Genomic DNA, 115,343 nt, shown 5'->3' with positions numbered 1-115,343 from the left:
ACAATAGAACCATGAGTGGCGTCCTTAAGTAAAGGCAGCAGGGCTTGCGTGAGCATAAAGGTAGAAGTAAAATTAACCTTCATTACTTGGGCAAACATATCGACATCGTACATCTCAAGTGGCGTCAAGGTGCCCAATATGCCCGCATTATGCAAGATACCATCAAGTTGACCGACTTCTTTAGCAATCAAATTCTCTAGTTTTTGCATCTCAGCATAGGTTGCGCCTTCTAGATTCATCGGTAACATGGCGGGCTGCTTACCACCAAAGCTCTCGATTTCATCATAAACGTATTCAAGTTTGCTACTGGTACGCCCCAACAATAATACCGTCGCACCATAACGCGCATAGGTTAAGGCGGCAACACGACCGATACCGTCACCGGCACCCGTTACCAAGATGGTCTTACCATCTAAACAGTTATCAGGCGGCACAAAATTACGAATATCGTCGTGCGATAGAGATGGCACAGAAGATTGCGCTGCTGATTGCAGCTGTTGTTGGCTAGTAGGCTGATTAGTATTGTCACTCATGGCATTACTCACTGCTTATTATTTAATAGGTAGGGTGCTTAATAGCTATTTCGATAAAGGGTTTATTTTCTTTATAAGGCTTATTTGTTTTATAAATAGTCGAACTTGCCAGAAGAAAGTAATAACTTATTCAAGTCTGCAGGGGTTTCGGTAATATAGTCTGCGCCCCATTTTTTTAAGTTGCCTTGATCTTCTGGCGGAATATAGCCATAAGCGGCTAAGATAGTCGGCATACCCGCAGCCTTGCCCGCTTCGATATCGCGTATATGATCGCCGACATAAAGCACGCTTTCAGCGGCACCGCGCGGGATAGCAAGTTTTTCTAGCGCTACATACATCGGCTCTGGATCGGGTTTAGAACGCGATACGTCATCCGGACACACTAGCACCGCACAGCGCTCGTCTAATTGCATTTTTTCTAACAGAAGCTCAGCAAGATAACGCGGCTTATTGGTGACGATGCCCCATGGCACGCCTTTTTCTTCTAATACGCGCAGTACCTCTTCAAGCTCATTAAAAACACAACTATCAACACATATATCTGCTTCATAATCGTCTAAGAACTGCTGACGAAACGCTATTAGCTCAGCTTCACTGACCTCAAGCTGGTCATTATGACGCAGCATCAGCTGTACCATCGCCGTGGCACCCGCAGAGACTTGCTCACGAATTTCGGCTTCAGGTGGCGCTTGCCAATCATTTTCACTGCTCATTTTACCAATAATGCGCACGAAGTCGGCGGCAGTATCGATTAATGTGCCATCAAGGTCGAACAAGACAGCTTTTACAAATTGGCTCATAACAGGCGCTCTTAATAATAATTTAAAAAATGGTCAAAAAGGAATACTTATAAAAGACGATTTACGCCAGTGATTTTTGTACCGCCGTCATATAATTAACATCAACATTTTGTGCCAACCAATAACGCTTGGTCAATGGATTATAATGCAGACCGATGATGTCTTGACGGGTAAAACCTGCATTGACCGCCATGTTATCTAACTCAGCTGGAGTGATAAATTTGGCGTAATCATGAGTACCGCGATCAAGCAAGCGCAATACATACTCTGCCCCAACGATGGCAAACAGGTACGATTTAGGGTTGCGGTTAATCGTTGATAGCACACAAACGCCGCCCGGCGCTAATAGCGCAAAACAAGCCTCGACGATGGCAGTTGGGTCTGGCACATGCTCAAGCATCTCCATACAGGTCACGACATCGAACTGACCGGCATGGGTAGCAGCTAATTGCTCAATAGGAATATGCTGATAACGCAGGGTGTCCTTTAAGTTACTTTGCTCAGCATGTAAGGCCGCTGCTTTTAGATTTTCGGTACCGAGGTCGATACCGGTGACATCAGCGCCGCGACGTGCCATTGATTCTGACAAAATACCGCCACCGCAACCGACATCAAGGACTTTTTTACCCGCTAAACCCATCTCTGCCGTTTTATCGCTATCAGCACTTATAAAGCCGCGCTTAACGTTTTCTTCTATCCAGTTAAGACGTAGCGGATTGATTTCGTGTAAGGTGGCAAATGCGCCAGTCTTATTCCACCACTCGCTCGCCAAGTTATTGAATTTTTCTACTTCACTGGCATCGACATTGATAGCCGTGTTTTGGTTAAATTTGCTAGCAGCATTGTTAACATTGCTAATATCGTTGGTGTTATTAACATCGATATCATTGTTCATAGGATTGTTTTCTTGGTGATTCACAGGCTGGGCAGAAGATGAAGATTGGCTCATAGGATTTTTCCTTTATGGGTATTATAATTATTATCGTGCAGAGTTATGATGATAGGCTCAATATTAGCATGAGAGCGGCAACTTTGTCGTCAGTACATCGTCACCGACTGTGAATCGTTTAGACATAAGCAAGGTTTTATCAACTACTTAAGTAGCACTATTATTAAGCGTCAGAATTTTATAAAAGCAAGAAAAAAAATAGCCTTGCTGTTTTTGACGTTTCTAGAAAGGCTTTAATTAATGGCTTCAATTAACGACTCTACTTAACATGATAAAACTTAATAAGCTTCAACTTAAAAATGATAAGTAAGCTACCTTAAATAATAGCTCACAGCTTTACAACCGTTAGTTAAGAATCGGGTTCACAACTATGGGCATTTTACGCTATTATAGGCAGTACTCTGTTGTAGGTAGATTTAACGAGATCGATTTAAGCGACGTATTGCCGCCGATTTACGTTGAAACCTATATCAATACGCTAAAAACTGCTGAATCAAGACGTCTAAACCAAACATTCCAAATTTTGACACCTCAAGGAACAAGTATGAAACGTATCATCGCATTGACTGGTCTGGCTTGTGCAATTGGGCTTGCCAATATGGGCGCTCAAGCCGCCAACTATGTCGCAGGAAAAGACTACCGCGTGCTAGACAACCCAGAAAAAATCAGCGGTGATGCTATCATTGTGCGTGAATTTTTCTGGTATGGCTGCCCGCATTGTAACGTCTTAAATCCGCATATGGAAAAATGGGCAAAAAACAAAGGTAAAGACGTGGCCTTCTTCAAAACTCCAGCAGCGCTGAACCCAGTTTGGGAAGCCAGTGCCCGTGGTTTCTATGCGGCTCAGTTATTAGGTTATGAAAACAAAACCCATGATGCGCTATTTGATGCGGTGCATAAAGATGGCAAGCAATTATTTGACCAAGCGTCACTCAGCAAATGGTATGCGTCTAAAGGCGTGAACGAAAAGAAATTCAACAGCCTATATAACTCATTTGCTGTTGGTACCAAAATCGGTCGCTCACAAGCAGGCGCTAAGCGTTATCAGTTATCAGGCGTACCAGCGGTTGTCGTACAAGGTAAGTATGTGGTCACTGGTGAAAGCGCCACTGTCCCTAAAGTAGTAGATTATTTGGTTGATAAAGTACGCGCAGAGAAAAAATAGCCTTAGTATTTTTAGAAAAACCTAGATTAAAACACCAAGTGCAACGCTATTTCTGATCAATTAAAAAAGCCAATCTTTACTGATTGGCTTTTTTGTATTTTAGTCTTCTATCTTTAGTGTTTTATAGGTAACCACTAGCCAACTTTGCTAGCAAATATCTCTTATCGCTATTTTTTTAGATTCGTTAAAATAGCGACTTCACGAATATAACTGGCCAAATCTGCTTTTGATTCTGCCATCAGCTCCTCATCGTTGGTATGCTTAGCGTACTCAATCCAGAGCAATAGCTGATACATACTATGCTGCTCTGAGGCTTTATATTGTTTGACGAACTGCTTAAGCGTACCTTCGTCGTTGATATTTAAGCGCTCAGACCAGCTCTCTATTTTAGAAACTTGCTCTTTAGGAAAATATGCATCAAATAACGCTTTTATCAGTTCATGGCGATTTTCTTCAATCATAAGCTTGCCAACACGTTTGGTCTGGCGATTGCGAGCATTAGCGCTGGTGATATCGGCAAGCGCCATTAATTCCGCCATAAAATAATCGCTAGCGGGTAAGGCTTTAAGTTGTTTTTTCGATAAGCTGGCAAGCGGTATCGACAACTGTTGCAGGCGCTCATGAGCTTTTTTGAGCTCTGTGCGCGAGACGCGCATATCTTGTTCTGACCAGTCAATCATAAAAGCTTTCCATGTTTCGAGATAATAAATAATAGATAGTAAATCATAAATTTAATAGCATTTTTGCCATTTATACGTTGTAGCTTATGAATTTTAGCTACAAAGAAAGCATTACCAACGATGCTTTTCGCGGTGCTTAGCAGTAACGGTTAAACCTTTCGGCAAGCTGGCTGTCAGTTTATCTTGTAGATGCTTGGTGATAAATACCGAGCGATGTTTACCGCCGGTACAGCCAATAGCGACCGTGACCGTATGGCGATTGTTATGTAAAAAATCAGGTAACCAACGATTGAGAAATTTTGCAATATCTTCGGTCATCTCAGATACTTCTGGATAATCAGCAAAAAAATCAGCAACCTCAGCGTCAAGACCGGTTGCGGCTCGTAACGTTGGATTCCAATGTGGATTTGGCAAAATACGCACATCAAAGACAAAATCTGCATCGATTGGGCTGCCGTATTTAAAGCCAAAAGATAACAGATTGATCACTATTTGATTGTCGACCCCAACATAATCACGCAAGCGCTCTTTTAACTGATGAATATTCAGCATAGTGGTATCAATTTTGACATCCGCTTGCTTAAATATCGGCTGCAAAAGCTGAATTTCTCTTTCGATCGCCGCTGGTAAATTATAAGCGGTATTTTCTACGCCTTTGGTATCTTGCACCATAAGCGGATGAATGCGGCGAGTAGCATTAAAGCGCGCCACCAAGGTTTCTTCTTGCGCCGTCACATATACCACGGTGACCGCGTCTTCGCCATATCTCTGCTTTAACGCTTCATGTGTTTCATAGAAATTGGACAAGTCCGCGCGCGGGGTGCGAATATCAACGCCCAAGGCGATGCGTTTAATACCACTATCACAGACCAGTTTTTGCGCCGCGTCAGGAACCAATGACAAGGGCAGATTATCGATAGAATAATAACCCAAATCTTCTAGGATATTGAGGACTGAGGTTTTACCCGAACCTGAGCGCCCTGACACCACCAAGATACTTAACCTATCTTTATTTTCTGCGTTAGCAATTATAGGCTTTATTAAATTGTCATTTGACTTAGCTTTCTCATTAAGAGGCTGTGCTTTATCATTACTTGCTTTAGCTTGTTTGTCGTCCTTACTTGCACTCATGATCCGTCATCCTAATAATTGCGTCTGGCGAATTACTCTGTCATTACGGCAGCTTTACCGTCACTAACTGATTGTCTAATAAACGTGCACGGCCCAACCAAGCAGCCACTAAAATCACCAAATCCTGCTGATCTGCATTGAAAGTTGCAGACGATTCATCTGTCTTTAAAGAATCGAGCTGAGCCGTTTTAACTTCTAAATAATCAATCTTAAAGCCCGCCTCAGTGATGAGTGCCCGTGTCTCTATTAATAAAGGCTCAAGCCCTTGTTCGAGATGCTGAGCATCGGTCAACTGCGCCGCTAAGCTTAGCAATTCTTTATGTAGCATCGGAGCAATGCGACGCTCAGCTTCAGTTAGATATTGATTGCGCGAAGACAATGCCAAGCCATCAGCAGCGCGTACGATAGGCGCACCTATAATTTCAATCGGATAGCTTAAATCACGCACGATTTGCTTGATAATAGCTAATTGCTGATAGTCTTTTTTACCGAATACGGCAACTTCAGGTTGGACGATATTAAAGAGCTTAGAAACAACGATGCCGACACCATCAAAGTGATTGGGGCGCGATTGACCACATAGCTGGGTGGTGATTTCTCCCGCTCGCACAGACGTTGATGGCGGTAATACTGGATACATCTCATCAATGCTTGGGGCAAATACATAGTCGGCATTAACAGTAGCAAGCTTAGCGACATCTGCATCTAAAGTGCGTGGATAACTATCAAAATCTTCACCGACGCCAAATTGGGTAGGATTGACAAAGATACTCACTACCACAATATCAGCATACTGCTTGGCAAGCTTTACCAGTTCAAGATGACCATCATGCAGATTGCCCATCGTTGGCACTAATGCAATACGCTGCTTGCTATCTTGCTGACCACGATAAGGACTTAAGGCAGCACGAAGGGTTGAGATATGATGATGAATACTTGGCATGGTAAATACTCTTATCCTAATAGCTTTTTCTACTGATAATCATCAAAGTATTAAATATCAAATTAAATACGACTAGCTAAATTGGTGCTGCTCAGTTGGAAAACTACCATCGCGTACCGCTTGCTGATACAGGGCAAATGCGCCTTCAATACTACGCTCACTATTACGCTCGTCGGTCAAAAAGTCATGGACAAAGCGCGGTACACGACCGTGTACCATACCCAGCATGTCATGCATGACTAAGACTTGACCATCAGTATCAGCACCAGCACCAATACCAATGACCGGCACGGCAACCGCTTCGGTCACAGCTTTAGCAAGCTCAGCAGGTACGCATTCCAATACCAAAAGTGCCGCACCAGCAGCAACGACCGCTTTGGCATCAGCAAGCAGCTTATGAGCCGCCTCGTCACCACGTCCTTGGATTTTATAACCGCCAAACACATTGACTGATTGCGGTGTCAGCCCTAAATGTACACAAGTGGGCGTGCCTGCTTGCGCCAAAGTCGTGACTAGCTCGCAAAGCTCACTGCCACCTTCAATTTTAACCACATGCGCGCCAGCCTGCATCAGTTTGCGGCTATTAGCTACGGCTTCTGGCAGCGTCACATAACTCATAAACGGCAAATCAGCTAAAATAAGCGCGTGCTTATTACTACGGGCAATATTGGCAGTATGGTAAGCCATGTCATCGACAGTAACAGGTAAGGTTGAATCATGACCTTGCACCACCATGCCCAAACTATCGCCAATCAAAATCGTATCAATTTGGGCTTTGTCCATCATGCGCGCAAACATCGCGTCATAACAGGTCAGACAGGTAAATTTGGTGCCGTCTTTTTTAAACTTATTTAAAGTCGATAACGTCGTCATATAACCCTCAATAATTTTAGCCATCAATGATTGGTACTACTGCTAAATGCCAATTTTCTGCTACTTTTTAATCAACAATGCATCAATCATTTGATAGTAACTTTAACCCTGTCCAATCGTGACTCAGCGGATAATCCGTGATTGGTTTACCTGCAATAATCAACTCTGGAGCTAACTCTCGCAGCGGTATCAAAACAAAATTGCGTTCAGGTAATCCAGCATGCGGTACCGTTAATTGCGTCTCTGATATTTGCACGTCACCATATAATAAAATATCGACATCAAGGCTACGTTCACCCCAACGTCGAACTCTTTCACGTTTAGCTTGTAGCTCTAACGCTTGGCAAAAATTAAGCAGCTCAAATGAAGTCAAGGTAGTCTCAAAACCTGCGACCGCATTGATGAAATCTGGTTGGTCTTGGGGTCCCATCGGCGCTGATGCATAGCAGGAAGACACACGTACTACACGTATCTGCTCCTGTTCTTGCATAGTGGCAACGGCTTGCTGCAGATGCTCCACAGGCGAACCCAACTCATTTGTCAGATTGCTGCCTAAGCCTACATAGCAGGTAACCCAAGTCGCGTCATCATTGCTATTGTCAGCCCTAGCATCAAAGGGCGTGTTCATAGTTATCACTTTATTCTATTGTCCGCTCATACGTTATTAACACTTGGCTGACGACGGCGACGCTTCGATGGTACAGGGCCTTTTTGCTCATTCATTTTACTAGCAGCTGTTTGATGTTTAGCTGACTGACTTTGATCAGGCTGTTTCTTAGTATCTTTACTAGTTTTAGTAGGTTTTACTTCTGAAGTTTTAGTTGCTTGTTTAGCCTTACTTTCAACGTTGTTACTTTTAACTTTACTGGTAGCTTCAGTCGCTAGCTTCGGCGCTTTTTTTGCATATCTCACCGCTTTTTGCGCTTGGTTATCGACTGCTTTAGCTTCTACGCTATTGCTATTGGCTGAGATATTTATAAGGTCATTACTACTGTTATTGTCTATCACAGTAGGCTGACTGCGGCGACGTTTGTGCGGTATCGGCTCGTTGTTAATACTAACGAGCGCCGGCGTTTTGGCTACTGTACGCGTAGCATGCTCTGTCGTCTGCGCTTTAGAAGAACCTGAGTCAGTACTAACATTGGCATCACTTTGCTTTGGTTTAGCATGGTGCTTTGCTGCTTGATTGCCAGACTGCTCTTTAGGCGCGGCGTTGTTATTTTCTGCTTTCTGAGTCACTGTATTGTCAGTCACGGCGTTTTTTTCTACAAACGCTTGGCTAGACGGCTTAGATTTAGAGGGCGACTTAGATGACGATTGAGACGGCGACTTCGCATCACTTGGCAATTGCTTGCGTAATGGCGGAACAACATTCTCATGCTCTATGACAAATAACGGTGCAGGCTTGGCATCGTGGCGTCTATTTGCCGCTTGATGACCAGTATGCGCAAGTGATAACTGCTGCAATTGCGCAAGCTCATTATTATCTTGTGTTGCTTGCTGCTTATCATAGCCCTGATTATGACCATCATTACTGACACTGTTATTAGCTTGCTGAGCAGACTGACTGGCAGCACGGCGGCGACGTGATGGCACGTTTGAGGCATCATTGACCGCTTGCTTGGTATGACCATTGCCGTTTACTTTATCTTGCTGATCATTTTCTATGTGAGTCACCTTGCCATTATCATTCGAGGTTTGCTGTTTTTGACGATTACGCCCACGACCACGCTGCGCTTGCTTATAAGCGCCGCGACGAATATTTTCATCAAAATCGTCAATCGCTTGATCCTGCTGCTGTTCGGTCAAGGTTTGGTAGTTATGCCACCACTCGCCCATACCATTGGTCGATTCTGATAGAGGATGTTCGGCATCGCCACACTGCTCGCGCAATAATAAGAAGTCAAAACCAGCGCGGAAACGTGGGTGCTCAGACAGCTGGACAATTTGTTTGCTGCGCGGCGCGGCTAGTTTTGGCTGCAATATCCAGATATCACGGATAAACTGTTCCGCAAATTTTGGAATAGCGGTCTTAATACGCTGACGGTCAATGACTTTGCTCGCTGCATGCATCTGCGCATCCGCAAAAGGCATATTGCGTTTTTTGGCTTTTTCTAATTGATGTAGGTAATTTTCCCACAGCAACGCCGCATAAAAGAAGGCAGGATTGATGCTTTTGCCAGCGCCGATACGTTTGTCGGTATTAATAGCCACTTGCTTCACTAAAGCACTTGGTTCAGCAGGCGGGTAAATGACTAAACTATCAATCGCGCCCGACTCAAACAATAGCGGCAATAGCGGTACCAAATAACCACCGGTAAACATCTTTTGCGTTTCATCATATAGACGATGCGGAGAGATTTGCTCAAGTAATGACCAGTTGCCATCATGGAACTGTGCGGCTAGTTCGCTATCAAAGTCAAAGCCAAGCTTGGCTTTGAAACGTAAGGCACGCAGCAATCTGACCGGATCTTCTTCGATACGAGTCGGCGCATTGCCTAACAGACGGATAATTTTATTATCGATATCTTCAAGCGCACCGCAAAAATCATGCACCACGCCTTTAAGGGGTTGATAATAAAGGGCATTGATAGAAAAGTCGCGACGGGCGAAGTCTTGTTTGATATCGCCCCAGACATTGTCGCGCAGAATCATACCATCTTGATTGGTATTAGAATCGTTAAGTGGTGGTCCACGAAAAGTAGCTACTTCAATCAGCTCGCGCCCAGAGTAGACATGCGCCAATTGAAAGCGGCGACCGATAATACGGCAGCGCTTGCCAAAGACGTCTTTAATCTCATGGGGCTTGGCATCAGTGACCGCGTCGAAGTCTTTTGGACGCAGGCCTAGCAAAGTGTCGCGCACGCCACCACCGACGATATAGGCATCAAACCCAGCTCGGGTTAGGGTTGCAATCACTTCGGTAATGGAATTTGGTAATTCAGATTTATTCAGTTCTAACTGCTTGGCGGCACGCTCGGCCATGCATCTACTCCTCGCCTTTATTCTTAACCACCCTGACGAACACAGCGTCTATCAGGCGGATGTACCTGCTAGTTTAACAAATTTTGACCACGGTGGGTGTGTTATGACATTTACTTACATGCTATTTTGTCAATATTGGGGTTAATTAATACAAAATATCGTGATTAATACCGTGATTAATCCTGCACGCTTAAACGCCTGCGATTCTTCTCAATGGTTTTTGCGCCGATGCCCTTTACCTTGGTTAACTCATCAACCGTCTTAAAGCCACCAAACATCTCACGATATAAAATAATCGCCTGCGCTTTATTGCTGCCAATACCGTCTAATGACACAAGCTCGGCTTCTGTCGCTCGATTGATATTAATGCTGCGCTGATCATGTGCTTGGGTTTGCACTGTTTCTTGCGTCAGTAAGTAATCATAAGCACTTTGGGCATTATCAAAACAAGGAGCGGCATTAGCATGACTAAGCGTTAGGACAATCATCACTAAGCAACCAGCTAGGCAGCAGTAAACGCTTGCTACAAATCTCATTAGCGGTGTCTTATTAGTCGCGTTCATGTTGTTTCGCCGCTTCCCACAGTGCGTCCATCTCATTAATGTCACTGTCTTCTAAACGCTTACCAACAGCGGCTAACTGTTCTTCAATATAGCCAAAACGCGATTTAAATTTATGCACACAAGTTAAGGTTGCGGTTTCTGCATCGAGGTTTAATTTACGCGCGACATTAACCAGCGCAAACATGCAATCGCCAAGCTCTTTTTCAATCTCTCTGATATTAGCTTTGATTTCAACTTGGGGTTTATCTATCAGCTCACTTTTTAGCTCGGCAATTTCCTCATCGAGTTTATCAAATGCGCCGCTCACGCCTTCCCAATCAAAACCCAATTTTGACGCCTGTTTTTGCACATCTTGCGCTTGCATAAGCGCGCTGCCTGCTTTGGTATTGTCCAAACGGCGCTGTGGTTTACCTCGTGCGGCGCGTTCTTGTTGCTCCTCCGCTTTAATCTCATCCCAGCGTATCTTTACCGCCGCATCATCTTTGAGGGTTTCAGCTTCAAACACATGTGGATGACGGCGAATGAGCTTTTCTTGTAAAGTGGTAATCACGTCGCTCATATCAAAGCGCCCTTGCTCAGCATACATCTGACAATGAAATACCACTTGCAGCAGCACATCACCAAGCTCACCTTTGATGTCTTCGTCATCATCACTTTGTACCGCTTCGCCTAGCTCATAAGCTTCTTCAATCGCATAAGGAATGAGACTATAATTGCTTTGTTTTTTATCCCACGGACAATCAGCACGCAACCGTGCCATTAAGGCCAATAAGTCCGCCAACTCGCCATTTGCAACTGGTGTTCCTTGTACCGGTGTTGGCACTTTAACGTTACTTTCTAAGTTATTCATATTTTCTAGGCTACTCATAAAAAACACTCTTATACTTTTATTGGTTATTAGATAGAACCCTATTAAGTTTATAACGATTTTGTCGTTAGTGTAGCATTGAACGCTTATTGACTTATAATCCCGATATGACTAAATCATTTTTCACTGCTCACGCGTAAGGAATTTTATCATTATGTCCACTTCTGCGACTACTGGCTATCAATCAGCCACTGACTTTAATCCTATTATTATCAATTCATTTAAAGCTTATGATATCCGCGGTGAGCTTGGTGTCAATCTCGACGAAGCTATCGCATACCGTATCGGCCGTGCCTTTGCGCAAATTTTATTCGAGCGTTATAACGTAGCTGATACCACCGCTGAACTAAAAAACTTAAAGCCTGCTATCGTCATCGGTAGCGATATTCGTCATACAAGTGAGCAGCTAAAACAAGCGACCATCAAAGGCATGCTAGATGCCGGCGTCGATGTAATTGATTTGGGCATGACAGGTACGGAAGAGGTTTATTTTGCTACCAGCTACCATCAAGCATTGGGCGGTATCGAAGTCACGGCAAGCCATAATCCTATTAATTATAACGGCTTAAAACTGGTCAAAGAACACTCGAAACCAATTAGCGCCGATGATGGTTTAGCAGAGATTCAAGCATTGGCAGAATCAGGGCAGTTCATCACTGATAATACGTTAGGCAACCTACAATTACTGACGGATAAAAGCGCCTATATCAATCATGTGATGACTTTTATCGATATTGATAAATTAAAGCCGCTGAAGCTGGTTATTAATTCAGGAAATGGCAGCGCCGGTCCCGTGGTTGATTTATTAATCGATAAGTTAACACAAGCTGGCGCACCGATTGAAGTGATTAAATTGCATCATACGCCTGATGGCAGCTTTCCTAATGGCATTCCCAATCCTATGATTGAAGCCAATAGAACCGCTACTCAGCAAGCCGTATTAGAACATAAAGCCGACCTTGGCATTGCCTTTGATGGCGATTTCGATCGCTGTTTCTTATTTGATGAATACGGTGAATTTATTGATGGTAGCTACATCGTTGGCATGCTGGCACAAGCGTTTTTAAACAAGTATGCAGGCGAGTCGATTGTTTATGATCCACGGGTGATTTATAACACCGAAGCCGTCATTTATGAGCATAACGGTAAGGCGGTCATCAGCAAGTCTGGGCATTCCTTTATCAAGCAGGTCATGCGTGATTCTGGCGCGGTTTATGGTGGCGAAATGTCAGCACATCATTATTTCCGCGATTTTTTCTACTGCGATAGCGGTATGATTCCTTGGCTGCTAACCATTGAATTATTATCGATTACTGGCAAGACGTTATCAGCATTGGTCAGCGGTTATATTGCAGCCTATCCAAGCTCAGGTGAGCTGAATTTTCATCTGACCACTCATGAGGCGCCGACGATTATCAAAGCGATTGAAGCCAAGTTTAGCATCGAAAATCCAACTAAATCGATGCTTGATGGTTTGAGTTTGAACTTTGGCGAATGGCGTTTTAACTTACGTGCCTCAAATACAGAACCACTGATCAGATTAAATATTGAAAGCCGCGGGGATAAGGATTTACTACAAACTAAAACCCAAGAGATTCAGCAATGGCTTGCCAGCCAAGGCGCTGTAACTGCTTAAATAGCTTTGATTTGTGAATACAGTATGAATCTATAAAAAAAAGCGCCAGTTAATTTTTATATGAATCGGCGCTTTTATTTAGCTTTAAACTAATAACTGTTTGTCTACTGAGCTTATTTTACACCTGATAGAAAGCCTTATTTAGCGCGACCAATCCCCATATAGTCGCCGACCAAACCATCTATCTGCGTTCGTGACAAGGCATTTTGCGCATCGAATACGGGCATCGCTTCCTCATTAAGCTTAGCAATATCTAACCTGTTTTCTGGTAGCCAGCTGATAATAAAAATGGCCTGCGCCTCATTAAGCTGTTGATAAGGATTGTCAATTAATTCAAGCAATGGCTGCTGCTTATAAAGTGCGGCAAGCTCGGTTTGCGCTTTATTGCTATAGACTAGCGTGCGAATATTATAAGACCATAATAGTGCTAATAAAGGGTGAATAGCCGACTCTGCCGTCCGTCCCGAGCCTGCTTTATAACTACCGCCCCAAATCATAACGGTTTTATTATCGATAAAACCATCAAAATATTGCCAAAACTTACGGAATATCAGCTCTTTTTGATCTTCATTAATATGGATAACCGATTGCAATAGTGGCATGGCCAAACTTTGCGCTTGACTTGATTGCTGCAGCTGAAGCAATTCAGTCGGTAACGTATTACCGCCAAAGCCCCAGCCTGCCTGCAAGTAGCTACTGCCCACACGCTCATCGAGTCCCATTATATGGCTGACCTGCTGGATATCTACCTGTTGGCTGTCGGCTAAGCGCGACATCTCATTCATAAAGCTGACCCGCGTTGCGAGCATCGCCATGATACTACTACGCGCAAACTCTATGGTGGCAATATCGGCATGATGCGTCGCACGTGCATGCTGCATTAATGGTTGAAGCATATTTAGATGGTGGCTGCTGTTTGGCGTTTTTTCACCAAGCAACCATAACGACGGGTTTAACATCGAGCTATAAGCATCACCGTCTTTTAAAAATACGAACGGTAAATAATATACCCAAGCGCGCTGCAAACGCTTGGATAATGAGGCAACCGACCCTAACTGTTTAATACCACTCATGACGAGCGGTAATGCTTGCTCATGACTATGATTAAAGGCGGTAATCCAGCTGTCCTCTAGCCATACTGAGCTAATACTGTCTAAAAATAACCAATATAGCGCTACTGATTTTTTCTCATCATTATCACTCGCCACTTCATAACGCTGTATTAACTCATCAGCACTCTTTGGCAGCGCATAGCTAATAATCTGTTGCTGCTGGTCATACATTTGCCAAAGCGCTTGCAGGTGATGCTCAAAGCCATACTGTTGTAACTGCTGCGCCAATAATTCCTTATTCGCATAGAGATGAACCTGCTGACCGAGACTTGCCAGCACCACGGCACTGGTAATGGCATCGATACTATGACCGACAAGAACGCAGACGCTAGCATTTATGGCAGCACTACTAAATGGCTTGGGTGCAGGTTCATGCTTATATTTATCTATGGCATCAGCGCTCATGAATTTACCTTTCATTATTGGGGAATTAGCAGCATTAATAAATTAACAGCAGGCACTCTTAAGAGAGCCGCTTAATATGCTGTAACAGCTGATTGGTAGAGCTGTCGAACTGCTCACCGCCCTCTTGCTGCATGGCGGTATGCACTGACTCTGCCATCTGCTTACCCATCTCGACGCCCCATTGGTCAAACGGATTGATATCCCAAATGCTGGCCATCACATAAACCTTATGCTCATAAAGCGCGATTAATGCCCCCAAACTATGCGGGGTCAGCTCGTCAATTAGTAAAGTCGTTGACGGCTGATTGCCACGGTAATATTTATATTTATCAGCGTCAGAAGCGATTTGACCATCAGCATCCGCAATCGCCGCATTGCCAAAAGCTAAGACCCGACTTTGTGCTAGACAATTGGCTAAAGACAGTTCATGTTGCTGCTGTAATGACGCATTGGTGGCTTTATCACTATAACGCCGCACACAGGCGATAAAATCACAAGAAACTTGCTGCGTCCCTTGATGCAAGAGCTGATAAAAAGCATGCTGAGCATTTGAGCCAATCTCACCCCACAAAATCGGACAAGTATCGTAGTCTAATCGCTCGCCATGCAGCGTCACCGACTTACCATTACTTTCCATCTCAAGCTGGGTCAAGTAGCTGGGTAAATACTCTAAACGCCCATCATAAGGTAATACCGTATGAGCATTTACTTGTAAAAAGGTACTGTTCCAAACGGCAAGTAGACCTAATAATACTGGTAAATTTTCTACAAAACCCGCTTGCGCGAAGTGCTCATCCATACTATGAGCGCCGGCCAATAACGCTTTAAAGCCATCGATACCGATACGAATGGCAATAGCCAATCCAATCGCTGACCATAAAGAAAAACGGCCGCCAACCCATTCCCAAAGCTGCAATTGATGCTCAGGATGAATACCCCACGCGCTCATTTTCTCATTGTTGGCTGAGATACCGATGAAATGACGACGTAATACACTGTCCTCTGTACCCGCACGCAGTTTTGCAGTTGCAAGCAACCATGAAAGTGCTGTTTTGGCATTGGATAGCGTATCAACGGTACCAAAAGACTTAGACGAGATAATAAATAAAGTAGTTTCAGGATTTAAGTGTTTAAGTAAATTATCAAGTTGCGTGCCGTCCATATTGGAGACAAAATGCACTTCAATAGCAGTATCTGCCCATTCATCAAGTGCAGTGGTCGCCATCAGTGGACCTAGATCAGAACCACCGACGCCGATATTAACCACATCGGTAATCGCCTTGCCGGAAAATCCACGCCATGTACCACTGCGTACTCGCTCGGACAATCTGGCAACTCGCGCCAAGCTCTGGTGCACATCAGTAACAACATCTTGCGTACCAACTTGTAGTTTCGCGGTAGCTGGTAAACGCAGAGCCGTATGCAACGCTGCACGCTCCTCACTGGTATTCACCATCGCGCCTTGCAGCAAAGATTTAATACGGTCTGATAACTCGCAACTTTCCGCCAAATTTAATAAATTTTCTAGCACAGCATCATTAATACACTGCTTGCTATAATCCATATATAGCGCGCCAACCTGCGTGCTAAAACGGCTCGTACGCTCAGTATCTTGGGTAAATAGTTTATCAAGCGACCACGGATGAGCTGCTAACTGTTGTAACTGCTGCCAGTACTTAGAGCTGCGCGCGATGCTATAACGGTTATTATCTTTTATATCGTTCATGCACTACTCTTCATCTGCTAATTGCTGCTGCGCGAAATAAATAAACGCCTGCATATAAGAGCGCATATCTCCGGCATCATAACTGGCACCGCGCATGGTCGTCACATTGACACCATATTGACTAATCAAGGCATCAATAGCGTCGGTCAGCTGAATCTCACCGCCAACTGATGCTTTGGTATTTGCTAAATAATCAAAAATATGGTTACTAAACACATAACGCCCTACCACTGCCAATCTAGAAGGTGCATCGGCTAAGTTGGGCTTTTCTACAAATCCCGCGACTTCAAAGCTGGTATTTGCATCTGCTTTATTATCTATATCATGATGCACACTGTTATCAGATTCGCTTAATTGAGCGATACCGTATTTATGCACCTCTTCATCGGCGACTTTATCCACCAATATCTGCGAATGCTTGTCTTTCGCAAAGGCATCAATCATAAATGCTAAATTATCAGTAGTCATATCTGTAGTAAACGGATCAAGTACCACATCTGGAAGCAATACGGCAAAATCATTCATGCCTATGATTGGACGCGCAGCAAGCACTGCATGCCCCAAACCTAATGGTTTACCTTGGCGTATCATCGAGATCGTCACATCATCTGGTAACCAATTTAAGCTATCGGCTAGCTCATCTTTACCTTTAGCACGCAATTGGTTATCCAGCTCAGCATTGATATCGAAGTAATTTTCAATGGCGTTTTTTTGTGCATGACCGACCAACACAATATGCTCGATACCAGCAGCAATCGCTTCTTCAACGACATAATGAATCGCAGGACGATTGCCAAGTGGCAATAACTCTTTCGGCACCGATTTCGATAATGGCAGCATACGTGTGCCAAAGCCTGCAACAGGAATAACAGCATGGGTGATTTTTTTCATAATTTTTAAACTGTATTAAAAGGTGTGAGATAAAAGCTAGCTTTAAAGATAGTCTTTATGCAATCTAAGCGATGTTATACCCATCCGGATTCATACTCTGCCAACGCCACGTATCTTGACACATCTCAGTGATAGACAGTTTTGCTTCCCAGCCTAACAAGTCTTTCGCTTTATCAGCACTGGCATAGCAACTGGCAATATCACCGGCGCGACGAGCAGCGAACTGATAAGGAATATCTTGACCCGATACTTCAGAAAAAGCAGTGACCAACTCTAACACTGAAGTGCCTTTGCCCGTTCCTAGGTTAATAGGTAAGAACCCTACTGAGCTTGTTTGACTTAAGCTTACCTGTTGCTGTAGATAGTTAAGCGCAGCAACATGACCTTGGGCAAGGTCAGTGACATGGATAAAGTCGCGTACACCCGTACCATCTACAGTAGGGTAATCATTACCAAAGATGCTGAGCTTTTCAAGCTTACCAACGGCGACTTGCGAGATATAAGGCATTAAATTATTAGGAATATCATTCGGATCTTCGCCAATTTGTCCAGATGGGTGAGCGCCTACGGGATTAAAGTACCTAAGCGGAATAAGATTCCAGCCATCATTAGTTGCAGCTAAGTCTTGTAAAATATGCTCGACCGTAAGCTTACTTTGCCCATAAGGATTGGTGCAAGAACGTGGCGATGTCTCATCAATAGGCAATACTTCAGGGTCACCGTAAACAGTCGCAGAAGATGAAAAAACGAGGTTTTTAACGTTTGCTTCAGCCATGACTTCTAATAAAATGATGGTGCCACTGACATTATTATTATAATACAGCAGTGGCTTGGCAACGGATTCGCCAACGGCCTTTAAACCCGCGAAATGAATCACACCAAAGAAATCATGTTCGGCAAATACTTGTTTGAGTAGCTTAGCATCTCTAATATCGCCTTCGATAAATTCGATAGGCTGCCCTGCTAATTTGGAGGCACGGTTAATAGCCTCAATGCTACTGTTGGATAAATTGTCATATACCACAACATCATAGCCTGCCTGATGCAGTGCTATACAAGTATGTGAGCCGATATATCCAGCGCCGCCGGTAACCAATATCTTGTTTTTCATAATTTCTACATTTTAGTCAAAGAAAAGGTATTTTAAGAATAAAAAAAGACACCCCATTGTAGGGGTGCCTTGGTTTTTTTTCAACGACGTTTCGGTATTAGATTATCGATTAATACTTAAATTACCAACCGGTAACTTCTTTAAGCTTGTCACCGATTTTTGATGGATCGCGAGTATAAGCAATACCAGCGTCTTCAAAAGCTTTAAATTTCTCTTCAGCAGTACCTTGACCACCAGAGATAATCGCACCAGCATGACCCATACGCTTACCGGCAGGCGCAGTAACACCAGCGATATAACCAACTACTGGCTTAGTCACGTGCTCTTTGATATAAGCAGCGGCTTCTTCTTCAGCAGTACCACCGATTTCACCGATTAAGATGATAGCTTCGGTTTGTGGATCTTCTTGGAACAATTTAAGCGCATCGATCTGATTCATACCAGGAATCGGATCACCACCGATACCGATACAGGTTGATTGACCAAAACCAAGTTTAGTGGTCTGTGCAACGGCTTCATAAGTCAAGGTACCAGAGCGTGAGATGATACCCACTTTACCTGGCAAATGGATATGACCTGGCATGATGCCGATTTTGCACTGACCTGGAGTGATAACGCCTGGGCAGTTTGGACCAACCATACGGACGCCGTCTGCTTCTTCGATATAACGCTTGGCTTTTAGCATATCGATAGTCGGTACGCCTTCAGTGATCACAACAATCAATTTCACGCCGGCATCAACCGCTTCAACGATAGAATCTAGTACAAATGGTGCTGGTACATAGATAACAGATGCGTCGGCTTGGGTCGCTTCCATCGCTTCCGCCATGGTGTTAAATACTGGTAAACCTAGGTGCGTTTGACCGCCTTTACCTGGGGTTACGCCGCCAACAACTTTAGTGCCGTATTCGATCGCTTGTTCAGAGTGGAATGTACCGTTCTTACCGGTAAAACCTTGTACCAATACTTTGGTATCTTTATCAATTAATACACTCATTATTTTTTCCTTATTCGGTTGTCTTGCAATAGCAGTTTGCTAGCTCATCTGTCGTTAAATGTTAACGATTAATGCTCATACTAAAAACTGCCATCACGCTTTGACTGTAATGCTTAAGCGTTTGTTTAAGCGCGTACTGATTAATAGCATCACGCTTATGTTAACGACTTATATTAAAGACTTAGGCTTTAACCGCATCGACAATTTTTTGCGCCGCGTCTGCTAGGCCTTGGGCTGAAGTCAATTTCAAACCAGATTCTTCTAGAATCTGTAAGCCTAATTCAGCGTTATTACCTTCTAGACGTACAACTACCGGTACTTTTACGTCGACTTCTTTAACCGCAGCGATAATGGCTTCTGCAATCATGTCACAACGTACGATACCGCCAAAGATGTTGATTAGCACACCTTCTACACTGCTGTCTTCTAGAATGATTTTGAACGCTTCAACAACGCGATCTTTGGTTGCACCGCCGCCAACGTCCAAGAAGTTAGCAGGTTTGCCGCCATACAGTTTGATGATGTCCATGGTCGCCATTGCAAGACCAGCACCGTTGACCATACAACCGATGTTACCTTCTAGGGCAACATAGTTTAGGTCAAATTCAGCCGCTTTCAGTTCACGCTCATTCTCTTGCGTTTTGTCTTGTAGCGCAGCGATTTTAGGCAAACGATATAGGGCGTTTGAATCGATACCAATTTTGCCATCGACACAAACGATTTCGCCGTTTTCACGAACCGCTAATGGGTTAATCTCAAGTAAATCAATGTCGTTTTCAACGAATGCTTTATAAGCACCGCTCATTAATTTTACAAACTGGTTGATTTGTTTGCCTTCAAGACCCAGTTTAAATGCCACTTCACGTGCTTGGTAAGGCATTAGACCCACTAATGGATCGACGCTTACTTTAAAGATTTTTTCTGGCGTTTCGTTGGCTACTTCTTCAATATCAACGCCACCTTCAGTTGATGCCATGAAAGTCACGCGACGCGTAGAACGGTCAACAACCGCGCCAAGATATAGCTCAGTTTGTACTGGGTACATATCTTCTGCAACCAATACAAAGTTTACTGGTTGGCCATCAGCGTCAGTCTGGAACGTAACCAGATTGGTACCGATAAGCGCATCAGCGACTTCCTTAGCTTCTTCACGAGTTTTAACTAATTTAACACCGCCCGCTTTACCGCGACCACCAGCATGAACTTGCGCTTTAATAACCGCAATGTCAGTTGGTGTTTTATCAAAAGCAGCAGCAGCTTCGTCGCCGTTATGGGCGATGATGCCTTCTTGAATGGGCAAACCGTAGCTTTTTAATAGCTCTTTTGCTTGATACTCATGTAAATTCATTGATTGTATCCTTTGTTTTTTTACAATTAATAAAAAGTGAAAACAAGTGCTAGAAGAATATATCTGAGCACTTATGATGGCGTGACGGCTACCTTAATAATGATAGCAGCCGCGCCATCTAGTTAAACTTGATATTTATTTAAATTGTCTTGATTTTAATTGCACGAACTTAAATCATTTTATCTGTAAAAACTACTTACGCTTTTTACGCTGGATGGCATGAATAGCACGGCCATCTGCAGATAGAGCAGCTTCATGAACCGCTTCAGAGATAGTTGGATGCGCAAACGTCATCAGTTGTAGATCTTCGATACTAGAAACAAATTCCATCGCAATCATACCTTGATGGACGATATCACCAGCACCCGCAGAGATGGCATGCATACCTAATAAACGGTCTGTTTTGGCATCAGCAACGACTTTAATAGAGCCCTGTGCTTCACTTTGAGCAAGCGCACGACCGTTCGCCGCTAAGTTAAATGAACCTGTTTTAACTTCATAACCGGCAGCTTCTGCTTCTTGCTCGGTCAAACCAACCCATGCGATTTCTGGATGGGTATAAATGACGTTGATAATAGTATCGTAATTCACTTGGGCTTTTTCGCCATGAATGCGCTCAACTGCCATCATGCCTTCTTCCATGGCTTTATGCGCAAGCATAGGACCACGAACCAAGTCACCGATAGCATAAACGCCATCAAGGTTGGTTTTACATTGGTCATCGACATCGATTAGACCACGTTCAGTCAAGGTGATACCGCTGTCTTCACCTAATAGTTTTTCAGAATATGCACGGCGGCCAACACAAACAATCAGTTTATCGAAGCTCTCTTCGCTAGACTCACCTTTAGTTTCACTGGTAACGACCACTTGATCGCCTTTTACTTCAGCATTGGTAACCTTGGTATCGACACGGATATCAAGACCTTGCTTCTTCAGCATTTTGCCCGCTTCTTTAGCGATGTCTTTGTCAGCGGCGGCTAAGAAACTTGGTAGCGCTTCATAAACAACCACTTCCGCGCCCAAACGACGCCATACTGAACCAAGTTCTAAACCGATAACACCAGCACCGATTACGCCTAAACGCTTAGGGACCGAGGTGAAATCAAGCGCGCCCGTAGAATCAACGATGCGATCGCCGTCAGTTTTTGCCACAGGAATATCAATAGGAACCGAACCTGCTGCAAGAATCACGTTTTTAGCAGTGATAATAGTTTCTGCTTCGTCAGCAAGTGCGGTAAATTTAACTTTTTTGTCCGCACCTTTACCATCTTCCAACGTGCCCCAGCCTTGTAGCCAGTCAACGCCATTACCTTTTAACAATGCCGCAACGCCGCCAGTCAATTGCTTAACAATACCTTCTTTACGGGCAATCATTTGCTCGATATCGATAGCAACGTCGCCGGTGCTGATACCGTGTTCAGCAAGGTCATGCTTAGTCGCTTCATAGCGATGTGAGCTATCAAGCAAGGCTTTTGATGGGATACAACCGACGTTTAAGCAAGTACCGCCAAGCGCTGGCTCACCTTTATAAACGCGTTTTTCGATACAAGCAACGCTCATACCCAGTTGGCCTGCACGAATAGCGGCTTCATAACCACCAGGACCGCCGCCGATGACGACTAGATCATAATTGTCTTTCATAGTACGTTCCTATTTCTAATTTCTTTCTAATTTTATTTAACATTTAAATGATTAGTTAAGCTATTAACAAATAACTGAACATTTTATCCTATCGTTAATACACGCTAGGAAAGACATCCGTTATTTATCGATAAACCACAATCATCTAGTCCAAAGTTAAAAAGCTTGTATCGGCGGTTACCAATACAAGCTCATAGGCTTAAAGGTCTAGTAGCAACATGGTTGGATCTTCAACCAACTCTTTGATAGTTACTAAGAACTGCACTGCCTCTTTACCATCAATCATACGGTGGTCATAAGAAAGTGCTAGATACATCATTGGTAGAATTTCAACTTTACCATCAACTGCCATCGGACGATCATTGATAGCATGCATACCCAAGATAGCAGTTTGCGGTGGATTCAAGATTGGCGTTGACATGAGTGAACCAAATACGCCACCGTTTGAGATAGTGAATGTACCACCAGTCATCTCATCTAGACCAAGCTTACCTTTCTGTGCTTTACCACCCAACTCACGAATCTTGGCTTCAACATCTGCCATGCTCATGCGATCGGCATCACGCAATACAGGAACTACCAAACCACGATCTGAAGATACGGCAACACCGATATCATAATAGCCATGATAAACAATATCATCACCATCTAGTGAGGCGTTGACCGCTGGGAAACGTTTAAGCGCTTCGGTCGCCGCTTTTACAAATAACGACATAAAGCCTAAACGTACGCCATGACGTTTTTCAAACTGCTCTTTATACTTAGCACGCATGTCCATCAACGGTTTCATATTGACTTCGTTAAACGTGGTTAGCATCGCTGTTTCTTGAGAAGCGGCTAGCAAACGATTGGCGACTGTCTTACGTAGACGCGTCATTGGTACGCGTTTTTCCGTGCGCTCACCTGTTGATTCAGCGACTGGACGACCGCTATCAGATTTGATAGAGCTGTCCGCTTTTAGCGTCGGGTTTGCCATGTCAGATTTGGTCACACGACCATCACGACCACTGCCTTCAACGTCTTTAGGATCAACGCCAGACTCTTTCGCTGCTTTACGGACTGCAGGGCTTTGATCTTTATGATCCGCTTCATCTTTTTTATCTGTTGCTTGGACTGGCTCACCGCCATCAGTACCTTGCTTTGGTTGTACTGGCGCAGCTGGCTGGTCTGGATCGACTGCAGGAGCATCACCTTTATCAGTACTACCGCTAGCACCTGCTTCAAATTCTGCGATCAATTCGTCAGACAAAACAGTATCGTCAACTTGCTTAACGATTCTGGTTACGACACCATGATCAGGTGCCACAACTTCTAATACCACTTTATCAGTTTCGATTTCAGCCAATAAGTCATCACGGCTAACTTCTTGACCTTCAGTGACATGCCATTCCACGATGGTGCCATCGGCAACCGATTCTGGAAACACGGGGGCTTTAATTTCAGCCATCGATATACTCCTTAGATATTGATATTACTATTTATTATTAAGTCGTGATGAGCAGTCAGTACCATTTTAAATTGCCTTACTTCAATGGTAATGCGCGGTACGGACTGTCATCGCCTGATTCATATATCTTATATAAATATAATCTGTTAAGTAAACGAGTCGTTACTTGGACAGCTCATCTACACTAATTCCAAGACCGCCAGCGATCAAATCTTGCTGCTGCTTGACATGCAGTTTTGCCGAACCTGTTGCTGGTGCCGCACTAGCAGGACGCGCCACTGGCTCCATGACTTTCGCCTTGGTTGGGTGCGGTACGACAATGCGGAACATATGCGGCGCTAAATAATACCAAGCACCTTGGTTCAATGGCTCTTCTTGTGTCCAAACGATCTCAGCCAAATTGCTATATTTTTCAATTTCAGCAATCAAACGTTTTTCTGGTAATGGATAAAGCTGCTCAATACGCACGATAGCAACATGCTCAAGACCTAATGCACGGCGCTGCTCTAGCAAGTCATAATAGACTTTACCGCCACATAGCACCATACGCGTCACGTTGTCCGGATTTTGCTGATCCATCTCTGGCAGTACCGTTTCAAACTTACCGTTTGCCAACTCTTCTAGGTTTGAAGTCGCCAATTTATGACGTAGCAGGCTCTTCGGCGACATAACGATTAATGGTTTACGAATCGGACGTACCGCTTGGCGACGTAACGCATGATAAATCTGTGCTGGCGTCGTTGGGGTAATCACTTGCATATTGTCTTCAGCACATAATTGCAAGAAGCGCTCAAGGCGAGCAGATGAATGCTCAGGACCTTGACCTTCAAAGCCATGTGGTAACAGCATGGTTAGACCACAAACGCGCTGCCACTTGGTCTCACCACTAGAGATGAACTGGTCAATCACCACTTGCGCGCCGTTGACGAAATCACCGAACTGCGCTTCCCAAACGACAAGTGCATTTGGCACTGTGGTCGCATAACCATACTCGAATGCTAATACTGCTTCTTCTGATAGCAACGAGTTATAAGTGGCAAAGCGCGCTTGCTGCTCACTGATATGCGCCAATGGCACATACATGCTGCCATCTTCAATATTATATAGCTCACTATGACGATGCGAGAAGGTACCACGACCGACATCTTCACCCGTAATACGTACCAACACTTTATCGTTATCAACTAGTGAGGCATATGCTAGGGTCTCGGCAGCACCCCAGTTTAAAGGCTCTTCACCTGTTTGCATGGCTAAGCGTTGTTCGACCACTTTTTGTACTTGACGTTGTAACTTATAGCCTTCTGGCATCTCTGCCATACGGCGGCCATAACCTTTTAGGACTTCGATATCAACACTGGTATCCCAATCATCGACCAAGTCATGACCTAGATAAGGTTTCCAATCGACAAACAGCTCTTCGTTAGGCTGACTGACTAAAGAGTTGGCAACATATTCGCCGCGGTCTAAAGACTCACGGTATTCATCTTCTAAGCGAGTTTCATCTTCTTTACTCAGCAGACCTTCTTCAATTAGCTTTTGCGCATAAATAGTACGGGTCGTTGGTAATTTTTTAATCACCGCGTACATCAATGGCTGAGTCGCTGATGGCTCATCGGCTTCATTATGACCGTTACGGCGATAGCAGAACAAATCAATAATAATGTCTTTATCAAATTCGTGACGGTAATCAAGCGCTAACTGAGCAGCAAATACCACTGACTCAGGGTCATCACCGTTTACATGCAGAATAGGTGCATGAACCATTTTTGCCACGTCAGTACAGTACTCAGTTGAACGCGCATCTTCTTGACGGCTGGTCGTGAAACCAACTTGGTTATTGATAACAATATGTACCGTACCGCCCGTGGTATAAGCACGAGTTTGTGACATCTGGAAGGTTTCTTGTACCACACCTTGCCCAGCAAAAGCGGCATCACCATGAATAACGATTGGCAATACGGAATTACCAGTTTTGTTATCTTGTAATGGCTGATCGTTACGACGAACTTGACGCGCGCGTACCGAACCTTGTAGCACAGGTGCAACAATCTCAAGGTGCGATGGGTTAAACGCCAATGCTAAATGCGCCTCGCCACCTGGTGTCATCACGTTCGATGAAAAACCATTGTGATATTTAACGTCGCCTGAGCCTTTTTCTGGCTGTACTTTACCATCGAACTCATCGAACAAATCGGCAGGGTTTTTACCCAAGATATTGACCAATAAATTCAAACGCCCACGGTGAGCCATACCAATGACCATCTCTTTGGTACCATAACCGCCAGCACGTTGGATGATTTCATTGATAGCAGGAATAAAACTCTCACCGCCTTCCAAACCGAAACGTTTAACGCCGGTATATTTACGAGCCAGATATTTCTCTAAGCCTTCGGCGGCGGTTAAACGCTCAAGAATAGATAAACGTTTTTCTATATCAAATTTAATATACCCTAGATTGCTCTCGAGATATTTTTCCATCCAGCGTTTTTCAGTGCTGGTGGTCACGTGCATATATTCAGTACCGATAAAACGGCAGTATACGCGCTCCATGATTTCGATAATTTCACGTAGCGGCGCTTCATCCTTACCAATATTTAAATCATTGGTTGGGAATACCGTATCAAGGTCAGCTTCTGAAAGGTTGTGATAAGCAAGGGTCAAATCTTCCACTTCTGCACGTGGATGTAGATCTAAAGGATCAAGCTTAGCGCGGCGATGACCACGGCGACGGTACGCTGAAATCAGTTGCTGCACGCCCATTTGTTTTGGGTCGGCACAGTTACCTGAATTGTCAGCAGTAGCGCCAGACGTTTCAGTGTTGACTTTATTAGCGGTCTGATTACGCGCTAGCAACAAGAACTGATCCTTAATGGCATTATGCGCGGCATCGTTTGGTGATTTGTATTGTTGAAAATACGCTTGCCAATCGCTATCAACGCTACTAGGATCGTCTAGATATTGCTCATAGAGGGCTTCGATGTAACTGGCATTATCAGCGGCCAGTTCGGTATGATCTACGCTCGCTGCTTCTTTAGTTATACTATTCATAATAATCGTCTATTTGATAGATAAATGAATGGAATCGTGCTTATTATTGTGTTATTCGTTGTACATTAGGTATGTTGTTCATCATTTTTTGCTATTAAAAGCTATTTGGCAATTGCATGCTAAAGCTATATAAAGGTAAAAAGCGTGATGGCAATACCAATCTTACTATTCTAATTATTTGTGAACGGTCAGTTTTCTGAATCGCATCGTTTCACAACATTAATTTATATATAATGCTATCAGCTATAACCAAATTGTTAATAATAAGGTTTTTAAGCAACTATCTTTTCTTTCAGTTAGCCTATCAATTGGCTATTTTCACTGAAACGTCTTCCTATGGTAAAAGTATGGCGTCTATTTCGCCAAACATACATTGCCGTATAGAATAACATGCCTAGGCTAGGCGCCATAGTTTGTTTGTTCAATACTAGGTATTTACGTAATGAATATCTATTATCATTTATCGTAACTTTACCTTTAGAAGAATAAATCTTTGTAAATCTGTTACTTCACAAGAACCAGATTCACAACAATAAGTCTCTGCAATACTAAACAATATTACCATATTCAATTATATAGAGAGACGCGCGATATAGCATGTCTTCTTACATACAAGCAACGTATTGTTAATAGAGCCTTACTTACCCTGACGGATTTGCCACTGCTCCTCAACAATATCGCTTAAGATGTTAATATTGTCGTCTTAATCAGAAAAACAAGACCTAATTGCTTAAAAAATAAGAGCTAGTTACTTAAAAAGCAGCTAACTACTCAATTTTTTTAATAAAAAACACCACCTAATGATAGGTGGTGTTTTTTATGGCGCTATTATAAAGCTAATTAACGATAAAAGGTAGACTAACCTGCTTGATCGATAAGTAAATTGCGTAGATGACCAATAGCTTTGGTTGGATTTAAGCCTTTTGGACATACTGAAACACAGTTCATGATGCCGCGGCAACGGAACAAGCTGAACGGATCGTCTAAACGTGCCAAACGCGCACGCGTATCGGTATCACGGCTGTCAGAAACGAAACGGTTGGCATTCAATAGTGCTGCTGGACCTAAGAATTTATCAGGATTCCACCAAAAAGATGGGCAACTGGTTGAACAGCAGGCACATAAAATACATTCATACAAACCATTAAGCTTGTCACGTTGCTCAGGTGACTGCAAGCGCTCTGTTGCTGGCGCTGGCTGGTCATTGATTAGGAACGGATGAACTTTTTCGTATTGCTCGTAAAATTGGTTCATATCGACCACCAAATCACGAACCACTGGCAAACCTGGTAACGGGCGAACCGTTACTTTTTCAGGCAAGGTATTCATGTTAATTAGACATGCAAGACCATTTTTACCATTAATATTCATGCCGTCAGAACCGCAAATACCTTCGCGGCAAGAGCGACGGAAGGTGAGGGTTTCATCTTCCTTTTTTAAGCGTAATAACACGTCAAGCAACATACGATCTGAGTCTAACAACTCAACCGTATAGGTTTGCATGCGCGGCGCTGCGTCCACATCAGGATCGTAGCGATAGATTTCGATGATGCGAGTACCTCGGCTCATAATGCTAAACTCCACACGTAGATGATGGCGGGCTGACAAACCGTACAATCTAAGGATTGTAAACTATCAGCGCTGCGATTTTAAATCTCAGCGCTGATAGTGGTCTGTCGCTGGCGGTCACCTTTTTAATAGATTGATAAAGGATAAAACGTTTGTACTGTGCGTAAAAATCAAGCGCACATCGTCTAAAATTAATAGACGCGGACTTTCGGCTCGATATAATCGACGGTCAATGGCACTTTACGAACGGGTTTATAGATAATTTTATTACCTTCAGAATACCATAAGGTATGCTTCATCCATTCTCTATCGTTACGGCCGTTTGGTGCGTATTCATCATCTTCTGGGCGATCATAGTCAGAAACACTGTGCGCGCCGCGGCTTTCGTGACGCTTAGCTGCTGAAATCATCGTCGCTTTTGCCACTTCATAAAGATTGCCTACTTCAAAGGCTTCGATACGTGCCGTATTAAAGACTTGTGATTTATCAGCCAAATGAATTTGGTCAATTTTTTCACCGAGCGCTAAGATTTTTGCAACGCCTTCGTCCATCATCGCTTGCGTACGGAATACGCTGGCATGCGTTTGCATGGTTGCACGAATCTCATCAGCGACGTCTTGCGCATTATAGCCTGAAGTCGATTGTTGCAGTTTGTCTAAACGACCAACCGTATAATCAAGAACACGTGGGTCTAATGGCTCATAGTTGTGGTCAGCATGATGGAATTCATCAACGATATGCTTACCAGCTGCGCGACCAAAGACTAATAAATCAAGCAATGAGTTGGTACCTAAACGGTTGGCACCGTGCACACTGACGCACGCACACTCACCGATTGCATAAAGACCTTTAACCACGTTGCCTTTAGCATATAGACCATCTTCATCCGTACCCGCTTCTAGATCCGGCACAATAACTTGACCATGAATCGTCGTTGGAATACCGCCCATCATATAGTGAATGGTTGGGATAACGGGAATTGGCTCTTTCGTGATATCAACGTTGGCGAAGTTTTTACCAATCTCAAATACTGATGGTAGACGCTTCATGATGGTTTCAACACCTAAATGCGTCATATCCATCACGATATGGTCAGCATTTGGACCACAACCACGGCCTTCTTTGATTTCTTGGTCCATAGAACGAGAAACCAAATCACGTGGTGCCAAGTCTTTCACGGTTGGCGCATAACGCTCCATGAACGCTTCGCCATCCTTATTACGTAAGATTGCGCCTTCACCGCGGCAACCTTCGGTCAATAGTACACCGGCACCATGAACGCCCGTTGGGTGGAACTGCCAGAATTCCATGTCTTGTAGTGGAATACCTGCGCGAACTGCCATGCCAATACCGTCACCAGTATTGATATAAGCGTTGGTAGAGGCAGCAAAGATACGACCTGCACCACCTGTCGCTAAGACAGTGATTGGCGATTGGAATACCGCAACCGTACCCGTTTCTTGCTCAATCGCGATGACGCCATTGATATTACCGGCGTCGTCTTTGATCAAATCAAGCGCAATCCACTCGATAAAGAACTCAGTACCTTGCTGTAGGTTCTTCTGATATAGCGTATGCAATAGTGCATGACCAGTACGGTCAGCAGCAGCACAAGCACGCTGTACGGCTTTTTCGCCATAGTTTGACGTATGACCACCGAATGGACGCTGATAAATCGTGCCATCTTCGTTACGGTCAAACGGCATACCCATGTGCTCAAGCTCATACACCACTTTTGGCGCTTCACGGCACATGTACTCAATGGCGTCTTGGTCACCTAACCAATCTGACCCTTTAACGGTGTCATAAAAGTGAAAGTGCCAGTTATCATTGCTCATGTTACCCAAACTTGCACCGATACCGCCTTGAGCAGCAACCGTGTGCGAACGGGTTGGGAATACTTTGGTCAAGACTGCAACCTTCATGCCCGCTTCTGCTAAATGCAATGAAGCACGCATACCTGAGCCGCCGCCACCAACGATGACCGCGTCGTAGTTCAGGGTTTTAATATTACTAATAGTATTATCTTGTCTAGTTGCCATTACGGTTTTCCTAATGCCTGTTAATGCTTAGAAGTAAATAAAAAGGTTGTTCTGCATCTTATTGTGCGTTAACGCTACTGACAATAATCAAAATACAATACAAACAGCCTTCAACCACTTAATTTGCATATCTATCGTTATATTGGGTCATCTCACCTGATTAACTACATTCACCTAGTAACTCATTCATCTAATCATTATGAGCTACTCAATAACTTATGCTTCTATTCAGTGTGCGCCCAACGCTATGATTAGCTATGACTATTTTGGTGACTACGGAATCATAATAATCTAACAGCTATAAACCATATAAGGGTTAATAGCGTTGTCAGGTTCATCCGTTGTTATTTGTTGATATCCAATGATTAGATATCTGCTTAATGATTAAACAGCAACGACACCGAAGCCGTTACCCCAAAAAATCATGATGCCCCAAAATAGAAACACTAAAATAGCGATAATCATTAATGTCTGTAGTACTAAACGTAGACCTGCTGCGCTTGAGCCCAGTTTGCCAGTGGTGATATAGTCAGTAAATACCGTCCACATACCAACCCAAGCGTGACCAGCCAGTGCCAAAACGGCCAATAAGCTGAACAAACGCATCGGTAAACTGGTCATAAATTGTGACCAATCAACGAAGGTTACATTACCATGGGTTAAGAAGAAGCCCAGTAATACCACACTGTAAACGGCTAAAATGACAGCACTGATACGCTGCACAATCCAATCGCGTGAACCTGAGCCGGTCAGACCAGTAGCGCTGTTGATTCCTGAATCGTTTTTCATTAGAACATCACCCATACAAATGACGCGACAATTAAGATTGCTGCAATGACAAAGCTAATCATAGAAGCGGCACGGCCAGATTTTAGCTCCTCATTCATGCCCATATCAGCAAATAAATGCTTAATACCCATCACAAAGTGATAGGCAATGGCAGCGACAAAAATCCAGGCCAAAAAGCGAACGAGAACATTGTCAAATACGGTCTCAAAACTCTCAGGCGACGCCAAAGAATTCTGCAATAACCACAGCATGACAGGAATAAGTAGAAATAAAACAATGCCAGAGATACGATGCAAGATTGAAGCTATCGCAATCGGTGAGCGATTAACGCTAATCACTTGGCTTAAGGGCAGATCAATAGGTCGGTTGCTTTTCACAGCGGGCATCCTTTTTGCGGTTATACTCCTGTATCTGCTATCAACGCTTTATACCAATACTATTTATAAAAACACTATTTATAAAAAAACTATTCTAAAGCGGCGAGCAACACATGAGATGAATAAAGTAAGGAAGGGCTAGCTGACGTCGTTTAATTTGCGCTAAATTTGAAAGGTCGCTTCGGTCTATTAAGTAAAGCCTATCTATAGACGGCTAAACCTCGCTCGTTGAGATGACAATCCCTTTCAATAACAAGCTGTCTACACGCTTTTAATACTCAGCACACAGGATGGGATAAATCGATTAACTATTCTATTTTTACTGCTTGCCATCAACAAAAAAAGATAACGCCAGGGTGTCATCTCTATGTTATCATTTTTTATTAAGGTAAACTTCATTGTTGGCTATCTAAAAATAGAACAGTTAACAAGAATATTCAAGCGATAAGCTGGTTTTTAGTCTATAAACCGAACGTCCAATCGTAACAAAGTATGAGTAAAGCCAAGCCTTATCCACGGCTTCATTAGGATGAGCGATCAATTTGCGCAAAGCTAGTGCCAGTTAAATCCCTCCAATTATAAAATGACTGGCCACTAATTACAAATTTATCCCCTAAATAGTGGTTATTAGAGATTAATTAACAAAAAGCTAGCTATTGGTAATATGAATTCATTAATATTACCAATTCAGGATAAAGCATAAACCCAAAGCAATTTGTCGATTACTCATGCGCTGTCTGTTTTATAGTATTTATCTTTCGTTATTAAAACAGAGTATCTTGCTAAAAAGTCTTTAGTATTATAATGTTAATGAGAACCATTACGTTAACAATAAGTAAGTATTTTAAAGCTAAATTACCAAGCAGACATATTTTGATACAAAGTTTACAGTCGCTAACTACGACTAAGGCACCCGTATCACAGCCATTACTGCCAAAAGTCTTTTCAAAACCTCAGTAATAACTGCTAATATAGCCTGCATATTAAATATAGCCTGCATGTTAAATTGATTTTGACCCTTTAGGGCGCGAAGGTATGCGTCTCTACAATTTTATTCTAACAAGTTAAAACAATGGAGATTAGATTATGGCTGATAATCAAGCCACATTAACCGTAGATGGTAAGGATTACCAACTTCCTATTATTGAAGGTACTTTAGGGCCGTCAGTTATTGAAGTTGCTGCTTTTCAACAAGCGGGCTACTGGACCTACGATCCAGGTTTTATGGCAACTGCGCCTGTTGAGTCAAAAATCACCTTTATTGATGGTGGCAAAGGCGAGCTGTTGCATCGCGGCTATCCTATCGATGAGTTAGCAAACAATGCTGAATACTTAGAAGTGGCCTATGCGCTGATTCATGGCGATTTACCAAACGCTGAGCAAAAAGCGGATTTCTATGAAAAAGTCCGTAAGCATACTGGCGTTCATGACCAGTTACGTAAATTCTTTGAAGGCTTCCGCCGTGACGCGCACCCAATGGCTATCATGGTCGGTGTCGTTGGTGCTTTATCAGCGTTCTATCATGAAAATCTTGATGTAAGCAACGAAGAGCATCGTGAAATCACTGCTATTCGTCTAATCGCTAAAATGCCAACGCTTGCAGCCATGAGTTATAAATACTCACAGGGCGAACCGTTCATGTACCCACGTAATGATTTCAATTACGCAGAAAACTTCTTATACATGATGTTTGCAACGCCTGCTGATGTTGACTACAAAACCAATGACGTCATCACTCGCGCCATGGACAAAATCTTCACCCTGCATGCTGACCACGAGCAAAATGCCTCAACGTCTACCGTACGTCTAGCAGGTTCTACTGGCGCGAATCCTTACGCTTGTATCGCTGCGGGTATCGCTGCCCTTTGGGGCCCATCACATGGCGGCGCCAATGAAGCCGTACTTACTATGTTGGATGAAATTGGTACAGTTGAAAACGTACCAGCATTCATGGAAAAAGTAAAAAGCCGTGAAGTGAAACTAATGGGCTTTGGTCACCGTGTTTACAAAAACTTTGACCCACGCGCACAAGTAATGAAAGAAACTTGTGACGAAGTCCTGGGCGCATTGGGTATCAATGATCCTAAGCTTGAGCTTGCGATGGCGCTTGAGAAAATTGCTTTAGAAGACCCTTTCTTCGTTGAGCGTAACTTGTATCCAAACGTTGATTTCTATTCTGGCATTATCCTTAAAGCCATCGGTATCCCAACGTCAATGTTTACCGTTATCTTCTCACTAGCGCGTACTTCTGGTTGGATCAGCCATTGGTTAGAGATGCACAGCGCACCGTTCAAAATCGGTCGCCCACGTCAGTTATATACTGGTGAGACAAAACGCGAATTCGTTAAAGTCGAAGACCGTAAATAGTCAGTCTTTTATTTTAGCAGTATAAAAATTAGACACATAAAAATCCCGCTCTCGTAGCGGGATTTTCTATGGTTTACATTTGATAGGATTAACACAGCAATCAGCGGTAATCTTCTAAATTTTTACTGAAACTCTTTTAACGTCTGCTCGTATTTGGCAATTTGCTCGTCATAACCTTGAATGGTTTCGTTAAATTTCGCCATCAGCCTTTCAAACTCTTGCTGCTGATTGATTTTCATCTGCTGCATATCAATGACTTGCTGGGCTTCTATTTGCTCCCATACTTGATGCTGAATAATCAAACGCGCCAACGCTGGGCTTTTTGCACTCAGTCTACCGGCAATTTCTGCATGTTCAAATACCTGCGGTACCAATGTCGCGATATTGATTAGAGTATCAACATCTTTAGCGCTAAGTGGTGTGGTCACAGGCTGATAAAGGGCTTCCATCGCTTGCTGATAGCTGTCTATAATCTGCTTATCTGTCAAAATCACTGGTTTACGCGGCTCAAGGCTAATACGCTTAAGCACCGTTAAGTCGCGCTCGCCCACTTCTGTACTGGTATTAATATCAGTCTCTAAAGTAGCATCAATATCAGAGTTACTGCTAGAGTTAGAATCACTATTGCTAGTGTCCGTAGCTGCGGCTGGATCCGTAGCGGTTGGTTTTGCTATTTGCTCAGAATTAGTCGTTTGATTATTATTCGTTGTTTGATTGGCAGCTCCACTATCATTCGTTGGCATAGCAGTTGTATTATCAGGCAACAAGTCGTTGCCACTGTCTGAGGCATCTGCCGCTTGTAGCGATTCATATTCCGCTTGCAAGCGTTGCTGTAGCCCTTGCGCTTGCGCAAGATACAAAGGCTGAAACTGTTCTATACTAGCAGCAGCAGAATCGCTTTTGCGCATAGGCTGACTGTCTTCAGCGCTGGTTTTCTCTTTAGTTTGACTGCTATCAGGTATTGGCTCTTCGGCTTGCTGCTGACAACCACTTACTAACAGTACACCAGTCAGTGCTGCCGCAATCAAGCTAGGGGCTTTATACGGGCGAATCATGGCTACATTTATATAGCGATGATTAGCATCAATGTCAGGTTTTACTGATAAGAGTTTAAACATCCGAATTCATATCCTTATTAAAAGCAGAAAAAGTAAAAGCCAACGTGATGATACTGTCCATAACTAATGGTATTTTTAGAAGCGTTATTGACTCAATTGAGTAATAAATTCTAGAGCTTTTTATGATCATTTTTTTATAATAATTCCTGTCTGTAATCATAAACAGCTTAAGCCATCATATAAATATTTAAGCATAATAGAAAGGTTAAACTTTAAACGACCTGTGATTGTCATGTCTATTATGATTAGTATCAAGCGTTGGCGTGCTTAAATTTGGTGATGCCAAGAATGGAATGCAAGCTTCAAAATCCCGACAGTCATGACCATGATGACGACGGACAAAATAGTCTTGTACCATACGTGCCTGCTGCTCAATGCCATAGTTAAAAAAAGACTTACCTGCTTCAAGTACATAATCATAACGGCGATTTATGATAGCGCCGCGTATAACTTTAAGACCTTGCTGCAATTGCCAAACGTGGGTCAATTCATGGATAAGCCAGCTTTGCTTAGCCAAGGAACATTGGCTAAAATCTGTGACCCAATCAGCCGGATGAAAATAAATATTACCATTAGGGCTAACAGCATAATGTTTTAAGATCCACCATGCGGTTTTAAGCTGCACGCTATCAAGCTTGAGGCTATCACCAAATACTGAGCGTGCCAACGCTAGCTCTCCATCAGTCAGGTAGCGTGACTGATGCTTTGCGCCTTTAGTAGCTATAGAGCGCTTAAATAAATGCTTAAAAGTCGACTGCGACAGCATGAAGTTTTTACCTTATATTCAAAAATTGAGCATTTATAGATGCTATTTTATAAGTACGATTTTTTATAGAACTATTAAGCCTTTAATAGGGATAAAAACTTAAAAAACAAAGCCTTTAAGACATAAGCTGTACACTTAGCTGACTTTCATTAACGTAAATCTGCGTTAGCCTAGCTAGAATATATATTCTTTTTTAACATCAAGCTTAAAATAAAGACTTTACCCCATAAAAATTAGAAGCTATTTAATTGATAATAGAGACCTTTATGCCACCGAATTTTCATGCCGATACCCCCCTTGCCCAGCGCATGCGCCCTGCGACCCTTGACGCTATTATTGGTCAAGAACATTTATTAGCAGCGGGTGCACCGTTACGGCGCTTGGTCGAGCAAGGACATTTGCCGTCGATTATTTTGCATGGCGAAGCTGGCATCGGTAAAACCACTATAGCGATGCTATTGGCTGATGCTGTTGGCCGACCCTTTCATGCGCTATCAGCATTAAATACAGGGGTGAAGCAATTACGTGAGGTGTTAGATAGCAAAGATTCGTTAAGCTTTGAGTCACCTGTGGTCTTTATTGATGAGATTCATCGTTTTAATAAAGCCCAGCAAGACGCGCTACTTGGGGCAGTAGAGTCAGGTGATATTACTTTAATTGGTGCGACAACTGAAAATCCGTCATTTAGTGTGAATAACGCGCTGTTATCCCGCTGCCAAGTTTATCGTCTAGAGCCGTTGACGCCTGAACAAATCAGTGCAGTATTGCAGCGCGCACTTTTAGAAGATAGCATTCTGAAAAATTTGACGGTTGATTTGCAGGCGCAACAGACAATTAGCCAATTGGCGCATGGTGATGCCAGAAAAGCGCTCAATGTATTAGAGCTTGCCATTCAAACGGCGGATACGAAGCATTCACCATTAATTATCGATGATGAGTTGGTCGCCCGTGTCGCTCAGACCGCGCTCGTACGCTATGATAAAGATGGCGAGCAGCATTACGATATTATCTCTGCAATGATAAAATCCGTACGCGGCTCCGACCCTGATGCGGCGCTATATTGGATGGCGCGGATGTTAGTTGGAGGTGAGCCTGCTGATTTTATCGCGCGGCGCTTAGTAATTTTGGCCAGCGAAGATATCGGTAACGCTAACCCTAATGCCCTACTCCTTGCTGATGCCGCTCTGCGTAGTGTGCAATCTATCGGTATGCCAGAAGCACGTATTATCTTAGGGCAAGTAGTGGTGTATCTGGCGACCAGCGCCAAAAGTAATAGCACTTATAAAGCCATTAATGCGGCGATGGCGTTGGCAGAAAAAGACGCCTCACCTGTGCCGCTGCATTTGCGTAATGGCGTGACCAAATTGATGCGCAATCAAGGCTATGGTCAAGGCTACGCATATCCGCACGATTATCCCAACCACTATTACCCACAAAGCTATTTGCCCGATAATTTAATCGGGACAAGTTTTTATGAATTTGCTGACAATCAGCGCGAGCAACACAGTAAGCAATTTATGGACTGGCTAAAGAGCCAAGCAGCCAGTAACAATTAAGGTTATAGGTTTGCATCATTGATAATACTTATCACTATTTTTAACCTATTAATTGACAGATTGTCAAGATGAGGCAGCACGCTGGGGTGAAAAGCGTTAAAATGACCTCATAACAATATATACAAGCCAATTGAGTAGATCATTTTTATCGCATATGGCTCTAACTAAGGCAGGTTTTGCTTTAGCACAGCAGTGATTGAAGCAATCTACTGCTACAATGGGCAGATAAACATTTATATCCCCAATTAAACCTATCTACACATAATAAAATATTGAGACTTCCTATGAGTTTAAATACAATTCCTGAGATTATCGAAGATATTCGTGCTGGAAAAATGGTCATCTTAATGGATGACGAAGATCGCGAAAACGAAGGCGATATCATTATGGCAGCGACCCATGTACGCCCTGATGATATTAACTTTATGATTACCCATGCGCGTGGTTTGGTTTGCTTGACCTTGTCAGAAGCACGTTGCCAGCAGCTAGCATTGCCACTGATGTCAGACCGCAATGAAGCAAAATTCAGCACCAACTTTACCGTTTCTATTGAAGCCGCTGAAGGTGTGACGACTGGTATTTCTGCTGCCGATCGTGCGCGTACTATCCAAGCTGCGGTTTCCTCTTCAGCGAAACCAGAAGATATCGTGCAGCCTGGGCATATTTTCCCAATCATGGCTCAAAATGGCGGCGTGCTTCATCGTGCCGGTCATACCGAAGCCGGTTGTGATTTGGCTCGCCTAGCAGGTTTGGAGCCAGCAGCAGTTATCGTTGAAATCATCAATGATGACGGCACGATGGCACGTCGTGATGATCTAGAAATATTTGCCAAAGAGCATGGTCTGAAGATTGGTACGATTGCGGATTTGATTAACTATCGCATTGCCAATGAGCAAACGGTCGAAGAGATTGAGTCACATCCGTTTGAAACAGAATACGGTACTTTTACCTTGCATCGTTTCCGCGAGTTTGGCGCTGACGAAACTCATTTAGCCTTGGTAAAAGGCGATGTGAGCGAAGGCGTCAGTACCGTTCGTGTGCATGGTTTCCATCCATTACGTGACTTGTTTGCGGCGAAAAACGACACCACAGGCCGTAGTGGCTGGAGCGTACGTTCAGCACTAGAAGAAATACAACAATCAGAACGCGGCGTGTTGGTTTGGATTGGCAATCATCAGCCGATTGACTTGGGAGACGCGCTTGATAAAGCCGCTGAAAATCAATCAATCTCAACCATTGCCCAGCAGCCTTATCGCAGTATTGGAGTTGGCGCACAGATTTTACGCCATTTAGGCGTTCGTGATATGCGCCTACTGTCATCACCGATGAAGTTTTATGCCTTATCAGGGTTTGATTTAAACGTCGTTGACTTTGTTCATGCTCCTAAGCAGAAATAAAGGCTAGCAGTTAGAAAGAACTGAAAAATAAAAAAGGCACGCTAATATTATTTAGCGTGCCTTTTTATTTTTGACCATTTATAGTCAGTGAAAAGTAATATCGATACATCACGCACTGTTGATATCAATTTTTCTTGCTTGCTGTGCCTGCGCAGACAGAGGCTACAAAAAATTGATATCAGCAATACCGTAGCGTTTTTAGGATGTTTTGACTATATTGATAAGCGCTGTTTTAGCGGCATCGTTTTGGTGGTATCTATAACTTAGTAAATAAGCCGACTTTTTAAAGTTTTTAAAGCTCAGGCTTATGACCAACGCTTGCTTCCAATGCTACTAAGCGTTCACGTTCCTCATTGGTCCACGGTAATTTATCCTTGCCATTACTTTGCAAACGGACGATAACGGCGTCAGCGGTCGCGACAATCGCTTCTTGAGCGCAGCTATAATAGCTGTATTCAATTACGATGCTGGTATTACCCAAGCGCTGACAACGCACGCCTAATAATAACGTATCGGGATACGTCACAGGGCGTAAATATTGGCAGCTAGATTGCGCTAAGACCGTCACCATACTGCCATCAAACATGCCAAGTGCCTGCAAATAAGCTATTCGTGCTGACTCTGCATAACGATAAAAAAACACATTATTTAGATGATTAAAAGCATCCATCTCACCCCAATGAATTGGCTGATGATGAATAATTGGATAGTGCGCCAACTCGTCAGGGCGAACGTTACCTGAACTTTCATTACTTAACACTGTATTGTTCTCAAAGCTATTCATCACTGCATTTCTCTTATTTTTATCTTATAGAATTTTAAAAACTACCATTAACGCTTAGGCTTATCCAAAATTTGCGTGGTTAATAATGGTGTTGGTTTTGGCGCATTGGCAATCAATCGATCCAACCAGTCGATAACCTCGGTAATGTCATTCGGAGAGGATTTGGTTTGCGCCTTATTTTTATTAGCGGTTGTGCTGTTCGTTGCCTGAGAGTTTTTATTATTGGTAGATGGTTCTGATAATGATGACTGTGGCTCTAAGGTTTGTAGCTGCTTACGTGCTTGGCGCAAATAGCCGACCAACTGCTCTTTTTCACGCATATTGCTGGCTTGACTGGCTAAATTCAACGTCATAATCACTTCATGAATCACAAGCTGTCTGCGCGTTAAGCTCACATTATTATCAGGGATTTTAATCGAGTCAGTTGCATTAGTAGGACGCTTACGTTCATAACTGTATAAAAACTCTTGGATATTTTGAATGGCTAGACTTTGTAGCTGCCACGGACTCGGCTGCGAGCTTCTTGCTTGCAGGCGCTCGATATCCTTTGCCAAGCTTTGTTTAATCACCACGGTCAGTGCGGGGGCAATTTCATTACTGCTTTGGGACAGCTGCCAATGTAGGCCGCGCAATAACTCAATCGCTGCACTCTCGTTATTGTCTGCCAATAATCTATCCGCCGCTTGTATTTGAATACGCAATAAATCCAGCTGGTTTTGAGCTTGGCTACTGGCGGCAGCGCGAGGTGCTGGCAAGGTTTGCTGACTCATGGCAAAGATGCGATCGTCCATCTCATTGAGACGACTGACGACTTGCTCATTGCTTTGCAAACGTTCATTCACATTGCGCTCAAAACGCTGTTGATTGATAAAAAACCACAGTAAAGCCGCGATAAGCAATAAAATCACCACCCATTGCAAGCGTACCAAAAACATATTTGCTTGCCGGCGCTGCTGAATAGCAGAAGGCTCCTTAGATAACGATTCGGAATTCATGGACATAAGGCAGCACCGTTGGTGATTGATAATTTTTTGAGTAAATATAAAATAAATAGAGTAAGAAAAATGTGTTTTTTTGCTTACATTGAATCCACTATGGGTGAATTAATTGCTGCAAGAATCGTTGCTGGCGCTAAATCTCCCACACGCCAATAACTCAACTGCTGACGCGCGACCATATTGGCTAAGCGCTCGCCTAATACCACATACGCAAAATCGGTGAGTTTTAATGGTGAACTCGCCATTTTGCCTTTATTTGACTCTAAATCCTTGGTTGCCACTGCCTTAACAACGGTTTCCCAGTTCTCAAATGCCGTGCCACTACTGACAATCACGATGGGCTTTGGCTGTGCTACTGAGGTTGTTTGCTGCAAAGACGGCTGCGAAAGGAACTGCGTTTGCCACTCTTCATACTGCGCCATAGCGTCGGTTGGCATTTTGCGCTCATACCAAGCGATGCTATCGATATGCACGCCGCGTGCCTGTAGCATATCAACCAATAGCCGCCGCCCACCAAGCCCGCGCCATACCAAGAGCTTATCGCCTGCTTGCAGACTTTCAATTTCAGGCATGGCTAACATACCTTCGTTATTGGCAATTAACGGCTGCAATACTTGATAACTTGATGTACCCAACTTTGCATCATTTAACACTGCCGCAGTCGCCTCTCCTACCGCTATCAAATGGCTTGGAGCTTTAAGCTCTGACTCTTTATACGCGCTAGCATTTTCGCTAGATTTTTGAGCTTGGCGCTCATCCTCAAGCGCCTGCCAAACAGCCAACCCTGAGGCGGCAGCAGTCGGACTCACAATAACGAGTGCTTGATAATCACCTGCAAACCATTGGCGCATCAATCCCATATCCTGCGCGGTAGTTGCGCGCGAATCCAATGTCAACATTGGTATATCAATTACTGCCATTCCCGCAGCTTGTAAATGCTGTGTCAGCGGTGCCGCACGCTCGATTGGGCGCGTATTGATGACCACTTGCGGCAGCAATACTGGCTTATCAATAGATTGATTGGAATCAGTAGAATTCGGTGATGACCAAGACATAAACATACCGTGACAAAAGGCTTAGGAAGAAAGGAAGCTTAATCATAGAGTCATATAAGTAACGACGCTATGATTAAGATGACAATAATAGTTAAACATTATTAAATATAGATACTATCTAGGATTATAAATGGCCGATAAAATATCACCAGCACCAATGGCTAGTAGCATCTCAGCAACTTCAATACCTAGCTGGTTGGCTTGCGCTTCTTGCTCAGCTTGGCTACCCGTTAAGGTCAAGCTTTTATCAGCTTTGAGTATCTCACTACCATCTTCTTGACCGACGCGACCGCGTAGCCACAAGGTATCACCTGCATCATCATTGCCATTTTGGCCATTATTTTTGCTACTGCTATCTTTGTCTGTATCAGCCATTTGTAACACCGCATAAGCCGCAATCGGTACTTGGCAGCCACCTTGTAAATGACGGTTCAATGCGCGCTCAGCGATAAGGCGGATACGAGCTTTGTCATCATTTAACGGTGCTAATAATTTTAAAACTTGATCATCACCTTCACGGCATTCAATCGCAAGGGCGCCTTGTCCAACCGCTGGCAAGCAAATATCAATATCTAACTCACTACGAATGCGTTCATCAAGCTCAATACGCTGCAAACCACTGGTGGCCAAAATAATGGCATCGTACTCGCCCGCATCAAGCTTTCCTAAGCGCGTACCAACGTTGCCGCGTAGAGTCTTGATTTGTAAATCGGGACGATAAGCTTTAATTTGGCATTGGCGACGTAAGCTTGCGGTACCGACCACCGCGCCTTTTGGCAATTCATCGATACTATGATAAGTGTTAGAAACAAACGCATCGGTTGGCGAGGCACGTTTACAGTAAACACCCAGCGTCAAGCCTTCTGGTAATTCCATCGGCACGTCTTTTAAAGAATGCACCGCAATATCTGCCTGCCTGTCATACAACGCTTGTTCAAGCTCCTTAACGAATAAACCCTTGCCGCCAATTTTAGCCAGCGGCGTATCCAAAATCTTATCCCCTTTAGTGACAATCTTTAGCAGGTTAATGGTCAGCTCAGGATACAGCGCCAACAGGCGGTCACGAATATGCTCCGCTTGCCATAATGCTAATGGGCTTTGGCGGGTGGCGATATTTAAGGTAGTCAAAGCAGGTGGCTGCATGGTGCTCATAAAAGGCCTCAATAAGTTCGATACTAGAATGTCGGTGCTTAATAACAATACAAATCTGGCGCCCAAGACGGGTGCTACAAACGATTTATCAAAAAGAAGAATGCAAAAAAATACCCCTATTTAAGCATAAATAAGGGTTTGATGATATGGCATGATTATTTCAACAGATTGCAGCGTTTGCTACTTAATACTTTATAGCCAAGTAGTTTCGAAGCTAAATGGCCTTGAAGTTCAATACGTTTAAAGTTAAATGGCTTTAACTTTAAATAGAAATCTACATGCTTTGAATCTTTTCACGTAGTGCCGGTAGATGGCGACGGCTCACCGCTAGGGTTTCATCAATCCCTTTAAAATGTAGTTGAAACTGTCCTGCATCTAAGGTTTCTAAAAAGTCTAAATACTTGATATTAATAATGGCGTTGCGATGCACCCGAAACAGTCTGTCCTCAAACTCTTGCTCAAGCTCTTTTAAAGTATCATCGATAAGGACAATGCCATCTCTATGACGAACTTTGACGTACTTTTGATCCGCGGTAAAATAATAAATGTCTTTGAGTTCAATTAGCTCAACACCGCGATGGGTACGGGCTACTATATGTTCGCGAACTGGACGGGCGGTCGGATTCTCAAGTTTACGAATCCCATTTAATTGCGCTGCATTGAGATTGGTGGCTTTATGCAACGCTTCTAGCAGCTCGTCTTTATTGGCTGGCTTTAACAGATAACCGATGGCATTGGCTTTTAGTGCCGCTATCGCATAATGGTCATAAGCTGTTACAAATATAATAGCTGGTGGATGTTTCAACTTCGCAAGCTCTTGGGCACACTCTACCCCATCCATCTCAGGCATACGAATATCGAGCAATATGATGTCTGGCTGCTGAGATTTTACGGCAATAATCGCCTCGATGCCTGTCTTTGCTTGGGCAACTACCTCATGACCTGATTCTTGGACAATTCTAACTAAACGTTCACGGGCTAATGGCTCATCATCACAAACTACAATCCGCATGCAAACTCCTTTATAAGTGCATACTTAGAAATCTCTTAATATATTCATAACATATCAGTATTTACAACGTATTACTTAGCGAAAATGGCTCTCTACTTAAGTTATAAACTAAGTGTCTAACTTGTGCAAGCCGCCAATCCATCTTGAGGGTTTAAATGTTTATTGTGACCAACACAACTAAGCGGTGCAATAAATATGCCACGTTAACAGTTAGTATTAACGGTTAACCACCAAAGGAAGCGCTTTTAAAGACAGAATTATAAACTGACATCTTGTAGCGGGTAATGAATAATAGTAAGAATTTGTTTACTCGTAATACTACTTTGGATATCGGCACTTTGACCAAAATAGGCACGCAGGCGTTCGGCCTGAATATAAAAATCCATGTGTTGACGCAAGTCGTGATTAATCATTAAGGTCTTTTTAGGCAGCTGCACGCTAATCGTAATTTCGACGCGATGCTGTAGCCAAGTAACTTTAATATCGATATAAATGGTTTCGGTGGTCATCTCAACCACGTTAAGCAGCATTTTTTCAATCACGCTTTGTAAAGTCAAAGCGGTGATAACCATGTCATACATCACATCTTCGTCAGGCAACTGCCAGCTTATGACCAATTTATCTGCCAAACGAATAGATTCAATGGCTAAATAATGCTCGCAAAGGGCAATCTCTTCTTCAAAACTAATCTCACGCGCCCCATTAAAACTGGCACGGAATAACGCTGAAACATGCTGCAATAAATCAGCAGCGCGAACTGGGTCAGATTCAATCAGTGACATTAACGTATTGATGGTATTAAAAAAGAAATGCGGTGCCAGACGGGCTTTTAACACATCGTTTTGGGCGCGCAGTTTTTGCTCAAACGATTGTTTAAGCGCATTCATTTCACGGTAGCGCCGTAAAAAAATCAGTAAAGCAGCAACCGTAAAGCCTGCGCTAATGACGACATTAAAAACAATCGTTGAGATAAACACGGGAATACTATAAGCAAACCAACCACAATTTATCATAATCAACAGGACTAATATCATGGTCACTGCGGTAGCACTCGTTAAGATGAGCAGCACATACATGCTGGCCCTTGATACGCTTAAACGCTTAAAGATAGGGCGCAGATAATCTATCAGATAAAAAGAAGGCAGTAAGGTTAAACTGGTTTGGATAAATCTCGCTATAAATTTGATGATAAATTGGGATTCATTGGCCACACTATGGCGATCCACTATCGCCACAAATAGCGACCAAAAAAAGATTGCCAACAGCCATTGCCAAGGCTTCATGATTTCCATGAGCTTAGGCATAAAAAACTCTAAGCGCTCCGCTAGTAAGGCAACCTCATCATTTGCTATACTTGAGTTCTTATTCTCTTGACTTGTCTTGTACCGATATGAACGCCAACTCTTCAAATAGTAGTAATCCCGATTCAAATAAAAATCCAGCTGTTTCTGATTCTAGCACAGAAGCTTCTCTAACAAATACTGCTGCAGCGCAAAGCCCTACCAGTAGTCAGGGTCAGCAGATGTGGGGCGGGCGCTTCAGTGAAGCGACGGACAGTTTCGTCGCCGCCTTTACTGCTTCTGTTGGTTTTGACCAGCGTTTTGCCCGTCACGATATTCAAGGCTCGATTGCCCACGCCACCATGCTTAAAGAGTGTGGCATCTTAAGCGCTGACGACGTTGCAACCATTATCGATGGCTTACAGCAAGTACTACGCGAGATTGAAGCAGGCGAGTTTAACTGGTCGATTGCGTTAGAGGACGTACACATGAACGTCGAATCACGCCTGACAGATATTGTCGGCGCGGTAGGTAAAAAGCTACATACCGGACGTAGCCGTAACGATCAGGTTGCGACCGATATCCGTCTATGGTTGCGTGAAGAAACCGATAATATCATTGCGCTATTGGTACGTTTGCAGAGCGGTCTGCTCGATTTAGCTGAGCAGCACACTGATACCATCATGCCAGGTTTTACCCATTTGCAAACCGCGCAGCCTGTCAGCTTTGGTCATCACGTGATGGCATGGTTTGAGATGTTATACCGCGATACCGAGCGTCTTGTCGATGCGCGCCGCCGTATCAATCAGATGCCGCTTGGTAGTGCCGCCCTTGCTGGTACGACTTTCCCTATCGATCGCACCATTACCGCCAAGTTACTAGGTTTTGAAGGTATTTGCCAAAACTCACTCGATGCGGTATCAGACCGTGATTTTGCCATTGAGTTTACCTCAGCGGCTTCTATCTTGATGATGCATATGTCACGTATGAGCGAAGAAATTATCCTTTGGATGTCAGCGCAATTTAACTTTGTGCAGATTCCAGATCGTTTTTGTACTGGCTCATCTATTATGCCGCAAAAGAAAAACCCTGATGTACCAGAACTGGTACGCGGTAAAGCGGCGCGTGTCTTTGGCCAATTGATGACATTATTAAGCCTGATGAAAAGTCAGCCGCTTGCTTATAATAAAGACAACCAAGAAGACAAAGAGCCGCTATTTGATTGCGTCGATACCTTAACGGGTTCGCTATTAGCATTTGCTGATATGCTACCGAACATCACGCCAAATAAAGAAAATATGCGCGCTGCTACCATGAAAGGCTATGCAACAGCGACTGATTTGGCTGATTACTTAGTACGCAATGGCGTTGCATTCCGTGATGCTCATGAAGTGGTAGGTAACGCGGTTGCGTTAGGTATCAAAGAAGGCGTTGATTTAAGCGACTTGTCCTTAGCTCAGCTACAGCAGTTTAGTGATGCGATTGGTGATGATGTCTTTGAGTATCTAACGCTAGAAGGTTCATTAGCAGCGCGTGACCACTTAGGTGGTACTGCGCCAAATCAGGTTAAACAAGCGGTCGTTAATGGTCGTACGCGATTAAAAGTATTTGCGTAAAGCTAGCAGCACCATACAAGGTCTAATCTCAGCATTAGCCCATTCATAAAAATACCCGCATTATCGCGGGTATTTTTATGTAGATAGTTTTATAAATATGGTTTTATGAACATCAATAGCTACATGGGCTGTTACCTTCTCTACACCTGTTATCCTTGGCTAAACCTTCGAAGACCGTTATCATAGGTTGATACCAATATTGCACTTAATAATTTAACACCATTAACTAATAAGGATTGCCTTATGACTGAGACTTTTAATCCGCAAGCCAATACGGTTTTTTGCCGCAAATATAAACAAGAATTACCAAAAATGCCGCATCCGCCTTTTCCTAATAAAAAAGGTCAAGAGCTGCAAGAAACCGTCTCTGATAAAGCTTGGAAAGAGTGGCTTGAGCAGCAAACCATGCTGATTAATGAAAACCATCTAAGCATGCTAGACCCAGAAGCCAAAAAGTTCTTAACCGAACAACGTGATAAATTCTTAGATAATGAAGACTATGAGCGCGCGCAAGGTTGGACACCAGAAAAATAATGTGAATAATGACTTTCATTGATCAAAAAGACTGGCAGTAATTAAAAAGGCTGGCATTGATTGAAAAGACAGTCTTTAACTTAAAAAATACCATGATTGCATCTCAACTAACAAACGGCAAATAACTAGGCAGCACCCTTATAGTTTGTTAGTATGAGACTGATTTACAACACTGACAGACTCGGGGTGCGGTGTATAACAAGCTTACTTTATAAGCTTTTTAATACATTCGCTGAGAGATCACCCGCCGAACCTGATGCGGTTAGTACCGACGCAGGGAAGTCTTAAGCCTATGTTACAACTGTACAAAGGGCGCGCAGAAATGCCTTTTTGTTATTGCCAATATCTTATGTCTGACCGCGTTTTTACGCTGCTGTACGGCAATCAATAAAAAGTTGCGCCTACCAACCATCTAAAAAACTGCATTAGATTGAGTTTCAATGAAATTTTAATTTGATAGCAGTGCAGGCGTTTGATGATTGAATTTGTCCGTATTGCATAGTCTTGCCCCGCAGCTACTGGCGGTGTTGCTTTTATTCAAAAACCAACACGCTAGGACAGCATATGAACATGACACCAACCACATCGACTCCGGTTGCTAAAACTTCTGATAAAAAAGCCGACGCGCTGAAAACGCCTGCCCACCGTACGGCAAATGATGCGCGTTTTGAAGAAGACGCCCGCGACTTACACCGTATTCTCCCCGCCTCCAAAAAAGTCTATATCGAAGGTTCAAGACCAGATATTCAAGTGCCGATGCGCGAGATTAGCCTAGCAGATACCCCTGTTGGCGGTGCTGGCGCTAATGAAGGCGAGCACAATCCCCCATTTTATGTCTATGATACCTCAGGCGTTTATACCGATCCCAATGTCGACATTGACTTGACCAAAGGTTTGCCTAAATTGCGTGAAGGTTGGATAGCTGAGCGCGGTGATACTGAACAGTTAGATGGTTTATCAAGTTCTTACGGACAAGCTCGCGCCCGCGATATCAGTACCGCTAACTTAAGATTTGCTCATATTGATAAGCCGTGCCGTGCTAAAGATGTCAATGGCAAAGCTGGTAACGTCACGCAAATGTATTATGCACGCCGTGGGATTATTACTCCTGAGATGGAGTATATCGCTATTCGTGAAACGCAAAAGCAGCATGAACTGACCGATATGCGCCAACACGAAGGCGAAAGCTTTGGTGCCAATACGCCGAAAATTATCACTCCTGAATTTGTGCGTGATGAAGTGGCTGCTGGACGCGCAATTATCCCAAATAACATCAATCACCCAGAATCCGAGCCGATGATTATCGGACGCAATTTTTTAGTGAAAATCAATGCCAATATTGGTAACTCAGCGCTTGGTTCTTCTATCGATGAAGAAGTCTCAAAAATGACGTGGGCAACGCGTTGGGGTGCGGATACGATTATGGATTTATCCACCGGTAATCATATCCATGAAACCCGTGAATGGTTGATTCGTAACTCGCCAGTGCCAATCGGTACCGTGCCCATTTACCAAGCTTTAGAGAAAGTTGACGGCGTCGCAGAAGACCTCACTTGGGAAATATTTCGCGACACCCTTATCGAACAAGCCGAACAAGGCGTTGATTACTTTACTATTCACGCCGGCGTGCTATTACGTTATGTACCATTAACCGCTGGACGCTTAACGGGTATCGTCTCGCGTGGTGGTTCTATCATGGCGCAGTGGTGTTTGGCTCATCATAAAGAAAGCTTTTTATACACTCACTTTGAAGACATCTGCGAGATTATGAAGCAATATGATGTGGCGTTTAGTCTAGGTGATGGTCTACGTCCTGGCTGTTTGCAAGACGCCAATGACGAGGCACAATTCGGCGAACTCCGTACCCTTGGCGAGTTAACACAGGTTGCTTGGAAGCATGATGTACAAGTGATGATTGAAGGCCCTGGGCACGTAGCGATGAACCGCATTAAAGAAAACATGGACTTGCAACTGGAGCTATGTGCCGACGCGCCTTTTTATACCTTAGGGCCTTTAACCACGGATATCGCTCCCGGTTATGATCATATCACCAGTGCTATTGGTGCCGCAATGATTGGCTGGTTTGGTACTGCCATGCTTTGTTATGTGACGCCAAAAGAGCATTTAGGTTTACCTAATAAAAAGGATGTTAAAGACGGTATCATCACCTATAAAATTGCCGCTCATGCTGCCGACCTTGCGAAAGGTCATCCGGGTGCACAAGCTCGTGACAATGCCTTATCCAAAGCCCGTTTTGAATTCCGCTGGGATGATCAATTTAATCTGGCGCTTGATCCTGATACCGCGCGTGAATATCACGATGAAACCTTGCCAAAAGATGCACACAAATCGGCACACTTTTGCTCCATGTGTGGGCCAAAGTTTTGCTCGATGAAAATCACCCAAAACGTGCGTGAATATGCCGCGGGATTGGATAAAGATGCCGCTCATAAAAAAGTAACGCCGCAAACGGGCGATTTAACTAATGCTGGTCATATGATTAAAGAAGTGGATATTGAGCTGGTTGGACAAGTAGGCGAAGCTAGCCTCGATGAGATTCATAAAGGTATGGTAGAGATGAGCGAAAAATATCATAGGGAAGGACGTCAGTTATATAAAGAAGTTTAACCGCTAAACGTTAACTCTTTAGCTTATAAAAAAAGCGCTACTAATGAGTAGCGCTTTTTTATTTCCGACATATATTCGATTCAACTTAAAAAGAATACAGAGCTATTGGGATAAATTTTGCGAAACCTCTGGAATGCGAAGAGCACAGCAAGCAAAATTTTATCCCAGCAGCATGCTATTTTTAACGTACCTTTTTTATATTGAACTGACTATAACTTATCTTATAGAAGGCTTAGCTAAATCTTTGACGCTTCATAAATCTCTTCAATAGAAGCGTTAATAGTCGCAGCAAATTCTTCATCGCTCTGTTGCTTACTCAAGCCTTCAGTAAAGGCACGTGAGAAACTGGCAATCATACCGGGGTTTTGTTTAAGCTTTTCGCAGGCATCATGACGACTATAACCACCCGATAGCGCCACCACTTTTAATACTTTAGGATGATCGATAAGTTCTTGATAGAAGCCTTCTTCTTCTGGCAAGGTCAGTTTTAGCATCACTTGCTGGTCGTCGTTTAAACGCTCAAGATTGTGCAAAATACTGGTTTTAAGAATGATTTCGCAATCATGTTTTTTGCTACTGTTGATATCTACTTCAGGCTCAACAATAGGCATCAAACCTTTGGAGATAATCTGCTTTGCCACATCAAACTGCTGCTGCACCACAAGCTCGATACCATCGACACTTGGCTCGTAAATGACTGAGCGCATCTTGGTGCCAAATACCGGATAGTTTTTTGCCTTATCTAATAACAAGTTTAGATTTGGCATCGGGCGCATCACTTGTACGCCATCCATTTGCTCAGCCAAACCCTTATCTACCTTTAAAAACGGCACGATATTTTTATCTTCCCATAGGTAATTAGCCGTCGGCTTGCCATTAACTTCGCGCTCCATGGTATCTTCAAATAAAATCGCCCCAAGCACACGCTCATTATCAAAAGCATCACAAGTCATGATACGCGCGCGCATCTCATGTACCAAGTCAAACATCGCTTCGTCATTATCATTATCATAAGCATCGCCACCGACGCCGTAATTTTCTAGCGCTTTTGGCGTACTGCCTCCACTTTGATCAAGGGCTGCGATAAAACCTGAACCGCTTTTGATACGCTGTAATTGTTTTTCGTATTCCATTGAGTAGATATCCTATCCTAATTAATAAAGGTCAAACATTATTATAATAAGTCAATCAGCCCGCAGCTAACATGAGCTTGACTATAAATAACCTTAACATAGGACATCGCGTGTGCCTATCGTTGATAAGTTAAAATTTTTCTCGATTATAAGCGGCGAAATTAAGCCAAAAATAATACTGCCACGCAGCAAACTGCCAATAATAAACCGACGATATTGATACGATTAAGCTGCTCTTTAAATATGCCGACGCCTATCAACGTTGCCACCGCAATCACACCGACGTTCATACCCGTAAAGACGATACTTGGCGACTCAGATAATACTTGATGAGCACGGACATAAGCATAAATATTGCCCATATTTAACGCTCCAAGTAATAAGCCTGCGCTAAGAGCTTTACCTTGCCAGCGTACGCGCGTGATAAGCAAGTAACCAAGCAGCAGCAAACCTGCCAATCCAAATGTCACAAACAAGGTTAAAGGAAAGGCCGCGCCTTGCTTGGCAACTTGTTTAAACAAGATATCAATAACGCCATAGCCTAGCCAAACACCAAATAACCACAGCGGCGTCTGCTTTGCTTGGGTATTTATGAGCCCGTGTTGCGGACGATAGACTAAAGCGCCAAGTGCCAAAAACCCTAACGCTAGCCCAAGTATGCGCGTACCTGTCAGTACTTCGCCGAATAGTAAAAAAGCGGCAACAATAGGAATGATAAGCGATAAACGCTGGGCGGCATCGGTTGCGACCATACCGACCGATTCAATTGCGCGCCCAAGAATAATAAATACCGCAGGCAATAACACTCCAAGCGCAATAATGGTGCCCCATGCATCCCCGAGTGCGCCGATGCTACTAACGTCTGGTTTTAATAAAACCCAAGTCAGTAAAAAGGCCACAGGATACCCTGCCACGATGGTTTGGCGAATATCGATATTTTTTTGGCGCAATATTTTTAAAAGTACGGAAACAGCGACGCTACATAGCACTGCTATCATTAGATACATCATTAACGTCATCCTTGTTAAATTACGCTATGGCGGGTTTATTATTGGCATTTCACACTGCTATCAGTATTGCCTTTATCTTATACTCTGTTACTTCTTATGCCTTAAATGGTTTTGCTGTCAACGTTGCTAAATCCAACGAAATCATAGAATGTAACAAAATATTTCTTATGCGGCAATCTATTTATCTTACAGGTGATTTAATTTTGGTTATTTATTACTGATAAAGTTATAAAGGATTGGTGAAACTACCCATGCAGTGAGTAAGCTAGAGTTGAGTATAAGCGATACTCTTCAGCTTACAATTAGCATGCAGCCATTAAAGCGAAGTTTGTTAAAATAACAAACAATCCTAATCACAAAAGTAAAGATTCAAGAAAGTACGTTATCGTACTTATCTTGGCGTACTGCTATTGATGCTTTATCACTGCCTATGAATGCTCTATTTCGTTTTTTCGAAACTCGATTGCCCGCCTTTCCTGATACGCCTATGCCGCTGCCATCCCCAAGTGATGGCATGCTAAAGTTCTTGTGGGCCTGTACCAAAGGTCTACGCGGTTGGCTATTGCTGTTTATGATTTTGTCTGCCGGTATCGGTATTTACGAGGCCATGCTATTTGCGTGGATTGGCAATATCGTCGATTGGCTTGGCGTTTATACCCCGCAAAATCTGTGGACAGAAAAAGGCGATATGCTGCTATTGATGTTGGCCGTGATGATTGTCAGTCCACTCTGGATTGCCTTTTCATCGTTTATTCACTTTCAAACCTTGCAAGGCGTTTTTCCGATGCAAATGCGCTGGCGTTTTCATCAGCGCATGCTTGGGCAATCGATGCAGTTTTATCAAGATGAATTTTCTGGTCGCGTTTCTGCTAAAGTGATGCAAACGGCATTGGCGGTGCGTGATACCGTGATGACGGTCACCGACATGTTTATGTATGTCGCTGTCTACTTTATTACTACCGGCGTGATTTTATTTAATTTAGACAGCTTGTTATTAATCCCATTTATCGCTTGGTTCGTCTTAGTTTGGCTGGCGATGTGGTACTTTATTCCCAAACTGAAACAAACTGCTATTGTACAAGCCGATGCCCGCGCGTTGATGACGGGACGTATAACCGACGCGTACGCCAATATCATGACCGTTAAGCTATTTAGTCATTCGCACCGTGAACTTGGTTATGCCAAAAACGCTATGGGACAGTTTTTGGGTACTGTCCATGCACAGATGCGCTGGGTCAGTTATTTAGAAGTATCGACCCATTTAATTAGTGTGATTTTGGTCAGCTCGACTGCCGGTATCAGCCTCTATTTATGGCAACAAGGCGCAATTGGGGTTGGGGCAATTGCCGCCGCGACAGCGATGGCACTGCGTTTAAACGGTCTCACGCAATGGATTATGTGGCAAACCGCCAGTTTGTTTGAAAGTATCGGTACCGTCCAAGATGGTATGCGCACTTTATCAGCGCCGCAAACCATCGTTGATAAACCAAACGCGCCCGCACTCAAAGTCACTGATGGTCGTATCGTCTTTGACCATGTTGATTTTAGTTATGAGGGCGAAGACGATGATACAGGATTAAATACGCATAAATCAGCCAAACGTCTTTATAACGTTGCTGAGGATGGTATTGATTATGCTTCGCGAACCTCATACGCTAAGCTACTAGATAATTTCTACTTAGATATTAAACCGGGTGAAAAAATCGGTTTGGTTGGGCGCTCAGGTGCGGGTAAGTCCACCTTGGTCAATCTACTTCTGCGCTTTTTTGACGTTGATAAAGGTAAAGTATTTATCGATGGGCAAGCGATTGATGAAGTTACCCAAGAATCCTTACGTCAGCAAATCGGTATGGTCACCCAAGATACCTCTTTATTACATCGTACCGTCCGTGAAAACATCGCCTACGGTCGTCCTGACGCAACTGATGAGGAAATCATTACGGCTGCCAAGCAAGCACAGGCATGGGACTTTATCGAAGGTTTGTATGATGATAAAGGCAATACTGGTCTTGATACCCAAGTCGGCGAGCGTGGTATCAAGCTATCTGGTGGTCAACGTCAGCGCATTGCCATCTCACGCGTCATGCTCAAAAATGCCCCGATTTTATTATTGGATGAGGCGACCAGTGCGCTCGATTCTGAGATTGAATTTGCCATTACCGAAAGCCTAAACGACATCATGACTGGCAAAACCGTTATTGCGATTGCCCATAGATTATCGACCATTGCCGCGCTTGATAGACTGGTGGTCATGGATAAAGGTCATATCATTGAGCAAGGCAGTCATGATGAGCTATTGGCGTTAAATGGCGTTTATGCCCGTTTATGGCATCGTCAAAGTGGTGGCTTCTTGGGCGAAGACAGCTAATAACAATTCAATGATAAAAGTTAATGCTAGAATTTAATAATAAAGATTCAAAAGAAATCATCACAAGGAAGTCTTGTTTTTATGGAAGTATTTACCAAGCGTATCGATATCGATGGCAAACAAGCGCGCTATTATGACTTGCAGCCGCCGAATCAATTAGCGAATCAAGCAGCAAAATCGAACGATCTTAAACGCCCGTCTGCCCATTTTTATGGTGGCAATAGTTTTACCGTTGGTACTTATGCACCGTTATTAAATGCGCTGGCCACTGGCTTTGACTTATCTGCGTTGGCGCTACGTGGCTACTGGTATGATAAACCGCAAGCGCCGCGCCTGACCCGCGAACAAGATGCCGATATACTTATTAAGTTTTTAGAAAAAACTCAAGACGCTCCTATCGTGGGTATTGGACATTCGCAAGGCGCAACTGCCACCGCCATGGCAGCGGCTAAACGCCCTGACCTGTTCTCACAGCTATACCTTATCGAGCCTGTGACCTTTACTAAGAAGCAAGCGACCCTTTATAACATGCTGCCGCGTCAATTTTTACTAAGCCGTGAGCCGTTTAAAAGCACCCTGAGTAAACAAGCCACTTGGGTAAGCGTCGATGATTACTACAAGAGCTTACGCGCGCAACGTGCTTATAAGCGTATCAGCAATGAGCACTTACGGGTGTTTGCTGAGCAAAGTTTGTCTGCTAACGATGATGGTAGCTATAGCTTGATGTTTGCCCCTGAGCAAGAGCTTGCCAATTATTTTGGTGCGCCCCATATCGATGCGGCACTGAAAAAACTTAGCTGTCCTTATACCCTTATCACGGGCAAACCAACGCTATTTATCAACGATAAAGTACGCAAACAATGGCAGAAATTTGTTCCTGACGGCAGTATTATCTCCTTGCCGGACTACGGTCATCTTTTACCAATGGAGGCGCCTGAATTGTGTGCGCAGATTATTAATGATCATCATCAGAGTGGTAAATAGGCTGAGCTATGACTGACCTTTTTGCGCCTACGCCGACTGATAACTTATTGCCTTGCGATGGCAAAGTAAATGATTTAGGTATCGTTATCGATTATCCGAGCGCCTTATATTATGCATTATTAACGACGCTGCCTTGGCAATCTGATATCGTCACCTTATTTGGCAAGACGCATGTCACGACTCGTCAAATAGTATGGATGGGCGATAGTGATGCCAGTTATCAATATTCCGGGCACACACGTCAAGCGATTGCATGGACAGATTCAGTGTTTCATGTGAAACATCATGTCGAGCAGCAATTATTAAAAATCGGTATCCATGCTAACTTTAATTCTTGTTTGCTTAATTACTATCCATCTGGCGATGAGGGTATGGGCTATCATGCGGATGATGAAAAAGAGCTTGGTCATCAGCCGATTATCGCTTCCTTGTCACTTGGTGCTACGCGAAAATTTTTTTTTAAGCATAAAAAAACTCAAGATAAAGTCGAGCTTTATCTTGAGTCCGGTCAGCTTATTGTCATGCATGGTGATACGCAAGAATATTGGAAGCATAGCATCACTAAAACCAAAACAGTCGATGAAGGGCGTATTAGCCTAACCTTTAGACAAATGGCATTAAATTAAGCAAGTTTGGCTTAGCTTGTTTTGAACACAATCTTACCAAAGGTATCGCCTTTTTCTAGCTCGCGATGGGCGGCTACTACTTCAGATAATGGATAGGTTTGCTGAATTTTCAGAGTCAACTTACCATCGGCAACAAGCTGTAAAACCCGCGCCATATCTTCCCCACTACGCTGCGCTTTATAACCTGCCACCTTTAAGTTCTTCTCACTACCCGCTGCTTGTAGTTTATCAACCCAAATCGTTGGTAAGACATTGACGCGACCACCAGATTTTATAACGCTCAGCGCGCGTATACCCGCATCATCACCGACCAAGTCCAGTAGCACATCGGCTTGTAAGTCAGGAAAAGTATCATCTTTGGTATAATCAATCCAACCTGCCAACTTACTTTTATCTATTAAATCGTCAAGTTTGGCATATTTCTCTAGCGAGCAAATAACGGTTACTTTTACATTATCTTGCGTCACCTTATCCATCAATAGCTGAATGGCCAAATGCCCAACGCCGCCAGCTGGCGCATTGATAACGACATGCTCACCGTTTTTAATATCAGCAAACTCGACAAATTGCAGCGCCGTTTGCCCGATACAAGGTAGCGCGCCTGCTTGCTCTAGTGTCAGCGACTGAGGGATTTTTGCCAGTAGCTTGGCATCGACCGCAACATACTCTGCATAACCGCCACCGTTAAAGGTCAATGCCGCGACTTGCTCACCGATAGCAAACTTATCACTAGTACTTTTAACGACGATACCAGCAACATCACAGCCTAAAATAGCAGGCTCATTTTGATCAAATTTATCTTTTTGAATCGCTTCAGCGCCCCAACCTTTACCTTGACGGGTTTTGTAATCGACGGGATTGATGCCGGCATAAGCGATTTTTACTAATACTTGGTTAGCCGTTAATTCTGGAATAGCCACGCCGTCTTGATATATCATGACTTCAGGTTCGCCAAACTCGCGTATTAGTACGGCGTGTTGTGTCGTTGGTAGTTGTTTATCAGACATGATTTATCATCCTTGTATTATTCTAATATCTATTCTTTGGTTAATTTTTTATTTATTAATTTATAGCAATGCCAACTCTGCACTAAGTGGCAAATGATCTGATAGCGTTGACCAAGGCTTGCCAGTGTGTACCCAAGCATCTTTTACCCTTAGATTGCGCACATAGATACGGTCTAGACTCAGCACAGGTAGCTTTGCGGGGAAGGTTGGCAGTAATTTGCCATGGCAATGCTTAAAGGCTTCAGTCATGCCTAAGCTCGATGCGAGTCTATCACAAGACATTTTTTTCCAGTCATTAAAATCACCTGCCAAAATTAGTGGCTGGTCGGGGCCAATCTCATTACGCACATAATTAGAGATGGCTTCGTATTGCTTGATACGGTCGCGCTCAAAGAGGTTTAAATGAGCACATAACACCACTACCGGCATCTCCCAACCTAGCGGCTGCACTTCACAGTGCAAGACACCGCGCTGCTCAAGTTTATTAACGGTGATATTGACGTTATGCTTTGGATCGAGCGGAAAACGACTCAATACCGCATTGCCATGATGACCGTTTTCATACTCTGAGTTTTTACCGTAGCTATTTTGCAGTTGTAGATATTCACCAAACCATTCATGCTGCGATTGGTCAGGGTATTCGTTATATTGCATATTGCGCTTGAGGTTTTGACCCTGCACTTCTTGTAAACAAAGTATGTCTGAGCCAATGATATCAAGCGCTTGAGCGATACCCTGTATCTTGACTTGGCGATTCATCGGCGACATGCCTTTATGAATGTTGTAGCTGGTTAAAACAAAAGAGGTGGTATTAGTCATAAATTTATCAGTTATAAACTCAGTATTTATAGAATTAGAGTGAGTAGCACTTTATTAAATACTTATCGTCATAGTTAAATAATAAGATAAAATTAAGCCTACATTAAATGAAAAAGAGCATTGATTCGTACGAACCAATGCTCTTATATTATACCTATATTGTGACGCTGGCTAATCCATTAAAATATCAGCAACCGATTAATAGCGCGTCACTAGAGCAATTGGCTGATCTTCACCCATAAGATCCTGCGGCATAAAGACAGCTTTACCGCCATTATGAATGACATGTTCGATGATTTCGCCAACGGCGTCATCAGTTACGCCTTCTGCTGTCGCATCATCTGCCATACTTAATGTCTGCGCTTTTTCATCGATTTTTGCAGGTTGCATATAACCGCGACGGACATATAAGGTTTCACCAACGCCTTGGAAAGCACTGCGATAGACTTCTTGTAAGTCAGTCTGCAGCATATTTGCACCGCGCGCTTTGTCAATCTCGCCCATAGCGGCTTGATGTAACGACGAGCGATAGCCTTCGACCGCTTCTTGCACACTATCAACAATATGCTGGGCGCTACCTTCTTCTAAGTTGGTGGCGTTTGAGACGGTGGCAATAATATTTTCTGGACGGTCACAAACATCTTTATAGTAACCGATATTTTTTGCATCACCCACGACTACTAGCGGCATTTTGTGCTCGCCCCATAACTCTTGCACACTTTTATCTACTTGGTTAAAGAACTCTTTTAAATAGCTACTTTCATTGTTCGCTGAACGATCAGAGCCTGCATCACCAGTCGTATATAGGCCATTATTTTCAATAGGAAAGGGAATATTTTCCATATTGTTTTGCGCATCCGCCTGCTGATCAAATTCTCTGACCACACGATCGTTAGAGGCTTCAATCAGACGTGCATTATCACGCGTCAATACCACCGTATAATAATGAACGGCACTCGCCATATCGCGAACCAAATCACGCGTCGCAAATCTATCAGAGATGATTACTCGTTCTTTCGTATCAATAGGCATACGAACGATTTGCACATCATCGGTACTGGCAAATATTGCCAAGGTATCTAGGTTATAGTTATGATTAAGCTCATTGGTTTTATTTTGGATGTTTTCTAAAATAGTGGTCGCGGTACGCTTATCGTATTCATTATTTAAGCGTTCTTCAACAACTTTTAATTGGTTTTTTAAGGCGATAGGATCTTTTTGATTATCAGGATGCTCACGATGCGTTTTGACAAAAATACTAACGGCTGGATTGGCTTTGGTTTCACGTAAGCTTTTAAGAGTCGCTTTCATAGATACTGCTCCTTGTTTTATTATCATTGGTTTGCTTGTTAAAATAAATTTTTTATACTTATCATCATGCTTATATATCTACAGGTTAATTAATTATACTTATAAGTTACTTAACTATATTTACAAGCTATTTAATATTTACAGCTTAATAATTAAAGTCTGCTTAATAGTAAAAAGGCTTGTGGTAGCCATTGCATTACTATGATGCTAACAACTTAACCCCACTCTCTGTAGGGTTAATTTGCAAGTAAATGATGACGCTTTGTAAGTGAAGCTTAGCCAACCTTAATAGCAATCTCTCTACCGCAACTTTTTATACTTTCTACATCTATTTACTTTAAGAGGAGATATACAGTAAAGGGTTGTATTCCAAGCGATTGATACCCATCTTTTAGATACTCTATATAATTGAACCTATATCACAAAAAATATATAACAAAACTCAAACCTCGCAATGAACAATCCTTCTCTTATTAATATTGGATACTTTTATGATTTCTATTTCTGCAAATTTACGCCTTGTCGATTTTGACAATGTCGCACCAGATACATTACAAAACCAAATTATCAGTGCCATCGATACTGCCAATGCCTTTTTAGACAACATGAGCGCCAATACTGATAGCAATAATAATGCTAGTGACTTCAGTGCTGAGCAAGCTTTGAGCGATATCATGACTTTTGATCATATCAATCTAGCGTTAGATCGCAGTTGGGGTATTTTGTCGCACCTCAATAGCGTCATGAGCAATGATGAGATTCGTCATGTACATCATGAGCTGCTACCTAAGCTGTCTGCTTATGGCACAAGGGTTGGACAGCATCAGCCATTATTTAGTCGTTATCAAACTATCGTCAATGACACTGATTTTTTTGCTACCCTTGATCCAGCACGAGCGCGGGCTATTGAGCTTGCGTTACGTAGCTTTGAGCTATCAGGCGTGGCACTACCAAAAGTTGAACAAGAAAAATTTGCTGCCATCCAGAGTAAGCTCTCTACCTTATCAGCGACGTTTTCAGACCATATATTGGACGCAACCCAAGCGTATGCTTTACCGCTTAAACAAGAGCAATTAGCAGGTCTAACCGAAAGTGGACTTGCGCTACTGGCAGATGCAGGCGAACAATATAAAGCTCGCGAGCTTGCCAGCGGTACGCTCACCCAAGCAGAAATCGACGCGCTACCAACTCCTTATTATGTGGCAAGTTTAAATATCCCGGTTTACCTTGCCGTTATGACTCATGCCGATGATCGCAATCTGCGCGAAACGCTTTACTGCGCTTATGTTACTCGCGCCTCTGAGTTCGATAAGCACACCAACGCTAAAGGCGAATCACTCAATAACAACGATATCATGAGTCAAATCCTACAATTACGCGCGCAAAAGGCCAAGCTATTAGGTTTTGATAATTATGCTGACGTTTCACTATCGACAAAGATGGCAGATAACGTAACGGAAGTTGAGACCTTTTTACGGGATTTGGCACAGCGAGCGACCCCAGCGGCCAAGCAAGATTTAGCACAGCTACAAAAATATGCGCAGGATTATGGCATTACTGATCTACAGCCGTGGGACAGTGCTTATATCGCTGAGAAAGTCAAACAAAGCGAGTTTAGTTTATCGCAAGAAGAGATACGTCCGTATTTCCCACTGCCAAAAGTAATTAGCGGTTTATTTGCTATTGTCGAGCGTTTATACGGTATCAAGGTACAGGAGCACAGTGAATCTGTATCACGCTGGCACGATGAGGTAAGTTTTTATCAGTTATTTGATGCGGATGATAACTTGCTTGGTGGCTTTTACTTTGACTTATTTGCTCGTAGCGGTAAACGTGGCGGCGCGTGGATGAGCGGTTTTCAGTCGCGTTATACTTACGACGAGAAAAACCATGAGCAGCTACCCGTCTGCTTTATGGTCGGTAACTTCACTCCTGCCCTCGATGGTAAGCCAAGCTTGTTAACGCACGATGAAGTATTAACCTTATTTCACGAGTTTGGTCATGGTCTACATCATTTATTGACCCAAGTGACGGTCGGCGATGTCGCGGGTGTCAATGGCGTTGAATGGGATGCCGTCGAGTTGCCCAGTCAGTTTATGGAAAACTGGGCGTGGGATGCTGAAGGTATTGCACTGATTAGTAGTCACGTCGAGACCGGCGAGCCATTACCAAAAGATAAGCTTACCGCCCTACTAGCAGTCAAAAACTTCCAAAGCGGCATGCAGACCCTGCGTCAAATCGAGTTCGCCCTGTTTGACTTATTGATTCATGCGCACACGCCAGCGCTTGATTATGACGGCATCCTCGCGACCTTATATGACGGCATCCTCGCGACCTTAAATGCAGTACGTGATGACATTGCTATCATGCAGACACCTGACTATAACCGTTTTGCCAATGGTTTTAGCCATATCTTTGCCGGTGGTTATGCGGCGGGTTATTACTCGTATAAATGGGCGGAGTTGTTGTCTGCTGATGCCTTTAGTAAGTTTGAAGAAGAGGGTATTTTCAACCCAATCATTGGTAAAGCCTTTCGTGAAACCATCTTATCAGTGGGCGGTAGCTTCCCTGCCAAGACCAATTTTGAAAATTTCCGTGGTCGCAGCGCCAGCATCAATGCCTTACTACGCCATAGCGGTTTTGATAATGTTAAAAATGTCGATGCTGCAAATGCTCAAACGACGCACGAGGTTATCTAAATGCGTTATCAATCATCAATCCCAAAGCGGCGGTTTTTAGCGGGCGTTCGTTGTCCTAAATGTCAGGCGATGGATGCAGTGATGCAAGTAAATATCGTCACACCCGAACCTGATGAATATATCGAATGTACTCAGTGCGGACATAGTGAGCATCGCCCCGACCCTGATGTAATTAGTGCCAAAAACCATGCCGAAGACCAGATCGCTCGTGATGCGATGGCGACAGGCACCAGCGGTACGGTGAAGTTTAAACCCTAAGTATAGCGTTTAATCGCTAACGTCAAATCTTAATAGCTACTAGCCTATCTAACGATATATATCCAGTTAGATAGGCTTTTTATTTTGAGTTTGCTATAGTATGCCTACTTATATTTTTGACATAAATCGATTATCGTATGAATAAGAAAGAAATACGTCCTTTACCAGCTAAATCGCTGAAGAAAAAGCCTACTAAGGCACGCCAGAAATGGTGGCTAATTATAATATTAGCAGCACTATTAATTGGTTACTTGGTTTGGAAAAATAATTCGCCTAACGCTAATATTACGCCTGTTGAAAGTACGCCACCGACTACTGAGCAAGACAGCGCTGTGCAATCAGATACTACGTCCTTAGATAATAACGCGTTAGATACGAGTGCGTCGATTTTAGATACCGATGATGCTAGCACGGATAGTCAGACGCCTGATCCCGAAGCTATCTTAAACGCGCCTTTACCAGAAACAGATAGCTTAGCGAAAGAAGAAATCGATCGCTTAGCAGATGAGCATAAACGCTTAGCAGAACAAGAGAAGTTAGCGGCTGAGCAATTGACGATGAATAAACAGCTGACAGAGATGAAAGCTGAGCAAATCGCCTTGCTTGAAGAACAAATTGCTCAGTTAGAAGCAGCAGAAGGCGCTAAAACCAGCGCGAAATAATATCACTTTTATAAAGGGGCAAGAAAATGGCAGGTCTACAACTCACCCATGCCCCTATTTTAAATAGCAGCGCCCAACTGCTGATACTGCCTGTTAATAATGCGGGTATTCTTTTAGACCCTATCCTTACGCGAAGCAAAAATCTATATCCAGAAAATTACCAACGCTACTATCGGTCTTGCCGTGATGGTAGCCTCTTGGTCGGTAGCTGTTTAATGCATAAACGCTCACGCGAGCAGGCAGGACTTGGCGTCAGTAGCAATGGCAACCAACCAAGCCATATTGCCAATCTTGTGATATCAGACCATGCCTATCATCCAACCAGAGCTCGTTGGCTCACGGCAGCGCTAGTCGATTTACAACAGCAGCTGATACCTTTAGTGCGTTATCAAGGGATTCGTAGGGTTGCGCTATTAGCACGTCCGCTTATTTCTAGTCATTCGCAGAACCGTTCTACTCAAAATAATGATATTGAAAACGCCGAATTAGCAAAATCAATTGCTCTAGATTGGCACACTGATATTTTGCCTCTCCTTACCCATCATCTGCAAGATTTACCCAAACTGCGTATTGATATCCACCTTCCTAAAGACATCAAAATATAAATTATTTTCTCATTCTCATTATTCTTTGAGCACATAAAAAAAACCGCCTTGAGTGCTAGTTATCAGCAATCAAAGCGGTTTTTTAGATTTTGACTATGTCAAATTGCGTCAAATATCGAGGATTAGCTTTGCTCAATACCTTTCATGGTCAGTTTGATACGACCACGGTTATCAACGTCTTGTACTAATACTTTAACGATTTGACCTTCTTTTAGATAGTCAGATACGTTCTCTACGCGCTCATCAGCGATTTGCGAGATATGTACTAAACCATCAGTATTTGGCAATACATTAATAAAGGCACCGAAGTCAACGATACGCGCAACTGTACCTTCGTAAGTTTTACCTATTTCAACTTCTGCTGTGATGGCTTCGATTTTAGCAATAGCCAATTTGGTTGCTGCTTTGTTTTCACCAAAGATACGAATAGTACCTGCATCATCGATATCAATAACCGCACCCGTTTCTTCTGTGAGCTGACGAATCGTTGCGCCACCTTTACCAATCACATCACGGATCTTGTCAGGGTTGATTTCGATAACGGCATAGTTAGGAGCATGAGCGTTGATTTCAGTACGGCTTGCAGGCAATACTTTGTTCATCGCATCTAAGATATGGATACGACCTGCATGGGCTTGCTTAAGCGCTTGCTCCATGATATCTGCAGTAATACCTTCGATTTTGATATCCATCTGTAGTGCTGTGATACCGTCTTTTGAACCCGCTACTTTAAAGTCCATATCGCCAAGATGATCTTCATCACCTAGGATGTCAGACAATACCGCAAAACGCTCGCCTTCTTTAACCAGACCCATCGCTATACCAGCAACCGGTGCTTTTAATGGTACGCCAGCGTCCATCAATGCCAAACTTGCACCACAAACCGACGCCATAGAAGATGAACCATTTGATTCAGTGATTTCTGATACCACACGAATTACATACGGGAAGCGGTCGCTATCTGGAAGCATTGCTTCAACACCGCGGCGCGCTAGGCGACCATGACCGATTTCACGACGTTTTGGAATGCCTTCACGGCCGGTTTCACCGACTGAGAAATGCGGGAAGTTATAATGCAACATGAAATGGTCGCGAATCGTACCGGCCAATGAATCAATCATGTTTACGTCACGTGTGTTACCAAGCGTGGTAGTCACTAATGCTTGCGTTTCACCGCGGGTAAATAGGGCTGAACCATGAGTAAATGGTAATACGCCAACTTGGACATCTAGAGCACGAACGGTTTCAAGATCACGGCCATCAATACGCGGCTTACCTGACAAGATATTGTCACGAACGGTGCGGTATTTGAGGTCATTGTAAATTTCTTTTAGCTCAGAAACGGTATCATTGTAAGTTTCTGCTTCCGCGTCACCTGCCAATGCATCAATAATGGCTTGTTTGATTTCATCAAGCTTGGTGTAGCGCTCTTGCTTATCCGTGATGGTATAAGCATCAGCTACTTGATCGCCAAACTGCGCTTTCATGCTAGTTTCTAACGCTTGATCGCGAACAGGTGCCGTATACTCTTGCTTAACAGTACCAATCTCTGCAGCCATTGACGCAATGTTATCAATAACGATTTGCTGCTGCTGATGACCGTATAAAACCGCGCCTAGCATTTGGTCTTCAGACAACTCTTTCGCTTCTGACTCAACCATCAACACGGCAGATTTAGTACCAGCTACCACTAAATCAAGGTCGCTCTCTTTGAGCTGCTCAAGCGTTGGGTTAAGAACGTATTCACCATTGATAAAACCAACACGCGCAGCAGCCACAGGGCCATTAAATGGTGCATCAGAGATAGCGAGTGCTGCTGAAGCACCGATTAGTGCAGCGATATCTGCAGATTGGCTCTTATCTGATGATACAACCGTTGCCGTGATTTGAATCTCGTTCACATAGCCTTCAGGGAATAGTGGACGAATCGGACGGTCAATCAGGCGTGAGGTTAGCGTTTCAGCTTCGCTAGCACGGCCTTCACGTTTGCCATAAGCACCAGGGATTTTACCCGCTGCATACATTTTTTCTTGGTAGTTTACGGTCAATGGAAAGAAGTTTTGCCCTTCTTTAGCATCAGACTTTACTACCGCTGCCACTAGCACAGTCACGCCGCCCATGTGGACTAAAATAGAGTTTGCTTGACGAGCGATACGGCCCGTTTCGATAACGACCTGCTGGTCGCCGTATTGGAATTCACGCTTAATGGTATTAAACATTGTCATATAATTTTCCTAATATTGACTGACGAAAGTGATATCAGCACTATGAAAAGCTGATATTTGTCATTTAAAATTCTTTATATATAGCCACTAATTGCCAATTATAGGGTTAATAACTGCGTCGATTAGGGCTGATATTATTACTTATTTAACTGATATATCGGTATTTATTTAAAATAAACATCGCACTTCTACCTATGTATACCTAGATAAAGTACGTTGGTGTAAATCTGGTTTTCTACTCTTAATGTTAAAGGTGTGAGCACATTAAAATAAGAGAACATTAGAATAAGTTACATTCGATACGAAATCATTTACTGGCTTTCTTTAATAAGATATTTACACGTGGCGTCCATGCGTATAACTCTATGCGTATAAATAAATGGTATAGCTCAAGGCGCTATAGATAATCATCACATACGCTAAGCTATATCAATATTCGCTTGAGCGCCAGTATGACTCAGAAACTCACAAGGCATTATTTTACAGTGATTTATAAGCATTGACCAATTAAATGCAAGTCAGCGTTCATCGACCGTGTAACTTTATAACTGATACTTAAAATATCCGATAGTAGCAGACCGAAATCTCTACAGGTTATTATTGATATTAATAAGCATAAAAAAACGGCGTGAAACTATTCCACACCGTCTTTAGAGAAAATCTATTTTATCGACTTCAACAAGCAAGTTCCAAATGGTTTAGCAAAAGATCTAAAATCCCGCCAAATTAAGGCATATTTTAGTTCAGCGACCACTCGTACTATTGTCGCCAAATTAACGACGTAGACCTAATTGGCTAATAAGGGTGGTATAGCGACCAAGATCTTTACCTTTTAGGTAGTCAAGTAATTTACGACGTGTGTTAACCATACGGATAAGACCGCGACGGCTATGATGGTCAGCTTTGTGTGCTTTAAAATGGTTTTGTAAGTCATTAATACGCGCACTTAACAAAGCTACTTGAACTTCTGGTGAACCTGTGTCGTTTTCGCCACGTTGGTATTGGGCAATGATTTGTTCGCGATCGGTATTAGTTAGCATAAATCTCTCCGGCAATGCTATAAGCTCCAAGATGTACTTAATAGTTAAGCATCAAGGAACGATAGAATAATAAATAAAATAGTTTGACGGTCATTCAGGACAACCCTGCATTACTAGAGTTGACCTAGTGTACGACAAACTTATTAATGATAATCTTTATTCAAAACCGCTCAAAATAAGACATTATCTAACTTAAACTGTTGCCAAAATTAAGATAAAGCTATATCTAAAACGATATTTAAATATTCCAGCGATTATAACAAAAAACTGCTGAACTAGCAGCAGTTTTTTATAATAGTTTTATAGCTTATAATGAGTCGGCAATTACTATAGATTAATAACGCTTTATATTGTGCGTTATTATGACCAGTTTTAAATATATCACTTTTTGACGTCATCTTGCGTAGCAGTCCCACCAAGAGCATCATCATCAAGCGGTGCGGTAGTTGCTTCCGCTAAACTGTCTGGACTAGTATCTTCGCTAGGATTAATATCTTCCGCTAACTCTTCGATTTTCTTCTCTTGTGCATCCATGTTGTCTTTTGAGTCTGTCATAAATACTCCCAGTTATAATTATTGTTTTATATCTATTTGCTAATTGCGTTGTTCTTAATCAAGGGTTCATGCATCAACAGTGTTAATAAAGCTAATTATTTTTCTTCTTTAGTATTTTTTAAATTATCAGCAATACGGTCAGCAGCAGCTTCGGTATTTTCTGTATGATTGTCTTCAGTTTGACCTTTCAATGCTGCTGTAGCAGAATCTGAACGTTCTTGCTCAAGCTTAGTATTATTTGGGTTAGGGTTTGACATAGTATTTTCCTTTTGTGATTGTGTTTATTGATAGAAATTAAAATGAATAAGTCTAAATAAATATTGCGATGATGAATATTAAGACGCGGAGAGCGCTTTATCTATAGCAGCAACAAAGTCTTTAATATCATCTGGACTACGCGAAGTAATCAGATTACCGTCTACTTGCACACTTTTATCTACGAAGGTTGCCCCAGCGTTTTCTAAGTCGGTTTGTAATGTATGATAAGCGGTTAAGGTTTTACCTTTAGCTATACCCGTATTAATCAATGCCCAAGGCGCATGGCATATCACTGCTAAAGGTTTACCGGCTTCGTTAAAAGCATTAATAATAGTATGTGCTTCTTTATTACCGCGTATGCTATCGGCATTTACCGTCCCACCTGGTAGCACCAACGCATCATAATCAGCAATTTCGGCATCTTTAGCGAATATATCAGCGGTAAAGATATCGCCTTTATCGACGTCCTGCTGCATCGCTTGAACATCTTTGTCTTTATTGGTCGTAATAAGAACAGTCTTATAACCTTTTTCTTTTAGTTGATTATCGACCTCTTCATACTCTGCCTGTTCAAAATTATTATGTAATAAGAAAGCAATGGTCTTCATAGTAAGCCTTATATTTTGATACGTTAATTTTATTATTTCATAGTGATAAACTATATTTTTTATTATTATTTTTAAGTTAGAAAATTTATTTATATTAATTAATGTCTTTTTATTTTTATGTAGATAGCTTATTTTTATTGTTATATTTCTTGATAGTTAATTAACTTCCATTTTTATTATTCCTATTTCTTTTATTTTTATGTCCTTGTCTGCTTTCCGTAGCTGACTTAACTAAGGTACAAAAAAAGCAGGTCTCACTATAGGTGAAACCTGCAATAAAATGTGATGATATGTGATTAGTGTAAACTCTTAGTAAGTTTTACCTATTTTCAGTTATGGCTACTAAAGCTTATTTAAGGGTTAATATTACAACTGGATGAGTTTTTTCGGCTGCAAGCGACCATTTAGACTCAGTGCTCCTAGACCAATAAACTGCCCTTGCTCATCTGTGAGACGGATATCTGCGGGTATTTCATAAGGCAACAAAGCCTCACTATTACCTTCACTATCATCGCCATTTTGTTGAATAACGTTATTTTCATCGTGACTAGGCTGTTGCTCGATGACAGCTGAAATATAACATTGCAAATCGTCGTTTAGCTGCTCGATGACATTTAAACGTTGTCCCATTTGTACACGGGCGCATTGCTCAGCCGTTAATATAAGCTCAGCTTCAAGGTTGATGCAAGCATCTACGGGTAATAAATGCGCCTGACGATCCTCTAAAGCTAATGCTTCTAAATCTGCCAAACTAATCGCCGCGTCAATATGAAAATCGCCGACTTGTATACGTCGTAAAGCGGTTAGATGTCCTAATGTACCAAGCATTTTGGCAATATCTTCTGCTAATACGCGTACGTATGTACCCTTAGAGCAAGTCACTGTCAGCTGGATTTGCTTAGCGTCGATTACTGTCAAATCAATTGCTTTGATAACAATATCTCTTGCCGGGCGATCAATCTCAATACCCGCACGCGCATACTCATATAGCTTTTTGCCATCTTTCTTCAAAGCAGAATACATCGGTGGAATTTGCTGCTGTGGCCCTAAAAACTGCTGGGCAATTTTTTCTAGCCCTACCGCATCGAACTGTGGAATAAGTTTCTCAGCGACAATCTGTCCATCAGCATCGCCCGTATCAGTCTGACTGCCCAAAAGAATAGTTGCTTGATACGATTTATCGGCATCAAGTTGATAATGACTGAACTTGGTCGCTTCCCCCAAGCAGATAGGCAATAGACCCGTTGCCATGGGATCGAGCGTTCCCGTATGACCGGCTTTTTTGCTGTCATGATTGGGTGATTTAAACAGGTACTTTACCTTTGACACCACTTGTTGTGACGTCATACCTTGCGGTTTATCGACTAAAATCACGCCATTGACTTTTATCTTATCAGTCATCTGTTTAGTCTTCTTAGAGGGTTGCATAGAGGCTCTTGTAGAGACGATTGACATAATAGCTTTTACTCGTTGATTTCTTGCTCGTCAGACTCATTTAGCTCAGTTTTGCTGACGGCTTGACTGATTAAGTCCATCATATAGTTACCACGTGCGGTAACTTCATCGTAGTGAAAACGCAGGCGCGGTGTAGTGCGAGTCTTTAGACTATGGCTAAGCTCAGTACGCAAAAATCCTGCCGCCTTATTAAGTACTTTGACGCTTTCTTCGTGATTTGACATAGTCATAGCATCGTTAAGCTCAGGCTCCATGATGGTGACATAAATATCAGCATAGCCTAGGTCTGGGCTGACTTTAACACTAGAGATAGTCACAAAACCAGTCAGACGCGGATCATTAACGGCATCACGGATAAGGACAGCGAGCTCACGCTGAATCTGATCAGCTAAGCGTTGTAAACGTTGGTTCATGTTATTACCTTACTTTAATATGGCTTATTTTTATTGATTGATACGTTTTTAATTAACAAATTTTAGGACTTCTATTTGCTAAAAAAGGCCTAGCAGGGTGTACCTGTTAGGCCTAAGTACAGCTGAATATTAAGAATTATCAAGCAGCTACTTTAGATAGTACGTGCGAACTCTTGGATTTCAAAGACTTCGATTTTATCGCCAGCTTCGACATCATAACCACGAACCGCTAGACCACATTCCATACCAGTACGTACTTCATTGACGTCTTCTTTATAACGACGTAATGATTGCAACTGACCAGTAAAGATAACTTGGTCATCACGCAAGACGCGGATAGGTTTGTTACGATAAATCGTACCTTCAACAACCATACAACCTGCTGCTGCGCCAAATTTGCTAGAGCGGAATACTTCACGAACGTCTGCAACACCCAAAATTTTCTCACGATGTTCAGGCGCCAGCATACCACTCATGGCAGCTTTGACATCATCAATCAAGCCATAGATAACGCTGTAGTAGCGAATATCCATATTAGCAGTATCTGCTTTACGGCGTGCGGTTGCATCTGCACGGACGTTGAAGCCTAATAATACCGCTTCGCTAGATTCAGCTAAAGTAACGTCAGACTCAGAGATAGGACCAACGCCTGAGCTAATGACTCGCACTTTAACTTCATCAGTAGATAGCTCATTTAGTGCAGCAAGTAGGGCTTCAAGCGAACCGCGAACATCAGTTTTTAAGACGATATTTAAGAATGATACATCGCCTTGTTCCATCTGATCGAACATGCTCTCTAGACGCATGGCGTTCTGACGTTCTAGTTGACGCTCACGCTCACGATTGCTTCTAAAGTCAGCAACTTCACGGGCTTTTTTCTCGTCAGTTAAGACTAAGAATTCGCTACCTGCAGCTGGTGTTTCAGGTAAACCTAAAATCTCTACAGGGATAGACGGACCTGCTGACTGAATGCGCTTGCCATGTTCATCGGTCATCGCACGAACTTTACCGTAATGCTCGCCTGCTAATACTAAGTCGCCTTGTTTCAAGGTACCTTTTTTAACTAGGACACTAACAACTGGACCGCGACCTTTTTCAAGTCTTGACTCAATAACCACACCTTGAGCAGCACCATCTAATGGCGCTTCTAGCTCCATCAGTTCAGCTTGTAGGCTAATAAGTTCTAGTAGCTCGTCAATACCATCGCCTGTTTTGGCTGAGATACGAGCCATTGGAGTATCGCCGCCCCACTCTTCTGAGACTACTTGTTTAGCAGTTAACTCATTAAGGACACGATCAGGATCGGCGCTTGGCTTATCCATTTTGTTGATAGCAACAATGATAGGTGTACCAGCAGCGCGTGCATGATCAATCGCTTCTTCGGTTTGTGGCATCATGCCATCATCAGCAGCGACAACGATTACGACGATATCCGTCGCCTGTGCACCACGTGAACGCATGGCACTAAAGGCTGCGTGACCTGGGGTGTCAAGGAAAGTAATGACGCCGCGATCAGTTTTCACGTGATAAGCACCGATATGCTGGGTAATACCGCCGGCTTCGCCAGTGGCAACCTTAGTTGCACGGATTTTATCGAGTAATGAGGTTTTACCATGGTCAACGTGACCCATGATAGTCACGACTGGTGGACGCGTTTGCACGTTACTGCTGCGCTCATCAACCGCATCTTGCAGATCGTCTTCAACTTTCGTATCACTAACCGGTACAGGGTTATGACCCATCTCTTCAACGATAAGACTGGCTGTTGCTTGATCAATGGTGTCTGATTCGCGTGCAATTTCACCCATTTTCATGAGCAATTTGGTCACTTCACGAGCTTTAACCGCCATACGCTGTGCCAAATCAGAAACAGTAATATGTTCGCTAATTTCGACATCATAAATAATTTTGTCAAGCGGCTTTTCAAACTTATGCTGTGAAGCTTGCGTTGAACGTAAACCGTTTTTGCGGTTTTTAATTTCACGCTCGTCTTGATTCTTACGACGACCACGGCCGCCACGAGCACTAGTAGTACTAGTACCGCGTTTGATTTCACGACGTTCTTTTTCAAATGACTCTTCTAGCGCGTCACCGACCAAACCTTCGGCCAATGGTTCATCTTTACGAACTTCAGTAGCAGGCTGATCGGTATATTTACCAGCCATTTTGCGCATTTGCTCAAGCGTACGTTTTTGTGCTTCTTCCGCTTGCGCGCGGCGTGTTTCAGTTTCGATTTCGCGTAGACGGGTTTCTTCTTTTTCACGGGCTTCGCGAGCTTTACGCTCAATCGCCGTTTCAACTTTTGGCTTCGTCGCTGCAACTTTTTTCTTTGGTTGGTCTTTTGGCTTAACTTCTACTGCCGCTTTACCACCTTTTTTTACAACCACTGACGTTGAGATATCATCGTTCTTGTCACTAGACTTTTTGCTAGAGCCGAGGCTTGCACGCATTGCCGCTAAAGTAGCTGCTTGGCGCTCTTCAGATTTTTTCTTAGTAGCCGCACGTTCTTCAGCATCTTTGGCAGCACGCTCTTGTGCCTCAATCATTGCTTGCTCTCGAGCAGCCAACTCTTCAGCCATTTTCTCTGGATCAGGCTTCTCAAATACTTTCTTTTTACGCACTTCCACATTGACGCTCTTAGATTTACCTGAAGAGCCAGTCACGCGCGCAGTGCTAGTCGTTTTAGATTTGAGACTAATACGACGCTTTTCTTCCTGACCATGACTTTGCTTTAAATACGTCACCAACTTTTCCTGCTCAAGCTCGGTGACTATGTCACCTTCTGCGCGTGCAGGCAGTCCAGCGTCTACCAGTTGCTGTTGTACAGCACTTGCGGTTTTGCCTACCATATCTGCCAGTTCTTTGACGGTCTTATCTGCCATTTATTATCACCTACTGTCTATTATTTGCTATATGTTCAATTCAGTTGTTGGCTACAAATGATTGGGTTAAGGCTGGTTTGTGTTGCATTTGACTATATTACGTCGCACCAGCCCTTATTATCGATAGCATATCACTAAAAGACAGCGATATGCAGTTACCGCTTATTCATTGAACCAAGATTCCCGAGCTTTCATGATGAGTTTTCCTGCGGTTTCAGAGTCTAAACCTTCGATGTCTTCTAAATCGAAGACGGCTTGTTCTGCCAAGTCATCTACGGTAATGATGTCTTTTTGTGCCATTTTATAAGCCCAACTGACCGTCATTCCTTCAAGATCTTGTAGCTCTTGACTTGGCTCTTTCATGTTCTGTTGTTTGACCAATTCATCAGCGATGACAACTTCTTTCGCACGCTCTTGAATCATGTCAATCGCTTCGTCGTCTAACCCTTCAATATCATAGAAAGTTTCGACAGGTACATAAGCGACTTCTTCAATACTGGTAAAACCGATATCGACAAGCGCTTGTGCTAAGTCTTTATCGACTTCTAAACGCTCATAGAATAATTCAATAAAGGCTTTCGATTCGTTTGCTTGACGCTGCTGATATTCTTCTTCTAGCATCATGTTTAGCTTATAGCCTGTTAGCTCAGAGGCTAAGCGTACGTTTTGACCTTGTGAGCCAATCGCGCGCGCCAACTGATCATTGGTGCTAAAGATAATATCCGCAGTTTTAGTATCTTCATCGAGAATAATACTGCTAACGTCAGCTGGCTCTAAAGCGCTGATGATAAATTGGGCAGGATCATCTGACCACACCACCACGTCAATACGCTCGCCATCAAGCTCTTGCTGTACCGCTTGGATACGCGTACCGCGCATACCGATACAAGCGCCAACTGGATCGATACGATGGTCGTTGGTCTTCACGGCTATTTTAGCACGCGTACCCGGCAAGCGAGCGACGTTACGAATTTCAATAATTTGTTCTGCAATCTCAGGCACTTCTTTTTGCATTAATGCTGAGAGCATTTCAGGATGGGTACGTGACAACAATAACTGGGCACCGCGATTTTCACGGTTGACATGATATAAAATGGCATTGATACGCGATTTTGCACGTAATTGCTCACGTGGCAACATCTGGTCACGTGATAAATAGCCTTCAGCGTTGTCACCTAAATCAATAATGTAACCATCGCGAGTCTGTTTTTTGACTTCGCCATACATCATCTCACCAACACGCGGATCAAACGCATCAGCTACTAAATTGCGTTCCGCTTCACGAATTTTTTGGATGATGACTTGTTTGGCTTGAGTGGCAGCAATACGACCAAATTCAATCGATTCGATCTGCTCTTCTTTGATATCACCAATTGACCATTCATCTTGGTCAAGATCGGTAATCGCCAACTGACAAGCAGGCATCTCATGGTCTTCATCTGCAACCACTGTCCAGTAACGATAAGTATCGTAATCGCCGGTTGCGCGGTCGATTGAAACCCGCACTTCTACTTCCGGCTGATCGGTATATACTTTTTTCTTAGTGGATACCACCAAAGCATCTTCGATTGCTTCAAAGATATCTTCAGGATTTAAGCCCTTTTCATTACTGACAGTTTCTACTACCGTTAAGATTTCACGACTCATGCTATACCTGTCCTATCGTTTTATAATTGACTTAAACTTTATCGTTAGTGTGTTGACGTTATATTTTCACCGTCAGCCATAAGCTGTTTGGAAATTAAAATACCGACTTATAAGAAAGCTATTTTAAGAAAAGCTGTTTTAAAATTAGTTTAGAACAATGCATTTTCTTAAAACCATCTTTAAAATTAAGCATCTTCATAAATTAGGTTGGCTTTATCAATATTACTTAACGCAATCTCAAACTGCTCGCCATCGGTAGCAGTCAGTTTTAACGTGGTCGCATCGATACTGTCTAAAGTACCGGTTGCTTTGCGGCGTTTTTTATCGCCTTCACCAATCGCTTGTATCAAACGTAAGCTAACTGTTTGACCCACATAACCATGCATTTGCTCATCAGAGAAGAACGCACGGTCAAAACCCGGTGACGATACTTCTAAAATAAACTCGCCAGCAATCGGATCATGGACCTCAAGAATACCGCTCACTTGATGATTCACTGCGGCACAGTTCTCAATCGTTACTTGCTTATCTTGGGCTTGATCTTCTGGCAATGCCTCAATATAAATGCGTAACAAAGAGCGATTACCCTGTGGCGCAAATTCAATACCCCATAGTCCAACATCGCAAGCAGCGACAGCAGGAGCAATAATATTGGTCAGTTCTGTAACTTTTGTCGAAAGCTTCATAATCTATTTATCTTTTCCTATTCACTTCTCGAGGTAAGTGTTTTTAATTTTATGCATCGAACCTTTGTAAGTTCAAAATTATAAGTTCAAAATTTGTTAATCACTGTTTTAATGGACAAGAATATTACTTAAGCCATAATGTTTATTCTATTCTTAAAACGTAACTATATATGTTACACGTTTCAGACTCGTGCTTTTATATAAGGATGAGCATAAAAAACATCAAGCTCAACCAGACAATGCTTTTATTATTTATAAAGCAGAACTATCGATAAAAGTGTGAGGAATAAAGGATAGTATGCTTACCAAGCATCGCGCCGGTCGCGGCAGATGATGGTTAGTAACGAGTAGCATCGTACTCTATAGAAATAGAGCTTAGCATAAGTAGGATAGATATCGCGATAACACCGACCATCAGATACAAAAAAACCCACAAACATAATGGTGGGCTAATCGTTACTGACAAATTTAGTGTACAAAACATCAGTATAAAAAGTGGTAGCGGGGGCTGGATTTGAACCAACGACCTTCGGGTTATGAGCCCGACGAGCTACCAGACTGCTCCACCCCGCATCAATCTAGAACGCGTATTATAGGGAGGTTTTATAGAAGTGTCAATACTTATTTTAAATAAATCCTAAATTAAGTATTGCCGACGATAATTCCAATCTTATACCGTTCAAGTAAAACATCGTACAGATAAAGCTTGGTGCGATTGGGGGGACTTGAACCCCCACAGCTTTCGCCACCACCCCCTCAAGATGGCGTGTCTACCAATTCCACCACAATCGCATCTTTCTCACTACGCTGTTTATTCAGTTTCAACCCATTATAACGGATGCTTAAGGAAGGCATTGAAGGTTAAAGACTGCTAAAAACAGAGAAGCATTGTAAGACTAAGCGCTTAAAATAGCAAGTACTGCCTGTAACAAAAGTCATTCAATCAAAGCGCTTTTCTCTGTCATCTATTAATAGGTAGCTATTAACCGTTATTAAAAATATTAATTATGAACGATAAATAACTACTGAAAACAGCTACTGAGGATTTTGTGTCAAAGGGCGTGGCGTTTGTGGTGCTGAAACTGGTGCATCTAAACGGAATTGATCTTCTGCTTGTTTACGAGCATGTACGGCAAGCGTCATACTGGTGATAAAAAAGATGGCAGTCAAGACTGCTGTCGCACGTGTTAAAAAGTTGGCAGTTCCTGCAGCGCCGAATACCGTACCTGAAGAGCCAGCACCAAAAGAAGCCCCTGCGTCTGCCCCTTTACCATGCTGTATCAAAATCAAGCCAATCATGGCAATCGCCACGATAATGTGCAGGGCTAATATAAACGTAAACATGGTGGCCTCTTTTGCCGCGTAATGACGACTGATAACGAAAAATAAATCGTAGGGATTAATAATGAAAACGAGTGGTGTTTAATAACGATTAACATCTAATAGCGTTAATAACGCCAAACCAGTTATATAAACAAAGCGATTATATAAATAAGGCGCATTGTACACGATTGCAAGGGCACTGTTAAAGCCACTTTTACCAACTGCTAAAGACATTTTTTGAATAAAGTAGCCTTTTGGTATTTATTAAACGGCTATTTTATTTGATTTTATTAAGCCATAGCGCGGCTAAAGGCCTGAACAACGGCTAAAAAGCTTTCTGCTTTTAATGATGCGCCGCCAACCAATGCGCCATCAATCATGCTATCGGCGGCAAAGCTATCGGCGTTGTCGGCATTGACGCTACCACCATATAAAACAGTCATGTTTTCTAATGCATCATTAAAGCTGGCAAGCGTTTGCTTAATATGCTGATGCGTCGCACTCACCTCTGCCACGGTTGGTACTTTGCCAGTACCAATCGCCCAAACTGGCTCATAGGCGACGATTAAACGCTCTGATAAACCTGCAATAAGTTCGGGTTTTTGCGCAAGTAAGTCCTTAATAACAGATAATTGCTCATCAATGACTGCAAGCGTTTTTTTCGCATCGTACTGCGCTTGGGTTTCGCCAATACAAAATACCACGCCTAGGTTTTGCGTAAGCGCATGAGTCATTTTGCTTAATAAGCAGTCATGAGATTCTTGATGATACTGGCGGCGCTCAGAGTGACCCAATATCGTCCATGTTGCGCCAGCATCTGCAATTTGCTGCGCTGAGCAATCGCCGGTATAAGCGCCTGTGCTTGCACTATGAGCACCAATGTCTTGGGCGGCGCTAAGTATTGAACTGCCCTTTAGACGCTCACTGACAGCCGTTAAATGAATAAAACTTGGTGCGACCATCAATTGACAACCAGCGATATCAGACTGCTCTTTGGTGCTAACGGCAGTTAATAGGTCGTCTAGTAGCGCATTGACGTCATGGCTCGTTGCTGGATTCTGCTTCCAATTTCCAATTACCCAAGCTTGCATACTTATATACCTTGTCTTATCTATTGCTGCCAATATGGCTCATATTCGCGCAAGTATAACAAATATTTCCCAAGTGCTATAGTCCGTTGCTAGAGTATGATGCATTCAGAATTGGAACTGATTTTGCATATTATTTTTGTCAAAACGACATTTTTTGCAGATGAACAGTCTTATACGCTATATAAAGTCTTTTAACTCTAAGAAATTCCTATATCATTCTATTCATAGAAACTAAAACCAAGACAATCAATCATCTATATGACTGACTATAAATTATTACCACAAATTCGACATAACTTATTCGAACCGGTTAATTATACATAACTATATAAGTTATGGTCGCTCGTTGGCTATCAATCATATAGATAGATGTTTATGCGGTTCCGATAAAATTCAGTTTAAAAAATACAGCCTATTTGGTATCAAGTAAAGAGAGGTGATAATGTCTATTACAGCCAGTAAATACGGCGGCTTAGCACAGCAGTTAATTAGCGAAGGTATTGTGAGCGAAGCGCATATGAAAACCGCGCAAACGGAATCACAACAGCAGCAAGTAGGGTTAGTGCCTTATTTGGTCGAGCACAAGCTTGCCAATGCCTATCAATTGGCACAAATGTTGTCACAAGCTTTTGGCGATCCTTTATTTGATCTTGATGCGCTCAGCTCAGACGTCATCCCAAAAGACTTGGTCGATGAAAAAATCGTGCGCAAGTTTAATGCATTACCGCTGTTTAAGCGTGGGCAGCGTTTATTTGTGGCATTGAGCGACCCGACCCGTATTGATGCCATCGACGCCATTGCCTTTAACTCACGCCTATCTATTGAAACCGTCGTCGTTGAAGAAGACAAGCTAAAAAGACGTATTGAAAACCTTTACGCTGATACCATGCAAAGTTTTGATAGCTTTTCTGATAACGATTTAAATATTGGATTTGATGAAAGCGAAGAAGACGAAGGTGAAACCAAGCTTAGTGACGGTGTCGATGAAGCGCCAGTTGTAAAGTTTGTCAATAAAATGTTGGTCGATGCCATTCGTATGGGCGCCTCAGACCTACATTTTGAACCCTACGAGAAAACCTTTCGCGTGCGTTTCCGTGTCGATGGTGTAATGCAAAAAATGGCCAACCCACCCGTACAGCTTGCCAGTAAAATTGCGGCACGCTTAAAAGTGATGTCGCAAATGGATATATCCGAGCGCCGTATACCGCAAGATGGCCGTATCAAGCTTAAGATTTCTAAAGATAAAGCCATCGACTTCCGGGTAAACTCCTTACCTACCTTATTCGGCGAAAAACTTGTTTTACGTATCTTGGATCCCTCATCGGCCATGCTTGGTATTGAAGCATTGGGTTATGAGCCTGACCAAAAAGAGATGTTTTTAGAAGCCTTACATAAGCCACAAGGCATGCTTCTTATTACCGGTCCCACTGGCTCTGGTAAAACTGTCTCTCTCTATACTGGTATTAATATTCTAAATACTGGCGAAACCAATATTTCGACTGCCGAAGATCCAGTCGAGATTAACCTTGAAGGTATCAATCAGGTCAATGTCAACCCGAAGGTGGGTTTAACCTTTGCCAATGCCCTTAAATCATTCTTACGTCAAGATCCTGATATCGTCATGGTCGGTGAGATTCGTGACCTTGAAACCGCTGAGATTGCGATTAAAGCGGCACAAACGGGACATATGGTTCTCTCGACTCTGCATACGAACTCCGCGCCCGAGACCTTAACGCGCTTACGCAATATGGGTGTTGCCTCATTCAACATCGCAACGTCAGTAAACTTGGTGATTGCCCAGAGGTTGGCACGCCGTTTATGTAAAAACTGTAAAAAGCCCATTAATATCCCCCGCCAAAGCTTGCTTGAACTGGGCTTTAACGATGCTGACTTAGACAATCCAGATAATATCATCTATGAACCTGTTGGCTGTAATGAATGCCGTGAAGGTTATAAAGGGCGTGTCGGTATTTATGAAGTGATGAAAGTCAGTCCTGACATCTCACGCATTATCATGGAAGATGGCAATGCGATAGATATTAAAGATGCGGCGCTAAAAAATGGCTTTAGAGACTTACGTCGCTCTGGCATTTTAAAAGTATTACAAGGGGTGACCAGTATTCAAGAGATGATGCGCGTGACCTCTGAATAACTATCGTTAAAAATAAAAGCGCTATTATTTGTAATTTCAAGCATGAGTTTTTGTAAACCAGCAATATTGCCTAACAGATGTACTTAAATATAAAACAGATATATACTGGCTTTTTACGATAAAATAAAGTATGCCACTTTTAAAGTGCGCATCAGGTATCTTTTATAGCTTTGTAATATCTCTATTAGACAATTTTTGAGGGTAGTAACATGGCAAAAGCTAAAACCGACATGCTGTTAGACTTTGTCTATGATGGGGTAAACCGGCGTGGACAAAAAATAAAGGGCGAAACCACCAGTCGCAGCTTGGAGCTGGCAAAAGCTACTCTACGCAAACAAGGCATCACCGTTAAAGGTATCAAGAAAAAACCAAAGCCACTCTATACTTTTAAAAAGTCTATCAAACCAATTGATATTGCTATTTTTGCGCGTCAATTGGCAACCATGATGAAAGCAGGTGTGCCACTGACCCAGTCTTTTGAGATTGTTGCCGATTCATTGGATAATCCGAGTATGAAGGACTTGGTGTTGCAAATAAAAGCCGATATTGAAGCAGGCGGTACTTTTGCTTCGGCATTGCGCAAGCATCCTCGTTACTTCGATGATCTCTTTTGCTCACTCGTCGATTCTGGCGAGCAATCAGGCGCACTTGAGACCATGCTAGAACGTGTTGCGACCTATAAAGAGAAAAGCGAGCTTTTAAAAGCCAAAATTAAAAAGGCGATGAAATATCCGATTGCGGTTGTTGTCGTGGCTATTATCGTTACTATTATCCTATTAGTTAAAGTCGTTCCCGTATTTGCTGATTTGTTCAGCTCTTTCGGTGCCGAGTTACCCGCTTTTACTCAAATGGTAGTAGGTATGTCTGAATGGATGCAGGCATGGTGGTTTATTTTAATTGTTGTTATTGGTGGTGCCATCATTGGTTTTTCAGAAGCCAAAAAGCGCTCGAAGAAATTTCGTGATTTCTTAGACCGTGCAGTTTTAAAAGCGCCAATATTTGGCAATATTGCTTATCAAGCTGTTATCGCCCGTTTTGCGCGCACGCTATCAACCACTTTTGCTGCTGGTGTACCACTTATTGACGCCTTAGACTCTACTGCTGGGGCAGCAAATAACGTGGTATTTTATAATGCCATTCAGCAAATCAAAAATGATGTCTCAACCGGTCAGCAATTGCAGTTTTCAATACGTTCAACCAATCTATTCCCAAGTATGGCGATTCAAATGGTCGGTATTGGTGAAGAGTCGGGTAGCTTAGAAGAGATGCTTGATAAGGTCGCTGTCTATTACGAAAATGAAGTCGATAACGCCGTTGATGGTTTGACCAGCTTAATGGAACCATTGATTATGGCAGTGCTAGGCGTACTAGTCGGTGGCTTAGTGATTGCCATGTACTTACCAATCTTCCAAATGGGCTCAGTGGTAGGCTAAAAGCCACTGCAAGGACAACGACTTGATGCAATTTATACAGTTATTACAAGAAAACATGGCACTTTCTTTAGTCGTATTTGGTCTACTCGGTCTTTGTGTCGGCAGTTTTTTAAATGTCGTCATTCATCGTACGCCGCTTATGATGGTGGCGGCTTGGCGACAAGAGTGTAGCCAGTTTATGGCTGAGCAAGCAGACATGCCGAGTGAACACACGCTACCACTAGCGAATATTGTCGCCACTGATACCCCTATTACATTAAGCAAACCTGCCTCACGCTGTCCTCATTGTGCCCATAAAATAAAATGGTATGAGAATATCCCTTTAATAAGTTGGCTTGCGTTACGTGGACGCTGCTCGAACTGTAACGCCCCTATCGGACTACGTTACCCTCTCGTTGAGCTAGTGACAGCCCTGCTATCTATAGCGGTTATCTATCAGTTTGGCGTCAGCGCAGCTGGATTATCTGCACTGATTCTAGTATGGACACTGGTTGCATTAACGGGTATCGATTTTGATACGCAGCTACTACCTGATCGCTTCACTTTTCCATTAGCAGGATTAGGATTAGCCGTAAACTCGCAAGGCTGGTTTGTGTCACCCACTCAGTCCATTTGGGGACTATTACTCGGGTTTTTATCCTTGTGGATCGTAGTAAAAGTATTTTATCTCATCACTAAGAAACATGGCATGGGGCAAGGTGACTTTAAATTACTGGCAGTGTTAGGTGCTTGGCTTGGCCCTATGATGTTGCCGTTAATTATTCTACTGTCATCACTGCTTGGTTCAATCGTTGGACTCATTCTGATGAAAAAAGAGGGGGAAAGTCGTCCTTTTGCCTTTGGTCCCTACATCGCTATCGCTGGTATCATCGCTTTACTATACGGCTCAGACATCGTCAATTGGTACCTGGGGATGTATACTTAACCTTCTATACTCATGCAAGTAGACCAGCAATTTCTCAAAAGAGGGTCTTTAACCTGCTAGAATATGTCATTGGTCTATTACAGTTATTCCTCTTCTATCAGTTAAATAAGTCATCATTATGTCAAACTATGCTTCATCTTATTCCTATCAACCCCAACCTCATCAAGCCAAAAGCAAGACGTTGGTCGTCGGTTTGACGGGTGGTATCGGCAGTGGCAAGTCGGCTGCGAGTGAGTGGTTTGCTCAGCAAGGGATTGATATTATTGATGCGGATGTGATTGCTCATGAAGTGGTCGCTAAGGGTAGCGCCACTTTACGCAAAATTAAAAGAAAATTTGGCGATTGGGTGTTGAATGCCGATGGTGAAATGGATCGTGCCGCTGTGCGCACCCATGTCTTTACCCATCCTGAAGCCTTGATTGAGCTTGAGGCCATAACCCATCCAGCGATACGTGAAGCCGCAAAACTGCAACTAGCAGCCAGTACGTCACCGTACGTGGTGCTATCAGCGCCCCTGCTCATTGAAGCCGCAGAAGCGGGGCTGGCCAATTTATGCCACCGTATTTTGGTCATGGATGCCACTGAGGACACCCAACTTGCGCGTGCCAGTCAGCGTGATGAGCAAAGCGTGCAGAAGATTAAAGCCATTATGGTCAATCAGCTGAGCCGCGAAGAGCGTAATCGTCATGCAGATGATGTGGTACTCAATGACAGCGATCTTGCGGCGCTATATATACAGCTTGAGCCCTTACACCAAGACTATCTTACGTTTGCCCAGCAGCTAAAGTTCGCTGTCGATTAATCTCGTATAACGCCATACCGGTAGCAACACTGACATTTAAACTTTGTAAGTTACCATGCTCGTTGCCTGACATCGGAATATAAACCAGCTCATCACAGCTTTCTGTTGTCAGGCGACGCATACCCTCGCCCTCTGACCCCATAATAATAGCAGTTTTGCCCGTCAAATCGGCCGCATGTATCGGTTTGGCATCTGCATTTAAAGCCGTACCAAAGACAAACACACCAGCGTTTTTAATCTTAGTTAGCGTACGGGCCAAATTGGTCACACTGACGATAGGCATCATTTCTGCTGCCCCTACCGATACTTTAGCAACGGTTGGCGTCAAGCTTGCCGCATGGTGTTTTGGACAAATAACCGCATCAACGCCCATTGCCACCGCAGTACGTAAACATGCACCAAAGTTATGCGCATCGGTGATTTGGTCTAGTACCAGTAGCAAACAATCCTCACGTTCTGCAAGAGTATCTAGTAAACCTTCATCAGCGAAACCTAAAGGACGAGCATTAAGTACCACGCCTTGGTGCTGCGGACTGCCACACAATTGAGTAAGTTTGTCTTTTTGCGTCGGTTGGATACTAATGCCATTATCACGTGCTTGCGCCATAATCGCTTGCACGTTGCTGTCAGTCTCACGCCCTTGCTGGACAAATAAGCTTAATCCATCGAGAGGACGGTGTTCGAGTAAGGCATCAATCGCGTGAATACCATAGAAATAGCTGGGTTTTGCCATAATAGGCCTACTGATTATAAAGTGGATATCGCGCGCGGCGATAAAGAAAAAAATATAGCGATAATTGTAGCAACTAATCAACGGCTAAAAGAAATATTATTATTAAAAAACTCACCAAAAAAAAGAAATAAACCCTATCACAAGATTTATTTCTTTTGAATCATTGGCTTTTTGGCGTCATCAATCATCTAACGACACCTTGAGGCGTATCAGCCTTCTAAATGACAGATATACTGTACGATTTCTTCCGTGCGTAAGTTAAAGCCACTATTGCCTTCGACCACGAACGATTGTCCTGCACGGTAGTAGCTGAATTCTTCTTCGCCATTTATTTTAACCTCGCACTCACCGCTGATGATTTCGATGCGTTCGGAGGTATTGGTGCTAAAGTGATAATGTTCGACCAAATTATCGCAAGGTAAAATAACCCCTAACGTTTTATGGCGACCGTCCTCAAACATAATGGTATGGCTTGAGCAACGACCATCATAGGATATCGTGGCTTGAGCATTGACTGTTACATTGGTAAATTGCGCCGCTGTCATAGTGGCTTCCTTATCAAATAATTATTGCCAAACTAAAAAACCAAATTGAAAAATCGAATTGAAAAACTAGAGATTAATTCACTGCCTAAATGACAGTTAAACAATCTCTTTTTAACGACTAATGCTATATTTCGTTATCTATAAGACCAACCCTGTAGCACAGATCTTATGAAAATCTGGTGGTAAGAGTTTATCATTATGTGAGATTATGCTACCACATTATATCTATAAAGTTTGTTACAGCGACGAGGAATGTTGCGCTTATTGTTAAATGAACGACCAACTTTGATTACCTTTAAAATTTGTATTTACTATCTTTTGCCACCATAATATTTACCAATTTCCTTTATCTCATTAGTACCATTAACCAAAGCCATTTATTTCCTTATTTACCTATTTTAGACATGACTTATCAGCATAATTGTTGAAGTTCATTGTCTGCCATGAGAGGCGTTGATGCTCGTATCATTAACTTTACATCAGTTTGCATTGATTGCTCAGCATGAGCTGAGCGTGGCTGAAGGCTTCAATGTCATCACCGGTGAGACGGGTGCTGGCAAGTCATTATTATTGGATGCGCTATCGCTATGTGCAGGCGAGCGCGCTGACAGTGCGATGGTCAGACATGGGGCTGTGCACGCCGATATTTATGCTCAGTTTGATGTAGAAAATAATGATGTCGTGGCGGAATGGTTTGCCAAAAATGAACGACCTTTAGAAGAACCTGAAGTATTGATCCGTCGCCAGCTTAGTAATACAGGGCGCTCAAAAGCGTGGTTAAATGGCACGCCAGTCAGTTTGGCTGAGCTAAAAAGTCTCGGTGCCTTACTGGTTAATATCCATAGTCAACATGCCCAGCAGGCATTACTTAAGCCGCAGTTTGTGGTGCAATGGCTAGACGAGATGGCACAAATCACGCCACTGGCGGCACAAACGGCCAGCAGCTATCAAGCTTATCAGCAGCTTAAACGCCGTGCTGATGATATTGCAAGCCGCGAAGCCCAGCGCCAAGACCGTATGCAACTGTTGCAAAGCCAACTTGCTGACATTGCACCTTTATTGGCTGTGGATTATGCAGAAGTTGAAGCAGAGCACGAAGAGCTGTCTAATATTGAAGCATTAATGCAAGAGGCCAGCCATGGCTTGCATCTGCTCGACAATGATACTGATGAACCTGACGTCATGACCTTGCTCGGGCAAGCGATTAAGCTTTGTGATAACCAAATGGGCGTCAGTCAAACCTTCGAGCAGGCTTCCGAACAGCTGCATTTAGCTCAGCAGCAAATCACTGAAGTGACTGGATTACTATCGGATTATGCTGAGCAACAGCTACCTGACCCTGAACGGCTGCAAACACTCGACAGCCTAATAACTCTCGGACATCGTTTGTCACGTAAGCATAGCTTACCAGCGAATGATTTAATCGATGAGGCAAAAGGTTGGGAAGCACAACTAGAACAACTAGAAAACGAGCCCAGCAGTGATGCGATGGCAGCGCAAATTGAGCAAGCATGGCAGGACTATCTCACGCTTGCAACTGAGTTAAATAAAGAGCGCTCAAAAGCTGCGCCGACTGTTAGCAAACAACTTATAAAGCAATTACAGCCACTTGCCTTGCCCAATGCGCGCTGCGAGTTTGTCTTTACCAAAAAATCCGAACCTAGCCAGTATAGTGCGCAAGGTTGCTATGATATTGATTTGTTATTTAGCGCCAACGTCGGTATGCCCATGCAACCACTACATAAGATTGCTTCGGGCGGTGAGCTGTCGCGGATGGCACTGGTGATGCAAGTATTGCAAGCGACCAATGCTGATAATAATGCCGCCAAGCCAATGCTGGTATTTGATGAAGTCGATGTGGGTATTAGTGGTGGCACGGCGCAAGTGGTCGGAGAGCTGCTGCGTGCGCTTGGGCAGACGCAGCAGCTATTAGCCATTACCCACCAGGCACAAGTTGCGGCGCAAGCCCATCAGCATATATTGGTACAAAAACATCATGATGAGCAAACCGAAAGCGAGCTATTAATCTTAACCGATAGCGCGCAAGTCGACGAGCTAGCACGCATGTCGGGCGGTGTAACTATTACTGATGTCACCCGTGACCATGCGCGTAGCTTATTGACCGATGTTAAATAAAGATTTACGGTGCACCATTAACGTCGAATAAGCGCTAAATATTTGCTTTGGTTGATTTTTTGCTCAGTATCGCCATATAGTGGTATCTCATCTCTGTTATTTTACCATTCATATTAGGTTGCGTTTTTTGCTATGTCTAAAGCCAATTTGACCCATCATTTCTTAATCGCGGCGCCCGAGCTGTCAGACCCACGGTTTGAGCAGGCGCTGATTTATATTTGTCGTCATGACAAACATGGGGCGCTCGGTCTGATGGTCAATCGCCCATTAGAGCAGTCGCGCGTTGGCAAACTGCTAGAGGATTTAGACATTGAAGTAACCGATCCGCAAGTGATGGAAGATGTGGCGCTAGAAGGTGGTCCTATGTATCCAGAAATTGGCTTTGTCCTACATACCGGTCAGCCGGAATGGGCCTCTTCTTTTGCGATATCAGAAAACGTCTGTATTACTACCAGTCAAGATATCCTAAAGCGTATCGCCGCCGGTCAAGGGGTTGGGCATTATCAGCTCTGCTTAGGTCATGCCAGCTGGGGTAAAAAACAGCTCGATCAAGAGCTCAATAACGGCGACTGGCTCGTCTGCCCTGCTGATTTAAACTTATTGTTTGATACGCCATTTGAAGAGCGTTGGCAAATCGCTGCCGATAAGATTGGCGTTAATTTTGACTATTTAAGCAGCGATATTGGTCATGCCTAGCGTTATATATTGAGTGCTATATACTTAGCAGCATTTGTTTAATGAAGACAGAAATAGGAAACACCCCTGATTATGGTAGATAGCACGCTTATAACAGATACGACAGCTGTCGAACCAGCGATTAAGCCGCATCTTATTTTGGCGCTCGATTATGGCGTCAAAAAAATGGGCATGGCATTAGGCAATAGCATTACCAAAACTGCGCGTGCTTTTGATATTTTGGCGATGAATAATGGTCAGCCTGATTGGGATAATCTGCTTGGCATTATTAAAGTGTGGGGCGTGGCAAAAGTGGTGGTTGGCCTACCACTGAATATGGATGGTAGCACCTCAATGCTGTCCAAGCGGGCGCATAAATTTGCCCGTCGCCTAGCGCATCGAGTCATGGAACAGCATCTACCGGTAATCGTAAGCCTCTGCGATGAGCGCCTGACTTCAGTTGAAGCACGTGAAATTGCTTGGGAAAATGGCTGGATTAAAAATGAGCGTGATCCCATTGATGATATCTCCGCCTGTATCCTGATGTCGACTTATTTTGCTGATCCGAGTAGTAGTATCGCCATCGATGCGATTAAAGCGGATTAATACAACAGCAAGTTAATTGCTAAAATACCGTCCATTTCTGCTATATCATCTAAACGGATAAATGACTGATTAATATGACCACTGTCTCAGACCAAGCTTTGCAAAATAAGTCGCAATATGGCTTTGCGCCGCTAGCGATTGCGCGTATCAAGGGCGCTCAGCGGGCCAACCAAATAGCGATTTATCTTATTTATGCCGCTATTCTTGCCTTTATGGTTTTTGGCACTATTGCTAGTATCAAAGCCTTTCATGACAATCAACTGCTCTACCAACTCTTTTACAACCTGCCCTATGCTTTAGTGGCACTCACGATTCCTATTACTATTTATGATGCGCTGGTGATTTATCGCTATCGCTTGAATCAGCCATCGATGATTGCCATGAGTATTGGTGTATCAACCCTCATATTGCTTGGTGGGCTATTATTTGCCGATACCGCCTGGTTGGGGTTATCCTGTTGGCTTGGCGTGGCATTTTTATTCAAAGTGAGCTTTAAGCGCTTTTTTAACTTTTTGGAAGCCGACAAAGAAGCTGATGTTGTTAAAGAAGCGTAAAGCAGCTGAACACATGGTACGCCAACCAATGAATAGCAAAAAACTCTAACCATACTTTATCGATTCAAAAAAACGACTATGACACCTTCAATATCTGATACTACTATTCAACATCATTTAGATACCCAAGGGCTCATTTGTCCTGAGCCGGTCATGATGTTGCATCGAACCATTCGTAAAGCCGATGCTGGTGAAGTGATTGAAATACTCGCCACTGATCCGGCGACAACTCGCGACATTCCTAATTTTTGCCGTCATTTGGGGCATACGCTTGTCCATCAAGAGACGCTTGCTGAAAATGTGGATTTAAATATCGATCCGGATGAAATAAGAATCGCTGGCGATGATAACGCGCCAACCAGCGCCACGCTTTATCGTTATTTGGTTAAGAAAAAGAATGCTTGAATGCATTTTATTGACCCTAAAGCATTAGTAACCTAAAAGCACTAATAACATAAAGATATCTTTGCTTTGCACGAAACATATCATTCATAAATTACAGGTAGATAGCGTGTTAGCAACCCAAAAGCAGTATGTGCAGTGGCACGAGAACGAAGGCTTACGTCAAGCACTTTGGTTGTCTGAAAGCAATCATGCGCCGCCTGCGCGTATTGTATTGGTCGATGACAAAACAACCGCGGATGATGCTTACCGCTTAGCTTGCGAAGGCACATCACTATTGTGGCGCGGCGATTTTCATAATGCACGCCAGTTGCTACAAGCGCTCGGTCGTCGCATAGATCGTACGAATGAGCGCTCCGAGCAACGCAAAATAAAGAAAGCGGCTAATAAGTCTGCTAAATCTTCTGCATCCACAACTGAATCCCTAGCCATACCTAACCTATTTCATCAGCAGCGCCAAATGCAAGCCCAGCGTTCGCGCATATTAAGCCGTTTGCTACTAGAGCTTGATGCCAATTATACCAGCCAGCTGCGTCGCGCCCCTGATGTCAGTGCCGCCTGTACAGCAGCTTTTGGCCAGTTGGATAAGTCGATGGATGAATCGTGTGTGCTGTCGTTTCGTGACCTGCAAGGGGCGCTTGGCGCAGCACAGTGGCGCGAAAAAGGTGTACCGATTGAAAGTTTAGGTTTATCGATTTTCCCGCATTATGGCGTCTTTACACCAACCCGTCATGAATATGTGCAGCTATTGCTCGATGCACCGTTGCCAAAAGTTCATGATGTTGCCTATGATATCGGTACGGGCACTGGCTTGCTGGCTATAATCTTGGCGCAGCGCAGTGTGAAACAAGTAATTGCCACGGACTTAAATCCACGTGCTTTAGCATGTGCCAAAGAGAACTTTACACGTTTAGCATTAACTAGCGTACAGTTACAGCAAGCGGATTTATATCCGACTGATGCGCCACTCGCCAATTTAATTGTCTGTAATCCACCTTGGTTGCCCGCTAAACCAAGCTCACCACTCGAATACGCTGTCTATGATGCTAATAGCGCCATGCTGCGTGGGTTGTTGCAGGGCGCAAACCAGCACTTAGCTGAGCAAGGAGAGGTGTGGTTAATTCTGTCGGATTTGGCTGAGCATTTGCAGCTGCGTACCCGTGATGAATTACTGGGCTGGTTTGCAGATAGTGGTTTAACCGTAAAATATCGTCTCGATACAAAACCTAAGCATGGCCGCAGCCAAGACAATACCGATCCACTTTTTGCGGCGCGCAGTGCGGAAGTCACTTCGTTATGGTGCTTAGAACGTGTTTAACATTCAATCACCGAGTCCTGTCTTATGAGCCGCGACCGTGCTGTACAGCAGCGTCAACCTAAAGCGCTAGCGGTCGATGACGAACCAGCTTATATGACTGAGTTTCGTCAAGCCATGCTGGCACGTGGTCTTGCAACGCGTACGCGTAATGCTTACGTGCGCGACCTACGCTCTTGCGAGCTGACCAATCCTATTGCCCTCACGAAATGGCAGCCTGATGACGTACTGCACTGCTTATCAACTCTTACCCAAGAAGGCAAAACGCCGCGTACGCAAGCACGGATGCTCTCAAGCTTGCGTCAGTTTTATCTATGGATGATTGCTAGCAACCTACGTGAAGACAATCCGTGTGAGCGTATAAAAAGTCCCAAATTGGGCCGTCCATTGCCAAAGGATTTGAGCGAGGCGGATATCGATAACCTACTTGCCGCACCTGACAGCAGCACGGCGCTCGGTCTGCGTGATAAAGCCATGTTAGAGGTACTCTATGCTTGTGGTCTACGTGTTAGCGAGCTAATTAATCTGTCACTAGAACAAGTAAACCTAAATTCTGGCTGGCTACAAATTACCGGTAAAGGCAATAAAACCCGACTGGTTCCATTAGGTGAATATGCAGCAGATGCACTAGAAGACTATCTAACACATGCTCGTGGTGATTTGATTGCGCATTTAAAATCGGGCAATTGCCAAGCGGTGTTTTTAACCGCGCAAGGTGGTTATATGACGCGGCAGAACTTTTGGTATCTATTAAAGAAATACGCCAAAATTGCCAGTATCGATAAAGAGCTATCACCGCATACCCTACGTCACGCTTTTGCGACCCATCTACTCAATCATGGTGCAGACTTACGTAGCGTGCAGTTATTACTTGGGCATAGTGATTTATCCACGACGCAGATTTATACTCATGTAGCGACGGCAAGATTGCAGAAGTTGCATGCCGAGCATCATCCGCGCGGCTAGAATTGAAATTAAAGATTTATTGATGATTGTAAGAGGAATAAAACGTGTTGCAAGCTCAGCCATCTACTCTGCCCAGCCTAACTAATGGGCAAAATATGGTATTAAAAAATCTCACGATTGCTGGTTACTTAGAAGGTACGTCTTTTCTATTATTGCTCGGTATCGCCATGCCACTAAAATATATGTTAGGTATTCCTGAAGCCGTAAAATATGTCGGTATGGCGCATGGGGCACTGTTTATCGCCTATATTTTGATGCTATTGATTGCAACGAGCAAAATAAAAATGCCGCTGTGGGCAATGCCTGCAGGTGTGCTTGGCTCATTTTTACCATTTGGTCCGTTTATCTTTGATCATTTATTAAAGAAGCGTTTGAGAGGATAGGATTATAAGTTTTTGGGTATTGGTTGCGCTTAGACTTTTGAGGATAATGATTGACGACGGCCAGATTGTAGAAGTTGCATACGGAGCGTCATCTAAAAGGTTGATAAATATATTTTATATCATCATCAATAATTAGATCTAAACTATTATTTGGTTAAGTGATATTACTATAATAGTAAATACATCAAATAGAGGATGATCGATGAAGCTGTCAAAAACTTTAAACAAAATCGGTGCTATCGCTATCTTTTCACTAGCTACACTTATGTTAGGTCAAACTAGCGCTCAGGCTGGGTATAAGGAGAGTTTGTCGAATAGCAGGCTCATAATAGATGGTGCATTATGTGCTGGTATAGAGTTTAGCAAAGATAGTCTATCGGCTAAATGGCGCAACGAAATTGAATGCCAAAGAAATGATAAAACTGTGAGTCATTGGCGCGTTATTTGGATTGATGACGACGATTTTATACTCGTACAACGAGACAGGAATAATGAAACTTCGTCCCCAAGTAATATGTTATATAAAATCAAATCACTCAAAAAAAATCGTATTGTTCTTGTAGACTATTGGACAGGATGGAGTGAACACGCGCCATCATTAGAGTCATTTTCTATTGAACGTTAAAAATAACGCGTAATAGGATCCGCCAAGCCGCACCTCAAACGAGATTAAGGTTGGAATCGGTGCGCCTACCTTTACTTCCCATAATACAATTCCTACCAATCCATAGCTGCAAACCCGCCCTTTTCTCGTTACAATAGCCTCAATAAAGTGCATCATGATATGCACGCTGTTCGTTTGAGCAGCGCACCCCTTTTACTTATCTAATATCCGAGAATCCCATGAGCCATAGACCCCCTGCTGACCTATTAAAAAGCGCCCAACATTGGCGTGAAGATATTAACTTTCGCCAAGATGTGCTGGGTAAGCCGTTTGATTTTGCGACCACGTGGGGTATTTTTTCGCCACAAAAGCTTGATGATGGCAGCTTGATGCTGCTTGATTATGTGGATTTTCAAGCGGATGATGATTCGATAGACTTAGGTTGTGGCTATGGCGTACTTGGTATGACAGCGGCGCGTGAATGCCCGAATGGTCTGCATACCTTGATTGATAAAGACTTTATGGCGGTAGAATATGCGCGCTTGAATTGCGAGAAAAATGGTCTAAAAAATGTCGATGTGCATTTATCAAACGGCTTTAATCATGTGGCAAAGGACAAAGACTTTAGCCTTGTGATGTCGAACTTGCCCGCTAAAGTAGGCAAAGAGCAGCATTACCTATATTTCCTCGACGCCTATGCACGTATGCGTAAAGGTGGGCGCTTTTATGTGGTGACCATCAATGGCCTACGTCAATTTATGAAACGCTCATTTACCGAAGTGTTTGGCAATAGCGAAAAGATCAAACAAGGTAAAACCTATACGATTACCATGGCGACCAAAGACTAATCTTAAGCAACTTAAAAGCTGCACAAACAAAAATCCCGCTAATACGATGATGTGTTAGCGGGATTTTTTATGGCTAAATTTTTAGAACTATATTTTAAAATTATATTTGTACAATTACATTTTTAAAACTACATTTGCCGCTTCAGTAAATACCCACCCAATATCGTGCTGGCGACAATGGGTAATATCACCATTAATAATGGAGAAAATCCAGTCGCGAGCGAAACAAAGCCAACCAAATCTTGCACGTAACTAAACAACAAGCCAAATAGTAGTGCCACCACAATGCGTAAGCCCAAGCTATGCGTACGTAGTGAGCCAAAAACGAATGAGCAAGCAACAATCACCAGCGATAAAATCGATAACGGTGAGAGCAGCTTTTGCCAAAATGCCAACTCATGACTTAACGAGCGCGTGCCTTGTTGGCGCATAAATTGACGATGCTCGTATAACTGGGTCAATGACAAATCTTCGGCTTTACGAGTGAGTAAATACACTGACTCAGGCGCAAAAGGTAAACTCAAGGTATCTGACGGTGCGATAGCTTGGCTACTCTCAAAGCCCTGACTAATCATCAGCTTGGTCATATTGTTCAGCTGCCACTCGTAGCGGTATTGCTCGCTTGGTTTGCTGCTATCGGTATCTATCGGTTCGCGGCCGATATATTTGCCACCCTCAGCATGAATGGCGGTTTGCAAGTTGCCATTATTGTCCAAATGCCAGCGTTTGACCTCGCCAATATTGCCTTGCACATCGGCATAATCGATATATAAAATATCGCTGCCATCTGGCTTGGCACTACCGTCTTTTGCACTCTCAAAGCGTGGTTGTACCGTCCAATAACCCCGTACCGAGGTGACAAGCGAGCTGTTGTCTTGATCGTTAATCTCTTGCGCCAATTGATTCGAATGCGGCAGGACAAACTGATTAATTACCAATGCCAACAGCACAAAAATCATAGCAGGCTGCAACACCCAACCGACGATACGATAAACACTGACGCCAGCAGCGCGCATGACGACCAGCTCGCTTTTATTGGCCAATAGGCCTAGACCAACCACGGCGCCAAGTAACGCGCCGGTTGGGATAAATTGCTCTAAAAAGTACGGCGAGCGATAGAAAATATATTTAATCGCCTCGCCCATCGTATAGCTATCATCTAGCGAATCCAGCTCAGACAAATAAGAGAACACCAACTGCAATGCCCACAAACCTATGACCGCGCCGATGATGGCAAGTAAAGCGTTTAGTTTAACGTAACGGCTTAGCACTTTTAGATTGGTTGGCTTTGGCGTAAGTTTAAGTTTAGCGTTTGGCGAATTCGGCTTTGATGATTTAGAGAATAAAGCGCTCATTAGGATTGTCCTCCTTGTGAGCCATTGCTTTTATGGTCGATATTGCCTTGATGCTCGCTAACGGTTAACAGCTCATCTGGCTTGCGAAAGCGCAAACGATGCTGCATGCGGCTGCCCCAGTTCATATAAAGCGCCAATACTATAAATCCTAATATTAACCATGCATACGCCCAAACGCTCACACTGCCTTTACTCACAGCATTTTTGAGCGAAATAATGCCCAGCGCACAGCTGACAAATAATAAAATCGACGGGAACAGGCGCAACCAGCGACCTTGGCGCGGACGTACTTGCGCCAGTGGCACGGCGAGCATCGGCGCGATAATCATCAACCAAGGTAAAGCCAGACGATAACCAAGCTCACCTTGCGCCGCTCGAAGTGCATTTTCACTATTCACTGCTGCGCTGCCTGTTGCGGCTTGCCATAATGGACCAATTGCTTGGGTTTCAATATTGTCTTCGGTGATGACTTCTTTGGAGGATTCGGTCAAGGTGATACGGTAGCGATCAAAGCCCACTTGATTGTATTTTAGACTGCCCGCACCGACTTCATAGCGGCGACCTTGGAATAAATCCAATTGGGTGACGCCGCTACTGCCGGTATCTACTTGCTCAGCGCGTTTGGCAAGGGTAATGGTATCTTTAGTGATATGGTCTTTGCTTATAACCTTGTTACTTGTGAGCGCATTTGGCAGCTCTGGGATATTGAGTTGCTCAGCGGTTTCTGGATCAATACTGTTATTGACATCAACGGCCGCATTTTTTGCTGCACTACCTTTGTATTTAGGCTCAGATTGTATCAATATCACATCTTGCAATTGCTTTTTATCATCGCTTAAGCTGCCAACATACAAGTGATAATTGCCACTACTAATAAACTGATTAGGACGAATTAGATCAAAAGCACTGGTCAATGCCTGCTGCTGCCAGACGCTTTCCGATGAGCGTACGCCCCACGGTTTACCAACGATAGATAAAGCCGCCTCCCCAACAAACAATGCCAATATCAACGGTGTCATCAAACGGCCAAGCTTACCGCGCGACACACCGCTGGCATTAATCACCGCCATTTCTTGGTCAACGTATAAACGCCCAAATACCAACATGAGAGCGATAAAAAATGCCAGTGGCAGGATAAGCTCTAAAAAGTAAGGCAAATTATAACCAATAATGGTAAATAATAAGCTGATGTCCAGATTGCCTTCTGCGGCAATACCAAAGTAACGGATTAAGCGCCCGCCGAGCATCATCACCACTAAAAACCCCAATACCAAGGCGGTTGTTGAGGCAACTTGTTGAGTCATATAGCGGCGTAATATCACAATAGGCACTCTTTAGAAAAAGGTTGGTATGCGCGCGATTTAGCGCAGTTTTATTGGCGCTACGCTATAAATAGTAGCGATAAAGATAACCGCTAATCGTAGCATATTTTGCTTAAAAATGGCTGTGAAATGTGTTTGAAAACATTGCGTCTATCTTGCTGTAATGCTGCATGAATGGCTAGATATTAGATAAAATCAGCAAAGCATATAGCGCATATAATTTATAAGCTTGTCTTAATATAAGAGCAACTCTATTAAGTATTTGCATTATATTTTTGCTTTATGTCATTTGGAAAGCTTTGTTTGTCGTTGGTATCCTTGCGCGCCTATCTTTAGATTTCGTTGCTAGACTGAGTTAGATGCAAAATTTATGTTTATATCATTTAGCGCTCATATAACAAAACGGAGAATACGATTGATGAATACACTAACTTCTACTCCCGCTACTATTCCATCGACCTTACTTGAACTCGCTGGTGGTCAATTTGCTGCCCTTGATTGGTTAAATTGCGCTATCGTCTTTATTGACTATCAAAACGAATACGTCGATGGGGCGATGCCATTGGGGCAAGCTGGTACTAATGCCATTAAAAATGCGCGTCTGTTATTAGATAAAGCCCGCGCGCAAGACATTCCTATTGTCCATATCGCCCATCACGGCGCCGATAATGATAAGGTTTTTAATCCTTTATCGTCGAATGTTGAGATTGTCGCTGAATTACAACCGAAAGATGGCGAAACTGTCATTGTCAAAAAACATCCTAATGCTTTTTACAATACACAGCTACAAACCCTAATAGCAGGCTCGCAAAAGCAGCAAATTATTTTTGCGGGTTTTATGAGTCATATGTGTGTCAGCTCAAGTGTCAGAGCGGCGTTTGATTTGGGCTTTGATAGTTTTGTCTGCCATAACGCCTGTGCTACGCGTGCCTTGCCTAATTATAAAAAAGAAGCCATAAGTGCAGAAGTGATGCACGAGACTGCGATGGCAGCATTACAGGATAGATTTGCGGCTTTAGTGACGACAGCTGAATTGATTGGTGAGTAACTGACTACTCTATAAAGACATAAAACGATTACTTAAACAATTATCGCAAAATTGTGCAAATATATTACCCAAGCCTTGCTCACTGCGCAGTCGCCTCGCAATATGCTACACTATTGCGATGGCTAATTAGCCCAAATATTTCAATAAACAGTACAACTGCTTTAACAGGTATAAACAATCTAAATAAAACCTGCCATTTTTATCATGCTAGTTTCATAACTCTAATAAGGATAACTATATGAATATTAAATTAACCCAAACCTTACCAAAGACGCATACGCAAAAAATTCTGAAAAAAGAAGCCAAAAGTAAAGATGCCGCCTGCCTTGTGGTGCTCATCGATGATAAGAAAAATATCTTAGCTGAAGCAGAATTAAGTGATTATCAAAGCCGCATTGAGCAGTTGATTGAAGTATCACATTTTAATGGTAAAGCCTGCGAAACTGTGGCTGACTATGCGCTTGCTGGCGATAAAAAAACAGCGAAAGAAAACCCAGTACAGCTATTATTAGTCGGTGTTGGTAGTCTTGATAAGCTTAGCCATAGCGTATTGCAAAAAATTGCCAATACCATTTATCAAAGCACGCAAAAACGCGTCGACTCTATTACAGTGGCCTTAGGTGATGCATTAGAAGAAAATCATTTTGGTCAGTTTGCTTTAAATTTATTGGCAGCCAGCTACCGTTTTGATAAATACAAATCTGAGCAAACCACGCCAGTTTTAACCGATATCTATTTACTGGCTGATAAATCTCTGCAAGCTTCTTTAGTATTTGCCGAAGCGGTCTTCGCGGGCCAAAGCTTGACCCGCGATGTCGCCAATGAACCGGGCAATATCTGTTTCCCCGCTTATATGGCTGAACAAGCGCAAGAGCTTGCCAAAACCTATCCTGACCTATTAAAAGTTACCGTATTGGGTGAAGACGAGATGTCAGCACTGGGTATGGGTTGCTTCTTAGCGGTTGCGCAAGGCTCTACCAAAGAAGGTAAGCTGGTACTCATGGAATACCGTGGTAAATCTAACTTTAGTGCTGGCGCTAACAAAGCAACGACTAACAGCGCAAAAGTCGCTGGCGGTCTAAAAGCCTTGGCAGATAAATTACCAACCAAAGCTGCTAGCAAAAAAGCCGCTAAAAACGCTGTACAAAATAGTGATAACGATGTACAAGCTGCCAATGATGACGCGCCTATCATCTTAGTCGGTAAAGGCGTGACCTTTGATTCAGGCGGTATCTCAATAAAGCCCGGTGCGGCAATGGATGAGATGAAATTTGATATGGGCGGTTCAGCGTCTGTACTCGGTACGATTAAAGCATTGTGTGAAGCGCGTCTACCGATTAACGTCGTTGGTGCCCTTGCTTGCGCAGAAAACATGCCATCAGGTGATGCTACGCGCCCTGGTGATATCGTGAAAGCTATGAACGGCAAATCGGTTGAAATCTTAAATACTGATGCGGAAGGTCGTTTGGTATTGGCCGATACTTTATGCTACGTACAGCGTTATAATCCAAAAGCAATTATCGATGTAGCGACTTTGACCGGCGCTTGTGTGGTTGCCTTAGGTCACGTACGCTCAGCGGTATTTAGTAACGATGAAGATGTGTTATTTGAGTTAGAAAACGCCAGTCACTTATCAGGCGATTTGATCTGGCACATGCCGATGGATGATGAGTATCAAACGCAGCTTGACTCGCCTATCGCTGATATGCAAAACATCGGTGGTAAAGGCGCTGGTGCTGTGACTGCTGCTTGCTTCTTATCGCGCTTCGTCGAAGAAGGTCAAGCATGGGCACATTTAGATATTGCTGGTACGGCATGGAATTCTGGTCAAAACAAAGCGGCAACTGGTCGTCCTGTACCACTGTTTATGCAATACCTCAAAAACAGCGCAAACATGGCTTGATCAGTTATCAATAATCTATTGCTGAAAAACCAATTTATGCAGAACAATTTATGAAAATGAATTTATGAACATCAGTTTTTATGTTTTGAGTGAGAGTAAAGCCCAAGATTTCTTGGGCTTTATTTGTCAGTTGACCCAAACGGCGCTTAATAAAAGCAGCCAATCGTTATTGATTCTTATCGAAAAAGAGGATGAGTTGCTATCGACGCTTGATGAAGCGCTATGGTCACATGATGCCGCAAGCTTTATACCACATCAGCGATTTTTGGACGCTACTATTGCTGACACTGATGATGTTAATGAGACTGTTGACGCACCTGTTTTGCTTAGCAGCTATATGCCGGCCGATTTTAAAGGTATTGTCCTAAATACCACCATCCATCCCATTAATACTTTTATGGCAGCGACCAATAATGCTCAGCCTAGCCGCGTACTTGAGCTCATAAAACCTGACCCTAACAGTATGCAAGAAGGTCGGCACAAATATAAAGCTTATCAACAATTAGGCTATGAGCTGACACACTTCAAGGTTTAATCTACCAAATCTCTTTATTTTTTGTCCAAAAAAATATTTCTACTTTTCTCATACCGCACTTTTTCTTAGCCCTATATGCCTAGGCAGCTACAGGTTAAAGATAGGCGTTTCTCTTAAAAAAATGCTACCATCCTTCGATTGCTTTTAGGTTTTATAAAAAATCTCATATTTATTGACTAAGTCGAGGGTGTATAGATGCGTTCATTGATTGCGATGTACCAGCGTATAGGGTTGGTACCGCTCATTATTATCGGTTTAATATTAGGTGTTTTGATTGGCTGGCTGGCACCAAATGTTGGCATTGCGTTAGGATTATTAGGGACGCTATTTGTCGGGGCGCTAAAAGCGGTCGCGCCGATATTGGTATTTATTTTGGTCATGGCAGCCATTAGCCAGCATCGCAGTGGCAATGAGGTGTATGTCAAACCTGTACTGATTATGTATATGTTCGGCACCTTTTTGGCCGCCCTAACGGCGGTTGGCGCCAGCTTCTTATTCCCCACAGAGCTGATATTAGTCAATGCCACCATTGAGCAAGTACCGCCAGCGAACCTTAAAGAAGTATTGACCAACTTGCTGATGAATTTGGTCGCCAATCCGGTAAATGCTATCGCCGAAGCCAATTACATTGGTATTTTAGCTTGGGCAATCATCATAGGTTTTGCCTTGCGTCAAGCCAGCGATACCGCGCGTACGGTAGTCGGTGATTTTTCTGATGCCATCTCACAAGTGGTAAAATGGGTCATCGCTCTAGCGCCGTTTGGTATTTTAGGCTTGGTTGCCAATACGGTCGCTGAGACAGGCTTTGCTGCGCTAGCAGGTTATGCGCGCATCTTAATGGTACTGGTTGGTTGTATGATATTTATCGCTTTGGTCGTCAATCCAATGATTGTCTTAGTGAAGACCGGCAAAAACCCTTTCCCATTGGTATTCACCTGCTTACGTGAGTCAGGTATTACAGCATTTTTTACTCGTTCATCAGCCGCCAATATACCAGTTAATATGAACCTTGCGCGTAAATTAGGTCTACACGAAGACACTTATTCGGTCACCATTCCATTAGGCGCAACCATTAATATGGCCGGCGCGGCGATTACGATTAACGTTTTGACCCTTGCGGCAGCGCATACGCTTGGTATCGAAGTAACCTTTGCGTCAGCGTTACTACTAAGTTTGGTAGCAACAATTAGTGCTTGCGGCGCTTCTGGTGTCGCTGGAGGCTCATTACTATTGATTCCATTGGCAGCGAGCCTATTTAGTATTCCAAACGACATTGCCATGCAAGTAGTGGCGATTGGCTTTATCATCGGTGTGATACAAGACTCGGCAGAGACCGCACTAAACTCTTCTACAGACGTCTTGTTTACTGCCGCAGCTGATCCAAAATATGCGCGTTAATTTTTAACTAAGCAGCTTGTTTTCAAGTATTTTCTATAAACAATAAAGGGTCTCATATTAGAGACCCTTTTTTTATGTGCTAAATAGTAGGTGATTCATTAATTTAAACATTCACTTTAAATAGTTGCATTAAATAATAGTTTTAAATAATAGTTTTAAATAACAGCTTTAAACATTTGCTTCAAACGAGTGTTTTAAACAGTTACTTTAAATGATCAACATCTACTTCGATCACTGGGGTTTGCATGTCGAGCTGGCGCTTAAATTGGCGTAGCTGCTCAACCTCATCTAATAACTCCAGTATCAGACCAATCGCCGGCACGCTAGCTTCAAAGTCGCGGCTCAGGCGTGAGGCACGGCGCACAGTGGTCAATTGATAACCGGTGAATTGTTGGCGCTCTGGCACATCATACTGGATGATATTTTCTTCAATCAATTCGATGACCCATTGGCGCTCTTGGCCACAGGCAGATACGAGCTCATCTAAGTTCAAGATAATATCGGTAAATTCAGGCGAGTGTTTCATCATGATTATCCTCGTTTGCTTTTTATTTTATCGTTATCGTATGGTCTTTATCTCTATTGCAGGGTTTGTAGTCATTACTTTTTCACGTCATTTTGCTATTTGTTAATCGCTTTGGTTAACGGCTGATACTGGTCTCAGCAAAAGCTTCTTTGAGCTGCTCATAAGCTTTGGTAGCGGCCTCGCTACTGATATCAGGGTTAACGATATTTAAGGTTAAATATAAATCGCCCGCTTGTTTAGCAGGAATGCCCTTACCTTTTAAACGCAGATTACTGCCAGATTTACTGTTTCTAGGAATCGTCACGCCAAGCGTCCCTGCTGGGGTACTGACGTTGATTTTTTCACCGAGCGCTGCTTCCCACGGCGCTATATTAACGGTTTGATAAACGTCAGCGCCTTCGATGCGGATATTATCGGCATGACGAATCTTCACCTTTAAAAATAAATCGCCATTTTTACCACCGCCAATACCCGCTGCACCTTGTCCCGCTAGACGAATTTGTTTGCCATCGGTGATGCCTTTTGGAATCTTAATTTTCAGCGTTTTATTGTCGTAATCGACACTACCGTTTGCTTGACGAGTAGGCACATTTAATTTAATGCTGTAATCGTCACCGTCATATACCGACGCCAAATCAACCGTAATCTCTGCATGCTGGTCCTGACCCTTACTATCTTGCGCGCCAAAACCGCCACGCTGCGATTGTCCACCTGCCCCGCGACCAAAAGCGGAAAAAATATCATCGAAGCGAAAACCGCCATCACCATAAGCTTCGCCTTCGCCAAACTGACCTTTAATATCTTCCCAGCGGTAGCCACCTTGTCCGCCCGCTGATTGCCCACCGAATCCACTCGCACCAGCCTGACCGGCAAAGGGATTGTTGAGCATGGCATCGTATTCCGCCCGCTTGTCTTTGTCTCTAATGGTTTCATAAGCATTGTTAATTTCTGCAATTTTATTATCCGCGTCGGGAGCGTCACTGACGTCAGGATGATATTGACGCACAAGCTTACGATATTTCTTCTTAATGTCAGCATCTGTGGCGTCTTTTTTGACCCCTAAAATGTCGTAATAATTTTTTTCTGCCATGTTATTTTTCCTCAATATAAAAGCACGTTGATAAGAAATGCTATGCCAATGTAAACGAGATGATAGGAAAGTTTATTTAACGGCGACATAACAGATCGCCATTATCATCTAGTAATCATGATAACAATAATAAAAGCTCGTACCGTTAGATAAATATTACCAGTACTGTCACCCACTATTAAACCCATCACTCATTGTATAAGTATAAAAGCTATGTATATAGGACATCATGGGGATTTTATTAATAAAATTAAATACATAGCATCGTTATCTAAGATAGATAAATCTAAAAATTTTAGAAAAAATAGCACGTTTTGACCTTAAGAGTTCTTTTACATGCCTGTAATAATATAACAAGCTCCTTCTTGTAAGATACTTTCATTATTTGTACTCACAGGGAGTATGGATAACATAGGCAAGAATACCTGTCTATCTCATCAATAGCATACAGGTTTTAAATGTCTTATTTAATCAAGTCTTTAGTCATCACTTTATCGCTGCTGCTCAGTACCACCGTTTTTGCCGGCAATACCAGTTACTATGGTAGTAAGTTCCATGGCAAACGTACCGCAAGTGGCAGCATATTCAATATGAATTCTCTGACCGCTGCGCATAAAACGTTACCATTTGGGACCAAAGTAGAAGTAACCAACAAAAAGACAATGCAGAGCGTGATTGTAAAAATCACAGATAGAGGACCTTTTATTAAAGGTCGTATTCTGGATTTATCCAAAGCTGCTGCTGGTCAAATAAACTGCGAGCTTTGTACGACTACCATGAAGATACTCTCTTATGGTGATGGTAAATATCGTATGCAATAAGCACATAAAATACTAAAAAGGGAAGGCCTAAGCCTTCCCTTTTTTATGACTAGCTTTTATCTCTTGGTTTTTATTAAAACTAAGAGATAAGCGTCTTGTAGTGCTAGCCTATACTGGCTTCCATTTCTTCTAAGGTCGTCATCGCCAGCAATAACTTTTCTTCATTATCGCTATGCTGCTGCTGTAGCGCCGTTTGCTCATTCAGTAATTTCATTAAATCAGCTTTACGGCTTTCTTCATAAAGCTCAGTATCGGCAAGCTTGGTCTCAAGAGTCGCTAACTTCTTATCAATATCAGCCAACGCTTTTTCTGTATTCTCAATATCGCGGCGAATAGGTGCAGTTAATTTGCGTTGTTCAGCGGCTAATTTGCGCTGCGCATCTTTACTAAGCGCAGGTTGAGACTCGTTATTGCCCACTTGCTGATTGACCCCAGTATCGTTAGTTTCACGTGAAACAAACTTCTTGCTTTCCTTTTTGCTCTTTTTCTTACTATTGCTTTTATCGGGCGTATTTTCTTGCTTACGTTTTTCAGCCAGCCATTTGCCATAGTCGCTGATGTCGCCATCGAATTCTTCGATTATACCGTCATGGACCAAAAACAGCTCATCACAGACGTTGGCAATCAGCTCGCGGTCATGCGATACCAGTACCACTGCCCCTTCAAATCCTTGCAAAGCGATGGTCAAAGCCTGACGCATTTGTAGGTCTAAATGGTTGGTTGGCTCATCGAGTACCAACACGTTCGGACGTTGCCAAACAATCAAAGCCAAGGTTAAACGCGCCCGCTCGCCACCGGAGAATAGCTCACTTATGGTATCAATACGGTCGCCACGGAAATCAAAGCTCCCCAAAAACGACCGTAACATCGCATCAGACGTTTTGCCTGCTAAACGACGCAGCATCTCTATCGGAGTTGCTTTGGGGTCAAGGATATCCATTTGATGCTGGTTAAAGTAGCCAAGCTTTAGCGTATCTGAAACGTTATAACTGCCTTTTAACACGCCAAGCTCACCGACCAAGGCTTTAATCAAGGTCGACTTACCCGCGCCATTCATTCCTAGCAGTCCGATACGCGTATCAGGAGTCACTTGTACATTGGCATTATAAAGGAGCGGGGTATCACTATAGCCGATATCGGCATCGGTCAGCTCAATCAATGGAGAGCTCATATTCGCTGGCTCATAGAAGCGGAACGAGAACGGGTTGTCTGCCATCATTGGAGACAACTCCGCCATGCGCTCAAGCTGCTTGATACGGCTCTGCGCTTGCTTTGCCTTACTGGCTTTAGCGCGGAAACGACGAATAAAGTCGTCTAAATGCGCCTTAGTTGCTTCTTGCTTTTCAAACGCTTGCTGCTGCTGCGCCATACGCTCATGACGGGTACGAATAAACTGCTGATAGTTACCGGTATAAAGGGTGATTTTTTGCTGTTCAACGTGCAAGATATGACCAACGGTGTTATCCAAGAATGTCTGGTCATGCGAGATAACGATGACCAAACCAGTAAAGGCATTAATCCACGTCTCAAGCCATAAAATCGCATCTAAGTCCAAATGGTTGGTTGGCTCATCAAGTAGCATCAAGTCTGCACGGCTCATCAAGGTCTTAGCAAGGTTTAAACGCATACGCCAGCCGCCCGAAAACCCTTCTACGGGCAGCTCATGTTGGCTGGTATTAAAACCAAGACCCGCCATGATTTGTGCCGCTTTGGTCGGCGTACGATAACCATCAATCTCATCAAACTGCTGATGTAATACGCCAATCTGATCGTCACTGACACTGCTTAAATCATTTAAAGCCGCATTAATCTCGTACCACTGCTCATCGCCGCTTAACACATAATCAATTGCCGTTTGTGTGGTCGCGCCAACTTCTTGCGCCATGTGCGCCACATGCCAGCTATCAGGAATACTGATTTCGCCCTTATCAAGCGTCACTTCGGTATCACCTGTGCCCATGCGTGTCAATAATAAGGCAAACAAGGTAGATTTGCCTGTACCGTTATTGCCCGTCAAGCCAACTTTATGGCCCGGATGTAGCTGGAAGCTTGCCCCTGCAAACAACTCACGACCATCACGGCGAACACCAACGTCTTTAAATTCGATCATATAATTTCTTCATCTCAACAATAATATAAAACTTAAGGCAATAAAAACACACGTCTGGCATGTTTACAGGCGGCTATTATTTCAAACGCTTGCCGCATAGGCAAACGATTAAATAACTATTTTAAATTCAACTCTTTATACTGCTAAAAACCACTCGTTATGATGATGGAGCGCGAACGATTTAAAAGTTTGTTATTTAAAACCGCTATCTCGTTGCAAACGCTGCTGTCACCCTTGACAAATCAATCAATACCCCAATTATGATATACTAGTAAAACACTATTGACATCATGCAGTTAAGTGCCTAGTTTTAAGCGTCGGCAGCATTGCTATTCATCAAATCGCTATGCCACAATGTCGCAATGCCAAAATAAGCGCTCAACATCAGCATCTAGATGCCTTGACCAAATATAAATATATTACCGTAGCCTATGCTTTATCAGCCGCTACTCATCAGTCGCCCTATCCAGTATAAATAGACGACCTCGCAAAAATAAGAAACAAATCATTTGATTTTAGCAACTGAGGTAGATATGAACGAATCAGCCAACCAATTTAACCCAAGCTCAAGTCAGCCGATCGACCCAACCGCGCTGAACTTAACTGACAGTGCGGCAAAAAAAGTACGTCGCCTGCGTGAAGAAGAAGGTGACAGCAACCTGATGCTGCGTGTCTACGTGACGGGTGGCGGCTGTTCAGGCTTCTCTTATGGCTTTAACTTTGCCAATGAGCTTAATGAAGATGATGCCAATTTTGATAATGAGGATGTGACCTTAGTCGTCGATTCGCTAAGCTATCAGTATCTGCAAGGTTCTACCGTTGACTATACCGAAGGCTTAGAGGGCGCGCGCTTTATCGTCACCAACCCAAATGCCACCACTACTTGCGGCTGCGGTTCATCGTTTTCTCTTTAAGCAGGTCGAGAGAGTTACGTCATTTTAGAAGCAATACAGTGCTGTTGGGATAAAATTAAGTATACAATCGTAAACTGAAAAAGTCATTTTTAACCGATAATCGGGTAAAAGGTGGCTTTAGTCGGTTTACGATTGTTTTTTTATGGAGATATGCTTAAATACCGTCTTCTTTTGAGTAGCTAAACTAATCAATACCATTTTTTAGCTGCTACTTAAAAAACTTTTTGCAAAGCCACTGCTTGCGAGCCTTTTATTAAAAGATTTTTGTTAGAAGATTTTTTATTAAAGGATTTTGCTATCAAAGGCTAATGACGGCAAAACAATCCCATTCCTATCCCAAATAATTAAGGCACATCCTCATGGCTAAGTTATCACTTGATGCATTAAACGACATTGACGGCTTTATCGCAGCAGCGTTAGTAGACAGCGAATCTGGTCTAGCAATGGCCACTCTTGGCTCTGGCATCGATCTTGAACTGGCTGCCGCTGGTAATACTGAAGTGCTGCGCTCTAAGCGCAAAGTTGCAGAAGCGTTAGGTTTAAATGAGAACATCGAAGACATTCTTATTACCTTGAGTAAGCAGTATCATTTGTTACGCCCATTGGTACGTAATGACAACTTATTTTTATACCTTGTACTTGACCGTCAAAAATCAAACCTTGCCATGGCACGTCATATTCTAAAAGGTTTCGAGACTGAATTAGAATTTTCATAAGCCTGTTTTTTATTTAAAGCATTGACTCATTTACATGAAATAATGAATTTAAAGCATCTACTTGATAAGTAGGTGCTTTTTTTACTTAAGATGCGCTGATTGCAAAATTTTATTTTATCTTTTATCCAAGAAACAACCGTAGTTTAACCACAACCGAAGCTTACTGTATTTGTAATTGTGCGTGGTTTTTAGGGTAGCTTTGGGCTAAACTGACGTGAATATCTCACCCCTTTTTGCAATCGTACAGCAATCGTGTGGCGACTGACCATAACTAATAACAACAGATGACTATTATGAGTAATTTTGCGAGCAGCTTTGTAGATTTTGAAATTCCAAACTGGTTTGATAGCAAGCATTTAAGCGGCATGCTGCGCGGTATCGAAAAAGAAGGCCTACGTGTTAAACCTGACGGGTTTTTGGCCCAAACGCCACATCCTGCCAAACTTGGCTCAAAGCTGACCCATCCGTTTATCACCACTGATTATTCAGAGAGTTTGCTTGAACTTATCACTGATCCCAAGACTTCACCGAAAGAGACGCTGACCATGCTGCGTCAGCTGCATTTATTGGTTTACCAAGGTATGCCTGAAGGCGAGCTGATGTGGCCATTATCAATGCCGTGCATGCTATCCTCCAATGATGAAGATATTCCGCTAGCAGATTATGGCAGCTCTAATACCGGTAAGCTAAAAACCTTATATCGCAGTGGACTCGGTATCCGTTATGGTCGCCGGATGCAGACCATTGCAGGTTTACATTATAACCTGTCCTTTGGTGATGACTTATTTAGTGCATGGCAAGCGCAAACACCAAGCGCACAAGATTTGACCCTAACAGAATTTAAAAACGACAAGTACTTGGGTCTTATTCGTAACTTTAAACGTCTGACCAGTTTGTTGCTGTATTTATTAGGTGCCAGTCCCAGTGTGTGCCCGTGCTTTGTGTCAGGTATCGAGCATGACCTTGAGCTGCTTAATGACTCAACCTACTATAAACCGACTGCGACCAGCCTACGCATGGGCAAGCTTGGCTATACCAACAGCGTGCAAGAACACCTTGATATTCGTTATAACAATCTACCCGAGTATGTCAAAGGTCTACGCCGTGCGATTCAAACCCCGCATGAAAGTTTTCAAAAGCTAGGCTTAAACGATGCAGAAGGCAATCCGATTCAAATCAATGATCATATTCTACAAATAGAAAATGAGTACTATAGCCCTATCCGTCCAAAACAAATTGCTGAAAGTGGCGAGAGTCCAACCGAAGCGCTTGAGCGTCGCGGTATTGCTTACGTTGAGTTTCGCGCTATCGACCTCGACCCATATAGCGATATTGGTATTCGCTTATCTAGCGCCTGCTTTTTAGAAGTGATGGCACTGTACTGCCTGCTCAGTGATTCGCCAGAGCTAATGCCAGCAGAAGAAGAGGCGCTGGCTGTTAATTTGGAGCGCGTGGTCAACGAAGGTCGCCGTGAGAACTTGCAAATCATTAATAATGGTGACGAGCAAACCCTTGAAAGCTGGATGCTCACCCACCTAAGCCGTATGCAGCCATTGGCAGAGCTACTTGATGCACACTATGGTGGCAATGAATATCGGACGGCGGTTGCCTTGATGCAAGGTAAAGCGGGACATTCTGAGTCGACTATCTCGGCGCAAGTTAACTCAGATAGTAAGCGTTTAGGCAGCTTATGGCAGCTTGGCTTTACTTTAGCACAGCAGCATCGTGAGTCGATACTACAGCAGACTTTGAGCCCGAATACCCAAGCCAAATATGAAGTACTTGCCGAAAAATCTATCTTGCAGCAAGCTGAGCTTGAAGCAGCTGAAACCGAAGACTTTATGGATTTTTTACAGCAATACCGCTAATTGTTTATTAATTTCAATATTTATCAATTTTAACCTTTATCAATAAGCACTTTATAAGAGTATTCGCCCCATGCGACAGTTGACCACTTACCGTAATCTGCAAGTGTTTTTAGTAATAATGACCGTGATAGGCATGAGTTTTGCGCTATTTTTCTTACAGCGTTATATGGGATTTTCGCCTTGCCCGCTGTGTATTTTTCAGCGTATTGGTCTGATGATTATGGGCGGCTTTGCTTTAATCGCAGCGCTGTTTAATCCAAAATCAATGGTGGTGCGTTTGCTATTATGGCTTGGGAGCTTAGCAGGTATCGGTTGGGCGGCTGTAGTCGCAGGTCGTCATGTATGGCTACAACATTTGCCTGCTGACCAAGTGCCATCATGTGGTCCCGGCTTAGATTATTGGCTTGATACCTTGCCGATGCAGCAAGTCTTAAAAGAGGTATTCGCTGGTTCTGGCGAATGCGCATCTGTTGCGTGGAGATTTATGGGTTTGAGTATCCCTGAACAATCTTTGATTTTATTTAGCCTTTTGATAGTGGTGCATGTGCTGATTTTATGGCGTATCATGCGCCCTGCTCGCTAGATTATCTTTATAAACAATTTTTCTAACGGCTGTTAATCATTTCCTAACTTCTTTAATTGCGCGTCATTATTAACCAGCACTTATAACCGTCATGCTTAATTGTACTGACGGTTATTTTAGTTTTATAGCCTATAAAAGCTATTTATTTGATATTTTCACCCTATCATCACTACCCATAAACCTCCTTAGTCACTTTTACGCTTTGATATCTCTATAAGATTTATCTACCCTATTGGAATAACGATAGATTCCATAGCCCATTAATCGCATATAGACAGTGTTTTTAATGCTTATATACGATGTTATTGATTAGCTCGTTTACAGTTATCACATAATTTAACGAAGTCTGGGTCGCGCGTTTTACTTATTGCCGTTAAGCTTGTCCTATTTAGTTTTTGATTATTTTTATTTTACCAATGCCATAGTCAGTTTTCCTACTGGCAAGGTTTAGATACACTATTTAAAAAACTGTTTTTTGGTAATACTATGATGAATTTCTCGCCTACTTGCTGTTTTGCGGTTACCGCTATCAGACGCTGTACGCGCCCATTGTTAGCGATACCACTTTGTCTATTACTGATGAGCTGTGACAGCGCATCCTCTTCTAATAATAAAACAACGCAAACTGCACCGATAAATAGTCTAGAGCAGGCTGATGGGCAAAGTGATGCTGCTCTAGAGAATGGTAGTAGCGATATAGTCAATGAGGCAAATGGCGAACAAGGTCAGTCACTTATTGCAGCGGCCAATGCAAAAGACAATACGCGAAGCTCACCGATGATTTCTACAGTGAATAGCGATAGTACTTTGCAAGCAACGTTGATGGGGGATTATGGCGGTATTGTGCCATGCGCTTCTTGCGACAATATCGACATTACTTTAAATTTATTCGCTGATGGCTCTGTGCTAAAAACCAGTGTCTTTAATGATGCAGAGCCGACCAATCCGCCTTTGCTAGAATCTGGGGTTTATCGCCAAGATGACAATAAAATCACCATTGTCTACGAGAAGAAAAACATCGAAACCTATCAAATTAGAGACAATCATTTGATTATGATGGATGCCGATAAAAATCCTAATGATGACTATACTCTGTCGCGTCGCTAAGCAGACAGGTAAACAGGATTTTGCGCAAATCATCTAAACCAATCATCTAAACCAATCATCTAAATCGAGTTTCTACATAACGCCTACTTACTGGGCGTTTTTTATTGGTCATCTTATGGTGTTTACTTTACAATGAGCCTTTGTCTATTGAGCTTTCTGCTGCACTAATATGTGTTGCCTGACATTCAAGCTCAATTCCCTTTTTCAAGCGTGTACGGAACGTCTATGCATATTCATATTCTTGGTATTTGTGGTACTTTTATGGGCTCGCTGGCGTTACTCGCGCGCGCGCTTGGGCATACGGTTACAGGCTCGGACGCCAATGTCTATCCACCGATGTCGACCCAACTTGAAAATGCGGGCGTGACGATTGCCGAAGGTTATTTGGTAGAACATTTGCAGCCGACGCCTGATTTGGTGGTGGTTGGTAATGCGATGAAACGTGGCATGGATGTCATTGAATATATGCTTGATAGCGGTCTGCGCTATACCTCAGGGCCACAATTTTTATCTGAACAAGTGCTGCAATCTCGCCATGTCATCGCTGTGGCTGGTACGCATGGTAAAACCACCACGACAACCATGCTTTCTTGGATACTGCATTATGCCGGTATTGATACGGGGTTTTTGATTGGCGGTGTGCCATTGGTCGATACTACTGATGCGCACTTACAGCAAGTCTTTGCGCATAGCAGCTACTTGGGTGCTGAAAAAACCGTTGATGGCGATGTAGAAAAAGCAGGTTACTTCGTTATTGAGGCTGATGAATACGATTCGGCATTTTTTGATAAGCGTTCAAAGTTCGTTCACTATCGTCCGCGTACTGCAATTTTAAATAACCTCGAATTTGACCATGCCGATATCTTCGCTGACCTAAACGCTATCCAAACCCAGTTTCATCATATGGTACGCATGATTCCAAGCACCGGTAAAATCATCATGCCAGCGGCGACCATTAGTTTAGAAGATACCTTGGCAAAAGGCGTTTGGACACCGATTTGGCGAACTGCTGTTCTAGATTCGTTGGCAGATAATACCGATATAGAAGACAAAACGTTAAAAAACAGTAGCGACTGGCAGGCTGAGCTTATCAGCGCCGATGGCGGTCAATTTAATGTCAGTTTTGTCGCGGATACTGCTGATAAAGAAGCAACAGGCGTCGTCGATTGGTCAATGAGTGGCATTCATAACGTCAATAATGCTTTGGTTGCGGTCGCGGCTGCTTATAATGTTGGTGTCGATGTCAAAACTGCCTGCGCGGCATTATCAGCCTTTGCTGGTATCAAACGCCGTATGGAGCTGATTGGCGATGTAAATAACATCTTGGTATTTGATGATTTCGCCCATCACCCGACCGCCATTACCACCACCTTAGATGGTGCCAAAAAGAAACTGGCGAACAGACGCATTTGGGCGATTATCGAGCCGCGCAGCAACACCATGAAAATGGGTATTCATCAAGACAGCTTGGCTGAGTCCGCTGCCCTTGCCGACCATACTTTATGGTATGAGCCAACAGGACTTGAATGGGGTCTAAAGGACGTCATCGATAATGCCAAGGCTAAAAACCCGAATATCGCAAGTCAGCAGGTACTCTCTAGTACCGAGGCGATTATTGAACATATTATTACCTATGCCAAATCTGGCGATGCTATTGTCATTATGTCGAATGGCGGCTTTGAAGGGATTCATCAGCGTCTATTAACTGCGCTGCGTAACCAATAAAATGCTGCTAAAAAACTAAAAACATTGAAGTATTTCTATCTTAAAAGCGTGGTTCCGTTAAACGAACCACGCTTTTTTATGGGCGTTTTTTCTCAGTCAAATTTATAGCCAAGCTAACAGTCAAACCTACAGCCAAGCTAACAGTCAAACGCATATCCAAATCAGCCGTTATTTTTATGCGCTAAATTACTTTTCTTAAATTTTCAAATTTTATCTTCTCAATTAGCCATGGCGTTAGCGACTTTACTACCTTTGTAACCTACCGTTTACCTATCTCCTCTGCTTGATAGCAAATATGGCTTTTTCCTCACACAGCCCGTACACAGATAACATTTCGTCCTTACTTTTTTAAGTAAGGAATGATTACAATGAATTCATCAAAATAAGTAACATATTATAAATAACAGTATAAATTAAACCCTATTAGGAGAATAACAATGAGCTTTATTTGGATGATTATCGTAGGTTTGGTCGCAGGTTTATTGGCTCGTGCTATTAAGCCGGGTAACGACCCTATGGGTTGGATTATGACCATCGTTTTGGGTATCGTTGGTGCGATGCTAGGTGGTTTTGTCGCAGGCTTAATCGGTATCAATGCTGATGGCGGCTTTACTGGTCTAATATTCTCAGTAATCGGTGCAATTATCTTACTATTTATCTATGAGATGATTATGAGTAAACGCCGTATATAATTGATGCATACCACTCATAGCGTTTAATCTAATTAAAGAAATATAAAAAGGTCTTGCTCAATGCAAGGCTTTTTTTATTGATGCCATTTTTCTGTCTTAATTATTAATCATAAGTCTTGCTTATGTTATTAAATAAGGATAAAGAACCTCATGTATTGATAAGCATTACTTTTGTCCCCATTTATCTTATAATATCAGACCTATTTTATCTTTATCATTGAGGTGAGCCTTATGGCGTTACTCCCTATTTTAAGCTATCCTGACCCGCGCTTACGCACGATTGCTAAGCCTGTCAAGGAAGTCACGGCTGAAATCAAAACCTTAATCGCCGATATGATTGAGACCATGTATGATGCCCAAGGTATTGGGTTAGCAGCGAGCCAAGTTGATCGCCATATCCAGCTTATCGTCATGGATTTATCGGAAGATAAAGATAGCCCAAGGGTTTTTATTAATCCTAAGGTCACGCCGTTGGTAGAAGAAAAGCAGCCGTACGAAGAGGGTTGTTTATCGGTACCTGAAGTCTATGATAAGGTTGAGCGTCCAAGTAAAGTGCGTATCGAAGCCTTGGACGAGAATGGCAACAAGATTGATGAAGAAGTAGAAGGTTTACTTGCTGTTTGTATCCAACATGAAATGGATCATTTAAACGGCGTCATTTTCGTTGATTATTTATCGCGTCTCAAGCAAACGCGTGCACGTGATAAAGTACGTAAAGTCCTTAAAATACGTGAGAAGCAAGGCGAAGAGATACACGATAAACAGCCGCAAACTACCCACTCTTAATTGATTCATTCATTTATTTTTTAAGCCGTATTTTTCGTCATTTAATTATTAGTAAGAAATATCGTTCGTTAAGAATTTATACTTGCCGCTTAATTTTAGCCGCGGCAATAAGTACGATGATGGTTTTATAACGACGATAGTATATGACGATGGTATTGGCTTTATAATCTCCAACATTTTTATTCTCTGACATCTAGTGTCTTCATTAAAGGTTTCCTACCATGACCATGATCAAAATTGACCAATATTTTGACCCTGCCGGCTGGCAGAAATTCACCAAAGCTGCCGAAGGTCGCGAAACCCCGTTTTTGGTCGTCGACCTGAGCCGTATTAAAACTAAATATGCGGAAATGGTCGGTTTTTTCCCGAAGGCAAAAATCCATTATGCAATGAAGGCCAGCCCAGCGGTTGAAGTGATTAACTTGCTTGCTGAGCTTGGTTCAAACTTTGACTGCGCCTCAATCTATGAGCTGGATCGTGTGCTTGATTGCGGCGTTGAGCCATCGCGTATTTCTTATGGCAATACCATTAAAAAAGCGCAGCATGTCAAATATGCCTTTGAAAAAGGGATTGATTTATATGCCACCGACTCAGAAGCAGATTTAAAAAATATCGCCAAGTACGCGCCTGGTTCAAGAATATTTGTGCGTATCTTAGTACAAGGCTCTGAAACTGCCGAATGGCCGCTATCACGCAAATTTGGTTGCCATCCAAATATGGCGATTGACTTGTTGATTCAAGCGCGCGAATTGGGCTTAGTACCTTATGGTATCTCGTTCCACGTCGGTAGCCAGCAAAAAGACGTAGCTGCTTGGGATGACGCGCTCGCCAAGGTCAAATACATGTTTGACTGGATGAAGAACGAAGAAGATATTAAGCTGCAAATGATTAATTTGGGCGGCGGCTTTCCGGCGAACTATATCAGCGAAGTCAATCCGATCAAAGTCTATGCTGAAGAGATTACCCGTTATCTGACCGATGACTATAATGAAGATGAGATGCCGGAGATTATTCTTGAGCCAGGTCGTTCATTGGTTGGTGGCTCCGGTGTATTGGTCAGCGATGTGGTACTTATTTCGCGTAAATCAGATACGGATTTGACGCGCTGGGTCTATACCGATGTAGGCTTATTCCAAGGCCTAATCGAGACCCTGGGTGAAGCCATCAAATATCCTGTTTATACGCCTAAAATGGAAACGTCGACAAGCGAAGGCACGGTCGTATTGGCAGGGCCAACTTGTGATTCAACCGATATCATGTATGAAGAAGCGGGTTATCAGTTGCCAGAAGAGCTAGAAATTGGCGATAAAATATTTTGGCTCACCACGGGCGCTTATACCAACTCGTATTCGTCTATTGAGTTCAATGGCTTCCCGCCGTTAGAAGTCATTTATATTGATTAATTTTTGAGCAATCAATATCAATAGAAAAGCGCGGTACTGTGATAAACAGTGCCGCGTTTTTTTGTGTCTATTTTAATATGTTCAGTGAGGTGGCGTTAATAAATGCTAGCTACTGTACCAATAATGAAATCGGTACGCTATTGCTGCTATTGACCATTTGATTACTGCCATAACCTGAGCTTTGGCTTTGGTTGTTTTGAGAGATTTGTCCAATATTGACCCACTGTCCGCGTGGCACGACAATGGTGCTATTCAGTCTTTGGTCTTGCACGCTACTGTTATTAGTATAGCTATAGCGATTATGAGAAGGATTAGCGCGCACGAGCTGCTCTTCTACTTGGGTGAGTCGTACTTCGACCTGCCCGTTTGGCAATAACTTTGGCGTTACAGCAATCCCTTGCGTCGTTGGTAATAATACTTGCTGCTGAATAATAATTTGTCCAGACGGCCGATTATAGGTCGGATAACTATTAGCAATATAGGTTTGGTTTAATGAATAAAGCGTGCCGGTGCTGATACTTGCCGCGCTACCAGACAGGGTTTGCACTTGATATAGATTATTACCTTGCTGCTGGCTATTAAGCTGGTTAATCATCACTACACCTTGAATACCCCGATTGCTAATAATAACCTGACCTTGCTGAATATTACCTTGGGATTGACTACTATTACCGACACGCACAGCAACGGTCAACGCCTGAGGTTGACCATCAATCTGACTGAGTAATTGTTGTACGGTTTGATAATTAGCGGCAGTGGTATGCAACACGAGCTTATCTTGATAAATCGATACTGTGCCGCC

Annotated in this window: 100 protein-coding genes, 2 tRNA genes and 1 riboswitch (2 of these 103 running past the window's edge); of the genes, 43 read left to right on the top strand and 59 right to left on the bottom strand. The window is 43.1% G+C overall.

The window, feature by feature from the left end:
• The 3 genes from JMW39_RS07510 to ubiG all read right to left on the bottom strand — a co-directional run.
• Positions 1-533, bottom strand: partial view of a YciK family oxidoreductase gene (locus JMW39_RS07510; RefSeq protein WP_227679450.1) — the 5' portion only. 304 nt of this gene lie to the left of the window's left edge; the window shows 533 of its 837 coding nt (coding positions 1-533); its start codon is at positions 531-533; the stop codon falls past the left edge of the window.
• An 89-nt stretch (positions 534-622) separates the two neighbouring features.
• Positions 623-1,333 carry an HAD family hydrolase gene (locus JMW39_RS07505; RefSeq protein WP_201545267.1) on the bottom strand — a complete coding sequence of 237 codons (711 nt, stop codon included), beginning with the start codon at positions 1,331-1,333 and terminating at the stop codon, positions 623-625.
• A gap of 61 nt (positions 1,334-1,394) precedes the next feature.
• Positions 1,395-2,228: a bifunctional 2-polyprenyl-6-hydroxyphenol methylase/3-demethylubiquinol 3-O-methyltransferase UbiG gene (ubiG, locus tag JMW39_RS07500; RefSeq protein WP_413786226.1), complete on the bottom strand. Its 834-nt coding sequence runs from the start codon at positions 2,226-2,228 to the stop codon at positions 1,395-1,397.
• A gap of 598 nt (positions 2,229-2,826) precedes the next feature.
• Here ubiG and JMW39_RS07495 point away from each other — a divergent pair.
• Entirely contained in the window at positions 2,827-3,447 is a 621-nt protein-coding gene (locus tag JMW39_RS07495; RefSeq protein ID WP_201545265.1) for a thiol:disulfide interchange protein DsbA/DsbL, read from the top strand.
• A gap of 167 nt (positions 3,448-3,614) precedes the next feature.
• Here the strand turns inward: JMW39_RS07495 and yjgA are convergent, their stop codons facing one another.
• From yjgA to mazG, 8 genes are all read right to left on the bottom strand, one after another.
• Entirely contained in the window at positions 3,615-4,127 is a 513-nt protein-coding gene (gene yjgA / locus JMW39_RS07490; protein WP_201545263.1) for a ribosome biogenesis factor YjgA, read from the bottom strand.
• Positions 4,128-4,238: 111 nt separating this feature from the next.
• Positions 4,239-5,258 carry an RNase adapter RapZ gene (gene rapZ, locus JMW39_RS07485; RefSeq protein WP_227679449.1) on the bottom strand — a complete coding sequence of 340 codons (1,020 nt, stop codon included), beginning with the start codon at positions 5,256-5,258 and terminating at the stop codon, positions 4,239-4,241.
• A 43-nt stretch (positions 5,259-5,301) separates the two neighbouring features.
• Entirely contained in the window at positions 5,302-6,201 is a 900-nt protein-coding gene (gene panC, locus JMW39_RS07480) for a pantoate--beta-alanine ligase (RefSeq protein ID WP_201545261.1), read from the bottom strand.
• Between the two features lie 72 nt (positions 6,202-6,273).
• Complete coding sequence (gene panB / locus JMW39_RS07475; protein ID WP_201545740.1) at positions 6,274-7,074, bottom strand: 3-methyl-2-oxobutanoate hydroxymethyltransferase; 801 nt, start codon at positions 7,072-7,074, stop codon at positions 6,274-6,276.
• 82 nt (positions 7,075-7,156) lie between these two features.
• A complete protein-coding gene (folK, locus tag JMW39_RS07470; RefSeq protein WP_201545260.1) occupies positions 7,157-7,702 on the bottom strand; it encodes a 2-amino-4-hydroxy-6-hydroxymethyldihydropteridine diphosphokinase in 546 nt (181 codons plus the stop codon).
• A gap of 26 nt (positions 7,703-7,728) precedes the next feature.
• Positions 7,729-10,059: a polynucleotide adenylyltransferase PcnB gene (gene pcnB, locus JMW39_RS07465; protein WP_201545259.1), complete on the bottom strand. Its 2,331-nt coding sequence runs from the start codon at positions 10,057-10,059 to the stop codon at positions 7,729-7,731.
• 176 nt (positions 10,060-10,235) lie between these two features.
• The gene (locus JMW39_RS07460; protein ID WP_201545252.1) at positions 10,236-10,622 is read right to left on the bottom strand and encodes a ComEA family DNA-binding protein; all 387 of its coding nucleotides are present in this window, start codon (positions 10,620-10,622) and stop codon (positions 10,236-10,238) included.
• Complete coding sequence (gene mazG / locus JMW39_RS07455) at positions 10,609-11,490, bottom strand: nucleoside triphosphate pyrophosphohydrolase (protein ID WP_413786222.1); 882 nt, start codon at positions 11,488-11,490, stop codon at positions 10,609-10,611. Before mazG ends, JMW39_RS07460 begins: the two co-directional genes overlap by 14 nt.
• A 154-nt stretch (positions 11,491-11,644) precedes the next feature.
• Between mazG and JMW39_RS07450 the strand changes: the two genes are divergently transcribed.
• Entirely contained in the window at positions 11,645-13,126 is a 1,482-nt protein-coding gene (locus JMW39_RS07450) for a phosphomannomutase CpsG (RefSeq protein WP_227679448.1), read from the top strand.
• A 137-nt stretch (positions 13,127-13,263) separates the two neighbouring features.
• Here the strand turns inward: JMW39_RS07450 and JMW39_RS07445 are convergent, their stop codons facing one another.
• The 13 genes from JMW39_RS07445 to sdhC form a co-directional block, all read right to left on the bottom strand.
• Entirely contained in the window at positions 13,264-14,643 is a 1,380-nt protein-coding gene (locus JMW39_RS07445) for a UDP-glucose/GDP-mannose dehydrogenase family protein (protein WP_201545250.1), read from the bottom strand.
• A 58-nt stretch (positions 14,644-14,701) separates the two neighbouring features.
• Positions 14,702-16,369: a glucose-6-phosphate isomerase gene (gene pgi, locus JMW39_RS07440; RefSeq protein ID WP_201545248.1), complete on the bottom strand. Its 1,668-nt coding sequence runs from the start codon at positions 16,367-16,369 to the stop codon at positions 14,702-14,704.
• A gap of 3 nt (positions 16,370-16,372) precedes the next feature.
• Positions 16,373-17,260: a UTP--glucose-1-phosphate uridylyltransferase gene (locus JMW39_RS07435; protein ID WP_201545247.1), complete on the bottom strand. Its 888-nt coding sequence runs from the start codon at positions 17,258-17,260 to the stop codon at positions 16,373-16,375.
• 64 nt (positions 17,261-17,324) lie between these two features.
• Entirely contained in the window at positions 17,325-18,371 is a 1,047-nt protein-coding gene (gene galE / locus JMW39_RS07430) for a UDP-glucose 4-epimerase GalE (RefSeq protein WP_201545245.1), read from the bottom strand.
• Positions 18,372-18,492: 121 nt separating this feature from the next.
• A complete protein-coding gene (gene sucD, locus JMW39_RS07425) occupies positions 18,493-19,368 on the bottom strand; it encodes a succinate--CoA ligase subunit alpha (RefSeq protein ID WP_149490377.1) in 876 nt (291 codons plus the stop codon).
• 181 nt (positions 19,369-19,549) lie between these two features.
• Positions 19,550-20,716, bottom strand: a complete 1,167-nt coding sequence (gene sucC, locus JMW39_RS07420) for an ADP-forming succinate--CoA ligase subunit beta (RefSeq protein WP_201545243.1) — start codon at positions 20,714-20,716, stop codon at positions 19,550-19,552.
• A gap of 192 nt (positions 20,717-20,908) precedes the next feature.
• A complete protein-coding gene (gene lpdA / locus JMW39_RS07415) occupies positions 20,909-22,360 on the bottom strand; it encodes a dihydrolipoyl dehydrogenase (protein WP_201545241.1) in 1,452 nt (483 codons plus the stop codon).
• Between the two features lie 199 nt (positions 22,361-22,559).
• Positions 22,560-23,807, bottom strand: coding sequence for a 2-oxoglutarate dehydrogenase complex dihydrolipoyllysine-residue succinyltransferase (gene odhB, locus JMW39_RS07410; RefSeq protein WP_201545239.1), 1,248 nt, complete (start codon positions 23,805-23,807; stop codon positions 22,560-22,562).
• Between the two features lie 162 nt (positions 23,808-23,969).
• The gene (locus JMW39_RS07405) at positions 23,970-26,855 is read right to left on the bottom strand and encodes a 2-oxoglutarate dehydrogenase E1 component (RefSeq protein WP_201545237.1); all 2,886 of its coding nucleotides are present in this window, start codon (positions 26,853-26,855) and stop codon (positions 23,970-23,972) included.
• 858 nt (positions 26,856-27,713) lie between these two features.
• Entirely contained in the window at positions 27,714-28,424 is a 711-nt protein-coding gene (locus JMW39_RS07400) for a succinate dehydrogenase iron-sulfur subunit (protein ID WP_201545235.1), read from the bottom strand.
• 191 nt (positions 28,425-28,615) lie between these two features.
• Complete coding sequence (gene sdhA, locus JMW39_RS07395) at positions 28,616-30,466, bottom strand: succinate dehydrogenase flavoprotein subunit (protein WP_201545233.1); 1,851 nt, start codon at positions 30,464-30,466, stop codon at positions 28,616-28,618.
• A gap of 384 nt (positions 30,467-30,850) precedes the next feature.
• On the bottom strand, positions 30,851-31,255 hold the full coding sequence (gene sdhD / locus JMW39_RS07390; protein WP_201545232.1) for a succinate dehydrogenase, hydrophobic membrane anchor protein: 405 nt from the start codon (positions 31,253-31,255) through the stop codon (positions 30,851-30,853).
• Positions 31,255-31,641, bottom strand: coding sequence for a succinate dehydrogenase, cytochrome b556 subunit (sdhC, locus tag JMW39_RS07385; protein WP_079690599.1), 387 nt, complete (start codon positions 31,639-31,641; stop codon positions 31,255-31,257). The genes sdhD and sdhC overlap by 1 nt, the downstream gene beginning before the upstream one ends.
• Before the next feature lie 1,077 nt (positions 31,642-32,718).
• On the opposite strand from sdhC, the gene gltA reads away from it, so the two are divergent.
• Positions 32,719-33,999, top strand: a complete 1,281-nt coding sequence (gene gltA, locus JMW39_RS07380; protein ID WP_201545231.1) for a citrate synthase — start codon at positions 32,719-32,721, stop codon at positions 33,997-33,999.
• A gap of 122 nt (positions 34,000-34,121) precedes the next feature.
• Here gltA and JMW39_RS07375 read toward each other — a convergent pair whose 3' ends face one another.
• Entirely contained in the window at positions 34,122-35,117 is a 996-nt protein-coding gene (locus JMW39_RS07375) for a hypothetical protein (protein WP_227679447.1), read from the bottom strand.
• Between the two features lie 205 nt (positions 35,118-35,322).
• Positions 35,323-35,880 (bottom strand): type IV secretion protein Rhs, encoded by a 558-nt coding sequence (locus JMW39_RS07370; RefSeq protein ID WP_227679465.1) that lies wholly within the window; start codon positions 35,878-35,880, stop codon positions 35,323-35,325.
• Between the two features lie 269 nt (positions 35,881-36,149).
• Here JMW39_RS07370 and JMW39_RS07365 point away from each other — a divergent pair, with 269 nt between their 5' ends.
• Positions 36,150-37,439, top strand: a complete 1,290-nt coding sequence (locus JMW39_RS07365; RefSeq protein WP_201545230.1) for a replication-associated recombination protein A — start codon at positions 36,150-36,152, stop codon at positions 37,437-37,439.
• A 284-nt stretch (positions 37,440-37,723) separates the two neighbouring features.
• Positions 37,724-38,836: a bifunctional 3,4-dihydroxy-2-butanone-4-phosphate synthase/GTP cyclohydrolase II gene (gene ribBA, locus JMW39_RS07360; protein WP_201545229.1), complete on the top strand. Its 1,113-nt coding sequence runs from the start codon at positions 37,724-37,726 to the stop codon at positions 38,834-38,836.
• 292 nt (positions 38,837-39,128) lie between these two features.
• Here the strand turns inward: ribBA and JMW39_RS07355 are convergent, their stop codons facing one another.
• The 6 genes from JMW39_RS07355 to JMW39_RS07330 form a co-directional block, all read right to left on the bottom strand.
• Positions 39,129-39,620, bottom strand: a complete 492-nt coding sequence (locus tag JMW39_RS07355; RefSeq protein WP_201545731.1) for an acyl-CoA thioesterase — start codon at positions 39,618-39,620, stop codon at positions 39,129-39,131.
• A gap of 47 nt (positions 39,621-39,667) precedes the next feature.
• A complete protein-coding gene (locus tag JMW39_RS07350; RefSeq protein ID WP_201545228.1) occupies positions 39,668-40,621 on the bottom strand; it encodes a hypothetical protein in 954 nt (317 codons plus the stop codon).
• 77 nt (positions 40,622-40,698) lie between these two features.
• Entirely contained in the window at positions 40,699-41,673 is a 975-nt protein-coding gene (locus JMW39_RS07345; RefSeq protein WP_201545227.1) for a uroporphyrinogen-III synthase, read from the bottom strand.
• Positions 41,674-41,787: 114 nt separating this feature from the next.
• Positions 41,788-42,825 (bottom strand): hydroxymethylbilane synthase, encoded by a 1,038-nt coding sequence (hemC, locus tag JMW39_RS07340; RefSeq protein WP_201545226.1) that lies wholly within the window; start codon positions 42,823-42,825, stop codon positions 41,788-41,790.
• A gap of 274 nt (positions 42,826-43,099) precedes the next feature.
• Positions 43,100-43,837, bottom strand: a complete 738-nt coding sequence (locus JMW39_RS07335; RefSeq protein WP_201545225.1) for a LytR/AlgR family response regulator transcription factor — start codon at positions 43,835-43,837, stop codon at positions 43,100-43,102.
• Between the two features lie 257 nt (positions 43,838-44,094).
• The gene (locus JMW39_RS07330; RefSeq protein WP_227679446.1) at positions 44,095-45,141 is read right to left on the bottom strand and encodes a sensor histidine kinase; all 1,047 of its coding nucleotides are present in this window, start codon (positions 45,139-45,141) and stop codon (positions 44,095-44,097) included.
• 218 nt (positions 45,142-45,359) lie between these two features.
• Here JMW39_RS07330 and argH point away from each other — a divergent pair, with 218 nt between their 5' ends.
• The 3 genes from argH (at position 45,360) to thiC (ending at position 49,895) form a co-directional block, all read left to right on the top strand.
• Positions 45,360-46,733: an argininosuccinate lyase gene (argH, locus tag JMW39_RS07325; protein ID WP_201545728.1), complete on the top strand. Its 1,374-nt coding sequence runs from the start codon at positions 45,360-45,362 to the stop codon at positions 46,731-46,733.
• Between the two features lie 243 nt (positions 46,734-46,976).
• On the top strand, positions 46,977-47,267 hold the full coding sequence (locus tag JMW39_RS07320; RefSeq protein ID WP_201545221.1) for an oxidative damage protection protein: 291 nt from the start codon (positions 46,977-46,979) through the stop codon (positions 47,265-47,267).
• Positions 47,268-47,439: 172 nt separating this feature from the next.
• Positions 47,440-47,564: riboswitch (TPP riboswitch) on the top strand.
• 273 nt (positions 47,565-47,837) lie between these two features.
• Positions 47,838-49,895 carry a phosphomethylpyrimidine synthase ThiC gene (gene thiC, locus JMW39_RS07315; protein WP_227679464.1) on the top strand — a complete coding sequence of 686 codons (2,058 nt, stop codon included), beginning with the start codon at positions 47,838-47,840 and terminating at the stop codon, positions 49,893-49,895.
• 236 nt (positions 49,896-50,131) lie between these two features.
• Here thiC and JMW39_RS07310 read toward each other — a convergent pair whose 3' ends face one another.
• A complete protein-coding gene (locus JMW39_RS07310; RefSeq protein WP_201545219.1) occupies positions 50,132-51,028 on the bottom strand; it encodes a fructose bisphosphate aldolase in 897 nt (298 codons plus the stop codon).
• A gap of 161 nt (positions 51,029-51,189) precedes the next feature.
• Positions 51,190-52,038, bottom strand: coding sequence for an EamA/RhaT family transporter (locus tag JMW39_RS07305; protein WP_201545217.1), 849 nt, complete (start codon positions 52,036-52,038; stop codon positions 51,190-51,192).
• Positions 52,039-52,468: 430 nt separating this feature from the next.
• Here JMW39_RS07305 and JMW39_RS07300 point away from each other — a divergent pair, with 430 nt between their 5' ends.
• From JMW39_RS07300 to JMW39_RS07290, 3 genes are all read left to right on the top strand, one after another.
• Positions 52,469-54,406, top strand: coding sequence for an ABC transporter ATP-binding protein (locus tag JMW39_RS07300; RefSeq protein ID WP_201545215.1), 1,938 nt, complete (start codon positions 52,469-52,471; stop codon positions 54,404-54,406).
• 81 nt (positions 54,407-54,487) lie between these two features.
• On the top strand, positions 54,488-55,390 hold the full coding sequence (locus JMW39_RS07295; RefSeq protein ID WP_201545213.1) for an alpha/beta fold hydrolase: 903 nt from the start codon (positions 54,488-54,490) through the stop codon (positions 55,388-55,390).
• 8 nt (positions 55,391-55,398) lie between these two features.
• Positions 55,399-56,016 carry an alpha-ketoglutarate-dependent dioxygenase AlkB family protein gene (locus JMW39_RS07290; protein WP_201545211.1) on the top strand — a complete coding sequence of 206 codons (618 nt, stop codon included), beginning with the start codon at positions 55,399-55,401 and terminating at the stop codon, positions 56,014-56,016.
• An 11-nt stretch (positions 56,017-56,027) separates the two neighbouring features.
• On the opposite strand, the gene JMW39_RS07285 is transcribed toward JMW39_RS07290, so the two are convergent.
• The 3 genes from JMW39_RS07285 to JMW39_RS07275 form a co-directional block, all read right to left on the bottom strand.
• The gene (locus JMW39_RS07285) at positions 56,028-57,023 is read right to left on the bottom strand and encodes an NADP-dependent oxidoreductase (protein WP_201545209.1); all 996 of its coding nucleotides are present in this window, start codon (positions 57,021-57,023) and stop codon (positions 56,028-56,030) included.
• 60 nt (positions 57,024-57,083) lie between these two features.
• Entirely contained in the window at positions 57,084-57,842 is a 759-nt protein-coding gene (locus tag JMW39_RS07280; protein WP_201545208.1) for an endonuclease/exonuclease/phosphatase family protein, read from the bottom strand.
• Positions 57,843-58,040: 198 nt separating this feature from the next.
• Positions 58,041-59,153, bottom strand: coding sequence for a hypothetical protein (locus JMW39_RS07275; RefSeq protein ID WP_201545207.1), 1,113 nt, complete (start codon positions 59,151-59,153; stop codon positions 58,041-58,043).
• Positions 59,154-59,644: 491 nt separating this feature from the next.
• Here JMW39_RS07275 and JMW39_RS07270 point away from each other — a divergent pair, with 491 nt between their 5' ends.
• The 4 genes from JMW39_RS07270 (at position 59,645) to JMW39_RS07255 (ending at position 63,377) form a co-directional block, all read left to right on the top strand.
• Positions 59,645-61,852 carry a M3 family metallopeptidase gene (locus JMW39_RS07270; protein ID WP_201545206.1) on the top strand — a complete coding sequence of 736 codons (2,208 nt, stop codon included), beginning with the start codon at positions 59,645-59,647 and terminating at the stop codon, positions 61,850-61,852.
• The gene (locus JMW39_RS07265) at positions 61,853-62,110 is read left to right on the top strand and encodes a YheV family putative metal-binding protein (protein ID WP_201545205.1); all 258 of its coding nucleotides are present in this window, start codon (positions 61,853-61,855) and stop codon (positions 62,108-62,110) included.
• 137 nt (positions 62,111-62,247) lie between these two features.
• Positions 62,248-62,772 carry a hypothetical protein gene (locus JMW39_RS07260; protein ID WP_201545204.1) on the top strand — a complete coding sequence of 175 codons (525 nt, stop codon included), beginning with the start codon at positions 62,248-62,250 and terminating at the stop codon, positions 62,770-62,772.
• Positions 62,773-62,798: 26 nt separating this feature from the next.
• The gene (locus JMW39_RS07255; protein ID WP_201545203.1) at positions 62,799-63,377 is read left to right on the top strand and encodes a hypothetical protein; all 579 of its coding nucleotides are present in this window, start codon (positions 62,799-62,801) and stop codon (positions 63,375-63,377) included.
• Between the two features lie 122 nt (positions 63,378-63,499).
• Here the strand turns inward: JMW39_RS07255 and pnp are convergent, their stop codons facing one another.
• From pnp to tpiA, 14 genes are all read right to left on the bottom strand, one after another.
• Positions 63,500-65,602, bottom strand: coding sequence for a polyribonucleotide nucleotidyltransferase (gene pnp, locus JMW39_RS07250; RefSeq protein WP_201545202.1), 2,103 nt, complete (start codon positions 65,600-65,602; stop codon positions 63,500-63,502).
• Between the two features lie 773 nt (positions 65,603-66,375).
• Positions 66,376-66,642, bottom strand: a complete 267-nt coding sequence (gene rpsO / locus JMW39_RS07245) for a 30S ribosomal protein S15 (protein ID WP_045443035.1) — start codon at positions 66,640-66,642, stop codon at positions 66,376-66,378.
• Between the two features lie 381 nt (positions 66,643-67,023).
• Positions 67,024-67,197: a hypothetical protein gene (locus tag JMW39_RS07240; protein WP_201545197.1), complete on the bottom strand. Its 174-nt coding sequence runs from the start codon at positions 67,195-67,197 to the stop codon at positions 67,024-67,026.
• 95 nt (positions 67,198-67,292) lie between these two features.
• Complete coding sequence (locus tag JMW39_RS07235; RefSeq protein WP_201545194.1) at positions 67,293-67,454, bottom strand: hypothetical protein; 162 nt, start codon at positions 67,452-67,454, stop codon at positions 67,293-67,295.
• 78 nt (positions 67,455-67,532) lie between these two features.
• On the bottom strand, positions 67,533-68,063 hold the full coding sequence (locus JMW39_RS07230) for a type 1 glutamine amidotransferase domain-containing protein (protein ID WP_201545193.1): 531 nt from the start codon (positions 68,061-68,063) through the stop codon (positions 67,533-67,535).
• A 366-nt stretch (positions 68,064-68,429) separates the two neighbouring features.
• Positions 68,430-69,518, bottom strand: a complete 1,089-nt coding sequence (gene truB / locus JMW39_RS07225) for a tRNA pseudouridine(55) synthase TruB (RefSeq protein ID WP_201545192.1) — start codon at positions 69,516-69,518, stop codon at positions 68,430-68,432.
• Positions 69,519-69,526: 8 nt separating this feature from the next.
• Positions 69,527-69,931: a ribosome-binding factor A gene (locus JMW39_RS07220; protein ID WP_201545186.1), complete on the bottom strand. Its 405-nt coding sequence runs from the start codon at positions 69,929-69,931 to the stop codon at positions 69,527-69,529.
• 152 nt (positions 69,932-70,083) lie between these two features.
• Entirely contained in the window at positions 70,084-72,813 is a 2,730-nt protein-coding gene (gene infB, locus JMW39_RS07215; protein ID WP_201545184.1) for a translation initiation factor IF-2, read from the bottom strand.
• Positions 72,814-72,975: 162 nt separating this feature from the next.
• Positions 72,976-74,460: a transcription termination factor NusA gene (gene nusA / locus JMW39_RS07210; RefSeq protein ID WP_201545182.1), complete on the bottom strand. Its 1,485-nt coding sequence runs from the start codon at positions 74,458-74,460 to the stop codon at positions 72,976-72,978.
• 185 nt (positions 74,461-74,645) lie between these two features.
• The gene (rimP, locus tag JMW39_RS07205; protein WP_201545180.1) at positions 74,646-75,146 is read right to left on the bottom strand and encodes a ribosome maturation factor RimP; all 501 of its coding nucleotides are present in this window, start codon (positions 75,144-75,146) and stop codon (positions 74,646-74,648) included.
• Between the two features lie 496 nt (positions 75,147-75,642).
• Positions 75,643-75,719: transfer RNA gene (locus tag JMW39_RS07200), tRNA-Met, on the bottom strand.
• 134 nt (positions 75,720-75,853) lie between these two features.
• A tRNA-Leu gene (locus JMW39_RS07195) sits at positions 75,854-75,938 on the bottom strand.
• 243 nt (positions 75,939-76,181) lie between these two features.
• The gene (secG, locus tag JMW39_RS07190) at positions 76,182-76,490 is read right to left on the bottom strand and encodes a preprotein translocase subunit SecG (RefSeq protein WP_011512446.1); all 309 of its coding nucleotides are present in this window, start codon (positions 76,488-76,490) and stop codon (positions 76,182-76,184) included.
• 269 nt (positions 76,491-76,759) lie between these two features.
• Positions 76,760-77,560: a triose-phosphate isomerase gene (gene tpiA, locus JMW39_RS07185; protein ID WP_201545178.1), complete on the bottom strand. Its 801-nt coding sequence runs from the start codon at positions 77,558-77,560 to the stop codon at positions 76,760-76,762.
• Positions 77,561-78,002: 442 nt separating this feature from the next.
• Between tpiA and pilB the strand changes: the two genes are divergently transcribed.
• The 4 genes from pilB to coaE all read left to right on the top strand — a co-directional run bounded on the left by pilB (position 78,003) and on the right by coaE (position 82,872).
• Positions 78,003-79,712 (top strand): type IV-A pilus assembly ATPase PilB, encoded by a 1,710-nt coding sequence (gene pilB / locus JMW39_RS07180; protein WP_201545176.1) that lies wholly within the window; start codon positions 78,003-78,005, stop codon positions 79,710-79,712.
• Positions 79,713-79,921: 209 nt separating this feature from the next.
• Positions 79,922-81,145, top strand: coding sequence for a type II secretion system F family protein (locus JMW39_RS07175; RefSeq protein ID WP_149490338.1), 1,224 nt, complete (start codon positions 79,922-79,924; stop codon positions 81,143-81,145).
• Positions 81,146-81,170: 25 nt separating this feature from the next.
• Positions 81,171-82,070 carry a prepilin peptidase gene (locus tag JMW39_RS07170; protein ID WP_201545722.1) on the top strand — a complete coding sequence of 300 codons (900 nt, stop codon included), beginning with the start codon at positions 81,171-81,173 and terminating at the stop codon, positions 82,068-82,070.
• A 118-nt stretch (positions 82,071-82,188) separates the two neighbouring features.
• Positions 82,189-82,872: a dephospho-CoA kinase gene (gene coaE / locus JMW39_RS07165; protein ID WP_201545173.1), complete on the top strand. Its 684-nt coding sequence runs from the start codon at positions 82,189-82,191 to the stop codon at positions 82,870-82,872.
• On the opposite strand, the gene rlmB is transcribed toward coaE, so the two are convergent.
• Together rlmB and JMW39_RS07155 are read right to left on the bottom strand one after the other, a co-directional pair.
• Complete coding sequence (gene rlmB, locus JMW39_RS07160) at positions 82,835-83,605, bottom strand: 23S rRNA (guanosine(2251)-2'-O)-methyltransferase RlmB (RefSeq protein WP_201545171.1); 771 nt, start codon at positions 83,603-83,605, stop codon at positions 82,835-82,837. The two genes, coaE and rlmB, sit on opposite strands and share 38 nt — an antisense overlap.
• Before the next feature lie 209 nt (positions 83,606-83,814).
• Positions 83,815-84,150 carry a pyrimidine/purine nucleoside phosphorylase gene (locus JMW39_RS07155; RefSeq protein ID WP_068407914.1) on the bottom strand — a complete coding sequence of 112 codons (336 nt, stop codon included), beginning with the start codon at positions 84,148-84,150 and terminating at the stop codon, positions 83,815-83,817.
• A gap of 456 nt (positions 84,151-84,606) precedes the next feature.
• Here JMW39_RS07155 and recN point away from each other — a divergent pair, with 456 nt between their 5' ends.
• The 10 genes from recN (at position 84,607) to JMW39_RS07105 (ending at position 92,639) form a co-directional block, all read left to right on the top strand.
• Positions 84,607-86,286 carry a DNA repair protein RecN gene (gene recN, locus JMW39_RS07150; protein WP_201545168.1) on the top strand — a complete coding sequence of 560 codons (1,680 nt, stop codon included), beginning with the start codon at positions 84,607-84,609 and terminating at the stop codon, positions 86,284-86,286.
• A gap of 132 nt (positions 86,287-86,418) precedes the next feature.
• A complete protein-coding gene (locus tag JMW39_RS07145; protein WP_201545167.1) occupies positions 86,419-86,982 on the top strand; it encodes a YqgE/AlgH family protein in 564 nt (187 codons plus the stop codon).
• 72 nt (positions 86,983-87,054) lie between these two features.
• Positions 87,055-87,567, top strand: a complete 513-nt coding sequence (gene ruvX / locus JMW39_RS07140) for a Holliday junction resolvase RuvX (RefSeq protein ID WP_201545165.1) — start codon at positions 87,055-87,057, stop codon at positions 87,565-87,567.
• Between the two features lie 74 nt (positions 87,568-87,641).
• The gene (locus tag JMW39_RS07135) at positions 87,642-88,121 is read left to right on the top strand and encodes a hypothetical protein (protein WP_201545162.1); all 480 of its coding nucleotides are present in this window, start codon (positions 87,642-87,644) and stop codon (positions 88,119-88,121) included.
• A 78-nt stretch (positions 88,122-88,199) separates the two neighbouring features.
• A complete protein-coding gene (gene tusA, locus JMW39_RS07130) occupies positions 88,200-88,526 on the top strand; it encodes a sulfurtransferase TusA (RefSeq protein WP_201545161.1) in 327 nt (108 codons plus the stop codon).
• A 106-nt stretch (positions 88,527-88,632) separates the two neighbouring features.
• Positions 88,633-89,841: a methyltransferase gene (locus JMW39_RS07125; protein WP_201545160.1), complete on the top strand. Its 1,209-nt coding sequence runs from the start codon at positions 88,633-88,635 to the stop codon at positions 89,839-89,841.
• Positions 89,842-89,865: 24 nt separating this feature from the next.
• The gene (xerD, locus tag JMW39_RS07120) at positions 89,866-90,804 is read left to right on the top strand and encodes a site-specific tyrosine recombinase XerD (protein WP_201545159.1); all 939 of its coding nucleotides are present in this window, start codon (positions 89,866-89,868) and stop codon (positions 90,802-90,804) included.
• A gap of 95 nt (positions 90,805-90,899) precedes the next feature.
• Positions 90,900-91,187, top strand: a complete 288-nt coding sequence (locus JMW39_RS07115; protein ID WP_201545719.1) for a DUF3817 domain-containing protein — start codon at positions 90,900-90,902, stop codon at positions 91,185-91,187.
• Positions 91,188-91,389: 202 nt separating this feature from the next.
• Positions 91,390-91,812 (top strand): hypothetical protein, encoded by a 423-nt coding sequence (locus JMW39_RS07110; RefSeq protein ID WP_201545158.1) that lies wholly within the window; start codon positions 91,390-91,392, stop codon positions 91,810-91,812.
• Positions 91,813-92,030: 218 nt separating this feature from the next.
• The gene (locus tag JMW39_RS07105) at positions 92,031-92,639 is read left to right on the top strand and encodes a class I SAM-dependent methyltransferase (RefSeq protein WP_201545156.1); all 609 of its coding nucleotides are present in this window, start codon (positions 92,031-92,033) and stop codon (positions 92,637-92,639) included.
• A gap of 128 nt (positions 92,640-92,767) precedes the next feature.
• On the opposite strand, the gene lptG is transcribed toward JMW39_RS07105, so the two are convergent.
• Positions 92,768-93,994: an LPS export ABC transporter permease LptG gene (gene lptG / locus JMW39_RS07100; protein WP_201545154.1), complete on the bottom strand. Its 1,227-nt coding sequence runs from the start codon at positions 93,992-93,994 to the stop codon at positions 92,768-92,770.
• Positions 93,994-95,298 (bottom strand): LPS export ABC transporter permease LptF, encoded by a 1,305-nt coding sequence (locus tag JMW39_RS07095; RefSeq protein ID WP_201545152.1) that lies wholly within the window; start codon positions 95,296-95,298, stop codon positions 93,994-93,996. The genes lptG and JMW39_RS07095 overlap by 1 nt, the downstream gene beginning before the upstream one ends.
• Positions 95,299-95,734: 436 nt before the next feature.
• On the opposite strand from JMW39_RS07095, the gene JMW39_RS07090 reads away from it, so the two are divergent.
• From JMW39_RS07090 to sstT, 4 genes are all read left to right on the top strand, one after another.
• Positions 95,735-96,364, top strand: a complete 630-nt coding sequence (locus JMW39_RS07090; protein ID WP_201545150.1) for a cysteine hydrolase family protein — start codon at positions 95,735-95,737, stop codon at positions 96,362-96,364.
• Between the two features lie 238 nt (positions 96,365-96,602).
• Entirely contained in the window at positions 96,603-98,267 is a 1,665-nt protein-coding gene (locus tag JMW39_RS07085) for a leucyl aminopeptidase (protein ID WP_201545148.1), read from the top strand.
• Between the two features lie 64 nt (positions 98,268-98,331).
• Positions 98,332-98,802, top strand: a complete 471-nt coding sequence (locus JMW39_RS07080) for a DNA polymerase III subunit chi (RefSeq protein WP_201545146.1) — start codon at positions 98,332-98,334, stop codon at positions 98,800-98,802.
• Between the two features lie 195 nt (positions 98,803-98,997).
• On the top strand, positions 98,998-100,200 hold the full coding sequence (gene sstT / locus JMW39_RS07075; protein WP_201545144.1) for a serine/threonine transporter SstT: 1,203 nt from the start codon (positions 98,998-99,000) through the stop codon (positions 100,198-100,200).
• Positions 100,201-100,402: 202 nt separating this feature from the next.
• Here sstT and JMW39_RS07070 read toward each other — a convergent pair whose 3' ends face one another.
• Positions 100,403-100,726: a chaperone modulator CbpM gene (locus JMW39_RS07070; RefSeq protein ID WP_201545143.1), complete on the bottom strand. Its 324-nt coding sequence runs from the start codon at positions 100,724-100,726 to the stop codon at positions 100,403-100,405.
• Between the two features lie 115 nt (positions 100,727-100,841).
• Positions 100,842-101,816: a DnaJ C-terminal domain-containing protein gene (locus JMW39_RS07065; RefSeq protein WP_201545142.1), complete on the bottom strand. Its 975-nt coding sequence runs from the start codon at positions 101,814-101,816 to the stop codon at positions 100,842-100,844.
• 458 nt (positions 101,817-102,274) lie between these two features.
• On the opposite strand from JMW39_RS07065, the gene JMW39_RS07060 reads away from it, so the two are divergent.
• On the top strand, positions 102,275-102,637 hold the full coding sequence (locus JMW39_RS07060) for a septal ring lytic transglycosylase RlpA family protein (RefSeq protein WP_201545137.1): 363 nt from the start codon (positions 102,275-102,277) through the stop codon (positions 102,635-102,637).
• A 103-nt stretch (positions 102,638-102,740) separates the two neighbouring features.
• Here the strand turns inward: JMW39_RS07060 and JMW39_RS07055 are convergent, their stop codons facing one another.
• Positions 102,741-104,747: an ATP-binding cassette domain-containing protein gene (locus JMW39_RS07055; protein WP_201545136.1), complete on the bottom strand. Its 2,007-nt coding sequence runs from the start codon at positions 104,745-104,747 to the stop codon at positions 102,741-102,743.
• 533 nt (positions 104,748-105,280) lie between these two features.
• Between JMW39_RS07055 and erpA the strand changes: the two genes are divergently transcribed.
• The 9 genes from erpA to JMW39_RS07010 all read left to right on the top strand — a co-directional run bounded on the left by erpA (position 105,281) and on the right by JMW39_RS07010 (position 114,541).
• Positions 105,281-105,661 (top strand): iron-sulfur cluster insertion protein ErpA, encoded by a 381-nt coding sequence (gene erpA / locus JMW39_RS07050; protein ID WP_413786221.1) that lies wholly within the window; start codon positions 105,281-105,283, stop codon positions 105,659-105,661.
• A gap of 359 nt (positions 105,662-106,020) precedes the next feature.
• Positions 106,021-106,377 (top strand): roadblock/LC7 domain-containing protein, encoded by a 357-nt coding sequence (locus JMW39_RS07045; protein ID WP_201545135.1) that lies wholly within the window; start codon positions 106,021-106,023, stop codon positions 106,375-106,377.
• A 284-nt stretch (positions 106,378-106,661) separates the two neighbouring features.
• Positions 106,662-108,245 (top strand): glutamate--cysteine ligase, encoded by a 1,584-nt coding sequence (gene gshA, locus JMW39_RS07040; protein WP_413786220.1) that lies wholly within the window; start codon positions 106,662-106,664, stop codon positions 108,243-108,245.
• Positions 108,246-108,315: 70 nt separating this feature from the next.
• Positions 108,316-108,828 carry a disulfide bond formation protein B gene (locus JMW39_RS07035; protein ID WP_201545133.1) on the top strand — a complete coding sequence of 171 codons (513 nt, stop codon included), beginning with the start codon at positions 108,316-108,318 and terminating at the stop codon, positions 108,826-108,828.
• A 486-nt stretch (positions 108,829-109,314) separates the two neighbouring features.
• Entirely contained in the window at positions 109,315-109,935 is a 621-nt protein-coding gene (locus tag JMW39_RS07030) for a copper resistance protein NlpE (RefSeq protein ID WP_201545132.1), read from the top strand.
• Positions 109,936-110,160: 225 nt separating this feature from the next.
• The gene (gene mpl, locus JMW39_RS07025) at positions 110,161-111,660 is read left to right on the top strand and encodes a UDP-N-acetylmuramate:L-alanyl-gamma-D-glutamyl-meso-diaminopimelate ligase (protein ID WP_201545130.1); all 1,500 of its coding nucleotides are present in this window, start codon (positions 110,161-110,163) and stop codon (positions 111,658-111,660) included.
• Positions 111,661-112,097: 437 nt separating this feature from the next.
• On the top strand, positions 112,098-112,352 hold the full coding sequence (locus JMW39_RS07020; protein WP_201545128.1) for a GlsB/YeaQ/YmgE family stress response membrane protein: 255 nt from the start codon (positions 112,098-112,100) through the stop codon (positions 112,350-112,352).
• Positions 112,353-112,583: 231 nt separating this feature from the next.
• Positions 112,584-113,138, top strand: coding sequence for a peptide deformylase (def, locus tag JMW39_RS07015; RefSeq protein ID WP_201545126.1), 555 nt, complete (start codon positions 112,584-112,586; stop codon positions 113,136-113,138).
• Between the two features lie 227 nt (positions 113,139-113,365).
• Positions 113,366-114,541, top strand: a complete 1,176-nt coding sequence (locus JMW39_RS07010; RefSeq protein ID WP_201545713.1) for a type III PLP-dependent enzyme — start codon at positions 113,366-113,368, stop codon at positions 114,539-114,541.
• A 109-nt stretch (positions 114,542-114,650) separates the two neighbouring features.
• On the opposite strand, the gene JMW39_RS07005 is transcribed toward JMW39_RS07010, so the two are convergent.
• Positions 114,651-115,343: the 3' portion of a hypothetical protein gene (locus tag JMW39_RS07005; protein WP_201545124.1), read on the bottom strand. 243 nt of this gene lie beyond the right edge of the window; the window shows 693 of its 936 coding nt (coding positions 244-936); its start codon lies off the right edge, out of view — the gene reads right to left on this strand; its stop codon occupies positions 114,651-114,653.

The sequence above is a fragment of the Psychrobacter immobilis genome (genome assembly GCF_904846175.1).
Lineage (GTDB): Bacteria > Pseudomonadota > Gammaproteobacteria > Pseudomonadales > Moraxellaceae > Psychrobacter > Psychrobacter immobilis_E.
This window is presented reverse-complemented; position numbering and strand designations above follow the sequence as displayed.

Bases quoted from the DNA above. Each gene is read 5' to 3' on its own strand.
- JMW39_RS07135 (WP_201545162.1), top strand. From the start codon at position 87,642: ATGACCACTGTCTCAGACCAAGCTTTGCAAAATAAGTCGCAATATGGC.
- JMW39_RS07295 (WP_201545213.1), top strand. From the start codon at position 54,488: ATGGAAGTATTTACCAAGCGTATCGATATCGATGGCAAACAAGCGCGC.
- JMW39_RS07115 (WP_201545719.1), top strand. From the start codon at position 90,900: ATGGTATTAAAAAATCTCACGATTGCTGGTTACTTAGAAGGTACGTCT.
- JMW39_RS07170 (WP_201545722.1), top strand. From the start codon at position 81,171: ATGCAATTTATACAGTTATTACAAGAAAACATGGCACTTTCTTTAGTC.
- JMW39_RS07145 (WP_201545167.1), top strand. From the start codon at position 86,419: ATGTCTAAAGCCAATTTGACCCATCATTTCTTAATCGCGGCGCCCGAG.
- JMW39_RS07400 (WP_201545235.1), bottom strand. From the start codon at position 28,424: ATGAGCCGAGGTACTCGCATCATCGAAATCTATCGCTACGATCCTGAT.
- JMW39_RS07265 (WP_201545205.1), top strand. From the start codon at position 61,853: ATGCGTTATCAATCATCAATCCCAAAGCGGCGGTTTTTAGCGGGCGTT.
- sdhA (WP_201545233.1), bottom strand. From the start codon at position 30,466: ATGGCAACTAGACAAGATAATACTATTAGTAATATTAAAACCCTGAAC.
- JMW39_RS07155 (WP_068407914.1), bottom strand. From the start codon at position 84,150: ATGACAGCGGCGCAATTTACCAATGTAACAGTCAATGCTCAAGCCACG.
- thiC (WP_227679464.1), top strand. From the start codon at position 47,838: ATGACACCAACCACATCGACTCCGGTTGCTAAAACTTCTGATAAAAAA.
- pcnB (WP_201545259.1), bottom strand. From the start codon at position 10,059: ATGGCCGAGCGTGCCGCCAAGCAGTTAGAACTGAATAAATCTGAATTA.
- JMW39_RS07310 (WP_201545219.1), bottom strand. From the start codon at position 51,028: ATGGAATACGAAAAACAATTACAGCGTATCAAAAGCGGTTCAGGTTTT.
- rapZ (WP_227679449.1), bottom strand. From the start codon at position 5,258: ATGAGTGCAAGTAAGGACGACAAACAAGCTAAAGCAAGTAATGATAAA.
- nusA (WP_201545182.1), bottom strand. From the start codon at position 74,460: ATGAGTCGTGAAATCTTAACGGTAGTAGAAACTGTCAGTAATGAAAAG.
- pilB (WP_201545176.1), top strand. From the start codon at position 78,003: ATGTCTATTACAGCCAGTAAATACGGCGGCTTAGCACAGCAGTTAATT.
- JMW39_RS07070 (WP_201545143.1), bottom strand. From the start codon at position 100,726: ATGAAACACTCGCCTGAATTTACCGATATTATCTTGAACTTAGATGAG.
- JMW39_RS07290 (WP_201545211.1), top strand. From the start codon at position 55,399: ATGACTGACCTTTTTGCGCCTACGCCGACTGATAACTTATTGCCTTGC.
- mpl (WP_201545130.1), top strand. From the start codon at position 110,161: ATGCATATTCATATTCTTGGTATTTGTGGTACTTTTATGGGCTCGCTG.
- odhB (WP_201545239.1), bottom strand. From the start codon at position 23,807: ATGGCTGAAATTAAAGCCCCCGTGTTTCCAGAATCGGTTGCCGATGGC.
- panB (WP_201545740.1), bottom strand. From the start codon at position 7,074: ATGACGACGTTATCGACTTTAAATAAGTTTAAAAAAGACGGCACCAAA.
- recN (WP_201545168.1), top strand. From the start codon at position 84,607: ATGCTCGTATCATTAACTTTACATCAGTTTGCATTGATTGCTCAGCAT.
- JMW39_RS07030 (WP_201545132.1), top strand. From the start codon at position 109,315: ATGATGAATTTCTCGCCTACTTGCTGTTTTGCGGTTACCGCTATCAGA.
- lpdA (WP_201545241.1), bottom strand. From the start codon at position 22,360: ATGAAAGACAATTATGATCTAGTCGTCATCGGCGGCGGTCCTGGTGGT.
- lptG (WP_201545154.1), bottom strand. From the start codon at position 93,994: ATGAGCGCTTTATTCTCTAAATCATCAAAGCCGAATTCGCCAAACGCT.
- sucD (WP_149490377.1), bottom strand. From the start codon at position 19,368: ATGAGTGTATTAATTGATAAAGATACCAAAGTATTGGTACAAGGTTTT.
- JMW39_RS07365 (WP_201545230.1), top strand. From the start codon at position 36,150: ATGCCACCGAATTTTCATGCCGATACCCCCCTTGCCCAGCGCATGCGC.
- JMW39_RS07435 (WP_201545247.1), bottom strand. From the start codon at position 17,260: ATGAAAAAAATCACCCATGCTGTTATTCCTGTTGCAGGCTTTGGCACA.
- hemC (WP_201545226.1), bottom strand. From the start codon at position 42,825: ATGAGCACCATGCAGCCACCTGCTTTGACTACCTTAAATATCGCCACC.
- xerD (WP_201545159.1), top strand. From the start codon at position 89,866: ATGAGCCGCGACCGTGCTGTACAGCAGCGTCAACCTAAAGCGCTAGCG.
- JMW39_RS07505 (WP_201545267.1), bottom strand. From the start codon at position 1,333: ATGAGCCAATTTGTAAAAGCTGTCTTGTTCGACCTTGATGGCACATTA.
- gshA (WP_413786220.1), top strand. From the start codon at position 106,662: ATGACTATTATGAGTAATTTTGCGAGCAGCTTTGTAGATTTTGAAATT.
- JMW39_RS07220 (WP_201545186.1), bottom strand. From the start codon at position 69,931: ATGAACCAACGTTTACAACGCTTAGCTGATCAGATTCAGCGTGAGCTC.
- JMW39_RS07330 (WP_227679446.1), bottom strand. From the start codon at position 45,141: ATGCCTAAGCTCATGGAAATCATGAAGCCTTGGCAATGGCTGTTGGCA.
- JMW39_RS07095 (WP_201545152.1), bottom strand. From the start codon at position 95,298: ATGACTCAACAAGTTGCCTCAACAACCGCCTTGGTATTGGGGTTTTTA.
- JMW39_RS07355 (WP_201545731.1), bottom strand. From the start codon at position 39,620: ATGAATAGCTTTGAGAACAATACAGTGTTAAGTAATGAAAGTTCAGGT.
- JMW39_RS07055 (WP_201545136.1), bottom strand. From the start codon at position 104,747: ATGATCGAATTTAAAGACGTTGGTGTTCGCCGTGATGGTCGTGAGTTG.
- sstT (WP_201545144.1), top strand. From the start codon at position 98,998: ATGCGTTCATTGATTGCGATGTACCAGCGTATAGGGTTGGTACCGCTC.
- sdhC (WP_079690599.1), bottom strand. From the start codon at position 31,641: ATGCCCGCTGTGAAAAGCAACCGACCTATTGATCTGCCCTTAAGCCAA.
- folK (WP_201545260.1), bottom strand. From the start codon at position 7,702: ATGAACACGCCCTTTGATGCTAGGGCTGACAATAGCAATGATGACGCG.
- JMW39_RS07345 (WP_201545227.1), bottom strand. From the start codon at position 41,673: ATGTCTTGGTCATCACCGAATTCTACTGATTCCAATCAATCTATTGAT.
- panC (WP_201545261.1), bottom strand. From the start codon at position 6,201: ATGCCAAGTATTCATCATCATATCTCAACCCTTCGTGCTGCCTTAAGT.
- JMW39_RS07320 (WP_201545221.1), top strand. From the start codon at position 46,977: ATGACTGAGACTTTTAATCCGCAAGCCAATACGGTTTTTTGCCGCAAA.
- sucC (WP_201545243.1), bottom strand. From the start codon at position 20,716: ATGAATTTACATGAGTATCAAGCAAAAGAGCTATTAAAAAGCTACGGT.
- JMW39_RS07255 (WP_201545203.1), top strand. From the start codon at position 62,799: ATGGCAGGTCTACAACTCACCCATGCCCCTATTTTAAATAGCAGCGCC.
- JMW39_RS07065 (WP_201545142.1), bottom strand. From the start codon at position 101,816: ATGGCAGAAAAAAATTATTACGACATTTTAGGGGTCAAAAAAGACGCC.
- def (WP_201545126.1), top strand. From the start codon at position 112,584: ATGGCGTTACTCCCTATTTTAAGCTATCCTGACCCGCGCTTACGCACG.
- JMW39_RS07350 (WP_201545228.1), bottom strand. From the start codon at position 40,621: ATGTCCATGAATTCCGAATCGTTATCTAAGGAGCCTTCTGCTATTCAG.
- galE (WP_201545245.1), bottom strand. From the start codon at position 18,371: ATGAAAAACAAGATATTGGTTACCGGCGGCGCTGGATATATCGGCTCA.
- argH (WP_201545728.1), top strand. From the start codon at position 45,360: ATGTGGGGCGGGCGCTTCAGTGAAGCGACGGACAGTTTCGTCGCCGCC.
- pgi (WP_201545248.1), bottom strand. From the start codon at position 16,369: ATGAACGATATAAAAGATAATAACCGTTATAGCATCGCGCGCAGCTCT.
- JMW39_RS07035 (WP_201545133.1), top strand. From the start codon at position 108,316: ATGCGACAGTTGACCACTTACCGTAATCTGCAAGTGTTTTTAGTAATA.
- yjgA (WP_201545263.1), bottom strand. From the start codon at position 4,127: ATGATTGACTGGTCAGAACAAGATATGCGCGTCTCGCGCACAGAGCTC.
- erpA (WP_413786221.1), top strand. From the start codon at position 105,281: ATGAACGAATCAGCCAACCAATTTAACCCAAGCTCAAGTCAGCCGATC.
- JMW39_RS07405 (WP_201545237.1), bottom strand. From the start codon at position 26,855: ATGAATAGTATAACTAAAGAAGCAGCGAGCGTAGATCATACCGAACTG.
- JMW39_RS07285 (WP_201545209.1), bottom strand. From the start codon at position 57,023: ATGTCTGATAAACAACTACCAACGACACAACACGCCGTACTAATACGC.
- JMW39_RS07280 (WP_201545208.1), bottom strand. From the start codon at position 57,842: ATGACTAATACCACCTCTTTTGTTTTAACCAGCTACAACATTCATAAA.
- ribBA (WP_201545229.1), top strand. From the start codon at position 37,724: ATGAGTTTAAATACAATTCCTGAGATTATCGAAGATATTCGTGCTGGA.
- rlmB (WP_201545171.1), bottom strand. From the start codon at position 83,605: ATGGCAAAACCCAGCTATTTCTATGGTATTCACGCGATTGATGCCTTA.
- ruvX (WP_201545165.1), top strand. From the start codon at position 87,055: ATGGTAGATAGCACGCTTATAACAGATACGACAGCTGTCGAACCAGCG.
- JMW39_RS07260 (WP_201545204.1), top strand. From the start codon at position 62,248: ATGAATAAGAAAGAAATACGTCCTTTACCAGCTAAATCGCTGAAGAAA.
- secG (WP_011512446.1), bottom strand. From the start codon at position 76,490: ATGTTTACGTTTATATTAGCCCTGCACATTATCGTGGCGATTGCCATG.
- JMW39_RS07240 (WP_201545197.1), bottom strand. From the start codon at position 67,197: ATGACAGACTCAAAAGACAACATGGATGCACAAGAGAAGAAAATCGAA.
- JMW39_RS07085 (WP_201545148.1), top strand. From the start codon at position 96,603: ATGAATATTAAATTAACCCAAACCTTACCAAAGACGCATACGCAAAAA.
- infB (WP_201545184.1), bottom strand. From the start codon at position 72,813: ATGGCAGATAAGACCGTCAAAGAACTGGCAGATATGGTAGGCAAAACC.
- rimP (WP_201545180.1), bottom strand. From the start codon at position 75,146: ATGAAGCTTTCGACAAAAGTTACAGAACTGACCAATATTATTGCTCCT.
- JMW39_RS07275 (WP_201545207.1), bottom strand. From the start codon at position 59,153: ATGAAAGCGACTCTTAAAAGCTTACGTGAAACCAAAGCCAATCCAGCC.
- JMW39_RS07235 (WP_201545194.1), bottom strand. From the start codon at position 67,454: ATGTCAAACCCTAACCCAAATAATACTAAGCTTGAGCAAGAACGTTCA.
- JMW39_RS07175 (WP_149490338.1), top strand. From the start codon at position 79,922: ATGGCAAAAGCTAAAACCGACATGCTGTTAGACTTTGTCTATGATGGG.
- JMW39_RS07090 (WP_201545150.1), top strand. From the start codon at position 95,735: ATGAATACACTAACTTCTACTCCCGCTACTATTCCATCGACCTTACTT.
- JMW39_RS07460 (WP_201545252.1), bottom strand. From the start codon at position 10,622: ATGAACGCGACTAATAAGACACCGCTAATGAGATTTGTAGCAAGCGTT.
- JMW39_RS07230 (WP_201545193.1), bottom strand. From the start codon at position 68,063: ATGAAGACCATTGCTTTCTTATTACATAATAATTTTGAACAGGCAGAG.
- JMW39_RS07060 (WP_201545137.1), top strand. From the start codon at position 102,275: ATGTCTTATTTAATCAAGTCTTTAGTCATCACTTTATCGCTGCTGCTC.
- tpiA (WP_201545178.1), bottom strand. From the start codon at position 77,560: ATGCAAGCTTGGGTAATTGGAAATTGGAAGCAGAATCCAGCAACGAGC.
- pnp (WP_201545202.1), bottom strand. From the start codon at position 65,602: ATGACAATGTTTAATACCATTAAGCGTGAATTCCAATACGGCGACCAG.
- JMW39_RS07080 (WP_201545146.1), top strand. From the start codon at position 98,332: ATGAACATCAGTTTTTATGTTTTGAGTGAGAGTAAAGCCCAAGATTTC.
- JMW39_RS07010 (WP_201545713.1), top strand. From the start codon at position 113,366: ATGATCAAAATTGACCAATATTTTGACCCTGCCGGCTGGCAGAAATTC.
- JMW39_RS07045 (WP_201545135.1), top strand. From the start codon at position 106,021: ATGGCTAAGTTATCACTTGATGCATTAAACGACATTGACGGCTTTATC.
- tusA (WP_201545161.1), top strand. From the start codon at position 88,200: ATGACACCTTCAATATCTGATACTACTATTCAACATCATTTAGATACC.
- JMW39_RS07300 (WP_201545215.1), top strand. From the start codon at position 52,469: ATGAATGCTCTATTTCGTTTTTTCGAAACTCGATTGCCCGCCTTTCCT.
- gltA (WP_201545231.1), top strand. From the start codon at position 32,719: ATGGCTGATAATCAAGCCACATTAACCGTAGATGGTAAGGATTACCAA.
- JMW39_RS07270 (WP_201545206.1), top strand. From the start codon at position 59,645: ATGATTTCTATTTCTGCAAATTTACGCCTTGTCGATTTTGACAATGTC.
- truB (WP_201545192.1), bottom strand. From the start codon at position 69,518: ATGTCAATCGTCTCTACAAGAGCCTCTATGCAACCCTCTAAGAAGACT.
- JMW39_RS07445 (WP_201545250.1), bottom strand. From the start codon at position 14,643: ATGAGCGCTGATGCCATAGATAAATATAAGCATGAACCTGCACCCAAG.
- JMW39_RS07105 (WP_201545156.1), top strand. From the start codon at position 92,031: ATGAGCCATAGACCCCCTGCTGACCTATTAAAAAGCGCCCAACATTGG.
- mazG (WP_413786222.1), bottom strand. From the start codon at position 11,490: ATGAGTAGCCTAGAAAATATGAATAACTTAGAAAGTAACGTTAAAGTG.
- JMW39_RS07495 (WP_201545265.1), top strand. From the start codon at position 2,827: ATGAAACGTATCATCGCATTGACTGGTCTGGCTTGTGCAATTGGGCTT.
- JMW39_RS07375 (WP_227679447.1), bottom strand. From the start codon at position 35,117: ATGTTTAAACTCTTATCAGTAAAACCTGACATTGATGCTAATCATCGC.
- JMW39_RS07110 (WP_201545158.1), top strand. From the start codon at position 91,390: ATGAAGCTGTCAAAAACTTTAAACAAAATCGGTGCTATCGCTATCTTT.
- sdhD (WP_201545232.1), bottom strand. From the start codon at position 31,255: ATGAAAAACGATTCAGGAATCAACAGCGCTACTGGTCTGACCGGCTCA.
- coaE (WP_201545173.1), top strand. From the start codon at position 82,189: ATGTCAAACTATGCTTCATCTTATTCCTATCAACCCCAACCTCATCAA.
- JMW39_RS07335 (WP_201545225.1), bottom strand. From the start codon at position 43,837: ATGCGGATTGTAGTTTGTGATGATGAGCCATTAGCCCGTGAACGTTTA.
- JMW39_RS07305 (WP_201545217.1), bottom strand. From the start codon at position 52,038: ATGATGTATCTAATGATAGCAGTGCTATGTAGCGTCGCTGTTTCCGTA.
- rpsO (WP_045443035.1), bottom strand. From the start codon at position 66,642: ATGCTAACTAATACCGATCGCGAACAAATCATTGCCCAATACCAACGT.
- ubiG (WP_413786226.1), bottom strand. From the start codon at position 2,228: ATGAACAATGATATCGATGTTAATAACACCAACGATATTAGCAATGTT.
- JMW39_RS07020 (WP_201545128.1), top strand. From the start codon at position 112,098: ATGAGCTTTATTTGGATGATTATCGTAGGTTTGGTCGCAGGTTTATTG.
- JMW39_RS07450 (WP_227679448.1), top strand. From the start codon at position 11,645: ATGTCCACTTCTGCGACTACTGGCTATCAATCAGCCACTGACTTTAAT.